Annotated in this window: 105 protein-coding genes, 1 tRNA gene and 2 pseudogenes (1 of these 108 cut by a window edge); 64 read left to right on the plus strand and 44 right to left on the minus strand. The window is 70.8% G+C overall.

Going from position 1 to position 110,011, the window contains the following annotated elements; all coding sequences use genetic code 11:
- The first annotated feature begins 28 nt into the window (after positions 1-28).
- The 12 genes from rpsJ (at position 29) to Q9R47_RS16090 (ending at position 6,096) form a co-directional block, all read left to right on the plus strand.
- Positions 29-340: a 30S ribosomal protein S10 gene (gene rpsJ / locus Q9R47_RS16035; RefSeq protein ID WP_003059431.1), complete on the plus strand. Its 312-nt coding sequence runs from the start codon at positions 29-31 to the stop codon at positions 338-340.
- A 257-nt stretch (positions 341-597) separates the two neighbouring features.
- On the plus strand, positions 598-1,272 hold the full coding sequence (rplC, locus tag Q9R47_RS16040; RefSeq protein WP_311234195.1) for a 50S ribosomal protein L3: 675 nt from the start codon (positions 598-600) through the stop codon (positions 1,270-1,272).
- On the plus strand, positions 1,272-1,892 hold the full coding sequence (rplD, locus tag Q9R47_RS16045; protein WP_311234196.1) for a 50S ribosomal protein L4: 621 nt from the start codon (positions 1,272-1,274) through the stop codon (positions 1,890-1,892). The genes rplC and rplD overlap by 1 nt, the downstream gene beginning before the upstream one ends.
- On the plus strand, positions 1,889-2,203 hold the full coding sequence (gene rplW / locus Q9R47_RS16050) for a 50S ribosomal protein L23 (RefSeq protein ID WP_092838241.1): 315 nt from the start codon (positions 1,889-1,891) through the stop codon (positions 2,201-2,203). Before rplD ends, rplW begins: the two co-directional genes overlap by 4 nt.
- Entirely contained in the window at positions 2,204-3,028 is an 825-nt protein-coding gene (gene rplB, locus Q9R47_RS16055; protein WP_311234197.1) for a 50S ribosomal protein L2, read from the plus strand.
- A 10-nt stretch (positions 3,029-3,038) separates the two neighbouring features.
- The gene (gene rpsS, locus Q9R47_RS16060; protein WP_010467177.1) at positions 3,039-3,314 is read left to right on the plus strand and encodes a 30S ribosomal protein S19; all 276 of its coding nucleotides are present in this window, start codon (positions 3,039-3,041) and stop codon (positions 3,312-3,314) included.
- 9 nt (positions 3,315-3,323) lie between these two features.
- On the plus strand, positions 3,324-3,656 hold the full coding sequence (gene rplV, locus Q9R47_RS16065) for a 50S ribosomal protein L22 (protein ID WP_100412086.1): 333 nt from the start codon (positions 3,324-3,326) through the stop codon (positions 3,654-3,656).
- A gap of 15 nt (positions 3,657-3,671) precedes the next feature.
- Positions 3,672-4,553, plus strand: coding sequence for a 30S ribosomal protein S3 (rpsC, locus tag Q9R47_RS16070; protein ID WP_311234198.1), 882 nt, complete (start codon positions 3,672-3,674; stop codon positions 4,551-4,553).
- Between the two features lie 2 nt (positions 4,554-4,555).
- Positions 4,556-4,972: a 50S ribosomal protein L16 gene (gene rplP, locus Q9R47_RS16075; protein WP_056662458.1), complete on the plus strand. Its 417-nt coding sequence runs from the start codon at positions 4,556-4,558 to the stop codon at positions 4,970-4,972.
- A gap of 14 nt (positions 4,973-4,986) precedes the next feature.
- Positions 4,987-5,184 (plus strand): 50S ribosomal protein L29, encoded by a 198-nt coding sequence (rpmC, locus tag Q9R47_RS16080; RefSeq protein WP_311234199.1) that lies wholly within the window; start codon positions 4,987-4,989, stop codon positions 5,182-5,184.
- 9 nt (positions 5,185-5,193) lie between these two features.
- On the plus strand, positions 5,194-5,463 hold the full coding sequence (gene rpsQ, locus Q9R47_RS16085; protein ID WP_271464983.1) for a 30S ribosomal protein S17: 270 nt from the start codon (positions 5,194-5,196) through the stop codon (positions 5,461-5,463).
- Between the two features lie 126 nt (positions 5,464-5,589).
- Positions 5,590-6,096, plus strand: a complete 507-nt coding sequence (locus Q9R47_RS16090) for a peroxiredoxin (protein ID WP_311234200.1) — start codon at positions 5,590-5,592, stop codon at positions 6,094-6,096.
- 39 nt (positions 6,097-6,135) lie between these two features.
- On the opposite strand, the gene Q9R47_RS16095 is transcribed toward Q9R47_RS16090, so the two are convergent.
- The gene (locus tag Q9R47_RS16095; protein WP_404977159.1) at positions 6,136-6,600 is read right to left on the minus strand and encodes a GNAT family N-acetyltransferase; all 465 of its coding nucleotides are present in this window, start codon (positions 6,598-6,600) and stop codon (positions 6,136-6,138) included.
- A gap of 209 nt (positions 6,601-6,809) precedes the next feature.
- The gene (locus tag Q9R47_RS16100) at positions 6,810-7,313 is read right to left on the minus strand and encodes a TlpA disulfide reductase family protein (protein WP_311234321.1); all 504 of its coding nucleotides are present in this window, start codon (positions 7,311-7,313) and stop codon (positions 6,810-6,812) included.
- Positions 7,314-7,552: 239 nt separating this feature from the next.
- On the opposite strand from Q9R47_RS16100, the gene Q9R47_RS16105 reads away from it, so the two are divergent.
- The 4 genes from Q9R47_RS16105 (at position 7,553) to ptsP (ending at position 10,828) form a co-directional block, all read left to right on the plus strand.
- Positions 7,553-8,188: a hypothetical protein gene (locus Q9R47_RS16105; protein WP_311234202.1), complete on the plus strand. Its 636-nt coding sequence runs from the start codon at positions 7,553-7,555 to the stop codon at positions 8,186-8,188.
- Between the two features lie 115 nt (positions 8,189-8,303).
- Positions 8,304-8,759: a PTS fructose transporter subunit IIA gene (locus Q9R47_RS16110; protein WP_311234203.1), complete on the plus strand. Its 456-nt coding sequence runs from the start codon at positions 8,304-8,306 to the stop codon at positions 8,757-8,759.
- A complete protein-coding gene (locus tag Q9R47_RS16115) occupies positions 8,728-8,997 on the plus strand; it encodes an HPr family phosphocarrier protein (RefSeq protein WP_311234204.1) in 270 nt (89 codons plus the stop codon). The genes Q9R47_RS16110 and Q9R47_RS16115 overlap by 32 nt, the downstream gene beginning before the upstream one ends.
- 46 nt (positions 8,998-9,043) lie before the next feature.
- A complete protein-coding gene (gene ptsP / locus Q9R47_RS16120; protein ID WP_311234205.1) occupies positions 9,044-10,828 on the plus strand; it encodes a phosphoenolpyruvate--protein phosphotransferase in 1,785 nt (594 codons plus the stop codon).
- Between the two features lie 30 nt (positions 10,829-10,858).
- Here the strand turns inward: ptsP and Q9R47_RS16125 are convergent, their stop codons facing one another.
- On the minus strand, positions 10,859-11,665 hold the full coding sequence (locus tag Q9R47_RS16125; protein WP_311234206.1) for a TorF family putative porin: 807 nt from the start codon (positions 11,663-11,665) through the stop codon (positions 10,859-10,861).
- A gap of 337 nt (positions 11,666-12,002) precedes the next feature.
- Here Q9R47_RS16125 and kdpF point away from each other — a divergent pair, with 337 nt between their 5' ends.
- From kdpF to Q9R47_RS16160, 7 genes are all read left to right on the plus strand, one after another.
- Positions 12,003-12,101: a K(+)-transporting ATPase subunit F gene (gene kdpF / locus Q9R47_RS16130; protein WP_019703860.1), complete on the plus strand. Its 99-nt coding sequence runs from the start codon at positions 12,003-12,005 to the stop codon at positions 12,099-12,101.
- 1 nt (position 12,102) lies between these two features.
- Positions 12,103-13,908, plus strand: coding sequence for a potassium-transporting ATPase subunit KdpA (kdpA, locus tag Q9R47_RS16135; protein WP_311234207.1), 1,806 nt, complete (start codon positions 12,103-12,105; stop codon positions 13,906-13,908).
- Between the two features lie 19 nt (positions 13,909-13,927).
- Positions 13,928-16,060: a potassium-transporting ATPase subunit KdpB gene (gene kdpB / locus Q9R47_RS16140; protein ID WP_311234208.1), complete on the plus strand. Its 2,133-nt coding sequence runs from the start codon at positions 13,928-13,930 to the stop codon at positions 16,058-16,060.
- Between the two features lie 23 nt (positions 16,061-16,083).
- Positions 16,084-16,746, plus strand: a complete 663-nt coding sequence (gene kdpC, locus Q9R47_RS16145; protein ID WP_311234209.1) for a potassium-transporting ATPase subunit KdpC — start codon at positions 16,084-16,086, stop codon at positions 16,744-16,746.
- 37 nt (positions 16,747-16,783) lie between these two features.
- The gene (locus Q9R47_RS16150) at positions 16,784-19,585 is read left to right on the plus strand and encodes a DUF4118 domain-containing protein (protein ID WP_311234210.1); all 2,802 of its coding nucleotides are present in this window, start codon (positions 16,784-16,786) and stop codon (positions 19,583-19,585) included.
- 10 nt (positions 19,586-19,595) lie between these two features.
- Positions 19,596-20,306, plus strand: a complete 711-nt coding sequence (gene kdpE / locus Q9R47_RS16155; protein ID WP_311234211.1) for a two-component system response regulator KdpE — start codon at positions 19,596-19,598, stop codon at positions 20,304-20,306.
- 170 nt (positions 20,307-20,476) lie between these two features.
- The gene (locus Q9R47_RS16160) at positions 20,477-20,854 is read left to right on the plus strand and encodes a hypothetical protein (RefSeq protein WP_311234212.1); all 378 of its coding nucleotides are present in this window, start codon (positions 20,477-20,479) and stop codon (positions 20,852-20,854) included.
- 114 nt (positions 20,855-20,968) lie between these two features.
- On the opposite strand, the gene lipA is transcribed toward Q9R47_RS16160, so the two are convergent.
- From lipA to Q9R47_RS16175, 3 genes are read right to left on the minus strand one after another with little or no spacing between them, the layout of a single operon-like run.
- Positions 20,969-21,958, minus strand: a complete 990-nt coding sequence (gene lipA, locus Q9R47_RS16165) for a lipoyl synthase (RefSeq protein WP_311234213.1) — start codon at positions 21,956-21,958, stop codon at positions 20,969-20,971.
- 14 nt (positions 21,959-21,972) lie between these two features.
- Positions 21,973-22,665: a lipoyl(octanoyl) transferase LipB gene (gene lipB, locus Q9R47_RS16170; RefSeq protein ID WP_311234322.1), complete on the minus strand. Its 693-nt coding sequence runs from the start codon at positions 22,663-22,665 to the stop codon at positions 21,973-21,975.
- A gap of 14 nt (positions 22,666-22,679) precedes the next feature.
- Complete coding sequence (locus Q9R47_RS16175) at positions 22,680-22,991, minus strand: DUF493 family protein (protein WP_311234214.1); 312 nt, start codon at positions 22,989-22,991, stop codon at positions 22,680-22,682.
- 220 nt (positions 22,992-23,211) lie between these two features.
- On the opposite strand from Q9R47_RS16175, the gene Q9R47_RS16180 reads away from it, so the two are divergent.
- The 11 genes from Q9R47_RS16180 (at position 23,212) to Q9R47_RS16230 (ending at position 33,598) form a co-directional block, all read left to right on the plus strand.
- A complete protein-coding gene (locus Q9R47_RS16180) occupies positions 23,212-23,682 on the plus strand; it encodes an ATP synthase subunit I (protein WP_311234215.1) in 471 nt (156 codons plus the stop codon).
- A 15-nt stretch (positions 23,683-23,697) separates the two neighbouring features.
- Positions 23,698-24,576: a F0F1 ATP synthase subunit A gene (gene atpB, locus Q9R47_RS16185; protein WP_013592931.1), complete on the plus strand. Its 879-nt coding sequence runs from the start codon at positions 23,698-23,700 to the stop codon at positions 24,574-24,576.
- A 54-nt stretch (positions 24,577-24,630) separates the two neighbouring features.
- Positions 24,631-24,879, plus strand: a complete 249-nt coding sequence (gene atpE / locus Q9R47_RS16190; RefSeq protein ID WP_011793551.1) for a F0F1 ATP synthase subunit C — start codon at positions 24,631-24,633, stop codon at positions 24,877-24,879.
- 34 nt (positions 24,880-24,913) lie between these two features.
- Positions 24,914-25,384: a F0F1 ATP synthase subunit B gene (locus Q9R47_RS16195; RefSeq protein WP_311234216.1), complete on the plus strand. Its 471-nt coding sequence runs from the start codon at positions 24,914-24,916 to the stop codon at positions 25,382-25,384.
- A 15-nt stretch (positions 25,385-25,399) separates the two neighbouring features.
- Entirely contained in the window at positions 25,400-25,942 is a 543-nt protein-coding gene (locus Q9R47_RS16200; protein ID WP_311234217.1) for a F0F1 ATP synthase subunit delta, read from the plus strand.
- Between the two features lie 42 nt (positions 25,943-25,984).
- Positions 25,985-27,544 carry a F0F1 ATP synthase subunit alpha gene (gene atpA, locus Q9R47_RS16205; RefSeq protein WP_311234218.1) on the plus strand — a complete coding sequence of 520 codons (1,560 nt, stop codon included), beginning with the start codon at positions 25,985-25,987 and terminating at the stop codon, positions 27,542-27,544.
- 18 nt (positions 27,545-27,562) lie between these two features.
- On the plus strand, positions 27,563-28,429 hold the full coding sequence (atpG, locus tag Q9R47_RS16210) for a F0F1 ATP synthase subunit gamma (protein ID WP_311234219.1): 867 nt from the start codon (positions 27,563-27,565) through the stop codon (positions 28,427-28,429).
- A gap of 18 nt (positions 28,430-28,447) precedes the next feature.
- Positions 28,448-29,878, plus strand: a complete 1,431-nt coding sequence (gene atpD / locus Q9R47_RS16215; RefSeq protein WP_311234220.1) for a F0F1 ATP synthase subunit beta — start codon at positions 28,448-28,450, stop codon at positions 29,876-29,878.
- A 130-nt stretch (positions 29,879-30,008) separates the two neighbouring features.
- The gene (locus Q9R47_RS16220) at positions 30,009-30,425 is read left to right on the plus strand and encodes a F0F1 ATP synthase subunit epsilon (protein ID WP_311234221.1); all 417 of its coding nucleotides are present in this window, start codon (positions 30,009-30,011) and stop codon (positions 30,423-30,425) included.
- A 318-nt stretch (positions 30,426-30,743) separates the two neighbouring features.
- Positions 30,744-31,877, plus strand: a complete 1,134-nt coding sequence (locus Q9R47_RS16225) for a ligase-associated DNA damage response exonuclease (protein ID WP_311234222.1) — start codon at positions 30,744-30,746, stop codon at positions 31,875-31,877.
- A complete protein-coding gene (locus tag Q9R47_RS16230) occupies positions 31,874-33,598 on the plus strand; it encodes an ATP-dependent DNA ligase (RefSeq protein WP_311234223.1) in 1,725 nt (574 codons plus the stop codon). The genes Q9R47_RS16225 and Q9R47_RS16230 overlap by 4 nt, the downstream gene beginning before the upstream one ends.
- Before the next feature lie 58 nt (positions 33,599-33,656).
- On the opposite strand, the gene Q9R47_RS16235 is transcribed toward Q9R47_RS16230, so the two are convergent.
- The 5 genes from Q9R47_RS16235 to Q9R47_RS16255 form a co-directional block, all read right to left on the minus strand.
- Positions 33,657-34,460, minus strand: coding sequence for a GntR family transcriptional regulator (locus Q9R47_RS16235; RefSeq protein ID WP_311234224.1), 804 nt, complete (start codon positions 34,458-34,460; stop codon positions 33,657-33,659).
- Between the two features lie 66 nt (positions 34,461-34,526).
- Positions 34,527-35,390, minus strand: a complete 864-nt coding sequence (locus Q9R47_RS16240) for an isocitrate lyase/phosphoenolpyruvate mutase family protein (RefSeq protein WP_311234225.1) — start codon at positions 35,388-35,390, stop codon at positions 34,527-34,529.
- Positions 35,387-35,929, minus strand: coding sequence for a 3-isopropylmalate dehydratase (locus Q9R47_RS16245; protein WP_311234226.1), 543 nt, complete (start codon positions 35,927-35,929; stop codon positions 35,387-35,389). Before Q9R47_RS16245 ends, Q9R47_RS16240 begins: the two co-directional genes overlap by 4 nt.
- A complete protein-coding gene (locus tag Q9R47_RS16250) occupies positions 35,926-37,233 on the minus strand; it encodes a 3-isopropylmalate dehydratase large subunit (RefSeq protein WP_311234227.1) in 1,308 nt (435 codons plus the stop codon). The genes Q9R47_RS16245 and Q9R47_RS16250 overlap by 4 nt, the downstream gene beginning before the upstream one ends.
- Positions 37,230-38,207: a tripartite tricarboxylate transporter substrate-binding protein gene (locus tag Q9R47_RS16255; protein WP_311234228.1), complete on the minus strand. Its 978-nt coding sequence runs from the start codon at positions 38,205-38,207 to the stop codon at positions 37,230-37,232. Before Q9R47_RS16255 ends, Q9R47_RS16250 begins: the two co-directional genes overlap by 4 nt.
- A gap of 234 nt (positions 38,208-38,441) precedes the next feature.
- Between Q9R47_RS16255 and Q9R47_RS16260 the strand changes: the two genes are divergently transcribed.
- Positions 38,442-41,585, plus strand: a complete 3,144-nt coding sequence (locus tag Q9R47_RS16260) for a ligase-associated DNA damage response DEXH box helicase (RefSeq protein WP_311234229.1) — start codon at positions 38,442-38,444, stop codon at positions 41,583-41,585.
- Positions 41,586-41,748: 163 nt separating this feature from the next.
- Positions 41,749-42,444, plus strand: a complete 696-nt coding sequence (pdeM, locus tag Q9R47_RS16265; RefSeq protein WP_311234230.1) for a ligase-associated DNA damage response endonuclease PdeM — start codon at positions 41,749-41,751, stop codon at positions 42,442-42,444.
- 16 nt (positions 42,445-42,460) lie between these two features.
- Here pdeM and Q9R47_RS24325 read toward each other — a convergent pair whose 3' ends face one another.
- The 5 genes from Q9R47_RS24325 to Q9R47_RS16285 form a co-directional block, all read right to left on the minus strand.
- The gene (locus Q9R47_RS24325) at positions 42,461-43,081 is read right to left on the minus strand and encodes a hypothetical protein (protein ID WP_404977160.1); all 621 of its coding nucleotides are present in this window, start codon (positions 43,079-43,081) and stop codon (positions 42,461-42,463) included.
- Positions 43,036-43,626: an NEL-type E3 ubiquitin ligase domain-containing protein gene (locus Q9R47_RS24330; protein ID WP_404977161.1), complete on the minus strand. Its 591-nt coding sequence runs from the start codon at positions 43,624-43,626 to the stop codon at positions 43,036-43,038. Before Q9R47_RS24330 ends, Q9R47_RS24325 begins: the two co-directional genes overlap by 46 nt.
- A gap of 513 nt (positions 43,627-44,139) precedes the next feature.
- Complete coding sequence (locus Q9R47_RS16275; RefSeq protein WP_311234231.1) at positions 44,140-44,715, minus strand: TPM domain-containing protein; 576 nt, start codon at positions 44,713-44,715, stop codon at positions 44,140-44,142.
- A gap of 83 nt (positions 44,716-44,798) precedes the next feature.
- Complete coding sequence (locus tag Q9R47_RS16280; RefSeq protein ID WP_311234232.1) at positions 44,799-45,743, minus strand: TPM domain-containing protein; 945 nt, start codon at positions 45,741-45,743, stop codon at positions 44,799-44,801.
- A 38-nt stretch (positions 45,744-45,781) separates the two neighbouring features.
- Positions 45,782-46,399 carry a LemA family protein gene (locus Q9R47_RS16285; protein ID WP_311234233.1) on the minus strand — a complete coding sequence of 206 codons (618 nt, stop codon included), beginning with the start codon at positions 46,397-46,399 and terminating at the stop codon, positions 45,782-45,784.
- Positions 46,400-46,631: 232 nt separating this feature from the next.
- On the opposite strand from Q9R47_RS16285, the gene Q9R47_RS16290 reads away from it, so the two are divergent.
- The 3 genes from Q9R47_RS16290 (at position 46,632) to Q9R47_RS16300 (ending at position 48,769) form a co-directional block, all read left to right on the plus strand.
- On the plus strand, positions 46,632-47,081 hold the full coding sequence (locus tag Q9R47_RS16290; protein WP_311234234.1) for a nuclear transport factor 2 family protein: 450 nt from the start codon (positions 46,632-46,634) through the stop codon (positions 47,079-47,081).
- Between the two features lie 61 nt (positions 47,082-47,142).
- The gene (locus Q9R47_RS16295; RefSeq protein ID WP_311234323.1) at positions 47,143-48,234 is read left to right on the plus strand and encodes an alpha/beta fold hydrolase; all 1,092 of its coding nucleotides are present in this window, start codon (positions 47,143-47,145) and stop codon (positions 48,232-48,234) included.
- On the plus strand, positions 48,227-48,769 hold the full coding sequence (locus Q9R47_RS16300) for a DUF2946 family protein (protein WP_311234235.1): 543 nt from the start codon (positions 48,227-48,229) through the stop codon (positions 48,767-48,769). Before Q9R47_RS16295 ends, Q9R47_RS16300 begins: the two co-directional genes overlap by 8 nt.
- 49 nt (positions 48,770-48,818) lie before the next feature.
- On the opposite strand, the gene Q9R47_RS16305 is transcribed toward Q9R47_RS16300, so the two are convergent.
- The 5 genes and pseudogenes from Q9R47_RS16305 to Q9R47_RS16325 all read right to left on the minus strand — a co-directional run bounded on the left by Q9R47_RS16305 (position 48,819) and on the right by Q9R47_RS16325 (position 57,353).
- Positions 48,819-49,724, minus strand: coding sequence for a c-type cytochrome (locus Q9R47_RS16305; protein WP_311234236.1), 906 nt, complete (start codon positions 49,722-49,724; stop codon positions 48,819-48,821).
- Positions 49,725-49,870: 146 nt separating this feature from the next.
- Positions 49,871-51,124, minus strand: a complete 1,254-nt coding sequence (locus Q9R47_RS16310; protein WP_311234237.1) for a kelch repeat-containing protein — start codon at positions 51,122-51,124, stop codon at positions 49,871-49,873.
- Between the two features lie 234 nt (positions 51,125-51,358).
- Entirely contained in the window at positions 51,359-52,834 is a 1,476-nt protein-coding gene (locus Q9R47_RS16315) for an efflux transporter outer membrane subunit (protein ID WP_311234238.1), read from the minus strand.
- Between the two features lie 29 nt (positions 52,835-52,863).
- A pseudogene (locus Q9R47_RS16320) lies at positions 52,864-56,021 on the minus strand (efflux RND transporter permease subunit).
- Between the two features lie 24 nt (positions 56,022-56,045).
- Positions 56,046-57,353, minus strand: a complete 1,308-nt coding sequence (locus tag Q9R47_RS16325) for an efflux RND transporter periplasmic adaptor subunit (protein ID WP_311234239.1) — start codon at positions 57,351-57,353, stop codon at positions 56,046-56,048.
- Between the two features lie 201 nt (positions 57,354-57,554).
- On the opposite strand from Q9R47_RS16325, the gene Q9R47_RS16330 reads away from it, so the two are divergent.
- Positions 57,555-58,247 carry a TetR family transcriptional regulator gene (locus Q9R47_RS16330; protein ID WP_311234240.1) on the plus strand — a complete coding sequence of 231 codons (693 nt, stop codon included), beginning with the start codon at positions 57,555-57,557 and terminating at the stop codon, positions 58,245-58,247.
- A 28-nt stretch (positions 58,248-58,275) separates the two neighbouring features.
- Positions 58,276-58,351, plus strand: a tRNA-Arg gene (locus Q9R47_RS16335).
- Between the two features lie 190 nt (positions 58,352-58,541).
- On the opposite strand, the gene Q9R47_RS16340 is transcribed toward Q9R47_RS16335, so the two are convergent.
- Complete coding sequence (locus tag Q9R47_RS16340; protein ID WP_311234241.1) at positions 58,542-58,925, minus strand: bacteriocin; 384 nt, start codon at positions 58,923-58,925, stop codon at positions 58,542-58,544.
- A 387-nt stretch (positions 58,926-59,312) separates the two neighbouring features.
- Here Q9R47_RS16340 and Q9R47_RS16345 point away from each other — a divergent pair, with 387 nt between their 5' ends.
- Complete coding sequence (locus tag Q9R47_RS16345) at positions 59,313-59,477, plus strand: hypothetical protein (protein WP_200847291.1); 165 nt, start codon at positions 59,313-59,315, stop codon at positions 59,475-59,477.
- 18 nt (positions 59,478-59,495) lie between these two features.
- Here the strand turns inward: Q9R47_RS16345 and Q9R47_RS16350 are convergent, their stop codons facing one another.
- The 6 genes from Q9R47_RS16350 to Q9R47_RS16375 form a co-directional block, all read right to left on the minus strand.
- Positions 59,496-60,263, minus strand: coding sequence for a class II glutamine amidotransferase (locus tag Q9R47_RS16350; RefSeq protein ID WP_311234242.1), 768 nt, complete (start codon positions 60,261-60,263; stop codon positions 59,496-59,498).
- Positions 60,264-60,411: 148 nt separating this feature from the next.
- On the minus strand, positions 60,412-61,860 hold the full coding sequence (locus Q9R47_RS16355; RefSeq protein ID WP_311234243.1) for a DHA2 family efflux MFS transporter permease subunit: 1,449 nt from the start codon (positions 61,858-61,860) through the stop codon (positions 60,412-60,414).
- A 172-nt stretch (positions 61,861-62,032) separates the two neighbouring features.
- Positions 62,033-62,260 (minus strand): 4-oxalocrotonate tautomerase, encoded by a 228-nt coding sequence (locus Q9R47_RS16360; protein WP_159502766.1) that lies wholly within the window; start codon positions 62,258-62,260, stop codon positions 62,033-62,035.
- The gene (locus Q9R47_RS16365; protein ID WP_311234244.1) at positions 62,257-62,499 is read right to left on the minus strand and encodes a cysteine-rich CWC family protein; all 243 of its coding nucleotides are present in this window, start codon (positions 62,497-62,499) and stop codon (positions 62,257-62,259) included. Before Q9R47_RS16365 ends, Q9R47_RS16360 begins: the two co-directional genes overlap by 4 nt.
- A 40-nt stretch (positions 62,500-62,539) precedes the next feature.
- Positions 62,540-64,117: a methyl-accepting chemotaxis protein gene (locus Q9R47_RS16370; RefSeq protein ID WP_311234245.1), complete on the minus strand. Its 1,578-nt coding sequence runs from the start codon at positions 64,115-64,117 to the stop codon at positions 62,540-62,542.
- 161 nt (positions 64,118-64,278) lie between these two features.
- Positions 64,279-66,519: a malate synthase G gene (locus Q9R47_RS16375; RefSeq protein WP_311234246.1), complete on the minus strand. Its 2,241-nt coding sequence runs from the start codon at positions 66,517-66,519 to the stop codon at positions 64,279-64,281.
- A 316-nt stretch (positions 66,520-66,835) separates the two neighbouring features.
- Between Q9R47_RS16375 and Q9R47_RS16380 the strand changes: the two genes are divergently transcribed.
- The 4 genes from Q9R47_RS16380 to Q9R47_RS16395 all read left to right on the plus strand — a co-directional run bounded on the left by Q9R47_RS16380 (position 66,836) and on the right by Q9R47_RS16395 (position 71,821).
- Positions 66,836-67,837 (plus strand): LysR family transcriptional regulator, encoded by a 1,002-nt coding sequence (locus Q9R47_RS16380; RefSeq protein WP_311234247.1) that lies wholly within the window; start codon positions 66,836-66,838, stop codon positions 67,835-67,837.
- The gene (locus Q9R47_RS16385; RefSeq protein ID WP_311234248.1) at positions 67,834-68,511 is read left to right on the plus strand and encodes a DUF3016 domain-containing protein; all 678 of its coding nucleotides are present in this window, start codon (positions 67,834-67,836) and stop codon (positions 68,509-68,511) included. Before Q9R47_RS16380 ends, Q9R47_RS16385 begins: the two co-directional genes overlap by 4 nt.
- Before the next feature lie 179 nt (positions 68,512-68,690).
- Positions 68,691-71,288: a glucose/quinate/shikimate family membrane-bound PQQ-dependent dehydrogenase gene (locus Q9R47_RS16390; RefSeq protein WP_311234249.1), complete on the plus strand. Its 2,598-nt coding sequence runs from the start codon at positions 68,691-68,693 to the stop codon at positions 71,286-71,288.
- A 77-nt stretch (positions 71,289-71,365) separates the two neighbouring features.
- Positions 71,366-71,821, plus strand: a complete 456-nt coding sequence (locus Q9R47_RS16395; protein WP_311234250.1) for a DUF2214 family protein — start codon at positions 71,366-71,368, stop codon at positions 71,819-71,821.
- Between the two features lie 212 nt (positions 71,822-72,033).
- Here Q9R47_RS16395 and Q9R47_RS16400 read toward each other — a convergent pair whose 3' ends face one another.
- Entirely contained in the window at positions 72,034-72,426 is a 393-nt protein-coding gene (locus tag Q9R47_RS16400) for a PsiF family protein (RefSeq protein WP_311234251.1), read from the minus strand.
- A 138-nt stretch (positions 72,427-72,564) separates the two neighbouring features.
- Between Q9R47_RS16400 and argS the strand changes: the two genes are divergently transcribed.
- From argS to Q9R47_RS16430, 6 genes are all read left to right on the plus strand, one after another.
- Entirely contained in the window at positions 72,565-74,274 is a 1,710-nt protein-coding gene (argS, locus tag Q9R47_RS16405) for an arginine--tRNA ligase (protein ID WP_311234252.1), read from the plus strand.
- A 7-nt stretch (positions 74,275-74,281) separates the two neighbouring features.
- Positions 74,282-74,941 carry an SPOR domain-containing protein gene (locus Q9R47_RS16410; protein WP_311234253.1) on the plus strand — a complete coding sequence of 220 codons (660 nt, stop codon included), beginning with the start codon at positions 74,282-74,284 and terminating at the stop codon, positions 74,939-74,941.
- Positions 74,942-75,020: 79 nt separating this feature from the next.
- Entirely contained in the window at positions 75,021-75,677 is a 657-nt protein-coding gene (locus tag Q9R47_RS16415; protein ID WP_311234254.1) for a thiol:disulfide interchange protein DsbA/DsbL, read from the plus strand.
- A gap of 130 nt (positions 75,678-75,807) precedes the next feature.
- On the plus strand, positions 75,808-76,458 hold the full coding sequence (lptA, locus tag Q9R47_RS16420) for a lipopolysaccharide transport periplasmic protein LptA (RefSeq protein WP_311234255.1): 651 nt from the start codon (positions 75,808-75,810) through the stop codon (positions 76,456-76,458).
- A gap of 2 nt (positions 76,459-76,460) precedes the next feature.
- Positions 76,461-77,261: an LPS export ABC transporter ATP-binding protein gene (gene lptB / locus Q9R47_RS16425; protein WP_311234256.1), complete on the plus strand. Its 801-nt coding sequence runs from the start codon at positions 76,461-76,463 to the stop codon at positions 77,259-77,261.
- The gene (locus Q9R47_RS16430; protein WP_311234257.1) at positions 77,261-78,856 is read left to right on the plus strand and encodes an RNA polymerase factor sigma-54; all 1,596 of its coding nucleotides are present in this window, start codon (positions 77,261-77,263) and stop codon (positions 78,854-78,856) included. Before lptB ends, Q9R47_RS16430 begins: the two co-directional genes overlap by 1 nt.
- Positions 78,857-78,977: 121 nt before the next feature.
- On the opposite strand, the gene Q9R47_RS16435 is transcribed toward Q9R47_RS16430, so the two are convergent.
- Both Q9R47_RS16435 and Q9R47_RS16440 read right to left on the minus strand, forming a co-directional pair.
- Positions 78,978-79,520 carry a TspO/MBR family protein gene (locus tag Q9R47_RS16435; protein ID WP_311234258.1) on the minus strand — a complete coding sequence of 181 codons (543 nt, stop codon included), beginning with the start codon at positions 79,518-79,520 and terminating at the stop codon, positions 78,978-78,980.
- Positions 79,521-79,527: 7 nt separating this feature from the next.
- Positions 79,528-81,357 carry a methyl-accepting chemotaxis protein gene (locus Q9R47_RS16440; RefSeq protein ID WP_311234259.1) on the minus strand — a complete coding sequence of 610 codons (1,830 nt, stop codon included), beginning with the start codon at positions 81,355-81,357 and terminating at the stop codon, positions 79,528-79,530.
- Between the two features lie 148 nt (positions 81,358-81,505).
- Between Q9R47_RS16440 and Q9R47_RS16445 the strand changes: the two genes are divergently transcribed.
- Both Q9R47_RS16445 and Q9R47_RS16450 read left to right on the plus strand, forming a co-directional pair.
- Complete coding sequence (locus Q9R47_RS16445; RefSeq protein WP_311234260.1) at positions 81,506-82,834, plus strand: THUMP domain-containing protein; 1,329 nt, start codon at positions 81,506-81,508, stop codon at positions 82,832-82,834.
- On the plus strand, positions 82,824-83,330 hold the full coding sequence (locus tag Q9R47_RS16450) for a putative toxin-antitoxin system toxin component, PIN family (RefSeq protein ID WP_311234261.1): 507 nt from the start codon (positions 82,824-82,826) through the stop codon (positions 83,328-83,330). The genes Q9R47_RS16445 and Q9R47_RS16450 overlap by 11 nt, the downstream gene beginning before the upstream one ends.
- A gap of 30 nt (positions 83,331-83,360) precedes the next feature.
- Here Q9R47_RS16450 and Q9R47_RS16455 read toward each other — a convergent pair whose 3' ends face one another.
- Positions 83,361-85,334: an ABC transporter ATP-binding protein/permease gene (locus Q9R47_RS16455; protein WP_311234262.1), complete on the minus strand. Its 1,974-nt coding sequence runs from the start codon at positions 85,332-85,334 to the stop codon at positions 83,361-83,363.
- A 214-nt stretch (positions 85,335-85,548) separates the two neighbouring features.
- Between Q9R47_RS16455 and Q9R47_RS16460 the strand changes: the two genes are divergently transcribed.
- From Q9R47_RS16460 to Q9R47_RS16470, 3 genes and pseudogenes are all read left to right on the plus strand, one after another.
- Entirely contained in the window at positions 85,549-86,844 is a 1,296-nt protein-coding gene (locus Q9R47_RS16460; RefSeq protein ID WP_311234263.1) for a UDP-N-acetylglucosamine 1-carboxyvinyltransferase, read from the plus strand.
- Between the two features lie 146 nt (positions 86,845-86,990).
- The gene (locus Q9R47_RS16465; protein ID WP_311234264.1) at positions 86,991-87,590 is read left to right on the plus strand and encodes an AbiEi antitoxin N-terminal domain-containing protein; all 600 of its coding nucleotides are present in this window, start codon (positions 86,991-86,993) and stop codon (positions 87,588-87,590) included.
- Positions 87,587-88,488: pseudogene (locus tag Q9R47_RS16470) on the plus strand (nucleotidyl transferase AbiEii/AbiGii toxin family protein). Before Q9R47_RS16465 ends, Q9R47_RS16470 begins: the two are co-directional and overlap by 4 nt.
- A 58-nt stretch (positions 88,489-88,546) precedes the next feature.
- Here Q9R47_RS16470 and Q9R47_RS16475 read toward each other — a convergent pair.
- Entirely contained in the window at positions 88,547-89,431 is an 885-nt protein-coding gene (locus tag Q9R47_RS16475; protein ID WP_311234266.1) for a hypothetical protein, read from the minus strand.
- Between the two features lie 250 nt (positions 89,432-89,681).
- Between Q9R47_RS16475 and Q9R47_RS16480 the strand changes: the two genes are divergently transcribed.
- Both Q9R47_RS16480 and Q9R47_RS16485 read left to right on the plus strand, forming a co-directional pair.
- Positions 89,682-90,524, plus strand: a complete 843-nt coding sequence (locus Q9R47_RS16480) for a UPF0149 family protein (protein ID WP_311234267.1) — start codon at positions 89,682-89,684, stop codon at positions 90,522-90,524.
- 146 nt (positions 90,525-90,670) lie between these two features.
- Entirely contained in the window at positions 90,671-92,152 is a 1,482-nt protein-coding gene (locus Q9R47_RS16485; protein ID WP_311234268.1) for a SulP family inorganic anion transporter, read from the plus strand.
- Position 92,153: 1 nt separating this feature from the next.
- Here Q9R47_RS16485 and Q9R47_RS16490 read toward each other — a convergent pair whose 3' ends face one another.
- The 4 genes from Q9R47_RS16490 to thiL all read right to left on the minus strand — a co-directional run bounded on the left by Q9R47_RS16490 (position 92,154) and on the right by thiL (position 96,098).
- On the minus strand, positions 92,154-92,645 hold the full coding sequence (locus tag Q9R47_RS16490) for a CinA family protein (protein WP_404977162.1): 492 nt from the start codon (positions 92,643-92,645) through the stop codon (positions 92,154-92,156).
- Entirely contained in the window at positions 92,642-93,196 is a 555-nt protein-coding gene (locus Q9R47_RS16495; RefSeq protein ID WP_159502543.1) for a phosphatidylglycerophosphatase A, read from the minus strand. Before Q9R47_RS16495 ends, Q9R47_RS16490 begins: the two co-directional genes overlap by 4 nt.
- The gene (locus tag Q9R47_RS16500; RefSeq protein WP_311234269.1) at positions 93,193-95,028 is read right to left on the minus strand and encodes a DUF4139 domain-containing protein; all 1,836 of its coding nucleotides are present in this window, start codon (positions 95,026-95,028) and stop codon (positions 93,193-93,195) included. Before Q9R47_RS16500 ends, Q9R47_RS16495 begins: the two co-directional genes overlap by 4 nt.
- A gap of 86 nt (positions 95,029-95,114) precedes the next feature.
- On the minus strand, positions 95,115-96,098 hold the full coding sequence (gene thiL, locus Q9R47_RS16505; protein ID WP_311234270.1) for a thiamine-phosphate kinase: 984 nt from the start codon (positions 96,096-96,098) through the stop codon (positions 95,115-95,117).
- A gap of 129 nt (positions 96,099-96,227) precedes the next feature.
- Here thiL and Q9R47_RS16510 point away from each other — a divergent pair, with 129 nt between their 5' ends.
- Positions 96,228-98,819 (plus strand): hypothetical protein, encoded by a 2,592-nt coding sequence (locus tag Q9R47_RS16510; protein ID WP_311234271.1) that lies wholly within the window; start codon positions 96,228-96,230, stop codon positions 98,817-98,819.
- A gap of 66 nt (positions 98,820-98,885) precedes the next feature.
- Here the strand turns inward: Q9R47_RS16510 and Q9R47_RS16515 are convergent, their stop codons facing one another.
- From Q9R47_RS16515 to apaG, 4 genes are all read right to left on the minus strand, one after another.
- Positions 98,886-100,010, minus strand: coding sequence for a YbdK family carboxylate-amine ligase (locus tag Q9R47_RS16515; protein WP_311234272.1), 1,125 nt, complete (start codon positions 100,008-100,010; stop codon positions 98,886-98,888).
- A complete protein-coding gene (locus tag Q9R47_RS16520) occupies positions 100,007-101,266 on the minus strand; it encodes a cation:proton antiporter (protein ID WP_311234273.1) in 1,260 nt (419 codons plus the stop codon). Before Q9R47_RS16520 ends, Q9R47_RS16515 begins: the two co-directional genes overlap by 4 nt.
- A 147-nt stretch (positions 101,267-101,413) precedes the next feature.
- Entirely contained in the window at positions 101,414-103,399 is a 1,986-nt protein-coding gene (locus Q9R47_RS16525; RefSeq protein WP_311234274.1) for a site-specific recombinase, read from the minus strand.
- On the minus strand, positions 103,396-103,806 hold the full coding sequence (gene apaG, locus Q9R47_RS16530) for a Co2+/Mg2+ efflux protein ApaG (protein ID WP_311234275.1): 411 nt from the start codon (positions 103,804-103,806) through the stop codon (positions 103,396-103,398). The genes Q9R47_RS16525 and apaG overlap by 4 nt, the downstream gene beginning before the upstream one ends.
- A 113-nt stretch (positions 103,807-103,919) precedes the next feature.
- On the opposite strand from apaG, the gene rpe reads away from it, so the two are divergent.
- Entirely contained in the window at positions 103,920-104,600 is a 681-nt protein-coding gene (gene rpe, locus Q9R47_RS16535) for a ribulose-phosphate 3-epimerase (protein WP_311234276.1), read from the plus strand.
- Between the two features lie 50 nt (positions 104,601-104,650).
- Here the strand turns inward: rpe and Q9R47_RS16540 are convergent, their stop codons facing one another.
- On the minus strand, positions 104,651-105,259 hold the full coding sequence (locus tag Q9R47_RS16540) for a hypothetical protein (RefSeq protein WP_311234277.1): 609 nt from the start codon (positions 105,257-105,259) through the stop codon (positions 104,651-104,653).
- A 248-nt stretch (positions 105,260-105,507) separates the two neighbouring features.
- Here Q9R47_RS16540 and gph point away from each other — a divergent pair, with 248 nt between their 5' ends.
- Positions 105,508-106,218, plus strand: a complete 711-nt coding sequence (gph, locus tag Q9R47_RS16545) for a phosphoglycolate phosphatase (RefSeq protein ID WP_311234278.1) — start codon at positions 105,508-105,510, stop codon at positions 106,216-106,218.
- 42 nt (positions 106,219-106,260) lie between these two features.
- Here the strand turns inward: gph and Q9R47_RS16550 are convergent, their stop codons facing one another.
- Entirely contained in the window at positions 106,261-106,860 is a 600-nt protein-coding gene (locus Q9R47_RS16550; RefSeq protein ID WP_311234279.1) for a chalcone isomerase family protein, read from the minus strand.
- A 313-nt stretch (positions 106,861-107,173) separates the two neighbouring features.
- Between Q9R47_RS16550 and trpE the strand changes: the two genes are divergently transcribed.
- Together trpE and Q9R47_RS16560 are read left to right on the plus strand one after the other, a co-directional pair.
- Positions 107,174-108,673 carry an anthranilate synthase component I gene (gene trpE, locus Q9R47_RS16555; RefSeq protein WP_311234280.1) on the plus strand — a complete coding sequence of 500 codons (1,500 nt, stop codon included), beginning with the start codon at positions 107,174-107,176 and terminating at the stop codon, positions 108,671-108,673.
- Complete coding sequence (locus Q9R47_RS16560; RefSeq protein ID WP_311234281.1) at positions 108,670-109,026, plus strand: chorismate mutase; 357 nt, start codon at positions 108,670-108,672, stop codon at positions 109,024-109,026. The genes trpE and Q9R47_RS16560 overlap by 4 nt, the downstream gene beginning before the upstream one ends.
- A gap of 42 nt (positions 109,027-109,068) precedes the next feature.
- Here Q9R47_RS16560 and Q9R47_RS16565 read toward each other — a convergent pair whose 3' ends face one another.
- Positions 109,069-110,011: the 3' portion of a helix-turn-helix domain-containing protein gene (locus Q9R47_RS16565; protein ID WP_311234282.1), read on the minus strand. It continues 464 nt past the right edge of the window; only the last 943 of its 1,407 coding nucleotides appear in the window; its start codon lies off the right edge, out of view — the gene reads right to left on this strand; the stop codon is at positions 109,069-109,071.

Below are 110,011 nucleotides of genomic sequence, written 5' to 3' on the forward strand. Positions count from 1 at the left end.
TTAAATCCTTGAAAGAGCAGGAAACACAATGTCCAAGCAAAAGATCCGCATCCGCCTGAAGGCTTTCGATTACAAGCTGATCGACCAGTCCGCCGCCGAGATCGTCGACACCGCCAAGCGCACGGGCGCCATCGTCAAGGGCCCCGTGCCCCTGCCGACGCGCATGAAGCGTTTCGACATCCTGCGTTCGCCGCACGTCAACAAGACGTCGCGCGACCAGTTCGAAATCCGCACGCACCAGCGCCTGATGGACATCGTCGATCCCACCGACAAGACCGTGGACGCGCTGATGAAGCTCGACCTGCCGGCCGGCGTGGACGTCGAAATCAAGCTGCAGTAATCCCTTCCTGCTGCCTACAGCGCGGCGCGGCCCTCCGGGGCCGCGCCGCGCTCCCTGACGCGGACTTGCCTGCAAAGGCAGTCCGCGTTATACTTTGCGGCTTCGCGTTTTTTGCGTCCGGATGGCCGGGCGCGGGGTGCGGAGTTTTATCAACCTTCTTTCGCGCACATAGGTGCTTAGCCGTCGAGGCCAGCGCCCGTCGTGCAAACGTTTCGGCCAATTGAAGTCGGGGCGGCGGAAGCTTTGGAGAACAACCAATGAGTCTGAGCAACTCCCTCGGGTTGCTGGGCCGCAAGGTGGGCATGATGCGTCTGTTCACCGATGACGGGGACGCAGTGCCCGTCACGGTGGTGGATGTGTCCAACAACCGTGTGACCCAGGTGAAAACCCAAGAGAACGATGGCTACGTGGCCCTGCAGGTCACGTTCGGTTCGCGCAAGGCATCTCGCGTGACCAAGCCCGAAGCCGGCCACCTTGCCAAGGCAGGTGTGGAAGCCGGTGAAATCATCCAGGAATTCCGCGTCACCGCAGAAACCGCCGGCAAGTACGCCGCGGGTGCTGCCGTGCCGATCACGGACGTGTTCTCGGTGGGCCAGAAGGTCGACGTGCAAGGCACCTCGATCGGTAAGGGCTACGCCGGCACGATCAAGCGCCACAACATGGCATCGCAGCGCGCGTCGCACGGTAACAGCCGTTCGCACAACGTGCCCGGCTCCATCGGCATGGCGCAGGATCCCGGCCGCGTGTTCCCCGGCAAGCGCATGACGGGCCACCTCGGCGACGTCACCACCACCACGCAGAACCTCGACGTCATCCGCGTCGACGAAGCTCGCCAACTCCTCCTGATCAAGGGCGCGATCCCTGGTTCCAAGGGCGGGTTCGTGACCGTGCGTCCCGCCGTCAAGGCCAAAGCTTCCCAAGGAGCGAACTAATGCAGCTCGAACTCCTGAATGACCAAGGCCAGGCCGCGTCCAAGATCGACGTGCCCGAGACCGTGTTCGACCGCCAGTACAACGAAGACCTGATCCACCAGATCGTCGTGGCCTACCGCGCCAATGCCCGCCAGGGTACCCGCGCGCAGAAGGACCGCGAGCAGGTCCGTCACTCGACCAAGAAGCCTTTCAAGCAAAAGGGTACGGGTAACGCACGTGCCGGTATGACCTCCTCCCCGCTGTGGCGTGGGGGCGGCCGCATCTTCCCGAACCTGCCTGAAGAAAACTTCACGCAGAAGATCAACAAGAAGATGTACCGCGCCGGCATGGCTTCCATCCTGTCGCAGCTCGCCCGCGAAGGCCGTCTGGCCGTGGTGGACTCGCTGACGGTGGAAAGCCCGAAGACCAAGGTCCTGGCCGACAAGTTCAAGGCCATGAACCTGCAATCGGTGATGGTGATCGCCGATGAAGTGGACGAAAACCTGTACCTCGCTTCCCGCAACCTGAAGAACGTGTTCGTCGTCGAGCCGCGTTACGCAGATCCGGTGTCGCTGGTGCATTACAAGAAAGTGCTCGTCACCAAGGGCGCTATCGACAAACTCAAGGAGATGTTCGCATGAGCACGACCCAGTTTGACGAAGGCCGTCTGATGCAGGTTCTGGTCGCTCCCATCGTGTCCGAAAAGGCCACCATGGTTGCCGAGAAGTCCAATGCTGTGACGTTCAAGGTGCTGCAGAACGCAACCAAGCCCGAAATCAAGGCCGCCGTGGAATTGATGTTCAAGGTCGAGGTCAAGGGCGTTTCTGTGGTGAACACCAAAGGCAAGACCAAGCGCTTTGGCAAGACCATCGGCCGCCGCGACAACGTGCGCAAGGCCTATGTGACGCTGAAGGAAGGTCAAGAGCTGAACCTGTCCGGGGAGGCCGCTTAAATGGCAGTCATCAAGATGAAACCCACCTCGCCCGGCCAACGTGCCGTGGTGAAGGTGACGCGTGACCACCTGTACAAGGGCGAGGCTTTCGCTGCGCTGCTGGAACCCCAGCACCAGAAGTCCGGCCGCAACAACAACGGTCACATCACCACCCGTCACAAGGGCGGTGGCCACAAGCACCACTACCGCGTGGTGGACTTCCGTCGCAACAAGGACGGCATCCCCGCGAAGGTCGAGCGCATCGAGTACGACCCGAACCGTACGGCCCACATCGCCCTGGTGTGCTACGCCGACGGCGAGCGCCGCTACATCATCGCTCCGCGCAATCTGGAAGTCGGCGCCACGATCGTGAGCGGTTCCGAGGCCCCGATCCGCGTGGGCAACACGCTGCCGATCCGCAACATCCCCGTCGGTTCGACGATCCACTGCATCGAGCTCAAGCCCGGTGCCGGTGCCCAGATCGCCCGTTCCGCTGGCACGTCCGCCACCCTGCTGGCCCGCGAAAGCGTGTACGCCCAGGTGCGGATGCGCTCCGGCGAAGTGCGCAAGATCCACATCGAGTGCCGCGCCACCATTGGTGAAGTCGCCAACGAAGAGCACAGCCTGCGCCAACTGGGCAAGGCCGGCGTGAAGCGCTGGATGGGCATTCGCCCGACCGTCCGCGGCGTGGCCATGAACCCGGTGGATCACCCGCACGGTGGTGGCGAAGGCCGCACCGGCGAAGGCCGCCATGCTGTCGATCCTTGGGGCAATCTGACCAAGGGCTATCGCACCCGCAACAACAAGCGCACACAGGTCATGATCGTGTCGCGCCGCAAGAAGTAAGGGATAACAAATGACTCGTTCTCTCAAAAAGGGTCCGTTTGTTGACCACCACTTGCTGGCCAAGGTCGAAAAGGCCGTCGCCACCAAGGACAAGAAGCCAGTCAAGACCTGGTCGCGTCGCTCCATGGTTCTGCCCGAGTTCATCGGCCTGACCATCGCCGTGCACAACGGCAAGCAGCACGTGCCGGTCTATGTCACCGACCAGATGGTGGGCCACAAGCTGGGCGAATTCGCCCTGACGCGCACCTTCAAGGGTCACCCCGCTGATAAAAAAGCGAAGAAGTAAGGAACGACCATGTCTGAAACACGTGCAGTCCTTCGGGGCGTCCGTCTGTCGGTCGACAAGGGCCGTCTGGTCGCTGATCTGATCCGCGGCAAGAAGGTCGACCAGGCACTGAACATCCTGTCGTTCACGCAGAAAAAAGCTGCCGGCATCGTCAAGAAGGTTCTGGAGTCCGCCATCGCCAACGCCGAGCACAACGACGGCGCCGACATCGACGAACTGAAGGTCAAGACCATCTACGTCGAACAAGGCACGACGCTCAAGCGCTTCACGGCCCGCGCCAAAGGCCGCGGCAACCGCATCAGCAAGCCCACCTGCCACGTTTACGTGACGGTCGGCAACTGAGGCCAAAGGAAGAATATGGGACAGAAAATCCATCCTACCGGCTTCCGCCTGGCCGTGAGCCGCAACTGGGCCAGCCGCTGGTACGCGAGCAACCGTGACTTCGCCGGCATGCTGGCCGAAGACATCAAGGTGCGCGAGTACCTGAAGGCCAAGCTCAAGAACGCCGCCGTGTCGCGCATCCTGATCGAGCGTCCTGCCAAGAACGCCCGCATCACGATCTACTCGGCACGTCCCGGCGTCGTGATCGGCAAGAAGGGCGAGGACATCGAGAACCTGAAGAAGGAACTCGCCACCCGCCTGGGCGTGCCGGTCGCAGTGAACATCGAAGAAGTGCGCAAGCCCGAAATCGATGCCAAGCTGATCGCCGACTCGATCACCCAGCAGCTCGAAAAGCGCATCATGTTCCGCCGCGCCATGAAGCGCGCGATGCAGAACGCGATGCGCCTGGGCGCCCAGGGCATCAAGATCATGTCCGCCGGCCGCCTGAACGGCATCGAAATCGCACGTACCGAGTGGTACCGCGAAGGCCGTGTGCCGCTGCACACCCTGCGCGCCGACATCGACTACGGCACCTCCGAAGCCAAGACCACCTACGGTGTGATCGGCGTGAAGGTGTGGGTCTACAAGGGTGACACGCTGGGCCGCAACGACCTGCCGGTGGCTGAAACGCCCCGTCCGGAAGAAGAGCGTCGCCCGCGCGGTCCGCGCCGTGACGGCCGCCCGGGTGGCGACCGTGCCGGTGCCGGCCGTGGTCCCCGCCGTCCGATGGGTGGCAATGCCGCCCCGGCCGACGGCAGCGACAAGCCCGCCGGTGCCGGTGGCGCCGATAACACCGCCGTTAAGCGCGTTCGCAAGGTTGACGCGCCCGCTACAGCAGCGGACGGCAAAGGAGAATAACGATGCTGCAACCCGCTCGCCGCAAATACCGCAAAGAGCAGAAGGGCCGTAACACCGGCGTTGCCACCCGTGGCAACTCGGTGGCCTTCGGCGACTTCGGCCTGAAGTGCACGGACCGTGGCCGCCTGACGGCCCGCCAGATCGAGGCCGCACGCCGTGCGATCTCCCGCCACGTGAAGCGTGGTGGCCGCATCTGGATCCGCGTGTTCCCGGACAAGCCGATCTCCACCAAGCCCGCAGAAGTGCGTATGGGTAACGGTAAGGGCAACCCCGAGTACTACGTGGCTGAAATCCAGCCCGGCAAGGTGGTGTTCGAGATCGTCGGCGTTCCCGAAGAACTGGCCCGTGAAGCGTTCCGCCTGGCTGCCGCCAAGCTGCCGCTGCGCACCACGTTCGTCGCACGTCAAATCGGCGCTTGATCAGGAGTATTGAAATGACCAAAGCTGCTGAACTGCGCCAAAAAGACGTCGCCGGCATCGAAGCCGAGATCAAGTCCCTGCAGAAGGCCCACTTCGGCCTGCGCATGCAGAAGGCTACGCAACAACTGGGCAACACGAGCACGCTGCGTTCCACGCGCCGTGACATCGCACGTGCCAAGACCATCCTTGCTGAAAAGCAAGCCGCCAAGTAAGGAGCCGACATGACGGAAGCTAAAAAATCCCTCAAGCGCACCTTGGTTGGCAAGGTGGTCAGCGACAAGCGCGCCAAGACCGTGACCGTGCTGGTCGAGCGCCGCGTGAAGCACCCGATCTACGACAAGATCGTGATGAAGTCGAGCAAGTACCACGCCCATGACGAAAATGGCGAGTACAAGCTGGGCGACACCATCGAGATCACGGAAAGCCGCCCGCTTTCCAAGACCAAGAACTGGGTCGCCACGCGCCTCGTTCAAAAGGCTGGCCTGCTCTGAGTGGTTCACCACTCCTGGCGACACGCCTCCTGAAAACGGCCCACAATCGTGGGCCGTTTTTTCATTTCCGGCCTTCCTTTTTTCCCGTCCCTTCCCTTCACATCACTTCAACTGGAGAACCCAACCATGATCAAGATCGGTGACGCACTGCCCGCGGTGACCCTGATGGAATACTCGGACACCGAAGGCGAGGGCTGCAGCCTCGGCCCGAACCCGGTGGACGTGGCCCAGGCCTCGGCCGGCAAGACGATCGCCCTGTTCGCCGTGCCCGGCGCCTTCACGCCCACCTGCTCGGCCAAGCACGTGCCCGGCTACGTGGAGCAGGCCGAGGCATTCAAGGCCGCGGGCGTGGACGAGGTCTGGTGCCTGAGCGTGAACGATGCGTTCGTGATGGGCGCCTGGGCGCGCGACCAGAAGACCGCCGGCAAGGTGCGCATGCTGGCCGACGGCGATGCCGCGTTCGCCAAGGCCACCGGCCTGACGCTGGACCTGAACGGCAAGGGCCTGGGCCTGCGCAGCAACCGCTATTCGATGCTCGTCAAGGACGGCAAGGTCGCCTCGCTGAACATCGAGGCCCCGGGCAAGTTCGAGGTGAGCGACGCCGACACGCTGCTGGCCCAGGCCCGCGGCTGAGGACGGCGCCCCAGGCCCCTTCCCGGCGCCGTGGCACTCTCAGTCGATATCGACCTTGAGGTAGTGCGAGCCCGCGATCGGGTTGTGGTAGTAGGGCGGGATTTCCTCGAATCCCAGGTCCGCGTAGAGCGCGCGGGCCGATTCCATGCCGTCCAGCGTGTCCAGCAGCACGCAGGCGTAGCCGGCCCGGCGGGCCACGTCGAGCATGGCCTCGGCGAGCTGGCGCCCGAGGCCGAAGCCGCGGAACGCCTTGCGCACGTAGAGGCGCTTCATCTCGGCGGCGTTCGGGTAGTCGGCGGTGTCCAGCGGCCGCAGGGCGCAGCATCCGGCCACCGCGCCGCCCACCTCCGCGAGCAGGATCTGGCCGCGTGGCGGCGCGTAGTCCGCGGGCAACTGGGCGAGTTCGGTCTCGAAATCCTGGAATTGCAGGTCGATGCCCAGGCTGTCGCCGTATTCCCGGAAGATGTCGCGCACGGCGTCCATTTCGGCGGGCTCGGAGGGCATGAGGAGGTCGACGGAAGGCTGTTCCACGAGGCAAAGGCAGGGAGTGGTGCGGAAAAACAGTGTACTGGCACGTGCCGCGCGCAGACCATGCGGGATGGCCCGGGCGCGCGGAGCGTCACGCTCGGCAAGCGCCCGTGGCCTGGATGCGGCACCGCACCGTGAGCCCACCCCTGGTACCGCGCACCGGGCGGCGCATGCGGCGGGAACGCTCAGGTCTCGGCCAGGAGCCGTTCGATCAGGCGGTGGAGTTCCGGGAAATCCGGCGCGCCCACGTAGCTCTTCACGATCTCGCCGCGCTTGTTCACGATGAAGGTCGAGGGCGTGAGGCGCACGTCGCCCCAGGCCTTGGCCACGGCGCCGGTGTTGTCGATGGCCACCTTGAAGGGCAGTTGCCGGGTCTGCGCGAAGTTCACCACGTAGCTCGGCGGGTCGTAGCTCATGGCGACGGCCAGCGTGTCGAAGCCGCGGTCGCGGTACTTGCCGTAGGTGGAGATGATCTCCGGCATCTCGGCCACGCAGGTGGTGCAGCTGGTGGCCCAGAAGTTCACGAGCGTGACCTTGCCGCGCAGGTCCGCCGTGGTCTGGCGGGAGCCGTCGAGCAGCACGAAGGTGGATTCAGGCGCCTGCGAACGGCCGGCGCCCAGGTAGACGAACGCCCCCACGCCCAAGCAGGCGGCGACCACCGCCGCGCCGATCCATTGCTTCATGCCCATCGTCGCCCCGCCTTTCTGCAGATCCCGGATTCCCTGCGCGGCCGCACGCGGCATGCGCTGATCCACCATTGTGCCGGACGGGATGCTCCGGCGTACGGGGCGTTGGAGGCCGGGCGCGGGCGGAAAGTTCGTCGCTTGACGTGCGTCAATGGGGCAGGGCGGTGCTGCGGCCGGGAGCCGGGGGCCCGGAGCCGCGCGCCCGGTGCGTGGGCCTCCTCCCGGCTGCGGATAATGGCCCGATGCGCCCGATCCCTTCCGCCATTGCTGCTCGGTTCCGATGCGTGGGTGCCTGGGCGCGCAGGGGCGGACAGGGGTGGCTGGCGGCTGCGGCCCTGCCATGGGCCCTGGCGGCCTGCAGCCCGCCGCTCGACTGGCGCACGGTGCGCCTGGAGGGCGCCGGGCTGGAGGCGGTGCTGCCGTGCAAGCCGGACCGCGCCGCGCGGCCGGTGGAGCTGGGCGGGCAGACAGTGGAGCTGTCGATGGCGGGCTGCAAGGCGGATGGAGCGACCTTTGCCGTGTCGCACATGGTGCTGGACGGCTCCGCCGGTGCCGCGGAGGCCGGCGCGGTGCTGTCGCAGTGGCGCGCGGCCACGCTCGGGCGCATGGGGGTGCCTGCGGCGGATGCCGCGGCGGCCGGCAGCCCTTTCACGCTGCCGGGCGCGCTGCCCCTGCCGCAGTCGGTGCGCGTGCAGGTGCAGGGCGTCTCGCCGGACGATTCCGCGGCCGTGGTCGCGCATGCCGTCTGGTTCGCCCGGGCCGAGGCCGCCGCCGCGGGGAGCGCGCCGCGCCTGCGGCTCTACCATGCGGTGCTCTATGCGCCGACGCCGCGTGCCGCCGCGGCCGACACGTTCTTCGGCGGGCTGGCCCTGCGGTGATGCGGCGGCGCGCGGCGTTGCGCGGCCGGGAAAACGAGAGGCGCTGGGTCGGGGGCGTGCCATGTCCGTGCCCGTGACCGGGGCGGCGCCATAATGCGGTTCACCCGATCCATCCATGAGCACGCGCCTTCTCCTCATTGCCCACGCCCCGCTGGCCCATGCGCTGCGCGCCTGCGCCCTGCATGTGTTTCCCGAATCCGCCGACGACATCCTGGCCCTGGACGTGCATCCCAATGCACCGCCCGAGGACACGCTGGCGGCCGCCCGCATCCTGCTGGAAAGCGGCGACGCGGACGCCGCCTCCACGCTCGTGCTCGCCGACGTGTTCGGCGCGACGCCGTGCAACGTGGCGCAGCGCCTCGTGGACGGCGAGCGGTCTCGCCTGGTGACGGGCGTGAACCTTCCCATGCTGCTGCGCACAGTGACCTACCTGCGCGAGCCGCTCGATGCGCTCGTCGCACGGGCGATCGCGGGCGGCACCCAGGGGGTGATGCAGGTCGCGGCCGCGGCCCCCCAGAACCAGAACCGACGCTCCCGCCATGATCAAGACGAGTATCACCATCAGCAATAAGCTGGGCCTGCACGCCCGTGCGTCCGCGAAGCTCACGAAGCTGGCCGGCAGCTTCCCCTGCGAAGTGTGGCTGGGCCGGGGCGAGCGCCGCGTGAATGCCAAGAGCATCATGGGCGTGATGATGCTGGCCGCCGGCATCGGCTCCGAGGTCACGATCGAGACCGACGGCCCGCAGGAGCAGGAGGCGATGGACGCGCTGCGCGCGCTCATCGACGGCAAGTTCGGCGAAGGGGAGTGACGCTCCGCATGGCCCCCCGATCCACCGCCGCACCCGGAGACACCCGATGACGTTCGCGGTCCATGGTCTGGCCGTCGCCCGGGGGATCGCCATCGGGCGCGCGGTGCTCGTCGGCTCCAGCCGCGTGGACGTGGCCCATTACTTCATCGAGCCCGACCAGGTGCGCGCGGAGATCCTGCGGGTGCGCGACGGGCGCAATGCGGTGGTCGAGGAATTGCAGCGGCTGCAGGCCGAGATGCCCGCCGACGCGCCGCCCGAACTGGCGGCGCTGCTCGACGTGCACCTGATGCTGCTGCAGGACGAGACCCTGGTGAGCGGGGTGAAGCACTGGATCACGGACCGCCTCTACAACGCCGAATGGGCGCTGACCACGCAGCTGGAGATCATCGCGCGCCAGTTCGACGAGATGGAGGACGAGTACCTGCGCGAGCGCAAGGCCGACCTGGAGCAGGTGGTCGAGCGCATCCTGCGGTACATGAAGGGCGTGGCGAGCCCCGTGGCGCCGCCGCCCCCGGGCCCCCGGCGCTCGGGCGCGGCGGTGGGGCTCGGGCTGCAGCAGGACCTGCTGCCCGGCGACATGGTGGACGTTCCGCTGGTGCTGGTGGCGCACGACCTCTCGCCGGCGGACATGCTGCAGTTCAAGCAGAGCGTGTTCGCGGGCTTCGTGACCGACGTGGGCGGCAAGACCTCGCACACGGCGATCGTCGCGCGCAGCATGGACATTCCCGCGGTGGTCGGCGCCCGCGCCGCGAGCCAGCTGGTGCGGCAGGACGACTGGGTGATCATCGACGGGGATGCGGGCGTCATGATCGTCGATCCGTCGCCGATCATCCTGGCCGAGTACGGTTTCCGCCAGCGCCAGGCGGAACTCGAGCGCGGGCGGCTCTCCCGGCTGCTGCACACCCCCGCGGTCACGCTCGACGGCGAGCGCATCGAGCTGCTGGCGAACATCGAGCAGCCGGGCGACGCGGCCGGGGCAGTGCGCGCCGGTGCCGCGGGCGTGGGACTGTTCCGCAGCGAGTTCATGTTCATGGGGCGGGGCGACGATCTCCCCGGCGAGGAGGAGCAGTACCGCGCCTACCGCGCCGCGGTGGAGGGCATGCAGGGCCTGCCCGTCACGCTGCGGACCATCGACGTGGGCGCGGACAAGCCGCTGGACGGCAAGGCCGCCAAGGAGGCGCCCAGCCACCTCAACCCGGCCCTGGGCCTGCGGGCGATCCGCTGGAGCCTGGCCGATCCGTCGATGTTCCGCACGCAGCTGCGCGCCGTGCTGCGCGCGGCCGCGCACGGGCCGGTGAACCTGCTGTTCCCGATGCTGGCCCACGTGGGCGAGATCCGGCAGACGCTCGCGCAGGTGGACATGGCGCGGGCCGAACTGCAGGCGCAGGGCGTGCCCTATGGCGCGGTGCAGCTGGGCGCGATGATCGAGGTGCCGGCCGCGGCGCTGATCGTGCGCCGCTTCCTGCAGTATTTCGATTTCCTCTCCATCGGCACGAACGACCTGATCCAGTACACGCTCGCGATCGACCGGGCCGACGAGAGCGTGGCCCATCTCTACGATCCGATGCACCCGGCGGTGCTGCAGCTCGTGGCCGACGTGATCGCGGAAGGCCACCGCCAGGGCAAGAGCGTGTGCCTGTGCGGCGAGGCCGCGGGCGACGTGTCCATGACGAAGCTGCTGCTGGGCCTGGGGCTGCGCAGCTTCTCGATGCATCCCGCGCAGATCCTGGCCGTGAAGCAGGAAGTGCTGCGGTCGGACACGCGCAAGCTCGCGCCCTGGGCGCGCACGGTGATCGACGCCGACAGCCCGGCCGACGTGCTGGGCGGCTGACCCGCCGGCCGGCGGTCCCCTGGGGCCGGCTCAGAAGTTCTTCGTCAGCGTGGCGATGAAGCGGCGGCGGTTCGGCGAGGTGCGGCCCGCGTCGCCCGGGCCGGTGGCGGCGGCGTAGGCATCCCCGCGAGTGGCGCCCTGCATGGAGCCGGCGAGCAGCAGGCCGTCGCCGAAGTCCCAGGACGCACCGAGCTGGTAATCGGCATAGCTCGGAAGGCCGAGCGACCGGATGTCGCCGGACATGCGGGTATATCCGACGGCCGCCTTGAGCGTCAGCCGGGGCAGCAGTTCGCGGCTGTAGGCGAGGCTGGTGTAGCCGGTGCCGCGGCCGGAGAGGCCGGAGCCGCCGCTGGCACCGGCATAGCCGAAGTAGTCGCGCGAGACGGTGTGGGCGTACTTCAGCGTGAACTGCCCCAGGGTGTCGCTGCCGTAGCCCGCGCTGGCGTACACCTCCCGGGTGTTGCCCGCCCGGTTGCCGGGGTAGAGGTAGGCGATCGCGCCCAGGTCCATGTCGATCGGCCCGGCCTTGAAGCGCCAGCCGCCGTAGAGGTCGCTCTCCAGGCTGTTGCCGCGCTGCCATTGCACGCTGGAGTTCCAGGTGCCCACATACCAGCCGCTGTCGCCGAAGGCATAGTCCAGGCCGCCCTGCACGGCCGGCTTGAACGCGCTGCTGCGGGCGAAGCCGTCGCTCTTGAGCATGTCCTGGTCCTGGCCGCGGAACTTGTAGTCGGTGGTGAGGGCCAGGTTGCCGGTGAGCTGTGCGTGGGCCCCGGGCGCCGCGGCGAGGCAGGCGGCGAGGAGCGTGGCGGGGAGGGCGATGCGGTGCGTGCGTTTCATGGGGAAATGCGCCGCCCGTGGCGACGCGGTGAGGAAAGCCGCCAGCGTAGGGAGGCCGCCGTCAAAACGGTGTCAAAAGGCATGCCCGCAGCGTCAAGGCGGCATCAATGCGGACTGCGCCGCGCCGGTTTTTACGCCGCGTTTACGGGCGCCCGGGGAAGCTGTGCACACTTTTTACGCGGGCTTTTCCAGAATGCCTCCATCGCCCGCAAGGGTTGTTGGAGTGCATGAACATGGATGTGCTGTGGGTTGCCGCGATCGCGGCGTTGTGGGTGGCCATGGCCGAGGCCGTGGTGATCCTGGGCCGCCACGATGGCCGGCCGCGGGGAGCGTCGCGATGATCGGCATCGACGTGCTCTACGGGTTCGGCGCCATCGTCGCGGTGCTGCTGTTCGCCTACCTGGTGTTCGCGCTGATCTGCGCGGAGGAGTTCTGACATGGACACCTCCGCCTGGGGCCTGCTGGCCCTGTTCCTGGTCGTGCTGGGCCTGCTGGCCTGGCCGCTCGGCCGCGGCCTGGCCGCGGTGTGCGGCGGGCGCCTGCCGGCCTGGATGCACCGCGCCGAAGCGCCCCTCTACCGCCTGGCCGGCGTGCGGCCGCAGCAGGGCATGCACTGGCGCCACTATGCGCTGGGGCTGCTCGCCTTCAATGCGCTGGGCGTGCTGGCGGTGTATGCGCTGCAGCGCCTGCAGGGCGTGCTGCCGCTCAATCCGCAGGGCCTGCCGGCCGTGGCGCCGGATTCCGCCTTCAACACGGCGGTGAGCTTCGTCGCGAACACCAACTGGCAGGGCTATGCGGGCGAATCCACGATGGGCTACCTCGTGCAGATGCTCGGGCTGTCGGTGCAGAACTTCCTGTCCGCCGCCACGGGCATCGCGGTGGCCTTCGCGCTGGCGCGGGGATTCGCCGCGCGCCGCACGGACGGTGCCGGCCACGTGGGCAACGTGTGGGCGGACCTGGTGCGCATCACGGCCTGGGTGCTGGTGCCCCTGTCGTTCGTGCTGGCCCTCCTGCTCGCGGGCCAGGGTGTGATCCAGAACTTCGCGCCCTATCAGGAGGTGGCGACGGTGGAGACGACCGTCTACCAGGCGCCGCAGACCGATGCGCAGGGCCAGCCGGTGAGGGATGCCTCCGGCAACCCGGTCACCCGCGAGGCGAGCACGCGCACGCAGACGCTGCCGATGGGCCCGGTCGCCTCGCAGGAGGCGATCAAGATGCTGGGCACGAACGGCGGCGGCTTCTTCAACGCCAACTCGGCTCATCCCTACGAGAACCCGACGCCGCTCACCAATTTCGCGCAGATGCTGGCGATCTTCCTGATCCCCGCGGCGCTGTGCTTCGCGTTCGGCCGCGTGGTGGGCGACTGGCGCCAGGGCGTGGCCATCCTGGCCGCGATGACGCTGATGTTCGTTGTGGCCGTCTCCGCGGTGACGGCGGCGGAGCAGGCGGGCAACCCGGCGCTCTCCGCCCTGGGGGCCGATCCGGCGGCCTCGGCGCTGCAGGCCGGCGGCAACATGGAAGGCAAGGAGGTGCGCTTCGGCATCTCCGCCTCGGCCCTGTTCGCGGCCGTCACCACGGCGGCCTCGTGCGGTGCCGTGAACTCCATGCACGATTCGTTCACGCCGCTGGGCGGCATGGTGCCGATGGTGCTGATGCAGCTCGGCGAGGTGGTGTTCGGCGGGGTCGGCACGGGCCTCTACGGCATGCTGGTGTTCGCCATCCTCGCGGTGTTCATCGCGGGGCTGATGATCGGCCGCACGCCCGAGTACCTGGGCAAGAAGATCGAGGTGCGCGAGATGAAGCTGACCTCCGCCGCCATTCTCGTGACGCCGATCCTGGTTCTGGTGGGCACCGCCGTGGCCGTGCTGGCGCCCGCGGGCCAGGCCGGCATCGCGAACCCGGGCGCGCACGGTTTCTCGGAGGTGCTGTATGCGCTCACCTCGGCCGCCAACAACAACGGCAGCGCCTTCGCGGGCCTGTCGGCCAACACGCCCTTCTACAACGTGCTGCTGGCGCTGGCCATGTGGTTCGGCCGTTTCGGCGTGATCGTGCCGGTGCTGGCCATCGCCGGATCGCTCGCCGCCAAGAAGCGGCTGCCGCCCGGCCCCGGCACCATGCCTACGCACGGCCCGCTGTTCGTGGCGCTGCTGGTGTTCACGGTGCTGCTCGTGGGCCTGCTGAATTACGTGCCTTCGCTGGCGCTCGGCCCGGTGGTGGAACACCTGGTGCTGCAGGCCCGGTGAGCGCGAGGAGAAATACGACATGACGACCCCCCACTCCCCGGCCCCGGCATCCGCCGCGGCCCCGGTTCCCGCACGGAACCTCACGCTCCTCGATGCCGCGCTCGTGCGCCCGGCCGTCTGGCAGGCTTTCGCCAAGCTGGACCCGCGCGTGCAGTGGCGCAATCCGGTGATGTTCATCGTCTTCATCGGCAGCATCTTCACGACGCTGCTGTGGCTGCAGGCGCTCACCGCCGCGCAGGATATGGGCATGCGCCCGGCGTTCATCCTGGCGGTGGCCGTGTGGCTCTGGTTCACGGTGCTGTTCGCCAACTTCGCGGAGGCGCTGGCAGAAGGCCGCAGCAAGGCGCAGGCCGCGTCGCTGCGCGGGCTGCGCAAGGACACCTGGGCCAAGAAGCTCTCCGAGCCGCGCCACGGCGCGCGCTTCCTGCCCGAGCAGGCCACCAACCTGCGCAAGGGGGATGTGGTGCAGGTGGACGCCGGCGACGTGATCCCGCTCGATGGCGAGGTGATCGAGGGCATGGCCTCGGTGGATGAGAGCGCCATCACGGGCGAGTCGGCACCGGTGGTGCGTGAGTCCGGCGGCGACTTCTCCGCCGTGACCGGCGGCACGCGCGTGCTGTCCGACTGGCTGGTGGTGCGCATCACGGTGAACCCGGGCGAATCGTTCCTTGACCGCATGATCGGCATGGTGGAGGCCGCCAAGCGGCAGAAGACGCCCAACGAGGTGGCGCTGACCATCCTGCTGGTGGCGCTCACCATCGTGTTCCTCGTGGTGACGGTGACGCTGCTGCCGTTCTCCCTGTTCAGCGTGCAGGCCTCGGGCGCGGGCACCGTGGTGTCGCTCACCGCGCTGATCGCGCTGCTGGTGTGCCTGATCCCGACCACCATCGGCGGCCTGCTGTCGGCCGTGGGCGTGGCGGGCATGAGCCGCATGATGCAGGCCAACGTGATCGCCACCTCGGGCCGCGCCGTGGAGGCCGCGGGCGACGTGGACGTGCTGCTGCTGGACAAGACCGGCACGATCACGCATGGCAACCGGCAGGCGAGCGCGTTCATGCCGGCGCCGGGCGTGACCCGCGCGCACCTGGCCCGGGCCGCGCTGATGGCCTCGCTGGCCGACGAGACGCCCGAGGGCCGCAGCATCGTGGAGCTGGCGCGCCGCGAAGGCATCGAGGCGGAAGCCGGCGCGGCCGAAGGCCTGGTGCTGGTGCCCTTCACCGCGCAGACCCGCATGAGCGGCGTGGACCTGCCCGCCACGAACGGCGCGGCCGCCGTGGCGCTGCGCAAGGGCGCCGTGCAGGCGCTGACCCGGCACGTGGAGGCGCTGGGCGGCGCGATGCCGATGGAGGTGGCCCGCGCCGCGGACGACGTGGCACGCCGCGGCAGCACGCCGCTGGCCGTGGCCGAGGGCGCGCGCGTGCTCGGCGTGGTGGAGCTCAAGGACATCGTCAAGGCCGGCATCCAGTCGCGCTTCGCGGAGCTGCGGCGCATGGGCATCAAGACCGTGATGATCACGGGCGACAACCGGCTCACCGCCGCGGCCATCGCGGCCGAGGCCGGGGTGGACGACTTCCTCGCCGAGGCCACGCCCGAGGACAAGCTCGCCCTCATCCGCCGTTACCAGTCCGAAGGCCGGCTGGTCGCCATGACCGGCGACGGCACGAACGATGCGCCCGCGCTGGCCCAGGCCGACGTGGCCGTGGCCATGGGCAGCGGCACGCAGGCCGCGAAGGAGGCCGGCAACATGGTGGACCTGGATTCCAACCCCACCAAGCTGCTGGAGGTGGTGGAGACGGGCAAGGCGCTGCTGATGACGCGCGGCTCGCTCACCACGTTCTCGATCGCCAACGACGTGGCCAAGTACTTCGCGATCATCCCGGCGATGTTCGTCTCCACCTATCCGCAGCTCGGTGCGCTGAACGTGATGCGGCTGGCGAGCCCGTCGTCGGCCATCCTGTCGGCCGTGATCTTCAACGCGCTGATCATCGTCTTCCTGATTCCGCTCGCGCTCAAGGGCGTGCGCTACCGCCCCGTGGGCGCGGCCGCGCTGCTGCGGCGCAACCTGGCCGTGTACGGCCTGGGCGGGCTCGTCGTGCCGTTCATCGGCATCAAGCTCATCGACTGGGCGCTCGTGGCCGTCGGCCTCGTCTGAACGCGTTTTTGCGGAGAACCACCATGGCTTCCTCTTCCCTCGCAACGCCGGCCGCTCCGGCCGTCCCGCCCACCACCGATAGCCCGGACGACGGCGGCGCACCTGTGCTCCGCGGGCCGCTGCTGCGTCCGGCGCTGGCGTTGTTCGCCTGCCTGTCGCTGGTCACCGGCGTGCTGTATCCGCTGGCCGTCACCGGCGTGGCGCAGTCCGTGTTCCCGCGGCAGGCCGAGGGCAGCATCGTGCGCGACGCGGCCGGGAACGCCGTCGGCTCGCGCCTGATCGGGCAGAACTTCACCGACCCCGCGCATTTCTGGGGCCGTCCGTCGGCCACGGCACCGATGCCCTACAACGCGGGCGCCTCGGGCGGCTCGAACCTGGGGCCGGCGAATCCCGCCCTCGCCGATGCGGTGAAGGCCCGCATCGAGGCGCTGCGGGCGGCCGACCCCGGCAACACCGCGCCCGTGCCGGTGGACCTCGTCACGGCCTCGGCCAGCGGGCTCGACCCGCACATCAGCGTGGCGGCGGCCCGCTACCAGGCGGCCCGCGTGGCCCGCGCGCGCGGCCTGCCGCTGGAGCGCGTGGAAGCGCTGGTGCGATCGCACACCGAGGCGCCGCTGCTGCCATGGCTCGGCGAGGCGGGCGTGAACGTGCTCGCGCTCAACCTGGCGCTCGACGCGGTACGTTGAATCCGGGAGACTGCGCACACCCGTGCCGCCCTCCAGCATGCCGACAGACCTCCGACCCGATCCCGACGCCCTCATCGCGCAGATGCGCGCCGAGGAGCAGCGCGTGCAGCGCGGCAGGCTGCGCATCTACTTCGGCGCCAACGCCGGCGTGGGCAAGACCTGGTCGATGCTCGGCGCCGCGCAGCGCGAGCGCCAGGCAGGCCGCGACGTGCTCGTGGGCGTGGTGGAAACCCACGGCCGCGCCGAGACGGCGGCGCTGCTCGACGGCCTGCCGGTGCTGCCCCGGCGCACGCTGGAGCACGGCGGCCGCGCGCGCACCGAATTCGACCTGGACGCCGCGCTGCAGCGCCGGCCGGCCGTGCTGCTGGTGGACGAGCTCGCGCACTCGAACGCGCCGGGCTCCCGCCATGCCAAGCGCTGGCAGGACGTGCAGGAGCTCGTGGCCGCGGGCATCGAGGTCTGGACGGCGCTCAACGTGCAGCACCTGGAAAGCCTCAACGGCACCGTGGGCGCGATCACGGGCGTGCGCGTGCACGAGACCGTGCCCGACACCGTGCTCGACGAGGCCGACGAAGTGGTGTTCGTCGATGCCACGCCCGACGAACTGGCCGCGCGCCTGGCTGCGGGCAAGGTCTATCTGCCGCAGCAGGCCGAGCGCGCGGCGCAGAATTTCTTCCGCAAGGGCAACCTGATCGCGCTGCGCGAGATCGCCCTGCGGCGCACGGCCGAACACGTCGAGGACGACGTGCGCGGCTGGCGCGTCGAGCAGTCCGGCGGGGGGCACGGCGTGCCGCAGGCCTGGAACACCTCCGGCGCGCTGCTGGCCTGCGTGGGCCCGCACGAGGACGCCGCCCACACCGTGCGCACGGCCGCCCGCCTGGCCGGCCAGCTCAATGTGCGCTGGCACGCCGCCTATGTCGAGACCCCGCGGCTGCAGCGGCTGCCCGCGCCGCAGCGCGACCGCATCCTGGCCGTGCTGCAGCTGGCCGAAGAACTGGGTGCGGAAACCGCCGTACTCACCGGCAGCGCGGTGGCGCCCGCGCTGGCCGAACACGCGCGCCAGCTCAATTGCGCGACGGTCGTGGTGGGCCGTGCCCATCGCCGCACGGGGCCCGGGCGATGGTGGCCGGCCCCTGGCACGGCGCAGGCGATCGGCAGCGCCGCTCCCGCGCTGGACATCGTGGAAGCGGGCGAGCCGGGAAGCAGCCGCCGGCTGCCGTCGGCGCTCTGGCGCCAGGTGGACGATGCGGCCGGTGGCGGCGCGCAGGAAGATGCGGACCGGCCCTCCGCCCGCTGGCCCGGCTACGGCGCGGCCGTGGCCGCGAGCGTGGCCGTCACGCTGCTCGCGCTGCCGCTCTCCGGCGTGCTGGAGCTGACCAACATCGTCATGCTCTACCTGCTGGGCGTGGTCGGCGTGGCGGTGCGCTTCGGGCGTGTTCCCGCCGCGCTGGCTGCGCTGCTCAACGTGGCGGCGTTCGATTTCGTGTTCGTCTCGCCGCAGCTGTCCTTCGCCGTGAGCGACGTGCAGTACCTCGTCACCTTCGGCGTCATGCTCGGCGTGGGGCTGCTCGTGGGGCAGCTCACGGCGGGGCTGCGGTTTTCCGCGGGCGTCTCGGCCGGGCGCGAGCAGCGCATGCGCTCGCTGTTCGAACTCACGCGCGAGCTCTCGGCGGCGCTGGAGGCCTCGCAGGTGGTGGACATCGCCACCCGGGCGGTGCAGCAGCATTTCGGCGGGCAGGCCGTGGTGCTGCCGCTGGACGACACCGATCGCCTCGCCGTGCCCGGCGTGCCGCCCGCGGGCTTCGATCCGAGCGTGGCGGACTGGACGCTGCGCCACGGCCGCAGCGCGGGCCTGGGCACGGCCACGCTGGCCGCGCAGGGCTGGCGCTACGTGCCGCTCACGGCCCCGATGCGCGTGCGCGGCGTGCTCGCGCTCGCACCCGCGCGGCCGCGCTGGCTGCTCATCCCCGAGCAGGCGCAGCACCTGGAAACCCTCGCGCGGCAGGTCGCCATCGCGCTGGAGCGCGTGCACTACGTGGAGGTGGCGCAGCGCGCCGTGCTGGACATGGAATCCGAGCGCCTGCGCAACGCACTGCTCGGCGCCATCTCGCACGACGTGCGCACGCCGCTCACCGCGCTCATCGCGCTGGCGGAGTCGCTGCCGGCCCAGTCCGACGAAGCACTGCCTGCCGCGTCGCGGGCCATCGTGCAGCAGGCCCACCAGCTGCATGCCCTGGTCAGCAACCTGCTGGACATGGCGCGGCTGGAGAGCGGCCTGGCGGGCGGCAGCGTGCGCCTGCGGCGCGACTGGCAGTCGGTGGAGGAGGTGGTGGGCTCGGCCATCCGGGCGGCACGGCCCGCCCTGGGGGCGCTGGAGGTGCGCACCGCGCTGTCCGCGGACCTGCCGCTCGTGGAGTTCGACGCGGTACTGATCGAGCGCGTGCTCGTGAACCTGCTGGAGAACGCCGCCAAGTACGGCGCGCCGCCGATCGACGTTGCCGCCGAGGCGCTGCCCGGCCTGCTTCGCATCCGCGTGCGCGACCACGGCCCGGGGCTGCCCGCGGCGCTGCGCGGGCGCGAGCACACGCTGTTCGACAAGTTCACGCGCGGACAGGCCGAGTCGTCCACGCCCGGCGTGGGCCTGGGGCTGGCGATCTGCCGCGCCGTCGTGCTGGCGCACGGCGGCGACATCGCGGCAGCGGGCGCCGCGGCCGGTCCCGGGGCAGAATTCACCGTCACCCTGCCGCGGCGCCATCCGCCCGCCGTGCCGGAAGCCGCCGAGCTGCCGGACGACGGCGCCTCCGCCCCCCAGGGCCCGGGCGCCGCCTCTCCTGAATGAACTCCTGCCGATGAACCCACACCTGCGCACCGCGATCGTGATCGAGGACGAGCCCCAGATCCGCCGCTTCGTGCGCGGCGCGCTGGAGGAGGAGGGCTGGCAGGTGCACGAGGCCGCCACGCTGCGCGAGGGGCTGTCCGCGGCCGGAACGCGCCAGCCCGACCTGCTGGTGCTGGACCTGGGGCTGCCCGACGGCGACGGCGTGGTGCTGATCCGCGACGTGCGGAGCTGGTCGGCCGTGCCGATCATCGTGCTCTCCGCACGCACCGACGAGGCCGACAAGATCGCCGCGCAGGACGCGGGCGCGGACGACTACCTCACCAAGCCCTTCGGCACCGGCGAGCTGCTCGCGCGCGTGCGCGCCAACCTGCGCCGGCCGCGCCCCGCCACGGGCCAGGGGCTGCAGGCCGACGCGGCCGAGCCCGTGTTCCGCTTCGGCGACATCGAAGTGGACCGCAGCGCGCGCCTCGTGCGGCGCGCGGGCACGGCCGTGCACCTCACGCCCACCGAATACCGCATGCTGACGGTGCTGGTGGCCAATGCCGGCCGCGTCATCACCCAGCGCCAGCTGCTGCGCGAGGTCTGGGGGCCGGCACGCTCCGACCAGAGCCACTACCTGCGCATCTACATGGGCCACCTGCGGCAGAAGCTCGAAGCCGATCCCGCGCAGCCGCGGCATCTGCTGACCGAGACGGGCGTCGGTTACCGCCTGGCCGTCTGACCCGGGATCACGGCGGCCCGGCAGGCGTCGCCGGGTCGTTCGGATTTGCAGCGGATTGACGGAAGCCGCCGGACTTTTTACGCCCTTTTGACGCGTGCATTCCTAGACTGGAAGCCTGTTCCATCCTGCTTCCCGACGTGGCGCCCGGCGCTGCGCGAAGCCACCACGACATGCTGCTGCATCGGATATTCCTGCAGGAAGAGGGCGCTGCCGGCGCCCCGTGCTCCCATCCCCGCACCGCCGGCCCCGCGGCCCATGGCGTGGTCCTGCCGATCCGGCTGGCCCGGGAGCCTGCGCTGCGCATCCGGCAGCGCCTGCATGCCGCGCTCGGGCCGCTGCTGGGCACCTACCGGCTGTCGGTGGATGCGGTGCGGCCGGTGTGCACCGTCCACCTGCATCTGCGGCAGGACGATGTCGGCGAGTGCATGGACCGGATCATGGCCGCTCTGCCCACGGCGGAATTCGGGCCCGTGGGCCGTGTGCTGCACGAGGAGGGGCCCCGTCCGCCCGCGCTGCCGCCGCGCGGCGCGTACCGTGCGCAGGCGTGACATGGGCACCGCGTGGCATGTGGGCATGGCTTTGCTCGCCCTGTTCGCGCCGATGGCCCTCGCCTGGGCCCTCGTGCGCTGGAGCATGCGCCGCTCCGGGCGGCGGCTGCCGGACTAGGCCGGCTGGACGCCCGCCGCGTGCGCCTGCTGGTCCGCGTGGTAGCTCGAACGCACCATCGCGCCCACGGCGGCGTGGGTGAAGCCCATCTTGTAGGCTTCCTCTTCGTACATCTTGAAGGTGTCCGGATGGACGTAGCGGCGCACCGGCAGGTGGCTGTTGGAGGGCGCGAGGTACTGGCCGATGGTCAGCATGTCGATGTCGTGCGCGCGCATGTCGCGCATCACCTGCAGGATCTCCTCGTCGGTCTCGCCCAGGCCGACCATGATGCCGCTCTTGGTGGGCACGCCGGGGTGCAGCGCCTTGAACTTCTTGAGCAGGTTCAGGCTGAACTGGTAGTCGGAGCCCGGGCGCGCTTCCTTGTAGAGGCGCGGCGCGGTTTCCAGGTTGTGGTTCATCACGTCGGGCGGCGCGGCCTTGAGGATCTCCAGCGCGCGGTCGTCGCGGCCGCGGAAGTCGGGCACCAGGATCTCGATCTGCGTCTGGGGCGAGAGCGCGCGGATGTTCTGGATGCACTCCACGAAATGGCCGCTGCCGCCGTCGCGCAGGTCGTCGCGGTCCACGCTCGTGATCACCACGTACTTCAGCTTGAGCGCGGCGATGGTGCGCGCGAGGTTCAGCGGCTCGTCCTTGTCGAGCGGGTCCGGACGGCCGTGGCCCACGTCGCAGAACGGGCAGCGGCGCGTGCACTTGTCGCCCATGATCATGAACGTGGCCGTGCCCTTGCCGAAGCACTCGCCGATGTTGGGGCAGGAGGCTTCCTCGCACACGGTGTGCAGCTTGTGCTCGCGCAGGATCTCCTTGATCTCGTAGAAGCGCGTGGTGGGCGAGCCGGCCTTGACGCGGATCCACTCGGGCTTCTTCAGCACCTCGCCCTGTTCCACCTTGATGGGAATGCGCGAGAGCTTCGCGGCGGCTTTCTGCTTGGCGAGCGGGTTGTAGGCAACGGTGGATTGCGCTTCGCGGACGACTTCGGGAGTGCTCATGGCTGGTGCGGGAGTCAGGGCGCGAGGCGGATCGCCAGTTGGCGCGCCAGTACGGCCGCCGCTTCGTCCCAGGTGGTGTGAACGCCGATTGTAGAAAGGTCGACGGTCGGCAACCCTGCGTAGCCGCAAGGGTTGATGCGCGAGAAGGGTTCCAGGTCCATGTCGACGTTCAGCGCGACACCGTGGTAGGTGCAGTGCCGCGTCACCTTGATGCCGAGCGCGGCGATCTTGCCCAGGCCGGAGAAATCGGGGGCCGCCGCGGGCGCCGACGGGTCGGCCTGCTGCGGGCGCTGGGGCAGCAGCGCATGGCTGCGCGGGTCGGCCAGCCGCACGTAGATGCCCGGCGCGCCGGCCACGCGGTGGCCCGTGACGCCGAAATGCGCGAGCGTGCGGATCGCGGCCTCTTCCACGCGGTGGACGTATTCCTTCACGTAGTAGCCGGCGCGCCGCAGGTCGACGAGCGGATAGGCCACCACCTGCCCGGGGCCGTGGAAGGTGACCTGCCCGCCGCGGTTGGTGGCGACCACGGGGATGTCGCCCGGGGCCAGCAGGTGGTCGGCGCGGCCCGCGAGGCCCTGCGTGAAGTGGGGCGCGTGCTCGCACACCCAGAGGGCGTCGGGCGTGCTTTCGGTGCGCTGCCCGGTGAATGCCTGCATGGCCTCCACCGTCTCGCGCAAGTCCACGCGTCCGAGCATCCGCACCTGCATGGCGCCGTCCACGGTCAGAGCACCACCTTCACCATGGGATGCGACGAGAGCGCGCGGTACAGGTCGTCGAGCTGCTCGCGGCTGGTCGCGGTGACGGTGAGCGTCACGCCCAGGTAATTTCCTTCGCGGCTGTCACGCAACTCGATGGTCGAGGCATCGAAGGACGGATCGAAGCTGCGGGCGACTTCGGCGAGCGCATGGACGAAGCCGTCCGCCTTGCGGCCCATCACCTTGATGGGGAAGCTGGAGGGGTACTCGATGAGCGATTCCTTGCGCGGATCGCCCTCGGCGCCGATGACGGGGGAGGGGGTCGGGGGCTGGGTCATGCGATGATTGTCGGTGAAGCGGTAGGGAAGCGAAGCTGCGTGGGCGTGCGCCACATTGGTGCCGCGGGCGCCCGCATTCACCCACCGGGTGCGTCGATGTGCACCGGTGTCGCGCGCGCGCCCCAGGGCATTGCAGGATGCAACGGGTTTTTACTTATAATCAGGGGCTTTGTAAGAAGTTCCAGCCCGCGAGCCGGGTGTCCACAGGCGTTCACCAACCATGAAAACAGACGCTCCGGACACTGGAACTGAGGTCGAGGATTCCGGTTTCAAGCCCCTTTCCGCCGCCGAGGCGCAGGCGTGGCGCCAGCGCCATCCGCCGGTGTCCATCTGGCGCATCGTGGCGGGCCAGGCCCTGGTGGGGCTGCTGGCGGCCCTGGTGGCCTGGGGCGCAACCGGTCGCTCCCACGTCGCCTGGTCGACGGGTTACGGGGCGCTGGCGGTGGTCCTTCCCGCGGCGCTCTTCGCCCGGGGCATGGCGCGCCAGAGGTCGTCGGCCGGGGGCGCCCTGACGGGGCTCTTCGGATGGGAATTGGTCAAGATTGCTTTGACCGTCGCCATGCTGGCGGCGGCGCCCCGGCTGGTGCCGGGATTGAGCTGGCTGGCTCTGCTCGCCGGCATGGTGGTGACGATGAAAACGTACTGGATCGCGCTCATGGCGGGGTCCGGTGTCCGCAAACCGATTGATTGAGAGAAGAGTTGTCCGATGGCCGCAGAAGCGCATGCCCCGACTGCCAGTGAATACATCGTTCACCACTTGCAGCATCTCCAGAACATCAAGCAGAAGTCGATCGTCGACTTCTCCGTGGTGAACTACGACTCCGTCATCGTCGGCCTGGTGCTGGGCGCCATCGCCCTGTTCACCTTCTGGATCTGCGCCCGCAAGGCGACCTCCGGCGTGCCGGGCCGCTTCCAGGCCGCCGTCGAGATCCTGGTCGAGATGGTCGACAACCAGGCCAAGGCCAACATCCACAACGCCGAGAGCCGCAAGTTCATCGCTCCGCTGGCCCTCACCGTGTTCGTGTGGATCTTCCTCATGAACGCGATGGACATGCTCCCCGTCGACCTGCTGCCCGCCATCTGGGCGCAGATCTACGGCGCCGCCGGCCACGATCCGCACCACGCCTACCTGCGTGTCGTGCCCACCGCCGACCTCTCCACCACCCTCGGCCTGTCCACGGCCGTGCTGATCCTCTGCCTGTACTACAGCGTGAAGATCAAGGGCCTGGGCGGCTGGGCGCACGAACTCGTGACGGCCCCGTTCGGCACGAGCAAGAATCCCGTCTTCGCCCTGATCCTGGGCGTGGTCAATCTGCTGATGCAGATCATCGAATACGTTGCCAAGACCGTGTCGCATGGCATGCGGCTGTTCGGCAACATGTACGCTGGTGAGTTGGTGTTCATGCTGATCGCCCTGATGGGCGGCGCGGCAGCCATGTCGCTTTCCGGTGTGTTGCTCCCCGTGGGGCACATCATTGCGGGCTCTATCTGGGCGATCTTCCACATCCTGGTGATCACCCTGCAGGCCTTCATTTTCATGATGCTGGCGCTGATCTACCTCGGCCAGGCACATGACGCTCACTGAGCCTTCCCTTTCCTTCCTTCTCAACCTTTCTTTCTTTTCATCCTAGGAGTCATCATGGAAAACATTCTCGGTCTCGTCGCTCTGGCTTGTGGTCTGATCGTGGGTCTGGGCGCCATCGGCGCATCGATCGGCATCGCTCTGATGGGTGGCAAGTACCTCGAAGCTTCCGCCCGCCAGCCCGAGCTGATCAACGAACTGCAGACCAAGATGTTCATCTTGGCCGGCCTGATCGACGCCGCCTTCCTGATCGGTGTCGCCATCGCCCTGCTGTTCGCCTTCGCCAACCCCTTCGTCCTGGCCTGATTCCCGACCAACGCCCAACTAGAAAGGTGTTGCCGTGAGTATCAACGCGACCCTGTTCGTTCAGGCCATCGTCTTCCTGATCCTGGTGCTGTTCACGATGAAGTTCGTGTGGCCCCCGATCGCGAAGGCGCTGGACGAGCGAGCCCAGAAAATCGCCGAAGGCCTCGCTGCTGCCGACCGCGCCAAGTCCGAACTCACCGCTGTGAACCAGCGCGTCGAGAAGGAACTCGCGCAGACGCGCAACGAGACGGCATCGCGTCTTGCGGACGCCGAACGCCGTGCCCAGGCCATCATCGAAGAGGCCAAGGCCCGTGCGACCGAGGAAGGCAACAAGATCGTCGCCGCCGCCCGTGCCGAAGCCGAGCAGCAGACGGTCCAGGCCCGCGAAGCCCTGCGCGAGCAGGTGGCTGCGCTGGCCGTCAAGGGTGCCGAGCAGATCCTCCGCAAGGAGGTGAACGCCGGCGTCCACGCCGATCTGCTGAACCGGCTCAAGACCGAGCTGTAAGTAAGGGACGCAACCATGGCTGAACTCGCCACCATTGCCCGCCCTTACGCGGAAGCCCTGTTCAAGGCCAGCGCTGCCCAGCCGGGCGCCGGCCTGGGCAGCACCGTCGCCTGGGTGGACGAACTGGCGGCGATCGCTGCCGACCCACAGGTGCGGCAGCTGGCCGACAACCCGAAGGTCACGCCCGAACAGCTGTTCGACCTGATCGCCGGTGTGGTGCGCGCGCCGCTCTCCGATGCGGCCCGCAACTTCCTGCGCGTGCTCATCGACAACGGCCGCCTCGACGCGCTGCCCGAAGTGGCGGCGCAGTTCCGCGCCCTCGTCAACCGCCAGAGCGGCTCGTCCGACGCGGTCGTCCACAGCGCCTTCCCGATCGATGCCTCCGCCCTGGCGGAGCTCGGCGTCTCGCTGGAGAAGCGTTTCGGCCGCAAGCTGAACCTCTCCGTGCAGCAGGACGCCTCGCTGATCGGCGGCGTGCGCGTGGTCGTGGGCGACGAGGTGCTGGACACCTCCGTCAAGGCCCGTCTGGAACAAATGAAAGCGGCCCTCGTCGCGTAAGCGCCCGAGGTTTCGGCTAACCCAAGAAAGAAGGAAAGAGTCATGCAACTCAATCCCGCAGAGATTTCTGAACTGATCAAGAGCCGCATCGAAGGTCTGGCAGCCAGCAGCGACATCCGCAACCAGGGCACCGTGGTGTCCGTGACCGACGGTATCGTGCGCGTCCATGGCCTGTCGGACGTGATGCAGGGCGAAATGCTGGAATTCCCGGCCAGCCAGGACGGCCAGCCTTCCTACGGCCTGGCCCTGAACCTCGAGCGCGACTCCGTCGGCGCCGTGATCCTGGGCGAGTACGAGCACATCTCCGAAGGCGACACCGTGAAGTGCACGGGCCGCATCCTGGAAGTGCCCGTGGGCCCCGAACTGGTCGGCCGCGTGGTGAACGCCCTGGGCCAGCCCATCGACGGCAAGGGCCCGATCAACGCCAAGCTGACGGACGTGATCGAGAAGGTCGCTCCCGGCGTGATCGCGCGCCAGTCCGTGGACCAGCCGCTGCAGACCGGCATCAAGTCCATCGACGCCATGGTGCCCGTGGGCCGTGGCCAGCGCGAGCTGATCATCGGTGACCGCCAGACCGGCAAGACGGCCGTGGCGATCGACGCCATCATCGCCCAGAAGGGCCAGGGCGTGACGTGTATCTACGTCGCGATCGGCCAGAAGGCTTCCTCGATCAAGAACGTGGTGCGCGCCCTGGAACAGGCCGGCGCCATGGAATACACGATCGTGGTGGCGGCATCGGCTTCCGAGTCGGCGGCCATGCAGTACGTGTCGGCCTACTCCGGCTGCACGATGGGCGAATACTTCCGCGACCGCGGCGAAGACGCGCTGATCGTGTATGACGACCTGTCCAAGCAGGCCGTGGCCTACCGCCAGGTCTCGCTGCTGCTGCGCCGCCCCCCGGGCCGCGAAGCCTACCCCGGCGACGTGTTCTATCTCCACAGCCGCCTGCTGGAGCGTGCCGCCCGCGTGAACGCCGACTACGTCGAAGCCTTCACCAAGGGTGAAGTCAAGGGCAAGACGGGTTCGCTGACGGCCCTGCCGATCATCGAAACGCAGGCCGGCGACGTGTCCGCCTTCGTGCCGACGAACGTGATCTCGATCACCGACGGCCAGATCTTCCTGGAAACCAGCCTGTTCAACGCCGGCATCCGTCCCGCCATCAACGCCGGTATCTCGGTGTCCCGCGTGGGCGGTGCAGCGCAGACCAAGCTGGTGAAGGGCCTGTCCGGCGGTATCCGTACCGACCTGGCGCAGTACCGTGAACTGGCCGCTTTCGCCCAGTTCGCATCCGACCTGGACGAAGCCACCCGCAAGCAGCTGGACCGCGGTGCCCGCGTGACCGAGCTGCTGAAGCAGCCGCAGTACAGCCCGCTGCCCATCTCGCTGATGGGTTCGACGCTGTTCGCAGTGAACAAGGGCTTCATGGACGACGTGGACGTGAAGAAGGTGCTCGCCTTCGAATCCGGCCTGCACCAGTTCCTCAAGACCAGCCACGGCGCCCTGCTGGAGCGCCTGGAGAAGAACCGTGCCTTCGACAAGGAAGGCAAGGACGAGGCCGAACTGACGCAAGCCATCACGGCCTTCAAGAAGTCGTTCGCCTAAACCGAACGAGGAGCCATCATGGCAGCAGGCAAGGAAATACGCGGCAAGATCAAATCGGTGGAGAACACCAAGAAGATCACCAAGGCCATGGAAATGGTGGCCGCGTCCAAGATGCGCAAGGCGCAGGACCGCATGCGTGCCGCACGGCCTTACAGCGAGAAGATCCGCAACATCGCGGCGAACCTCGGCCAGGCCAATCCCGAGTACGTCCATCCCTTCATGAAGTCGAACGACGCCAAGACGGCCGGCTTCATCGTGGTGACGACGGACAAGGGCCTGTGCGGCGGCATGAACACCAACGTGCTGCGTGCCGTGACGGCGAAGCTGCGCGAACTGCAGTCGCAGGGCGTGACCACGCAGACCGTCGCGATCGGCAACAAGGGCCTCGGCTTCCTGAACCGTGTCGGCGCCCAGGTGGTGTCGCACGTGACCGGGCTGGGGGACACCCCCCACCTGGACAAGCTGATCGGCCCCGTGAAGGTGCTGCTGGACGCCTATGCGGAAGGCAAGATCAACGGCGTGTACCTCGCGTACACGAAGTTCATCAACACCATGAAGCAGGAATCGGTCGTGGAGCAGCTGCTGCCGCTCTCGTCCGAGAAGATGCAGGCCGAGAAGACGGAACACGGCTGGGACTACATCTACGAGCCCGATGCCCAGAGCGTCATCGACGACCTGCTCGTGCGCTACGTCGAGTCGCTGATCTACCAGGCCGTGGCCGAGAACATGGCGTCCGAGCAGTCGGCGCGCATGGTGGCCATGAAGGCCGCCACGGACAACGCGGGCAACGTCATCGGCGAACTCAAGCTGGTCTACAACAAGACGCGCCAGGCCGCGATCACGAAAGAACTTTCGGAGATCGTCGCGGGTGCCGCGGCAGTTTAAATTTTTGGAGCAAATGCAATGGCTCAAGAGAACACCCAAGTGAACGCTGGCGTTCAGGGCAAGATCGTTCAATGTATCGGCGCCGTGGTGGACGTCGAGTTCCCGCGCGACCGGATGCCCAAGGTGTATGACGCACTGAAGCTCGAAGGCTCCCCGCTGACGCTGGAAGTGCAGCAGCAGCTCGGCGACGGCGTGGTGCGTACCATCGCGCTGGGCTCGTCCGACGGCCTGCGCCGCGGCCTGATGGTGTCCAACACCGGCAACCCGATCACCGTGCCCGTGGGCAAGGCGACGCTGGGCCGCATCATGGACGTGCTGGGCTCGCCGATCGACGAGCGCGGCCCGGTCAGCCAGGAACTGACGGCCTCCATCCACCGCAAGGCGCCCGCGTACGACGAACTGTCGCCGTCGCAGGAGCTGCTGGAGACCGGCATCAAGGTGATCGACCTGGTGTGCCCGTTCGCCAAGGGCGGCAAGGTGGGCCTGTTCGGCGGCGCCGGCGTGGGCAAGACCGTGAACATGATGGAGCTCATCAACAACATCGCCAAGGCCCACAGCGGTCTGTCGGTGTTCGCCGGTGTGGGCGAGCGGACCCGTGAAGGCAACGACTTCTATCACGAAATGGCCGATTCCGGCGTCGTGAACCTCGAGAAGCTCGAAGACTCCAAGGTCGCCATGGTCTACGGCCAGATGAACGAGCCCCCGGGCAACCGTCTGCGCGTGGCCCTGACCGGCCTGACGATCGCCGAGTCGTTCCGCGACGAAGGCCGCGACGTGCTGTTCTTCGTGGACAACATCTACCGCTACACGCTGGCCGGTACCGAAGTGTCCGCACTGCTGGGCCGCATGCCTTCCGCCGTGGGCTACCAGCCGACGCTGGCCGAGGAAATGGGCCGCCTGCAGGAGCGCATCACCTCCACCAAGGTGGGCTCGATCACCTCCATCCAGGCCGTGTACGTGCCTGCCGATGACTTGACCGACCCGTCGCCCGCCACGACCTTCGCCCACCTGGATTCCACCGTGGTGCTGTCGCGTGACATCGCCTCGCTGGGTATCTACCCCGCCGTGGACCCGCTGGACTCCACCAGCCGCCAGCTCGACCCGCAGGTCGTGGGCGAAGAGCACTACGCGGTCGCCCGCGGCGTGCAGGGCACGCTGCAGCGCTACAAGGAACTGCGCGACATCATCGCCATCCTGGGCATGGACGAACTGGCTCCCGAGGACAAGCTGGCCGTGGCCCGCGCCCGGAAGATCCAGCGTTTCCTGTCGCAGCCGTTCCACGTGGCCGAAGTGTTCACGGGCTCGCCCGGCAAGTACGTGCCGTTGGCGGAAACCATCCGCGGCTTCAAGATGATCGTGGCCGGCGAATGCGACCACCTGCCGGAGCAGGCGTTCTACATGGTCGGGACGATCGACGAAGCCTTCGAAAAGGCCAAGAAGGTCGCGTAAAGCGGCGCATACGGGCAGCCCGCGTCGTTGCCGTGCTCGCCGTACTCCTGTACGGCTCGTGCGCGGCGCCTAGCGGGCCCTCCCGTCTGCTTGCTTCACCCACCTTCTTTCAGAGCCCAGAGGAAAACCCATGAACACCATCCACGTCGACGTGGTCAGCGCCGAGGAGTCCATCTTCTCGGGTGAAGCGCGTTTCGTCGCGCTGCCCGGCGAGGCCGGCGAGCTCGGCATCTACCCGCGCCACACGCCGCTGATCACCCGCATCCGGCCGGGATCGGTGCGCATCGAGACGGCCGATGGCGGCGAAGAGTTCGTCTTCGTGGCTGGCGGCATCCTCGAGGTGCAGCCCGGCAGCGTGACCGTGCTGTCCGACACCGCCATCCGCGGCAAGGACCTGGACGACGAGAAGGCCGCAGCCGCCCGCGCCGCCGCCGAGGAAGCGCTCAAGAATGCCAAGAGCGACGTCGATTTCGCGAAGGCGCAGTCCGAGCTGGCCGTGATGGCCGCGCAGATCGCTGCGCTGCGCAAGTTCCGCCAGAAGCGCTGAGCGGCCGCCTCCGCCAGCCACTCCTCCCCTCGGCCGTCCAGGCCCTGAGGGAACACGATCAAGCCGCCCTCGGGCGGCTTTTTCTTTGCCTGACCGCTCCCCTGACCGGTTCCATGCGTCGGAAACCGGGGCCCCGGGTAGGCGTGCTCCGACATCGGCATGCGGCGCGCTGGACGGTGCCGGAAAACGCCCTGGCGATAGCATTCCTCATGCAAGCGCACACCAGGGCTTTCTTCCTTCTACGTACGACGCATTGGGCGGCGGGGTCAGCAGGGCGGCGGGTTGGCGCTTCTCCCCATCCCGCAGAAAGGCGCCTGCATGGCCGCGCCCTCCCATGACCTGGTGATCGCCCGGCCCGAAGGGCTGTACTGCCCGCCGGGCGACTTCTACATCGATCCCTGGAAGCCGGTGGACCGGGCCGTCATCACGCACGGCCACTCGGACCACGCGCGCTGGGGCCATCGGCACTACCTGGCGCACATCGACAGCGAAGGCACCCTGCGCACCCGCCTGGGGGAGGACATCACGCTGCAGACGCTGCCGTACGGGCAGGCCATCGAACACCACGGTGTGCGCATCTCGCTGCACCCTGCGGGCCACGTGCTCGGCTCTGCCCAGGTGCGGCTGGAGCACGGAGGGCGCGTGTGGGTGGCGTCGGGCGATTACAAGACGGGGGCGGACGGCACCTGCCCGCCGTTCGAGCCGGTGCGCTGCGACACCTTCATCACGGAATCGACCTTCGGCCTGCCGATCTACCGCTGGCCCTCGCAGGAGGAACTGTTCTCCGACATCAATGCCTGGTGGCGCGCCAACGCGGCCGAAGGGCGGCCGTCGGTGATGCTGTGCTACGCCTTCGGCAAGGCGCAGCGCATCCTGCACGGCGTCGATCCATCGATCGGTCCGATCGTGGTGCATGGCGCGGTGGAGCCGCTGAACCGCGTGTACCGCGCGGCGGGCGTGGCACTGCCGCCGACGCTGCGCGCCACCGATCCGGAGGTGACGGCGAAGCTGCTGCAGACGGCGCTGGTGGTGGCGCCTCCGTCCGCGCAGGGCACGCCCTGGATGCGGCGGTTCCCGCGCCATTCCGATGCGTTCGCGAGCGGCTGGATGCAGCTGCGCGGCACGCGGCGGCGGCGCGGGGTGGACCGGGGGTTCGTGATGTCGGACCATGCGGATTGGCCGGGCCTGCAGTCGGCGATCGGTGCCACGGGCGCGGAGCGCGTGTTCGTCACCCACGGCAGCGTGGCGGTGCTGGTGCGCTGGCTCTGCGAGCAGGGGCTGGATGCGCAGGGCTTCCAGACGGAGTACGGCGACGAGGACGGCGATGCCGGCCCGGCGGATGCCCCGGCCACACCGGCGGATGGCGACCCGGTCCCGCCGGTGGCCGAGCCTGGTGGCGATGCATCGCCGGTGCTGGATGCCGCGCCCGGCCCGCAAGAGGAGGGCGCATGAAGGATTTCGCGGCCCTCTACCGCGGGCTGGACGCGAGCACTTCCAACCTCGCCAAGCAGGCGGCGCTCCAGGCCTATCTGCGGGCTGCTGCGCCCGCGGATGCCGCCTGGGCCGTGTATTTCCTCGCTGGCGGCAAGCCGCGGCAGCTGGTGCCGACCAAGCTGCTGCGGCAGTTCGCGCGGGAAGCGGCGGGCCTGCCGGAGTGGCTGTTCGACGAGAGCTACGAGGCCGTCGGCGATCTGGCGGAAACCATCGCGCTGCTGCTGCCCCCGCCCACCGACCGCCACGAGCTGGGCCTTGCGGAATGGGTGGAGCAGCATCTGCTGCCGCTGCGGGGCCAGGCGCCCGAGGCGCTGGAGCCGGTGCTGCGCGCGCAGTGGGCCCGGCTGGCGCCGGAGGAGCGGCTGGTGTACTTCAAGCTCATCACGGGCGCGTTCCGCGTGGGGGTGTCGAAGCTGCAGGTCACGCAGGCGCTGGCCGCCGTGGGTGGCCTGGATCCGAAGCGCGTGGCGCAGCGCCTCATGGGCTACACCCACATCGGCGCACGGCCCGGGGCCGCGGACTACGAACGCCTCGTCGCGCCGCAACCCGAGGAGGGCAGCGGCGACGGTCCCGGCGGCAGCGGCAGCGCCGAGACCAGCGGCCATCCCTATCCGTTCTTCCTCGCACACCCTTTTTCGCTGCCGGTGGAGCAGTTCGACGCCACCCTCGGCCCACCCGGTGACTGGATCGTGGAGTGGAAATGGGACGGCATCCGAGCCCAGCTGGTGCGGCGCGCGGGCGCCACCTGGGTGTGGTCGCGCGGCGAGGAACTGGTGAGCGACCGGTTCCCCGAACTGCAGCGGCTGGGCGAGGAGGCCCTGCCGGACGGCACGGTGCTGGATGGCGAGATCGTCGTCTGGCAGCCTGCCGAAGGCGACACCGCGGCCCACGTGCGCCCGTTCGCGGACCTGCAGAAGCGCATCGGGCGCAAGACGCTGGGACCGAAGCTGCTGCGCGAGCTGCCCGTGGTGCTGCTCGCCTACGATCTGCTCGAAGAGGGCGGCCAGGATCTGCGCGCCCTGCCGCAGCACGAGCGCCGCGCGCGCCTGGACGCGCTGCTCGCCCGCACCGCGCACCCGTCGCTCGTGGCCAGCCCGGTGCTGCACGGAGCGAGTTGGCAGGACCTCGCCACGCAGCGCGCGCAGGCCCGCTCGCTGGGCGTGGAGGGGATGATGCTCAAGGCCCGCGGTGCGCAGTACGGCGTGGGCCGCACCAAGGACGTGGGGACCTGGTGGAAATGGAAGATCGACCCGCTCAGCATCGATGCGGTGCTGATCTATGCGCAGCGGGGGCACGGGCGCCGTGCGAGCCTCTACAGCGATTACACCTTCGCGGTCTGGGACGGCCCGCCCGGCACGGAAGGCCGCACGCTCGTGCCGTTCGCGAAGGCCTATTCGGGCCTGACCGATGCCGAGATGGCGCGCGTGGACGCGGTCATCCGGCGCACGACGCTCGAGACTTTCGGGCCGGTGCGCAGCGTGAAGCCGACGCTGGTGTTCGAGCTGGGGTTCGAGGGGATCGCGCGCAGTGCGCGGCACAAGAGCGGCATCGCGGTGAGGTTTCCGCGGATGCTGCGGTGGCGCGAGGACAAGCCGGTGGAGGAGGCGGATTCCCTCGATACGCTCGCGGCGCTGCTGCCGGATAGCGGCGGAGCACAGCCGCCGGCACCGACGCGATGACTGCGCCGGGCCGCGCGGGCCCGCCTCGCTTACCGACAGGGCCCTCGTCGGCGCCGCGCTAGCCCGCGGCTTCCGGCGGGCGGTCGTTCTCGATCCAGACCTTGGTCGCATCGCCCACGCGGGACAGCTGCATGTGGTATTCGTAGCGCTCGGGATGGTAGAGCCCGGTCAGGAACTGCACGGGCCGGCCGCCGGCATCCACCGCCACGCGGGAGACGCGCAGCAGCGGCACGCCGGGCGCGACCCGCAGGGCCGCGGCCACGTGCAGGTCGGCCAGCGCGGCTCCCAGGGTCTGCTCCGCCGACACCACCTGCACGCCGGACTGCTCCAGCGCGACCAGCATGGGCACGTCCTGCAGCGTGGGCTTCTCCACCGCCGCCGCCAGGTCGTGCGGCAGGAAGACTTCGGTGTAGGCGATCGGCTGGCCCTTGAACTTGCGCACGCGCACCACCTTGAGCACCGGGCTGCCGGGCGGCAACCGGAGCGCCTGGGCCACCCGTGATGGCGCCGGCAGCACCCGGTGCTCCAGCACGGCCACCCGCGTACGCCGGCCCATGTTGACGATGTTGTCCAGCAGGCCCCCACGCAGCCGCAGGTGGCTGGGCAGTTCGTCCTGCGCCGCGGGCAGCGTGCCCTTGCCGCGCAGTCGCACCACCAGGCCTTCCTCTTCCAGCCGTGCCAGGGCCGAGCGGATGGTGACGCGCGCCACGCCGAACTCCTCGGCCAGCTGGCGCTCGCCCGGCAGCGGCAGGCCGCGTTCGTACCGGCCCGATTTCAGCCGCTCGCGCAGGATGAGCCGCACCTGGTGGAAGCGCGGCAGGCTGGGCAGGGCGGGCGGGTCGGCAGGCTCGGTCCGGGGCATGGTGCCGACTGTAGGCGGCGGGCGGAGCCGGCGCAAGGCGACCGGGCAGCGCGGTGCGCGCGCCCGTCAGCCGTAGAGTTTGCCCTGCGCCAGCAGCTCCGGCGTGCCGAGCAGCTGGTTGAGCCCGTCGAACTGCAGCATCTGCGGCCAGTACGGTTCGGTGGTGCCGTGCCGGTGCAGGCTGGCCAGGTAGCCCTGCAGGGCGTGGCTCAGGGCGCGCACGGTGCCGCCTGGGAAGATGGCCACGCGGTAGCCCAGCGCCTGCAGCTCGGCCGCGGGCAGGATGGGGGTCTTGCCGCCTTCGACCATGTTGGCGAGCATGGGCGCGCGGGGGGACAGGCGCGCCAGCGCGGCCGCCATGTCCTCCCGGGTGCGCAGCGCTTCCACGAAGAGGACGTCGGCGCCGGCGTCGGCATAGCGCTCCATGCGGTCGAGCGCGGCGTCCAGGCCCTCCACCGCCACGGCATCGGTGCGGGCCACGATGAGCGTGCCGGCGTCGCGCCGCGCATCGCAGGCCGCGCGGATCTTGCCCGCCATCTCCGCGCTGCCGATGAGCGTTTTGCCGTCCAGGTGGCCGCAGCGCTTGGGGCTGGTCTGGTCCTCCAGCTGGATGGCCGAGGCGCCCGCACGTTCCAGCAGGCGCACGGTGCGCTGCACGTTGAGCGCGTTGCCGAAGCCGGTGTCGGCGTCGACGATGAGGTGCAGGTGCTCGGTGCGCTCGCGGATCGCGGTGGTCACCTGCGCCACGTCGTCCAGCGAGAGCAGCCCGATATCGGGCCGGCCCAGGCGCGTATAGGCGATGCTGGCGCCGGACAGGTAGGCGGCGTCGAAGCCGGCCTGCGCGACCAGCAGGGCCGAGAAGGCGTCGTACACGCCGGGCGCGGTGACGATGGCGGGCGATTGCAGGCGGGTCTTGAGGTCGGTGGTCATGGCGTGGGCACGTCGGTGGCGGAGGGTGCGCGCCGGGCCGCCAGGCGCTTTTCCAGGTGGGGCAGCAGGCCGCCGTCGCGGATCATGGCGACGAGGTGGGCGGGAATGGGCTCGCAGGCGAGCACGCGGCCGGTGGCGAGGTCGTGCACGCGGGCCCGGTCCAGGTCGCAGGCCACGGGCGCGCCGGTCGCGACGGTCGGCGCCTCGGGGCACACCAGCAAGGGCAGGCCGAGGTTGAAGCCGTTGCGGTAGTAGATGCCCGAGAACGACCGGGCCGCGACGCAGGCCACGCCCAGGTGCCGCAGCACCTCGGCCGCCTGCTCGCGCGACGAGCCCGCGCCGAAGTTGCGCCCCGCGAACACGATATCGCCCGGCCGGACCTCGGCCGCGAAACGCGGGTCCACCGATTCCAGGCAGTGGCGGGCGATCTCGGCGATGCCGAACTTCATGTAGGCGCCGGGGGCCAGCAGGTCGGTGTTCAGGTCGTCGCCGAACACCCAGGCGCGGCCCGTGGCGGCGATGGCGTGCGCGGCCGTCATTGCAGCATCTCCCGGGGATCGGCCACGCGGCCGGCCACCGCCGAGGCGGCCACCGTCCAGGGCGAGCCGAGGTAGATCCGCGCCTCTGCCGAGCCCATGCGGCCCTTGAAATTGCGCGCCGTGGTGCTGATGGCGACCACGTCGGGCCCGAAGGTGTGCGCGCCGTAGCCGGAGCAGGCGCCGCAGCTGGTGGGCAGCAGCTCGGCGCCGGCCTCCAGCAGCGCGCCGAGCACGCCTTCGTCCCGTGCGCGCTGCTGGTCCTGCAGGCTGGCCGGAGCCACCAGCAGGCGCACGCCGCGGGCCACCCTGCGCCCGCGCAGCACCTGCGCGGCCATGCGCAGATCGTCCAGCTTGGCGCCCGTGCAGGCGCCGACGTAGGCGAGGTTGATGGCCACGCCGCGCAGGTCCGCCGCATCGCGGCCGTGGGCCGGACTGTGCGGCTCGGCCACCTGGGGTGCGAGGGCACCGGCGTCGAAGGCGTGGTCGGCCAGCAGCGGGGCGCCGGCGTCGGTGTGCCAGGGGGCCGTGTCCACGCCGTCCGCGCCCTCGCCCGTGCCGGCCAGCCAGGCGCGGGTGACCTCGTCCGGCGCCACCAGCCCGGCCTGGGCGCCCAGCTCCGCCGTCATGTTGGAGAGCGTCATGCGCTCCTGCATCGACAGGGCCTGCACCGCCGGGCCCGCATATTCGACCGCCTGGTACTGCCCTCCGTCCATGCCGAAGCGGGTGCACAGGAACAGCATCATGTCCTTGGCGGACACGCCCGGGGCCAGCCGGCCGTTCCATGCCATGCGCAGCGTGTGCGGCACCTTGAGCCAGATCTCGCCCGTGACGAGCACGCCCAGCATCTCGGTGGCGCCCACGCCGAACATGTAGGCACCGAACGCGCCGCCCGTGGGGGAATGGCTGTCGCCGCCCACGGCGAACATGCCGGGCCGCAGGTAGCCCTGCTGCGGCACCACCACGTGGCAGATGCCCTCGGTGTCGTGGAAGCGCGCCACGCCGGCGCTCTTCACCCAGTCGCGCGCGATCTGCACGATGGCGCGGCTCTCGTCGTCGTAGGCGGGCACGTAGTGGTCGGTGACGACCACCACCTTGTCCGGGTCCCATACCTTCGCGCCCAGGCGGTCGAGCATGGGCTTCACGCGGCGCGGTCCGCCCGAGTCGTGCATCATGGCCAGATCCACCCGGCAGGTGACGATCTCGCCGGGCTCCACGTGGCTGCGGCCTGCGGCGCGGGCCACGAGCTTCTGCGCCAGGGTCTGCGCGGGCACGGAATCCCGCATGGGGGTGGGGACGGCGCTCATTCGACGCTCGCGCCCGAGGCCTTGATGATCTTCGCCCAGTCCTGCACGTCCTGGGCCACGAACTTGGCGAACGCGGCGGGCGGCATGTCCACCGTGGTGGCCGCCTCCGTGCGCATGCGCTCCTGGTAATCGGGCGACCCGATGGCCTTCTTCACCGCCGCGTAGAGCTTCTGCGTCACCTCCCGGGGCATCTGCGCGGGGCCGAACAGGCCGAACCAGGCCATCGATTCGAAGCCCTTCACGGTCTGCCCGATCGGCGGCACGCCGGCGAACTGCGGCAGCGGCTCGCGGCTGCTCACGCCCAGCAGCTGGATGCTGCCGTTCTGCATGTGCGGCAGCACGTTCACGGTGCTGGCGAACATCAGGTCCACCGTGCCCGCCAGCACGTCGGACAGCGCCGGGCCGGTGCCCTTGTAGGGCACGTTGACGATGTCGGTGCCGGTCAGCATCTTGAACTGCTCGCTGGCCAGGTGCAGGGACGACCCCTGGGCACCGATCGCGAAGTTCAGCTTGCCCGGATTGGCCTTGGCGTAGGCGATGAGCCCGGCCGTGTCGGAGAACGGCGCGCCCTTGCGCGCGATCAGCACGCTGGGCACCCTGGCGACCATGGTGATGGGCGTGAAGTCCTTGACCGGATCGAAGCCCAGGTTCTTGTAGAGCGTGGCGTTGATGGTGTGGCCCGTGAAGCTCATGAGGAGCGTGGAGCCGTCGGCCGGGGCCTTGGCCACGTAGGCTGCGGCGATGTTGCCGCCGGCCCCCGCGCGGTTTTCCACCACCACGGGGCGGCCGAGCGTATCCCCCACCATGCGGCCGATGACGCGTGCCAGCGTGTCGGTGGTGCCGCCGGACGGGCTGCCCACGACGATGGTGATGGGTCTGCCGCTGTCCTGGGCCCAGGAGGGCGCGGGGGCCAGGGCGGCGGGGAGGGCGCAGAGCGCGGCCAGCGCGCAGCGCCGGCTGAGGGCGGTGTTCATCGTGTCTCCTGGGGTCTTCTTGTCGATCGGCCGATCCTAGGCACGCCGCCCGGCGCTTTCAATGGAACCTGCTGGTCCCATCGGGCAGACCGGAGGGGGCAGGGCGGCAGGGCGGCAGGGCGGCAGGGCGGCAGGGCGGCAGGGCGGCAGGGCGGCAGGGCGGCAGGGCGGCAGGGCGGCGTGGTGGCGTTTGGACTACGCGGCGGGGCGGTGCGGCGCGGTGTAATCGCAGCCATGGAACCGAGGGATGCCGATACCCCGCGCCGCCGGCCGCGCCGTGGCGCCGCGCAGCAGGCGGTGATCGCCTGGCTGGCGCAGCGCGGCTGGAAGCCGTTCGCCTTCCAGCGCGAGGTCTGGGATGCCATGGCCCGCGGCGCCTCCGGCCTGCTGCACGCCACCACGGGCGCGGGCAAGACCTACGCGGTGTGGCTGGGGGCCCTGCAGGCGTTCGCGCAGGAGCCCGGCGCGAAGCGCTCCGCATCCCGGGCGGACCCGGCCGAGTCCCCCCGGGGCCGTGCAGGAAAGCCGGTCTCCGAGCCGCTGACGGTGCTGTGGCTCACGCCCATGCGGGCCCTGGCCGCGGACACGCTGAAAGCCCTGCGCACGCCGCTCGACGAGCTCGCCGCCACGCATCCCGTGCTCGCGCGCTGGACGGGCGGGGCGCGGACGGGCGATACCGGCAGCGCCGAGCGCGGGGCCCAGTCGCGCCGGCTGCCGACGGTGCTGGTGACGACGCCCGAGAGCCTGTCGCTGCTGCTCGCACGTGCCGATGCCCGGGAGTTGCTGTCCACCGTGCGGCTGGTGGTGGCCGACGAGTGGCACGAGCTGCTGGGCAACAAGCGCGGGGTGCAGGTGCAGCTGGCGCTCGCGCGGCTCTCCGGCTGGAACCCCGCCTTGCAGGTCTGGGGCATGTCGGCCACGCTCGGCAACCTGCCGGAGGCGCAGGATGCGCTGCTGGCGCCGCTGGGTGCGCAGGCGCGGTCGGCGGGCGTGCTGGTGCAGGGCCAGGTGGACAAGAAACTCGTGGTCGACACGCTGCTGCCCGACCACCCGGAACGCTTCTCGTGGGCCGGGCACCTGGGGCTGCGCATGCTGCCGGCGGTGGTGCGCGAGCTGGAATCCACGTCGACCACGCTGGTGTTCGTGAATGTGCGGTCGCAGGCGGAGCTCTGGTACAAGGCGATTCTCGACGCGCGGCCCGACTGGGCGGGCGAGCTGGCGATCCACCATGGCTCGCTGGACCGCGGCGTGCGCGAATGGGTGGAGGCGGGGCTGAAGGAAGGGCGCCTGCGCGCGGTGGTGTGCACCAGCAGCCTGGACTTAGGCGTGGATTTCCTGCCGGTGGAGCGCGTGCTGCAGATCGGTTCGGCCAAGGGCATCGCGCGGCTCCTGCAGCGCGCCGGGCGCTCGGGCCATGCGCCGGGGCGGCCCTCGCGCATCACGCTGGTGCCCACGCACAGCCTGGAGCTGGTGGAGGCGGCGGCCGCGCGCGCCGCGGTGCAGGCCGGCGAGGTGGAGATGCGCGCCAGCCCGCGCCGGCCGGTGGACGTGCTGGTGCAGCACCTCGTCACCGTGGCGCTGGGCGGCGGCTTCGAACCCGAGGCGCTGTACGCGGAGGTGTGCCGCACCGTGGCCTACCGCGACCTGCCGCGCGCGGTCTGGCAGTGGTGCCTGGATTTCGTGCACCGGGGCGGGCCGTCGCTTGCGGCCTACCCGGACTACCAGCGCGTGGCGCCGGACGAAGAGGGCATCTGGCGCATGCCGAGCGCGCGCCTCGCGCGCCGCCACCGTTCGAACATCGGCACCATCGTGAGCGACGCCAGTATGGCCGTGCAGGTGCTGCACGGCGCACGGCTGGGCACGATGGAGGAGAGCTTTCTCTCGCGCCTGTCGCCGGGCGATTGCTTCGTGTTCGCGGGGCAGGTGCTGGAGATGGTGAAGATCGAGGACATGACGGCCTACGTGCGCCGCGCCGCCCGCGGCCGGCCCACGGTGCCGCGCTGGGCCGGCTCGCGCATGCCGCTGTCCACGGTGCTCGCGGATTTCGTGGTGCAGCAGCTCGCGCTGGCGGCCGCGGGGCGCTACGGTTCGCCCGAACTGCGCTGCGTGCGGCCGCTGCTGGACGTGCAGCAGCGCTGGTCCGCGCTGCCCACCCCCGGCACGCTGCTCGCCGAGACGCTGCGCACGCGCGAGGGTTGGCACCTCTTCGTCTATCCGTTCGCGGGGCGCCATGCGCACACCGGCCTGGCGAGCCTGTTCGCCTGGCGCGCGGCCCAGGGCGAGGCCGGCACGTTCTCCATCGCCGTGAACGACTACGGGCTGGAGCTGCTGTCGGCCACCGAGCGCGATTGGGCGGCGCTGCTGCCGGAGCTGCTGCGGGTGCGGGCCGTGGCGGTGCCGCCGGAACCCGATGCCCCTGCGGGGGAGGGCCCGGATTCGGCCCGGGGGGCGGAAGCGGCAGATGCGGCCGAACGGCCGGACGGACGAATCGCTGCCCGCGAGGCCCTGGCGATCCGCAACACCGCGAATGCCGTGCGGGCGGAGGCGGAGGACGCCGCGGGGAACGGGGCCGAGGTCGATGCCCATGCCCATGCCGGTCCGGAGGGCGACGCCCTTGCGGGTCCGGATGCCGGTGCCGACGCCGAACGCCACGCGCTCCTGCACGAGGTACTGGCCAGCCTGAACGCCACCGAAATGGCGCGCCGGCGCTTCCGCGAGATCGCGCGCGTGTCCGGGCTCATCTTCCAGAGCCACCCGGGCGAGCGCCGCAGCGCACGCCAGTTGCAGGCCTCGTCGCAGCTGTTCTTCGAAGTCTTCCGCAAGTACGACACCGGCAACATGCTGCTGCGCCAGGCCGATGAGGAGGTGCTGAGCCAGGAGCTGGACGTGGCGCAGCTGCTGGCCGCGCTGCGCCGCATGCAGGCACAGGAACTGGTGGTGAAGCCGCTCACCCGGCCCAGCCCGTTCGCGTTCCCGCTCATGATCGAGCGGTTTCGCGAAAAGCTCACCAACGAGGACCTGGCCGACCGCATCGCGCGCATGCTGGCGCAGCTGGACACGGCGGCCGATGCCGGCAGTGCCGCGCCGCCCGAATCTGTTGCCGCGCAGGAGGTGGTGCCCCCCGATCCGCCCGCGCGGCCGCAGCGCCGGCGCGGGGCGGCGAAGAAGGCGGCCGATGCGGATGCGGGTGCGCAAAAGGCGGAGGCACCGGTGCCGCCGGCCCAGACCGCCATGCAGCAGGCTGCCGACGCGGTGCGCCGTACGCTGGATTTCTCGCTCACCTCCACCGAAGACTCCGGCAGCGGCGGCGGCGCACCGGGTGCAGCGCGCGCCCGTCGCCGTGAACGCAAACCGTCGCGGCCGCTGCCGAGGCTGTGAGCGGCGCGACGCGTCAAGCCGCCAGGCGGGAGGGGCATGGTCTGTGCCGGCTACGCCATCTGGAACAATCGTGCATCCTTGCTCCATTGCTGTGCACGCATCCTTTCCCTTGACCGGCGCATCCATCTCCGCTTTTGCTTCCGCTGCCGCCCCCACGTTCGCCATGACCGTCCTTGCCGGCACCGAAGTGCATCTGCTTCCCGACCGGGCCCTCTGGTGGCCCGCGGGCCGCACGCTCTTCGTGGCCGACGTGCACCTGGGCAAGGCCGACACCTTCCGCGCGCGCGGGCTGCCGGTGCCCTCCGGCACCACCCGCGACAATCTCGCGCGGCTCTCGGCGCTGGTCGCCGCGCAGGGCGCGCAGCGGCTCGTGGTATTGGGCGACTTCCTGCACGCGGCCGAGGCGCAGTCACCCGCCGTGCTGGCCTCGCTCGCGGCGTGGCGCGCGGCGCATGCGGCGCTGGAGGTGGTGCTGGTGCGCGGCAACCACGACAGCCACGCGGGCGATCCCCCCGCGGAACTGGGCATCGCGATCGTGGACGAGGCCTGGGCGCTCGGCCCCTTCGCCTGCTGCCACCATCCGCAGCGGCACGCGGCGCTGCACGTGCTGGCGGGCCACGTGCACCCCGCCATGGTGCTGCGCGGGACGGGCCGGGACGCGCTGCGGCTACCGTGCTTCGTGGCGGAGGGGGGCCGTGCCGCCGATGCCGGTTTCACGCTGCTGCCGGCCTTCGGCGAATTCACCGGGGGGCAGACCATGGCACCGGCGGCGGGCCGCCGGTTCTTCGCCGTGGGCGGAGGACGCGTGTGGGCCGTGCCCGTGCCCGGCACGGTCTCCGAGGCATCCCGCAGGGCCTGAGCCGCCCGCCTGCGGCTCAGGATTCGGACGGCCCGGGCCCTGCCGGGCCGTGGCCCGGTGCATCGAAGCCTGCCAGGCGCCGCAGCAGCCGGTCTTCTTCGCGGCGCCAGTGCGCCTCCACTGCGCGAGCCCGTGCCGCGTAGTCGGCCTGGCCCTCCAGGTCTTCGGGCACGTCCTGGTCGAAGAACGCATCCGCGTCGCGGGCCTGGACGTGCGCCCGGAATTCCTCCGGGTGCAGGGCCTGCATGCCGGCGCGCCAGGTGGAATGGCCCATCAGGAAATCGCTGCGGGTGGCGGGGTGGTTCGCCTGCCGCAGCACGGCATGTTCCAGCGCGGCCAATTGGTCCTGCTGCAGCCCGCTGACGCCCCGGCCGGTCGTGCCGGACACGGTGCCCTCCGGAAGGTCCAGGCGCTCCCGCAGCGACTGCTTGGCGTGCACCATGGTTTCCAGCGGTTCTTCCGTCAGCCGCTTGCGGAGCCGGTCTTCCAGGTCCGGGCGCCGGAGCTGCCGCTCGATGAAGCGGTGGACTTCGCTCTCCAGCAGCGTGAGCCGCAATTGCTGGTCCGCCCAGCGATGGAACTGCGCCGCGTTCATCCGTCCGCTGCGGATGTCGTCCACCATCTGGTGGTCGCGCACGGCCAGCAGGATCTTGGAGAAGCTTTCCAGTACGTTGTCGGTGCCGTCTGCGCAATCAGGAACACCTGCCCACGCAGCGCGGGGCTCTGGTGGATCGCATCGATCACCGCGGCGACCTGCCCGCTGCGCTCCGCGGCCGCGGCGGAGAACGCCTCCGCCGACAGCGTGTCTCGCAGGCGCGCCAGCAGGCGGTTGAACGCCGGGGCATGGGGCTCGTCGTCGAACCGGTCGCCAGGGGCCGCCGTACTGCCCGTCCACCACGCCATTTCCCGTCCCAGGGGCTGCCTCTGGCGCGCCAGATCCAGGGCCAGTTCGGCTTCGGCGTCCCACGGTACGGCCCCGGCCGGCGCGGCATCGTCGGCCTCCGTGTCGTTCCGGTAGCGCAGCAATTGGCGCGCGGCCGCTTCCACGGCCGGCGCTGGCTCCGCATGGGGGGACGGCGCGCTGCTGGCCGATTCCGGCTCGGGCGCGGCATGCCGCTGCTCCTCGTCGGACGGCTGCAGCATCTCCGGCGGTTGCGCGGGGGCATGGTTCAACAGGTCCATCAGCCAGGAGGCCGCCTCTCGGAGTTCTGCGCCGTACCCGTCGGGATCCGGACTGCCGGGGGGCGGCGACTCCCGCGCAGGCGGTACGGCCGTGCCGTCGGGGGCCGCGTCCAGCGGTGGCGGCGTGGCGGGGCGGGGCGGGGAGGGCGGGATCAGCCGCGCGCGCGGTGCCAGCCCCTGCCGTGTCGCCCCGGGCAGCGGGGCCCGCGCGGCAGGGCCGGCCGGCAGGTCCGAAGGGCCGGGTGCCGATGGCTCCGACCTCCGCTGGCGCACGGAGCGCGCGGTCGCATCGGTGGGGGAGCCGGGTTCGTGCGGGCGTGTGCGGCCAGAGGGCCGGAGAGCGTCCATGGGGGCTTTCTGCCGTGGGCGGGTACGGCGCGGTGGCGATGGATGTGCGAGAGGCGATGGTCGCTCGTCCTGGCCGCGTGTCGCGCGCCCATGCGCAGCCGAAGCGCACTGCGCGAAAAAAGCAGAAAGCGGACCGCCAAGCCTGGCGGAGCATGGCCCGAAGGCCTATCGGTCCTTCAGCTGCGCATTTCCGCCCAGCACCGGCCGATCGGGCAGCCCGTTGGCTTCCCGGGCGTCCCCCGTGGCCGGGAAATGCGCCACCAGGAGGGCCGACACCTCTTCCAGTGCCTGCGTCAGCCCGTCCTCGTAGCGTGCCTCCCTGAACGCCGAGCCCATGCGCGCCACCATCGCATGCCAGGTGGCAGGGGGCACGGTGCGCGCCAGGGCGCGATCGGCCACGATCTCGATCGCGTGGTCGGCGAGCAGCAGGTAGATGAGCACGCCGTTGTTGTGCTCGGTGTCCCACACGCGCAGCTTGCCGAACAGCGTCACGGCCCGCTCCCGGGCGCTGGCGCCGCGCCAGAGGTAGCTCGCGGGCAGGCCGCCCTCGGCGCAGATGCGGATCTGGCCGGTGTGCCGTGCCTCGCTGGCCGCCACACGGCGCGCGAGGCGATCGAGCAGGTCCGGCGGCAGCGCCCGCTGCAGGCCGCCCTCGGCCCAGCGGTGGCGCGCGAGGCGCGCGATCCGTGCGGCGAAGCCGGGCGGGTGGGGCGGCGCGGGCGAATGGGCGGAGGACGTCATGGGCGTACCGGAAAAAGAAGCGGTCTGGAGTGGCTGGTGCAGCAGTGGATCGGGGTCTGGGGTTGTGGCGGGGAGCGGTCGGGCTACCAGTCGCCCGAAGCACCGCCGCCGCCGAAGTCGCCGCCTCCGCCGGAGCTGAAACCCCCACCCCCGCCGAAGCCACCGCCGCCACCATGGCCGCCGCCGCCCCAGCCGCCCATGCCGATGCCGGTGCCCAGCCCGGTCGAGAACCCGTCGCGCAGCCCGCCGCGCCGTCCGCCGGCCAGGCCCGCCCGGCCGCCGAAGAGCCAGGTGTAGAGCAGCGCCACGATGCCCGCGCCCGCTGCGAGCAGGGCGCTGGCGGTGAACAGGTAGGCGAAGAGTCCGGCCGCGCCCCCCGTCGCCACGCCTCCGAGGCCGCGGCCGAGAATGCCGCGCGCCAGGGGGCCGCCGACCATCACCCCGAAGAACAGGAAGATGGCGAAATCGTTCCAGTCCACGCCGCGCTCGGCGCGGGCCGCGGGTGCGTTCCCCGTGGGCGCGGGCAGATTTTCTCCGGCGATGCGGGCGCTGAGCTGTCCCAGCGCGGCATCGATGCCTCCGGCGAAATCCCCGTCGCGGAAGCGCGGCTTCATGGCTCCGTCGATGATGCGCGCGGCGGCGATGTCGGGGATCGCGCCCTCCAGTGCCTTGGCCACCTCGATGCGCATGCGGCGGTCGTCCTTCGCGACCACGACCAGCACGCCGTCGCCCACGCCCTTGCGGCCGATCTTCCAGGCGTTGGCCACGCGGTTCGCGAACGCGGCGATGTCCTCCGGCGCCGTGGTCGGCACCATGAGCACCGCGATCTGCGCGCCTTGCCGTTCCTCGATGCCGGCCAGGCGCGCTTCCAGCCGCTCGCGCTCGGGGGCGCCGAGCGTGCCGGTCTCGTCGATCAGGTGGGCCGTGAGCGGCGGCACCGCGCGCAGCGCCCGGGCCGGCGCGGCGCACAGCCCGAGCGCGATGCAGACGATGGCCAGCAGGAACCGCAGGATGCCGGAGTGCCGCATGGAAGGAGCTACGGGCGAAGGTCGGGGACTGCGGCCGTTCAGCGCGAAGCGGGCGGTGCCGCCGGTGCCGCGGGGCGCGAGAAGTCCACCGTGGGTGGCGTGCTGATCTGCGCTTCGTTCTGCACCGTGAAGCTGGGCTTGGGCTCGTAGCTGAACACCTTCGCCGTCAGGTTGGTGGGGAAGCTGCGCGCGAGCACGTTGTACTCCTGCACGGTCTGGATGTAGCGGTTGCGCGCCACGGTGATGCGGTTCTCGGTGCCCTCCAGCGTCACGCGCAGGTCGCGGAACGCCTGGTTGGCCTGCAGCTGGGGATAGCGCTCGGCCACCACCATGAGGCGGGAGAGCGCGGACGACAGCTCGCCCTGCGCCTGCTGGAACTTGTTGAACGCCTCGGGGTTGTTCAGCGTCTCGGGCGTCACCTGGATCGAAGTGGCCTTCGCGCGTGCCTCCACCACCTTGGTGAGCGTGTCCTGCTCGAACGCGGCCTCGCCCTTCACCGTGGCGACGATGTTGGGCACGAGATCCGCGCGGCGCTGGTACTGGTTGAGCACTTCGCTCCACGCGGCCTTGCTCTGCTCGTCCAGGCGCTGGAAGTCGTTGTAGCCGCAGCCCGAGAGGGCCAGCACGGCGGCGAGGGTGGCGATGAGGCGTTTCATGGTGTGCGGCCACCGGGCGGGAGTGCCGTCCGGGGGCGACGTGCCCCCTCCGCTCCGGTGCGGCACCATTCTGCCGCAGCGCCCGCTGCCGCCGCGTCAGCCGGCGACGCATATGCGCATATCGCGTGACCGGTCCCCGCCGCGCGAGAATGCGCCACCGGCGGCTGCACGGCGCGGCCGGATTGCCGACAATGCGCAGCAACACGTTCCCGGACGCGAGGACCCATCCACGATGAACACACGCACCCCCTACCGCGCCGCCCTGGTGAGCGGCTCTGCCGACGAGACCGAGGCCGCGTTCTACGAGGCACTGCAGGCCGGCGACATCGACCGCTTCATGGCTTGCTGGGCGGAAGAGGACGACATCGTCTGCGTGAACCCCGGCGGCCCCCGGCTGCTGGGCGCGGGCGCCATCCGCGCCGCGTTCACCGCCATGTTCGAGCACGGCGGGCTGCGCGCCAAGCCGGCCCAGGTGCACCGCGTGCAGGCGCTGGCGAGCGCCGTACACAGCGTGGTCGAGCACGTCGAAGTGCGGCTGGAGGGCAACGTGCGCGAGGCGCTGGTGCAGTCCACCAACGTCTACCACAAGACCCCGCAGGGCTGGCGGCTGGTGGCGCACCATGCGAGCCCGGGTACCGTCCACGAAGCCGTGGCCGGCCCGGTGCCGCCGGTACTGCATTGAGGATGCTCCGGCCGGGCTTTGGGCAGGGGCGCGCTGCGGCCACGCCGGCATGACGGACGCCATGGACTACGCCGCTCCCCGCTGGCTTCCCGGAGGCCACCTGCAGACCATCTGGCCGGCGCTCGCCGCGCGCCGCGCCGACGGAGACCCGCCCGCCTATCGCCGCGAGCGGTGGACGGCACCGGACGGCGACTTCGTGGACGTGGACTTCCTCGGCGTTCCCGGCCGCGCACCCGGCGCGCCCGGCGCACCGCGCCCGCTGCTCGTGCTCTTCCACGGCCTGGAGGGATCGTCCCGCAGCCACTATGCCGAGGCCTTCGCCGGCGTGGCGCGGGCCCGCGGCTGGGACTACGCCGTACCCCACTTCCGGGGCTGCAGCGGCGAGATCAACCGGGCACCGCGCGCCTACCACTCGGGCGACCACGAGGAGATCGACTGGATCCTGCAGCGCATGGCGCAGCGGCAGCGGCCCGCGGGCGGCACCGAGGGCCCGCGCGCACCGCTCATGGTGGCCGGTGTTTCGCTCGGCGGCAACGCGCTGCTGCGCTGGGCGGGCGAGCGGGGCGCAGCCGCCGCGCGCAGCGCCGATGCGGTGGCGGCCGTCTGCTCGCCGCTCGACCTGGCGGCGGGCGGCCTCGCCATCGGGCGGGGCTTCAACCGGCAGGTCTACACCCGCATGTTCCTGCGCACCATGGTGCCCAAGGCGCTCGCCAAATGGCAGCAGCATCCCGGCCTGTTCGACCGCGACATCCTGCGGGCCGCGCGCGACCTGCACGCTTTCGACGACGTGTTCACCGCGCCGCTGCACGGCTTCCGCGATGCGGACGACTACTGGCGCCGTGCCTCCGCCAAGCCCGTGCTCCCTGCGATCCGCATCCCGGCGCTGGCGGTGAACGCGCTCAACGACCCGTTCGTTCCCGCGGCGAGCCTGCCGCGCCCCGGCGAGGTCGGCGCGCACGTCACGCTCTGGCAACCGCCGCAGGGCGGGCACGTGGGCTTCGCGTTCGGGCGCCTCCCCGGCCACGTGCGGGCCATGCCGGAAGCCGTGGCCGACTGGCTGGCCCGGCAGGCCGGGGCCGCGCCCGCCGTGCCGGCCGGGACACCCACCTACGCAGAGGCCGCCGCGGCCGTTCTACGATCGCCCCATGGATGACATCGTCAAGCAGGCCATCGCCCGGTGGCCCAACGTACCCGATTGCTACGGCTGGCTGGGCCTGGATGCGCGCGGCCGCTGGTTCATGCGCGACGACGCCGTGCAGGCCCAGGGGCCATTCCCCGCCGCGCGCGGCGCGCTGCTGCAGCATGCCAAGCTCATCGATTTCATCCAGCGCAACTACGAGCCGGACGAGCAGGGCCGCTGGTTCTTCCAGAACGGGCCGCAGCGCGTGTACGTGGAGCTCGAAGCGACGCCGGTGGTCTGGCGCGTCGAGGAGGACGAGGCCGCCGATGGCGGTTTCGCCATCACGGCCCATACCGGCGAGCGCTCGTCCGTGCGGGAATGCCTGCTCGACGAGGACGGCCGGCTCTACCTGTTCGACGGGCGCGTGCTCGGCCTCGTGCACACGCTGGACATGGAAATCGCGGCGCGCGCCGTCGAACGCGGGCTGTGGACGCCCGTGGACGTGCAGGCGGGCGGCCTGCCCGAGCGCTACGGCTATGTAATGCGGCCTTCGGAACTCCGGGCCTGAACGGCAAAAAGCCGGCCACGGGGCCGGCTCTTCGGGGCAGGCGGGTGGATTACTTGACGGCGTTGGCCATGTACTCCACGGTGGCGCGGATCTCCGCGTCCGAGGCCTGCGTGCCGCCGCGCGGGGGCATCGCGCCCTTGCCCGCGATGGCGATGCGCGTCATGCCGTCGATGCCGTCCTTCAGGCGCTCGGCCCAGGCCGCCTTGTCGCCGAACTTCGGCGCACCGGCCACGCCGGCCGCGTGGCACACCTGGCAGGCCTGCTTGTAGAGCGCCTCGCCCGCGCCGGCGGCCACGGCGGCGGCAGGTGCCGTCGCGACCGCCGCCGTGGGGGCGGCTGCCGCAGGGGCGGCAGGGGCCTGTTCGGCGGGCGCTGCCGCCACGGCCGGTGCCGCAGGTGCGGGCGCGCCCGGCGTGGTGGCCGCCTGTGCATCGGCGGGGGCGGAAGCGCCCGCGGCGGCAGGCGCCGCAGGCTCGGTGAACTTGGCGCCGGCCGCGTTCGCCATGTAGGCCACGCCGCGGGCGATCTCGGTGTCGTTGAAGTCGCCGCCGCCCTGCGGAGCCATCGCGCCCTTGCCGGCCAGCGCGGAATGCACGAGCTTCTCGAAGCCGGTCTGGATGCGCGGTCCCCAGGCGGCCGCGTCGCCGAACTTCGGCGCACCGGCCGCGCCGGTGGCATGGCAGGCGGCGCACTGGCCCTTGAAGACTTCTTCGCCGCTGCGCAGCGGCCGGTTGGCGTCGCGCACCTCCACCATGCCCACCTTCTGGATGCGCTCGGCCAGGGCCCGTTCGGGATTGCCCGCGCCCTGGGCCGGCTTGGTGCCCGACGTCACGTAGAGCACGAGGCCGATGATGGCGAAGACGGGCACCACGAAGCAGAAGAAGACCGTCCAGAGCAGCTGGCGGGGGTTCTTGATCGGTCCGGTGTGCGCTTCTTCGTGGGGGGTGTCGCTCATGGGGGTGGTCCTCTATGGGGGTATGTCTGGCGGAACCAGCGGACGATTATAGAAAGCGACCTGACGGCCGGCCGTTAGGGAAAACGGCCAGCCGCAACACCCTTGCGCTGGGTCAAGAAGCGCGCATGCCCGGCCGTCGAACCCCGTCAGTGGCCCCAGTACCGGTAGGGCGGCGTGTAGCGCCAGACGTCGGTGTTCCAGCGCTGTCCGCCGCCGCCGTCGGCCCCGCAGGTGAAGCCGAAGCCCGAGAACACGTACATCTCGCCCAGCACCGTGGCGGCCGCGGTGCGCTTGATGCGCGGGAAGGCATCGCCCTGCGGTGCGAGCCGGCGCCATGCCTGCGCGTTCAGGTCCAGCCGCCGCAGGGCGTTGGTCGGGTTCTGCGGAAACCCCGCGCCGCAGCCCGAACTGCCGCCGGGCTGGTCGCCGCCGGCCATCAGCAGGCCATTGCCGAGCAGCGCGTCGGCGCCATGGTTCTGCGGCGGGTCGATGTCCTGGCCCGGGCCGAGCACGAGCTGCCGCCAGGCCAGGGTGTGCAGGTCGAGCGTCCAGGTGTCGCGCAGGAAGACGAACCCGCCGTTGCCATCGGTGGCCTCGCCCCCGTGGAGCGTCACCTGCCCGCGGTGGGGCGTGCCCGTCACGGCGCCCGAGTAGCGCGGCGGTGGCGATCCCGGCGCGCCGTGGGGCGCGAGCTGGGTCCAGGAACGGCTGGCGAGGTCGAAGCGCCAGAGGTCGTTCAGCGTGCGGAAGCCCGCCACCACCCCGCCGAACACGTAGAGCTGGTCGTCCGCGCGCCAGACCACCGGCCAGGCGCGCGGCAGGGGCGCGGGACTGCCCGGGTCCGGTGCGATGCCGGACAGGACCTGCCAGCGGCCGGCGGACGCGTCGTAGGCCCAGACGTCCGCGAGCGGGGTGAACTGCGACAGATCGGCCGAGTAGCGGGCGCCGCCGAACACCACCAGCCAGTTCCGGTGGGGCACCGCCACTCCGCCCGCGAAGGCGCGCGGGGACGGTGCATCGCCCGGCGGCGCGAGCCGCGTCCAGCGGTTGGCATGCACGTCGTAGCGGTGCAGGTCCGCCAGGAAATCGTTGCGCCCGGTGCGGAAGTCGTCCTTCACTCCGCCGAAGAGATAGATGCTGCTGCGCAGCGCGGCGGCCGCCGGGGCACTGCGCTCCGACGGAGCCCCGGGGCTCTGCAGCCGGGTCCATACGCCGTCGTCGTCCGGGTCCAGGGGCGTTGCCTGGACGCCGAGGGCCGCGCAGGCCGAGACCGCGCCACCCAGGCCGAGCAGGTGCCGGCGCCGCAACGCGGCGCCTGTGGGGCCGTGCGCCGGTGGCGGGGCGTGGGGCGGCAGGTCGTGCGGTGGCATGCGCCGTGCCGGGAAATGCGGATCTGGCATCGGTTTCCTCCCTTCCTTCTGGTGCGTGTTCGAAGCAGCGAAGGTACCGTCCCTCCCGGAATCCACAAGCCGCTGCACGGCATGCAATGCATTCCGATTTTTTCGCCACGCAGGCGGGCGGCGGCGTGCCGCCGGGATGGGGGCGCCAGCGCCGGGCCGCACAAGAAAAAAGCGCCCCGCGGGGCGCTTGGTCGGGGAGCTCCGGGCCGCCACCGCGGCGGTCCCGGGAACCGCTCAGGACCGCGGCACCGTGCCGGCCTGGCCCTGGGCACCGTCCTGCGCGGGCGTCCAGCCCCCGCCGAGCACCTTGTAGAGCGCGATCTGGTTCTGCAGCTGCAGCAGCCGCGTCTGCACCACCAGCTGCTCGGAGGTGAACAGGGAGCGCTGCGCATCCAGCAGATCGAGGTAGCTCGCCACGCCGTTGCGGTAGCGCAGGTCGGACAGCTCGAAGCGCTTGGCGTCGGCCGCGGCCTGGGCGCGCTGCGCGGCGAACTGCTCGCCCAGCGTGGCCTGCCCCGCCAGCGCGTCCGAGACTTCGCGGAAGGCCGTCTGGATCGATTTCTCGTACTGCGCCACCGCGATGTCGCGGCCCACGCGCGCCGAATCGAGCGTGGCCTGGTTGCGGCCACCGTCGAAGATCGGCAGCGCCAGCTGCGGCGCCAGCGAGAACGCCCAGGAGCCGCCCTTGAAGAGGCCCGACAGCTCGTTGCTCACCGTGCCCGCGCTGGCCGTGAGCGAGATGCGCGGGAAGAACGCCGCCCGGGCCGCGCCGATGTTGGCATTGGCCGCGACCAGCTGCTGCTCCGCCTGGCGGATGTCCGGCCGGCGCGCCAGCAGATCGGACGGCAGCCCGGCGGTCAGGGCGGGCATCGCGGGCGCATCGGCCAGCCGCGTGCGGGCATCGAGCGTGGACGCGACGTCCTGCGGCAGCGGCTGTCCGAGCAGCAGCGCGAGCGCGTTCTCGTCCTGCATGCGCTGGCGACGCTGCTGCGCATAGGTGGCGCGCGCGGCCTGCGCCAGGCCCTGGGCCTGGCTGAAGTCGAGTTCGGAGCTCACGCCGTTCTCGAGCCGCAGTTTCGTGAGCTGCACGGACTCGTCGCGCGTCTGCAGGGTGCGGCGGGAGATGTCGAGCAGCTCCTCGTCGGCCAGCAGATTGAACCAGCCGGAGGCCACGGCCGAGACCAGGCTGATCTGCGTGGAGCGGCGCGCCTCTTCGGTGGCGAAGTACTGTGCGAGCGCCTGCTCCTTCAGCGCGGCGATGCGGCCGAAGAAGTCGATCTCCCAGGCCGAGACCGCGAGGCCGACCTGGTAGCTGTTGACATAGTTGCCCGTGGTGGTGCTCGGCTGGCGCGAAGCGTTCACCGCCGCGGCCACGGTGGGGAACTGGCCTGCGCGCTGGATCTGGAACTGCGCGCGGGCCTGCTCGATGTTGAGCGCGGCCACGCGCAGGTCGCGGTTGTTCTCCAGCGCGATCGCGATGAGCTGCTGCAGGCGCGGATCGGGGAAGAACGCGCGCCAGTCGATGTCCGCCGCCGGCGTGCCGGCCGTGGCCGGCGCGGCTGCGCCGGCCGCCGGGTAGGCCGCGGGCACGGGCGCCGCCGGGCGCTCGTACTTCGGGATGAAGCTGCAGCCCGCGAGCAGCGCGGCCGCGGCCACCGCGGAGAGGAGGAGGGGGCGCGCGCCGCGGCGTGCGCTGAAGGTTGCTTGCATGGTGATGGGCTCCTGCCGTTCGTCTGGGCTCATTCCGCGTCCGTGGCGTGGCGGTGGAGTTGTGCCTGGTGGGCCTCATGCTCCTGCTGGCGCTTGCTGCCCTTGAAGAACGAGCGCACCAGCACGAAGAACACGGGCACGAAGACCACGGCCAGCACGGTGCCGGTGATCATGCCGCCGATCACGCCGGTGCCGATGGCGCGCTGGCTCGCCGAGCTGGCGCCGGTGGCGATGAACAGCGGCACCACGCCCAGCGTGAAGGCCAGCGAGGTCATCACGATCGGGCGGAAGCGCAGGTGGGCGGCTTCCAGCGCCGCTTCCAGCACGCTCTTGCCCTCGGCCTGCAGGTCCTTCGCGAACTCCACGATCAGGATGGCGTTCTTCGCCGAGAGGCCGATGATGGTCACCAGCCCGATCTGGAAGTACACGTCGTTGGACATGCCCCGCAGCAGCGTGGCGAGCAGCACGCCCAGCACGCCGAGCGGCACCACCAGCATCACCGAGAACGGGATCGACCAGCTCTCGTAGAGCGCCGCCAGGCAGAGGAACACCGCCAGCAGCGAGAACGCGTACAGGATGGTGGCCTGCGAGCCCGCGAGCTTTTCCTCGCGCGACTGGCCCGTCCATTCGAAGCCGAAGCCGGGGGCAGCTTGCCGGCGAGCTTCTCCATCTCGGCCATCGCGTCGCCCGTGGTGAAGCCCGGCGCGGCGTCGCCCGCGATCTTCATCGCCGGATAGCCGTTGTAGCGCACGGTCTGCATGGCGCCCGTGATCCAGCGGGTCGAGGCGAAGGCCGACAGCGGCACCGTCTGGCCCTGCGCGTTGAGCACCGGCAGGTCGAGCACCGATTCCGGGCGCATGCGCGCCGCGGCATCGGCCTGCACCACCACCCGCTGCAGGCGGCCCTGGTTCGGGAAGTCGTTGATGTAGGCAGAACCCAGCGCCGTAGAGAGCGCGCTGCTGATGCTGTCGAAGCCCACGCCCAGCGCGTTCGCCTTGTCGCGGTCGATGTCGATCTGCATCTGCGGCGCGTCTTCCATGCCGTCGGGCCGCACGCCCGCCAGCACCTTGCTCTGCGCGGCCATGCCCAGCAGCTGGTTGCGCGCGCCCACCAGGGCGTCGTGGCCCTGGGCGGCGCGGTCCTGCAGCCGGAAGTTGAAGCCCGTGCCGGTACCCAGTTCAGGGATGGGCGGCGGGCTCAGCGCGAAGATGAACGCATCGCGGATGCCCGAGAGCGCGCCGAACGCACGGCCCGAGATCGCGGATGCCGAATGCTCGGCGCCCGAACGCTCGCTCCAGTCCTTCAGGATCACGAAGGCGAGGCCGGCGTTCTGCCCCTGGCCCGAGAACGAGAAGCCCGCCACGGTGACGATGTTCTCGACCTCCGGCTGCTTCAGCATGTAGTCCTCGACCTGGCGCAGCACGTCGCTCGTGCGCGACTGCGCGGCGCCGGCCGGCAGCTGGATGTTGGTGATGATGTAGCCCTGGTCCTCGTTCGGCAGGAACGAGGTCGGCAGGCGCGTGTACACCAGCGCCACGGCGCCCAGCAGCACGGCGTAGATGATCATCATGCGCCCGCCGCGGCGCAGCAGCTTGCCCATCCAGCTCTCGTAGCGGTGCGTGGTGCTCTTGAACGAGCGGTTGAACCAGCCGAAGAAGCCCTTCTTCTCGGCATGGTGCTCCGGGTCGATCGGCTTGAGCAGCGTGGCGCACAGCGCGGGCGTGAGGGACAGCGCCAGGAAGGCGGAGAACGCGATCGAGGTGGCCATCGTCGCCGCGAACTGGCGGTAGATGTTGCCGGTGGAGCCGGCGAAGAACGCCAGCGGCACGAACACCGAGATCAGCACCACGGTCACGCCGATCACGGCGCCGGAGATCTGGCCCATCGCCTTGCGCGTGGCCTGCAGCGGCGGCAGGCCTTCCTCGGCCATGATCCGCTCGACGTTCTCCACCACCACGATGGCGTCGTCCACCACGATGCCGATCACCAGCACCATGCCGAACATCGTCAGCACGTTGATCGAGAAGCCCATCGCCAGCAGCGCGCCGAACGTGCCCAGCAGGGCCACCGGCACCACGATGGTCGGGATGATGGTGTAGCGGAAGTTCTGCAGGAACAGGAACATCACGATGAACACCAGCACCACGGCCTCGATCAGCGTGTGCACGACCTTCTCGATCGAGACCGAGACGAACTTCGAGGTGTCGTACGGCACCACGTAGTTCACGCCCTGCGGGAAGAACTTCTTGAGCTCCTCCAGCTTGGCGCGCACCGCCTTGGCGGTGGCCAGCGCGTTCGCCGACGGCGTGGGCTGCACGCCCAGGCCCACGGCCTGCTTGCCGTTCAGGCGCGCGCTGGTGCTGTAGCTCTGCGAGCCCAGTTCGATGCGGGCCACGTCCTTCAGGCGCACGGTGGAGCCGTCGGTGTTGGCGCGCAGCACCACGTTGCCGAACTGGTCGGCGTTGTTGAGCTGGCCCTTGACGACGATGGTGGCCGAGACGGGCTGGCCCTGTTCGGCGGGCAGGTCGCCCAGGTTGCCGGCGGACACCTGCACGTTCTGCGCGCGGATCGCGGCGTTCACCTGGTCGAGCGACAGGTTGAAGCCCTTGAGCTTGGCCGGGTCCACCCAGATGCGCATCGCGCGTTCCGAGCCGAACTGCGTGAGCGTGCCCACGCCGGCCACGCGCTGCAGCTCGGGCACCACGTTGCGCGCCGCGTAGTCGTTCAGCGCCTCGATGCTCACGTCGGGGTTCTCCGTCGTGAGCATGGCGAACATCAGGAAGTTGGAGCGCGACTGCTCCACGCGCACGCCCTGCTGCGTCACCGCGGCGGGCAGCCGGGGCGTGGCACGCGAAAGCCGGTTCTGCACGTCCACCTGCGCCAGATCGGCGTTGGTGCCGGGCTCGAAGCTCAGCGTGATCGAGCCCGTGCCGTTGGCCTGGCTCGTGGTCTCGACGTAGGCGAGGCCGGTGGCGCCGTTCATCTCCCGCTCGATGACGGCGAGCACGCTGTCCTCCAGCGTCTGGGCGTTGGCGCCGGGGTAGGCGACCGACACCTGGATGGTCGGCGGCGCCACGGCCGGGTACTGCGCAATCGGCAGTTTGGTGATGGAGATTCCCCCCATCACCATGATGAAGATCGTGATGACCCATGCGAAGATGGGCCGTTCGATGAAGAACTTGGCCATGTGCCGCGCTCCGTGTTCTGGGGGTTACTGCTTCGCGGGGGCCGAGCCGCCGGAAGCAGGGGGCTGCGCGGAAGAGGCACCGGCGGCAGGCGCCGAAGCGCCGCCCGCGGGCGCGGCGCCGGCCGGCTGCCACGGCACCGGCTGCACGACGATCGGGTCGCCCGGCTTGCCGCGCGGCAGCTTCTGGAAGCCGTCCACCATCACCTTCTCGCCGGTCTTCAGGCCGTCCAGCACGACCCAGTTGGTGCCCTGGGCGGGGCCGAGCTTCACCGGGCGCGGCGCGAGGTGGTTGTCCGCGCCCACGACCATGACGGTGTCGCCCTTGGCCGAGCGCGTCACGGCCTGCTGCGGCAGCAGCACGCCGTTGTCCACCTGGGCCTGCTCCAGGCGCACGCGCACGTAAAGGCCGGGCAGCAGCTGCCGCTCGGGATTGGGCACTTCGGCGCGCAGCGTCACCTGGCCGCTGGTGGGGTCCACCGACAGGTCGGTGAACAGCAGCTTGCCCGTCTGCGGATGCACGCTGCCGTCCTCCATGACCACGCTCACCGAGGCGGCGCCCTTGGATGCCTGCTTGTACTTGCCGCTCGCGAGGCCGGCCTTGAGCTTCAGTGCGTCGGAGGCGGACTGGGTGAAGTTGACGTAGAGCGGATCGATCTGCTGGATCACCGCGAGCTGCGTCGCCTCGCCCTGGCCGACCAGCGCGCCTTCGGTGACGAGCGCGCGGCCGATGCGGCCGGAAATCGGCGCCGTCACCGCGGCATAGCCGAGGTTGATGCGGGCGGTGGTGACCGTGGAGCGCGCCGCGGCCAGGTTGGCCTCGGCCGTCTTCTGGGACGCCACGGCGTTGTCGTATTCCTGGCGGCTCACCGCGTTCACCGCCACCAGCGGCTTGTAGCGCTCGGCCAGGGCGCGGGTCTGCGCCACGTTGGCTTCCGCCTGGGCGACGCTCGCCTGGGCGCTTTCGAGCGAGGCGCGGTAGGGCGCGTCATCGATCGTGAACAGCCGCTGCCCGGCCTTGACGTCACTGCCTTCGGTGAAGAGGCGCTTTTGCAGGATGCCGGCGGCACGGGCGCGCACCTGCGCCACGCGCGAAGCTTCCAGGCGGCCCGGCAGTTCGGTGACCAGGCCGACGTCGCCCGGGGCCACGGTCACCACGCCGACCTGCGGCGGCGGTGGCGTGCCGCCGCCCTGGGCCTGCTGGGCGGAATCGCCGGACTTGCCGCAGGCCGTGAGGGCCGCGGCCGTCAGCAGGGCCAGGCAGAAGATCCCGGACCGCGAAGCGCGGCGGAACGGGGCAGCGGAGACATCGGAGTCAACACTCAAGCGGTACATGGAAGTCCTTCCGGATCGGCGCGAGGGGGGAAAGGCTGCCGCATGGACTTGAGACACGTCAAACCCATGCGGCGGCCCTTGAATTTCGCGGGGATTATACATACAAACATGAATGTATAATTAGCCTGCGCAGCGTGCATCCCGGCTTACCCAGGCCCGGCGGCGCGTCGCCCGGACAGCAGAACCCAAGGAGACACCCCCATGGCCCGACGTACCAAGGAAGATGCGGTCGCCACCCGCAACAGCCTGCTGGATGCGGCAGAACACGTTTTCTATCAGAAGGGTGTCTCGCACGCATCCCTGAACGACATCGCCCAGGCCGCCGGTGCCACCCGGGGCGCCATCTACTGGCACTTCAAGGACAAGGTGGACCTGTTCAACGCCATGATGGAGCGCGTCACGCTGCCGCTGGAATGCGCGAACGACGGCTGCGCGGGCAACGACCGCATGGCCCCGCTGCAGCGCCTGCGCGCCGTGATCGATTTCGTGCTGCGCAGCCTGGAGAAGGACCCCTCGGTGCGCCGGGTCTTCGAGATCGCGATGTTCCGCGTGGAATACGTGGGCGAGCTCTCCGCCGTGCGCGACCGCCACCTGGAGGCCAGCCTGGAGTTCCGCCAGCAGTTCGCCAACGAGATCACGCTCGCCGCGCAGGACCAGGGGCTCGCGCTGTCCTGCTCGGCCGAGGTCGCCGCCACCGGCCTGCAGGCGCTGTTCGACGGCCTGATGCAGGTGTGGATGCTGGGGGATGCCACCTTCGGCCTCGCGGAGACCGGCCGCGCCGCGGTGGACGCCTACCTGCGCGGGCTGGGGTTCGACGTGGCGGAGGGGGTCGATCCGCTCGTCGCGGGCATCCCGTGGCAGATTTGCCAGTCGCGCCGCAACGCCGTGCCATAATCCGCCCCTGGGCCGCAAGGGCCCGCGTGCGGCTGTAGCTCAGTGGATAGAGTATTGGCCTCCGAAGCCAAGGGTCGTGGGTTCGATCCCCGCCAGCCGCACCAGAATTCTCGGCGCTTCCCGCCTCTCCCTCCGCTGCCGCCAGGCAGGCCCGCGAGGGCCATGGGGCGGCAGTCTTCCCGTTCCCCTTTTTTTTCTCCGGCAAGGGCCATGCCATGCCGTTTCCCGCACGGCCGGCATTCATCCCGTGGTGCGCGTGGTGCGCGGCGCTCCGCAGGCCCGCTCCGTTATCGATCACCTTGGCAGGTCGGGCTCGTGCGTGTCTTCGGGCAAGGGCGGCACGGTGCCGGGCGCCGAGGGTTCCACCGTGGCCTTGCTGACGGCGGCGCCGCCCAACGCCCCAGCCACGCCCCCCACGGCCACGCCGACCACGATGCCGATCGGGCCGCCCACGGCCCCGCCCACCGCGGCGCCGGTCGCGGCACCGGCCATCACGCCGCCGCCCGCCAGCACCGAGCCGGCTTCGCGCTCCGCCTCTGCGGGCGAGAGGGCCACCTGGGCCGCCGGGCTCGGGTCCTGCGACGGCACGCCGTGGCCCGGCTGGTGCTCCACAGGCACGCCGTCCGCGGAAGGACTGACGACGGCGGTGTTCGGGGTGGTGTTGTGTTCGGGGTGCATGGTTTCTCCTTCGGCTCGTTGATTCAGCGGTTCAGTGCAATGCGGGCACCGGCCCGCTGGAACCGTTGTACCGCCCGCCGCCGGAGCCGCCGCGCCGGCCTGGGGATCGAAGCCGTGTCAGCCAAAGCGCAGTGCCTGTCCTACATGCGCGGCCGGTCTTGACTTGCATCAATTCGCAGCAGCAGGCACGGCACGTGCTACGGATTTCCCCGCCGCGGCGGTCGTGCGCCTGTCCGCAATCCGTCATGCCCCTCCGGTAGCGTTCCGGCTGGCAAGGCCATGCGCTTCGCCTGCGTGCCGTTCGGGTCGCCGTCCGACGGCCGGGGGAATGCCGCGGTGCGCCAATGCAGTGAAGACCACTTATTGCCCAGCTTCAGGAGGTTCTCCATGTCCAAGTCCCACCGCCACTGGCCCGATGCCGTCCTGGGGCGCAATACCGGCAAACCCCGCGAGCTGAAGCGGCGCCGGCAGCGGGAGGCCATGCTGCGGCCGGGGGTGCCGGCCCCGTGCTTTCCGGAGCCGGAAGCCCCGCCGTGGAAGCCGCTGGGCTGAGCGCCCTGCCGCCGCGGCTCAGAGCGCCTGGCAGGTTCCGTCCACGAACACCTTCAGCTCGCCGCTGCGGAACGGCGTCCAGACTTCGTCGCTCGTGAGCGGCGCCGTCACCACGACGGCCACCCGGTCGTGCGGCGTGGTCTGGGCGGAGAAATCCACCGTGAGGTCTTCGTCGCACAGGCAGGCCTGCGAGAACGGATGGCGACGCTCGATGTAGCAGAGGTGCGTGGAGGCATGCGCCCAGAGCGCCTGCCCGTTGGAGAGCAGGAAGTTGAAGGTGCCGTGCGGCGCGATGCGCGCGGCCAGTTCGCGCAGCGTCAGCGTGAGTTCGGCCACGCTCGGCATCGCGGCGTGCGACTTGGAGAGCTCCTGCATGATCCAGCAGAACGCGTGCTCGCTGTCGGTGGCGCCCACGGGATGGAAGTGCGCATGCAGGCGCGGGCGGAATTCCTTCAGGTCGCCGTTGTGCGCGAACACCCAGTAGCGGCCCCAGAGTTCACGCACGAACGGATGGCAGTTCTGCAGCGCCACGCTGCCCTGGGTGGCCTTGCGGATGTGGGCGATCACGTTGCGGCTGCGGATCGGGTAGCGGCGGATCAGTTCGGCCACGGGCGAATCCACGGCGCGCTGGTGGTCGACGAAATGGCGCAGGCCCTTGTCCTCGAAGAAGGCGATGCCCCAGCCGTCCGAGTGGTCGCCCGTGATGCCGCCGCGCTGGGCGAAGCCCGTGAAGCTGAAGGTCACGTCGGTGGGCGTGTTGGCGTTCATTCCGAGCAGCTGGCACATGGCGGAGGGGGCGGATGGTGAAAAGACGAGAAGGTGGAAACCGGGCTGGGCGCGAGCGGACGGCGGCGGCGGCCCGTCTGCACCGCCCGGCCTCCCCGGATCGGCGGCGCGCCGCCGCGTTGGCCGAGCCGGGTCGGCAGGCCGGCCGTCAGCCCTTGCGCGGCGGCCGCAGCTGCCACGCGGCCACGAGCGCCAGCAGGCACAGGCCCGTGAGCAGCAGGAAGGTTTCGCCGAACGCGGCGACGCGCCCCGGGCTGCTGACCGCATTTTGCAGCGAATCGCCGTGCGCGGCGATGCGCCACTCCAGCACGATGCCGCACAGGCTCACGCCCGCGGCGCCGCCGAGCATGCGCACGAAGCTGATCGCGCTCGATCCCTGGGCGATGAGCGGCTTGGCGAGCGGCCGCATCGCGCCGAGGTTCAGCGAGGGCAGGATGAAGCCCAGGCCGATGCGCCCGAGCGCGGTGATGGCCACCAGCAGCCACACCGTGGCGTGCAGTCCCACCAGGGCCATGAGACCGAAGGAGATCGCCAGCAAAGCGAGTCCCGTGCCCACCAGCAGGTGCGTGGGCTGCCGGTCGGCCATGCGCCCGACGATCGGAATGGTGGCCGCCAGCACGAGCCCGGCCGGCAGCATGATGGTGCCCACGTGCGAGGCCGACAGCTGCAGCCCCAGTTGCATGAACACCGGCAGCAGGTAGGTGGAGCCGAACAGCGCCGTGCCGTAGATGAAGGCGACGATGCTGCCCATCGCGAACTGCCGCACCTCGAAGAGCCGCAGGTCCATGAGCGGTTTCCCGCCGCGCGCCAGCACCCGGCGCTCCCAGGCGATGAACGCGGCCAGCGCCGCGAGGGCGCCCAGCAGCAGCGCGGCGGCCTCGAGCGCCGGGCCGCTGTGCAGCGCCACCAGGCCGTTCAGCAGGCACAGCGTGCCGGCGGCGCCCAGCAGCAGTCCGGCCCAGTCGAGCGTGGCGCCCGCGCGGTCGGCCGCCACGCCGCCGGGACTGCTCACGGGCACGTACTTGTAGGCGAGCGCGATGGAGGCGATGCAGAACGGCACCACCATGAAGAAGATCGAGCGCCAGCCGAACCAGTCCACCAGCAGCCCGCCGACGCTGGGCCCGATGGCCGGCGCCAGCACCACGCCCATGCCGAAGATGCCGCTCGCGCGGCCCTGCTCGTGCGGCTGGAAGGCGTAGAGGATGATGACGGCCGGGATCGGCTGCACCACGCCCGCCGCCAGTCCTTCGAGCACGCGCGCCAGCAGCACCCATTCGTACTGGCCGGCCACGCCGCCGCCGATGCCGCCGGCCAGCAGCAGCGCCATCGCGCCCACGTAGGTGGCGCGGTAGCCGTAGCGCGCGAGCAGCCAGGGCGTGGCCAGCATGGCCACCGTGGTGGCGACCATGAAGCCCGAGGTGACCCACTGGGCGCGCGACTGGCCCAGCGTGAAGTGGTGGCTCATGTCGGGAATGGCGACGTTCACGATCGTGGACGACATGATCGACGCCATGGTGCCGACCATCACCGAGAGCAGCAGCAGCCACCGGTAGCGCTCGCCGTACCGCTCCCGCAGCAGGGCGGCGGAGCCCGTCATGCCGTGCCCCGGAATGAATCTGGCTGGGGCAGCCTGATGCGCAGCAGGCACGGCCTGGGCCAGCAGACGCCGCGCAAGGGCCGCCCCGCGGCGCTGGCGTCGTCTCCCTTCCCGATGCGCGCAGCAAATCGAGAGAAGGGGGAAGCGGCGCAGCCGCTCAGGGGGATGCCCACTATCTCTCAGACCAGAGCTTGCCGCCCGTGGCCCAGTTCTCGCGCTTCACGTCGGTGATGAGGATGTCCACGGATTCGGGCGAGCCGCCCAGGATCTCGACGGAGACGCGGGTGATCTCCTCCACGAGCTTCTTCTTCTGCTCGACGGTGCGGCCTTCCATCATTTCGATGTGGTACGTGGGCATGGATGGTTCCTTTTGGATGCGAAAAAACAGCCTGCCGATCATATCGGCGGCATGGCGGGTGCGCTGTCCGGCGAGGCTGCGCGCGCGCCGGCCGCACAGCGCGGGCAGAGGCAGGCCAGGCCGCGTGCCGCGTCCGGCACGGCGGCCAGGGCGGCAGGGTCCACCGCGGCGCCCATGCACCAGCAGCCCGCGGCCGGCTGGCCGGCCTCGATGGCGCACTGGTTGCGCTGGCCGCACAGGGGGCAGCGGGCGGGGTCCGGGGACGGGGGGGCGTCGGGCATGCAGGCAGTGTAGGCTGCGCCGCGCCGGGGCTTCCGGCCGTCAGGCCGCCAGGCGCGGCACCGCCGTTCCCGCGTCGGCCACGCGGAACACCGCCACCGCCTGGACCAGTTGCGAGGCCTGGGCCTCCAGGGAGCCGGTGGCGGCCGCGGCTTCTTCCACCAGCGCGGCATTCTGCTGGGTGACCTGGTCCATCTGCGCGATGGCCCGGTTCACCTGCTCCAGCCCGCTGGTCTGTTCCTGGCTGGCGGCGCTGATCTCGGCCACGATGCCGGTCACGCGGCGCACGCCGGCCACCACGTCGCGGATCACCGTGCCGGCCTCTTCCACCAGCCGGTTGCCCGCGTCCACCCGCGTGACGGAGTCATCGATGAGCGCCTTGATCTCCCTGGCGGCGGTGGCCGAGCGCTGCGCGAGCGTGCGCACTTCGGAGGCGACCACGGCGAAGCCGCGGCCCTGCTCGCCGGCCCGGGCGGCTTCCACGGCGGCATTCAGCGCCAGGATGTTGGTCTGGAAGGCGATGGAATCGATCACGCCGATGATGTCCACGATCTTGCGCGACGCGTTGTGGATGCCGCCCATCGTCGCCACCACGTTGCCCACCACCTCGCCGCCGCGCACCGCCATGTCGGACGCGGAGCGCGCCAACTGGTCGGCCTGCGCGGCGTTGTCCGCGTTCTGCCGCACCGTGGCGGTCATCTGCTCCATCGATGCGGCGGTCTGCTGCAGCGCGCTGGCCTGCTCTTCGGTGCGGCTGGACAGGTCCAGGTTGCCGGTGGCGATTTCGGTGGAGGCAAGGGCGATGCCGTCCGCGCCGCGGCGCACCTGGCCGACGGTGTCGCGCAGCTGCGAGGCCATGGCGTCCAGGGCGCGCAGCAGCTGCCCCATCTCGTCGCGCGCGGTGCTGCCGCTGCGCGCCGTCAGGTCGCCGCCCGCCACGGATTCCGCCACCGACACGGCGCGGTGCAGGGGACGCGTCACGCTGCGCGTGATGGAGAGGGCCAGGGCCACGGCCAGCCCGGTGGCCAGCAGGCCCAGCAGGACCAGCGCGTTGCGGCCGCTTTCGTAGTTGCGCTGCACCGAGGCGGAGGCTTCGTTGATCTGCCGGCGCTGGAAGTCCAGCAGGGCCTGCAGCGCATCCAGGTATCCCTTGCCGGACGGGGTGAACTCGGTGTCGAGGATGCGCTGGGCGTCTTCCGATCGGCCCTCGGCCTTGGCCTGGTAGATCGCATCGCGGGCGGTGATGAACTGCGTGCGCAGCGCGCCGGCCCGGTCGAAGAGGGCCTGCTCGCCGGGGCCGGAAATGAGCCGGGCCAACTGCTTCTGCTGCTCCGTCGACTGGCGGGAGGCGGCCGCGTTCTCCTGCATGAACCGGCCGGCCAGGGCGGTGTCGCTGCTGCGCGCGACCAGGGCATGGCGCGACACGTTGCTGTAGATGGTGCGGTACCAGTCGGAGATCAGCCGCTCTTTCGCCAGGGGCAGGTTCATCATCGCCGCGGTGTCCTGCGCCACGGACTGCAGCCGCCAGGTGCCGATGGCCAGCATGCCGATGATGAAAAGCGTCAGCAGGCCGAAAGCGAGTCCCAGGCGTTTACCGATGGACAGGTGGTGGAAATTCATGATGCAGATCAGTTCTTATAAGGGAAAACCCTTGTAGGATAAACGATTGCGGTTACATGTTGATACATTTTAAGTATCGACTTTCCGAAGGGCGAAAAAAAGCACCCGCGAGGGGTGCTTTCGGCGGCCGGAGGCCGCAGGGATGGCAGGCGGTTTCTACGTCAGTGCGCGGCGCCGGACTTCACCTTCAGCCGCCAGGCATGCAGCAGGGGCTCCGTGTAGCCGCTGGGCTGTTCCACGCCCTTGAAGACGAGATCGCACGCGGCCCGGTAGGCGGCCGACTCGCCGAAGCGGCCGGCCATCTTCCGGTAGGCCGGATCGCCGGCGTTCTGCTGGTCGACCACGGCGGCCATGCGCTCGAAGGTCTCGCGCACCTGCGCCTCGGTCACCACGCCGTGCAGCAGCCAGTTGGCGATGTGCTGGCTGCTGATGCGCAGCGTGGCACGGTCTTCCATCAGGCCCACGTCGTGGATGTCGGGCACCTTGGAGCAGCCCACGCCCTGGTCGATCCAGCGCACCACGTAGCCCAGGATGCCCTGCGCGTTGTTGTCCAGCTCCTGCTGCTTCTCGGCGTCGGACCACTTCGGCGCGGCCTCCACCGGGATGGTCAGCAGGCCGGCGAGCAGGGTGTCGCGCTGCCCGTCGGCGTCCTGCTGCTCCAGTTCCTTCTGCACGTCCTGCACGCTGATCTGGTGGTAGTGCAGCGCATGCAGCGTCGCGGCCGTGGGGCTGGGCACCCAGGCGGTGTTGGCGCCGGCCCGGGGATGGGCGATCTTCTGCTCCAGCATCGCCTTCATCAGGTCCGGCATGGCCCACATGCCCTTGCCGATCTGCGCGCGGCCGCGCAGGCCGCAGGACAGGCCCACCAGCACGTTGTTCTTCTCGTAGGCCTGGATCCAGGCGCTGGTCTTCATGTCGCCTTTGCGGACCATCGGGCCGGCCTGCATGGCGGTGTGCATCTCGTCGCCCGTGCGGTCCAGGAAGCCGGTGTTGATGAATGCCACGCGCGCGCGGGCGGCGGCGATGCAGGCCTTCAGGTTCACGCTGGTGCGGCGCTCCTCGTCCATGATGCCGAGCTTCACGGTGTTCTCGGGCAGGCCCAGCAGGGCTTCCACGCGGCCGAACAGTTCGCTCGCGAAGGCCACTTCCGCCGGGCCGTGCATCTTGGGCTTGACGATGTAGACGCTGCCCTTGCGGGAGTTGCGCAGGCCCGCGGCGCCTCGGGCGCCGCTTCCTGTGGCTTGGCCCTTGCCCTGCAGGTCGTGCAGCGCGATGGCGGTGGTGACCACGGCGTCCAGGATGCCCTCGGGGATCTCGCGCTGCGTGCCGGCGGCGTCGGTCCAGAGCACGGCAGGGTTGGTCATCAGGTGGCCCACGTTGCGCAGGAACATGAGCGAGCGGCCGTGCAGGCGCACCTCGCCCTGGCCGCCGGGCACCGTGTAGACGCGGTCGGGGTTCAGGCCGCGGGTGAGCGTCTGGCCGCCCTTCTGGAAGGTCTCCGTGAGCGTGCCCTGCAGGATGCCGAGCCAGTTGGCGTAGCCCGCCACCTTGTCCTCGGCGTCCACGGCGGCGACGGAATCCTCCAGGTCGAGGATGGTGGAGAGCGCCGCTTCCAGCACCAGGTCGCTCACGCCGGCCGGGTCGGTCTGGCCGATGGGCGTGCCGCGGTCGATGCGGATGTCCAGGTGCAGGCCGTTGTGGCGCAGCAGCACGGAGGAGGGCGCGGCCGCGTCGCCCTGGTAGCCCACGAACTGGGCCGGGTCCTTCAGGCCGGTGGAGGAGCCGTCCTCCAGCAGCACGGAGAGCTGGCCGCCCTCGATGCGGTAGGCCTTCGCATCCTTGTGGGAGCCGGCCGCGAGCGGGGTGCTGGTGTCCAGCACGTTGCGCGCGAAAGCGATCACCTTGGCGCCGCGCACGGGGTTGTAGCCTTTGCCCTTCTCGGCGCCGCCGTCTTCGGAGATCGCATCGGTGCCGTAGAGCGCGTCGTACAGCGAGCCCCAGCGCGCGTTCGCTGCATTGAGCGCGTAGCGGGCATTCAGGATGGGCACCACGAGCTGCGGGCCGGCCTGCAGCGCCAGTTCGTCGTCCACGTTGGCGGTGGTGGCGCGGGCCTCCGCGGGCTGCGGCACGAGGTAGCCGATCTCCTGCAGGAAGGCACGGTAGCCGGGCATGTCGGCGACGGGGCCCGGATGGGCGCGGTGCCAGGCGTCCAGCTCCGCCTGCAGCCGGTCGCGCTCGGCCAGCAGGGCGATGTTGCGGGGGGCGAGGTCGCGCACGATGGCATCGAAGCCCGACCAGAACGCGGCGGCGTCGACGCCCGTGCCGGGCAGCACGCGGTCTTCGATGAATCGGTGCAGGGAGGAGGCCACTTGCAGGCCGTGGACGGTGGTGCGGTCGGTCATGGTGGTGGTTTGCGTGGAACAGGGAACAATGAACGGCCGGTGCCCATGGCAGAGCGGCATGGGGCCACTGTATTTGAATTGTTTATCCGCATAAACCGTGCACGAAGCTCAGAACCAGTGACTTTTTTGCACGAATGCGCCGGGTGGGCGGGGCGCTCGCGAGAGTGCAACAGCGGTGTCCATCGGTTTGCTCCGAATTCCATAGCGCAAGGCGGCCGATGGATGGGCGCTGGCGGTGGGCGGGAGGTGGCCGTTCGGGCGGTGCTCGGCCCGGGCTGGCCGTGGCCGCGTTACATCCTGACCATAATGGCCGCCCATGGACAAACTCAAGGCGTTCGAGTCGTTCGTGTCGGTGGCGACGCGCGGCAGTCTCACGGCTGCGGCGCGCGCCGAGGGCGTGGCGCCCGCGATCATGGGGCGGCGGCTCGATGCCCTGGAAGAGCACCTGGGCGTGAAGCTCATGGTGCGCACCACGCGCCGCATCAGCCTGACGCACGAAGGCAGCGCCTTCCTGGAAGACTGCCAGCGCCTGCTGGCCGACGTGGCCGAGGCCGAGGCCAGCGTGTCGGTCGGCGGCGCCCGGGCGACCGGGCACCTGCGCATCACCGCGCCCGCCGGCTTCGGGCGCCGGCACGTGGCGCCGCTGGTGCCGCCCTTCCGGGATCTGCACCCCGAGGTCCGCATCTCGCTGAACCTGAGCGACCGCGTGGTGGATCTGGCCGGCGAGGGCTTCGACTGCGCGGTGCGCGTGGGCGACCTGCCGGATTCGTCGCTGGTGAGCGTGCGCATCGCCGACAACCGCCGGCTCTGCGTGGCCACGCCCGCCTACCTGGAACGCCACGGCACGCCGCGCCACCCCTCGGAACTCGCGCGCCATGCGTGCCTGATGCTGTCGAGCGATGCCTCCCAGACGCGCGGCTGGGCCTTCCGCATGCCATCGCCCGACGCGGGCGGCGCGCCGGGCGAAGTCGTGCACGTGAAGCCGGGCGGGCCGCTCGACTGTTCCGACGGACAGGTGCTGCACGACTGGTGCCTGGGCGGCTGGGGCATCGCCTGGCGCAGCACCTGGGAGGTGGAGGCGGAAATCGCCGCCGGCCGGCTGGTGGCCGTGCTGGAAGCGTTCGCCGCGCCGCCCAACGGCATCTACGTGGTCTTTCCGCACGCGCGCCATCTGCCGCTGCGCGTGCGCCTCTGGATCGACTACCTCAAGCACCACTACGCGCAGCCGGACTTCTGGCGCCGCGCGTCGCACGCGTTTCCGCTGCCGGCCTCCTCTCCATCGTCCCCTTCGCCTGTCCCGCAGGCCACTTCGCCATGACGCATCCCTTCCCCGCTGCGCCCGCCGATCCTTCCGTGCCGCCGCTGCGCTCGCCGCGCGGCCCCGCTGCCGGGGCCACGGCCGCCGCCGCGCTGGCGCTGGCCGTCGTGCTGTCCGGCTGCGCCGGAGCGCCCGGCGCCCGCGCTCCCTCGCAGGACGCCTCTGCCTCCGCGTCCACCCCCGCGGGGACGCGGGACGGCGCATCCGTGCCGCCGCGCGTGCGCAAAGGCCCGCCGCCGCCCGGCATCGTCAGTGTGACCACCGCCGATCCGGCCGGTTTCAGCGATGTCCGCAACGGTCCGCGCGAACCCGACCGGGCCCGCCGCGCCTGGGTGGACGCGCTCTGCATGCACCTCTCCGAACGCGCCGCCGCGGCGCTGCCCGAGGGCCAGACGCTCGAGGTGCGCCTGGTGGACGTGCAGCGCGCCGGGGGCTTCGAGCCGGCGCGTGGCCCGCAGGCCGGGCAGGTGCGCGTGGTGCGCAACATCTACCCGCCCCGCATCGTGCTCGAGTTCAAGCGCCTGGCCGCGAATGGCACGGTGCTGCAGTCGGGCCGCCGCGAATTGAGCGACCCGGCGTTCATGGAGCGCGGAGCGCGAGGGGGGGCCGATCCGCTACGCTACGAGAAGGGCCTGGTCGACGACTGGGTGCGCAGGGAATTCGGCGGGAACTGATCCCGCGACACCGCTGCGCGCCAGCGTGTAGGCGCTCGCCCACAGGCATGCAGGCGGCGTGCCGACGGCCACCCCAGGGTGCGTCCCCCTAGGCTCCTTGTCTTTCGGCCGGTTCTTTTCCATCCTGCGGCATGTCCGCGCCGATGGCCGGCTGGGGCATGGGCAGAAAGGACAACAACATGGCAGGCCTCGCACGCATCACCGGCATCCTCGTCGGCATCGTGGGTGTTGCCGTCACAGGGGCGGGCGGATGGCTCGTTTCCCTGGGCGGCAGCCCTTATTACGTCATCGCCGGGCTGGCGCTCCTGGCCACCGGCGTGCTGCTCGCGCGCCGTTCCGCCGCGGCGCTGTGGGTGTATGCGGCACTGCTGCTGGGTTCCGCGGCCTGGGCGGTGTGGGAGGTCGGCGTGGACTGGTGGCCGCTCGCGGCGCGCCTGGACATCCTCTTCCTGCTCGGCCTCTGGCTGGTGACGCCGTGGATGCGGCGCTCGCTGCTGCGCGGCCCCGCCGTCCCTGCTTCGGCCCCGGCCTCGGTGGCATCCCCGCGCACCGCTGCGGCAGCGCCCGCCGCCCGGGTATCGGCGGTGCGCATGCCGCGGCTGGCCCTCGGGCTGGTGCTGGCCCTGTCGGCCGTGCTGGCGGTGGCGTCGTGGTTCACGGCCCCGCACGAGCTCGCCGGCAAGCTGGCGGGCGGGCCCGCGGCCGGCCCCGCACAGGCCGCGCCCAGCCTGCCCGACGGCGAATGGCATGCCTATGGCCGCACGGGCTACGGCCAGCGGTTCTCGCCGCTCGCGCAGATCACCCCCGACAACGCTTCGCAACTGAAGATGGCCTGGGAGTTCCGCACGGGCGACGTGCGCGGCAAGCCGGGCGATCCGGAAGAGACCACCTACGAGGTCACGCCGCTGAAGATCGGCAACCGCCTGTTCCTGTGCACGCCGCACCAGTCGGTGATCGCGCTCGACGCCACCACGGGCAAGCAGCTCTGGCGCTACGACCCGCAGATCGAGAACAAGCTCGCGCTGCAGCACCTGACCTGCCGCGGCCTCTCCTACCAGCCGCCGCGCGATCCGGTCGCCGACGCCTCGCCCGCCGCGCTGCGCTCCGTGGCCGAGGCGGCCACCGGCGGTGACCGCGCCGAACCCGCGGCCCATTCCTCGCCGACCACGACCCGCCCCGAAGCGCCTGCCGCGACGGCCGCCGACCAGCGCCAGCCGCCCATCGCCTCGAAGCAGGGCCCGACCGACGCCGCCTGCCGCGCCAAGCTCTTCATGCCCACCGCCGACGGCCGGGTGATCGCGCTCAACCCCGAGAGCGGTGCCGTGTGCACCAACTTCGGCGGCGGCACCGGCCAGATCGACCTCTGGCAGCGCATGCCCAACCTGCGCCCCGGCGCCTACTACTCCACCTCGCCCGTGGTGGTCACGCAGCGCTTCGTGATCGTCGGCGGCACGGTGCTGGACAACGCCTCCGTCAAGGAACAGTCGGGCGTGATCCGCGCGTTCGACATCGACACCGGCGCGCTCGTCTGGAACTGGGATTCCGGCAATCCCGACGACACCGCACCGCTGCCGCCCGGCCGCACCTATACGCCCAACTCGCCCAACAGCTGGTCGATCTCCAGCGTGGACGAGGCGCTCGGCATGGTCTACGTGCCCATGGGCAACCAGCCGCCCGACCAGTGGGGCGGCAACCGCAGCCCGGCGGTGGAGAAGTATTCCTCCTCCGTCGTCGCGCTGGACCTGGACAGCGGCAAGGTGCGCTGGAACTTCCAGACCGTGCACCACGACCTGTGGGACTACGACGTGCCCTCGCAGCCGACGCTGATCGACCTGCAGGTGGGCGGGCAGACCGTGCCGGCGCTGGTGCAGCCCACCAAGCAGGGCGAGCTGTTCGTGCTCGACCGGCGCACCGGCACGCCGATCCTGCCGGTGACGGAACATCCCGCGCCGCAGGGCGCCGCCAAGGGCGACCGCACGGCGCCCACGCAGCCGAAGTCGGCCCTGTCGTTCGACCCGCCGCCGCTCACCGAGCGCGACATGTGGGGCGGAACGATGTTCGACCAGCTCGCCTGCCGCATCGCCTTCCACCGCCTGCGCTACGAGGGCCGCTTCACGCCGCCGTCGGAGCAGGGCAGCATCATCTATCCGGGCAACTTCGGCGTCTTCAACTGGGGCGGCATCGCCGTCGATCCGCAGCGGCAGGTGGCCTTCACCACGCCGACCTACCTCGCCTTCGTCTCCAAGCTGGTGCCGCGCAAGGACGACACCAGCCTGCTGGTGCAGGAAGGCGGCCCGCCCAAGGGCAGCCTGCCGGCGCTGAACGAGAACTTCGGCGCGCCGTTCGCCGCCTCGATGAAGCCCTTCGTGTCGCCCGTGGGCCTGCCCTGCCAGGCGCCGCCGTGGGGCTACGTGGCGGGCGTGGACCTGCGCACCGGCGAGGTGGCGTGGAAGCACCGCAACGGCACGGTGCGCGATCTCTCGCCGCTGCCGCTGCCCTTCCGCATGGGCGTGCCCGGCATCGGCGGCCCGGTGCTCACCGGCGGCGGCGTCGCCTTCTACTCGGGCGCGCTGGACAACTACGTGCGGGCCTACGACCTCGCCGACGGCCGCATCCTCTGGCAGGACCGCCTGCCCGCGGGCGGACAGGCCACGCCCATGAGCTACACCGGGGAGGATGGCCGGCAGTACGTGGTCGTCGTGGCCGGCGGCCACGGCTCCACGGGCACCAAGCCCGGCGACAGCGTGCGTGCCTACGCACTGCCGCCGCAGAAGTAGCGCCGCGGCAGGGCTTGGGACGGGGCGGGGCGCGCTACCATGCGCCACCCCTTCCGATCGACACGAGGAGATACCGCGTGACCACCGAAGCCCTGCTGGCCTATGCCCACTTCCTGGCCATCCTGACGATGGCCGTTTTCCTGGCGAGCGAAGCCGCGCTCTGCCGCAAGGAGTGGCTGAACGCCGCCGTCGTGGAACGCCTGGCGCGCGTGGACCTGGTCTACGGCCTTTCGGCCCTGGCCGTCCTGGCTACCGGCCTCGCCCGCGTCATCTGGGGCATGAAGGGCAGCGCGTGGTACTGGACGCAGCCGCTGCTGCACGCCAAGATCACCCTGTTCGTGGTGATCGGCCTGATGTCCATCGTGCCCACCCTGCGCTTCCTGCGCTGGCGCAAGACCCTGCGCGCCACCGGCGCCCTGCCCGATGAGGCCGCCATCCGCGGCACGCGCCGCATCGTGATGGTCGAGGCCCACCTGCTGGCGCTGATCCCGTTGCTGGCCGTGTTCCTGGCCAGGGGCGTCGGCACCCGGTAAAAAAAGAAGCGCCCGCATGCCATGCCGGCATCCGGGCGCGTCCAGCCATCGCCGGCAGCTGTCGTCCTTCACGGAGCAGAAGGCCGCGGAGCAGGCCAAGCCAGCAGATGCCGTGGAACCGGCTTTGCCGGGCCACTGGCATCGTCCCCCTTCCCGCTGCGCGCAGCGCGGCGAGAGAAGGGGGAAGGCGGCGCAGCCGCCTCAGGGGGATGTCACTTGCTGCTCAGGCATTCCTTCATGAACGCCTTGCGCTCGTCGCCCTTGAGTTCCTTCGCCTTGGGATCGGCATTGCAGCTCTTCATCTTGTCCTGCTGCGTGGCGGGCTTCTTGGCCGAGAGGCACTGCTTCATGAAGTCCTTGCGCTCCTGGCCCTTCATGTCCTTGGCCTCGGCGTTGCAGGTCTTCATCTTGGATTGCTGCGCGGTCGGCGCCTTGGCCGCGGGGGCGGAGGCGGTGGCCGCCGTCGCAGGAGCGGGAGCCGGTGCCGCCACGGGGGCGGGCGCCGTCGTCGTCGGCATCGGTGCCGCAGCGGGGCCGGCGGCATGGGCCGTCGCGAAGGAGAGGGCCAGGCCGGAGGCGGCCAGCATCGAAAGCAGCTTCTTCATGTAATGCTCCTGCAGAGGATGGAACGAGGGGTCGGTCGGATGACGCGGCGCCCCGGCCGCCTTGCCGCAGGCCGGGACTGTTCCGCTTAACGCCGCTCGCCCCCCGGCGGATGACGGGCCGGCCCGTAGAATCCGCGGATGCTCTCCGTCAAACAGGAATTGCTCGCGGCGCTCGCCGGCGAGCTGGAAAAACTCTCGCCCGGCACCGCCGGGCGCGCCGCCTTCGAATCCCCCAAGGTGGCCGCGCACGGCGATTTCGCCTGCACCGCCGCCATGCAGCTGGCCAAGCCGCTCAAGCTCAACCCGCGCGCTCTGGGCGAACAGCTCAAGGCCGCGCTGGAGGCCACGCCGGCCTTCGCGCGCTGGGTCGATGCGATCGAGATCGCCGGCCCCGGCTTCCTGAACATCCGCCTCAAAGCCGCCGCCAAGCAGGAGATCGTGCGCGAGGTGCTGGCCGCGGGCGAGCGCTTCGGCTGGCAGCAGGACAACGGCCAGCGCGTGCTGGTGGAGTTCGTCTCCGCCAACCCCACTGGCCCGCTGCACGTGGGCCACGGCCGCCAGGCGGCGCTGGGCGATGCCATTTGCAACCTCTTCGCCACCCAGGGCTGGAGCGTGCACCGCGAGTTCTATTACAACGACGCGGGCGTGCAGATCGACACGCTCACCAAGAGCACCCAGCTGCGCGCCAAGGGCTTCAAGCCCGGCGACGCGTGCTGGCCCACCGATCCGGAGAATCCGGCCTCCAAGGCGTTCTACAACGGCGACTACATCCAGGACATCGCCAACGATTTCCTGGCGAAGAAGACCGTGAAGGCGGACGACCGCGAGTTCACCGCCAACGGCGACGTCGAGGATTACGACAACATCCGCCAGTTCGCCGTGGCCTACCTGCGCAACGAGCAGGACAAGGACCTGCAGGCGTTCAACCTGCACTTCGACGAGTACTACCTCGAATCGAGCCTCTACACCTCGGGCCGCGTCGAGGCCACGGTGAACCGCCTGATCGAGCGCGGCCACACCTACGAGCAGGACGGCGCGCTGTGGCTCAAATCCACCGACTACGGGGACGACAAGGACCGCGTGATGCGCAAGAAGGACGGCACGTACACGTACTTCGTGCCCGACGTGGCCTACCACATCGCCAAGTGGGAGCGCGGCTACTCCAAGGTCGTGAACATCCAGGGCACGGACCACCACGGCACCATCGCGCGCGTGCGCGCCGGCCTGCAGGCGGCGGGCGTCGGCATTCCGCAGGGCTACCCCGACTACGTGCTGCACACCATGGTGCGCGTGGTGAAGGGCGGGCAGGAAGTGAAGATCAGCAAGCGCGCCGGCAGCTACGTGACGCTGCGCGACCTGATCGAGTGGACCAGCAAGGACGCGGTGCGCTTCTTCCTGCTCTCGCGCAAGCCCGACACCGAATACACCTTCGACGTCGATCTGGCCGTGGCGCAGAACAACGACAACCCGGTCTATTACGTGCAGTACGCGCATGCGCGTATCCAGTCGGTGCTGCGGGCTTGGGCAGAGGCCGGCGGCGGCGACGTGGCATCGCTCAAGGACGTGGATCTGTCGGCGCTGGAAGGCCCGCAGGCCCAGGCGCTGATGCTGCAGCTCGCCAAATACCCCGAGATGCTGACGGCCGCCGCCGAGGGCGAGGCCCCGCACGACGTGACCTTCTACCTGCGCGACCTGGCCGCGAGCTACCACAGCTACTACGACGCCGAGCGCATCCTCGTGGACGACGAGGCGGTGAAGCGCGCCCGCCTCGCGCTGGTCGCCGCCACGGCGCAGGTATTGCACAATGGCCTGAAGGTGCTGGGCGTCGATGCGCCCGCCAGAATGTGAACCCCATATGAACCAGAAGCAGCAACGCGGCGGCTCGGCCGTCGGCTTCATCCTGGGGATCGTCGTGGGCCTGGGCGTCGCCCTCGCCGTGGCGGTCTACGTGACCAAGGTGCCCGTGCCGTTCCTGAACAAGGGTGGCGCGCGCGGCTCCGACCAGGATGCCCTCGAATCCCAGCGCAACAAGAACTGGGACCCGAATTCGCCGCTCTACGGCAAGAACCCGGCGCGCCCGGTCACGCCGGCGGCCAGCACGCCGGCCGTGGCGGGTGTCGAGCCCGCACCGGCGAGCACGCCCGCGGCATCGGCTGCCGTGGCGGCCGCGTCCACCCCGCGGGCGGGCGCGAGCCGGCCGGTGGCGGCCGCCTCCGCCCCCGCCTCGGCCGATCCGCTGGGCGACCTGGCGCGTGCCCGGGCCGCGAGCGGCGGCGAGCCGTTCGACTACTTCGTGCAGGCCGGAGCCTTCCGCACCCAGGGCGATGCCGACGCGCAGCGCGCCAAGCTGGCCATGCTGGGCTGGGAGGCGCGCGTGAGCGAACGCGAGCAGAACGGCCGCACGGTGTTCCGCGTGCGCGTGGGCCCGTTCACCAAGCGCGACGATGCCGAAATGCTCAAGGAGAAGCTCGACGGCGCGGGCGTGGAGTCGGCTTTGGTCCGCGTCCAGCACTGAGGCGTCCGGGCCGGCTTGAACTTTTGCCGCCCGGCGCGGCTCCCAATCCTCCAGAAACATCACAGGAGTGTCCCTTTCCATGAAACGCCGCGAGTTCTCCCTCTCCGCCGCCACCGCCGTGGCCGCTTCCGCCGTCGCGCTGCCGATGGCCACGCCCGCCTTCGCGCAGGCGCGCCAGTTCAAGGAGGGCAAGGACTACGTCCGCCTGGCCAAGCCCGCGCCCACCGATGCGCCGGCCGGCAAGGTCGAGGTGATCGAGTTCTTCTGGTACAGCTGCCCGCACTGCAACGCCTTCGAGCCCACGCTCGAGGCCTGGATGAAGTCGGCGCCGAAGGACCTGGCCATCCACCGCGTGCCCGTGGCCTTCAACTCCAGCTTCGCGGCGCAGCAGAAGCTCTACTACGCGCTCGAAGGCATGAACAAGCTGCCCGAGCTGCACGCCAAGGTGTTCCGCGCCGTGCACGTGGAGAAGCTGCCCCTCGCCAAGGACGACCAGATCTTCGACTGGGTCGGCAAGCAGGGCGTGGACGTGGCGAAGTTCAAGGAGGTCTACAACTCCTTCACGGTCTCCAACCAGCTGCGCAAGGCCGCCCAGCTGCAGGAGGCCTACAACGTCGAGGGCGTGCCCTCGATGGGCGTGGCGGGCCGCTACTACACCGACGGCACCATGGCCGGCAGCATGCAGAACGTGCTGCAGGTGGTGGACTACCTGGCGGGCCAGGCGCGCAAGGGCTGACCGGCCGCCGCACGCTGTCGGCAGCGGCATGCCGCCGGCAACCCACAGGCCCGCTCCGGCGGGCTTTTGTTTGCCCGATGCTGCGCTGCCGCAGCAGGGGACTACAATCTTTGCAAGATTCGTGCCCTCTATGAGATCCAGACTCCTCCCCACCCTTCTCCTGCTGGCGTCCCTGGCGTTCGCCGCGGGGCCGGCGCAGGCCGAAAAGGCCGACCGCAACAAGCCGATGAACATTGAGGCCGACGCCCTGCGGCACGATGAACTCAAGCAGACCAGCGTGTTCACGGGCCGCGTGGTCGTGACCAAGGGCACGATCGTGCTGCGGGGCACGCGCCTCGAAGTGCGGCAGGACCCGGACGGCTTCCAGTACGGCACCATGACCGCCGAGGCCGGCCAGCGCGCGTTCTTCCGACAGAAGCGCGACACCCCGGCGGGCGCGCCGGACGAGTTCGTCGAGGGCGAGGGCGAGGTGATCGAGTACGACGGCCGCGCCGACCTCGTGCGCCTCATCCGCCGCGCCGAGCTGCGCCGCTACCGCGAATCCACGCTCACCGACCAGATGGCCGGCGCGCTGATCGTCTACAACAACACCACCGACGTCTTCACCGTGGACGGGCAGAAGACCGCCCCCGCCGGGTCCGGTTCGGCCGGCATGCCGGGCGGACGGGTGCGCGCGGTGCTGTCGCCCAAGGAATCCGCCTCGGCACCCGCGGCGGCGCCGGCCCCGGGCCCCGCGCCCACGCTGCGCCGCAGCAGCGAGCTCGGCAGCGGGGCGAAGTGAGCATGGCGACGCCTTCCCCCTCCGGCGCCGGGCCTGCAGCGCCGGCAGCGCCTTCCGGATCGCAGAGCCGCCTGGAAGCCCTGCACCTCGAGAAGTCCTACGGCTCCCGCAAGGTGGTGAAGGACGTGTCCATGGTCGTGCAGAAGGGCGAGGTCGTGGGTCTGCTGGGCCCCAACGGCGCGGGCAAGACCACCTCGTTCTACATGATCGTGGGGCTGGTGCGCAGCGACGGCGGCGACATCCGCATCGACGGCCAGTCGGTCGCGAACATGCCGATCCACCGCCGCTCGCGCATGGGCCTGTCGTACCTGCCGCAGGAAGCCTCGATCTTCCGCAAGCTCTCCGTGGAGGAGAACGTGCGCGCCGTGCTGGAGCTGCAGCGCGGCGACGACGGCCGCCCGCTGTCGCGCGCCGAGATCGAGGAACGCCTCACCGCGCTGCTGCAGGAGCTGCGCGTGGACCACCTGCGCGCCTCGCCCGCACTGGCGCTCTCGGGCGGCGAGCGCCGCCGCGTGGAGATCGCGCGCGCGCTCGCCACCCAGCCGCGATTCATCCTGCTGGACGAGCCGTTCGCCGGCATCGACCCGATCGCGGTGATCGAGATCCAGCGCATCATCGGGTTCCTGAAGGCGCGCGGCATCGGCGTGCTCATCACCGACCACAACGTGCGCGAGACGCTGGGCATCTGCGACCACGCCTTCATCATCAGCGACGGGCGCGTGCTCGCGCAGGGCACGCCGCCGGAGATCGTCGACAACGCCGAAGTCCGCCGCGTGTACCTCGGCGAACACTTCCGGATGTGATGAAACCGGGACTGTCGCTGCGCGTTTCGCAGCATCTGGCGCTGACGCCGCAGCTGCAGCAGTCGATCCGCCTGCTGCAGCTGTCCACCCTGGAGCTGTCGCAGGAAGTCGAGCAGATGCTCGACGAGAACCCGTTCCTCGAACGCAATTCCGAAGAGGCCCCGCGCGAGGAGTTCGGCCTCGCGCAGGCGGACACGCCCGTCGCCGAGTCCGACCGCGGCGCCGAGGAATCGCTCTATTCCGCCTCCGGCGCGTCGGACGCACCCAGCGCGGGCACGGCGGACGCCGCTTCTGACACGCGGGATGCCGGCGACGCCCCCGAGGTGCCCGACGCCCCCGACTGGGAGGGCGACGGCACGGTGGAGATGGCGCCCGACGACGGCGAGTGGGGCGGCGATGCGCCCGCGCGCACGCGCAGCCAGAACGGCGAGGGCGACGAAGCCGACGCCACCGAACTCGCGCGCGAACACGAGTCGCTCACCGATCACCTGCACCGGCAGGCGCTGTCGCTGCGCCTCTCGGAGGTGGACCGGGCCGCGCTGCGCTTCCTGATCGAATCGCTGAACGACGACGGCTACCTGGACGAATCGCTGGAATCGCTGGCCGTGTCGCTGGCGGGCGAGGAAGACCCGGAGCAGGTCGAGGAACTGGTGCATCGCTTCACCGTGGCGCTGCGGCTGCTGCAGAGCCTGGAGCCGGTGGGCGTGGGCGCGCGCGGCCTGGCCGAATGCATGGCGCTGCAGTTGCGCGCGCTGCAGGACGAGGACACCGCGGAGCCCGAGGTGGTGCAGGCCGCGCTGCGCATCTGCCAGCAGCCGCTGGAGATGCTGGCGCGGCGCGACGTGCGCAGGCTGTCGCAGCACTGCGGCGCGGGCGAGGAATGCACGCGCGCGGCGATGTCGCTGATCGCGCGGCTGGAGCCGCGCCCGGGCCGGGCGTTCGCGCAGGTCGAGCGCAACATCGTCGTGCCCGACGTGATCGTGAAGAAGAGCAGCGGCCGCGGTGCGACGCATGCCTTCACGGTGCAGCTCAATCCCGACGTGATGCCGCGCCTGCGCGTGCACGACATCTATGCCGGTGCGCTGCGCGGCAACCGCGGCGGCGAGGGGCACCAGGCGCTGCAGCAGCGGCTGCAGGAGGCGCGCTGGTTCATCAAGAACATCCAGCAGCGCTTCGACACCATCCTGCGCGTGTCGCGCGCGATCGTCGACCGGCAGAAGAACTTCTTCGTGCATGGCGAGCTGGCCATGCGCCCGCTGGTGCTGCGCGACATCGCCGACGAACTCGGCCTGCACGAATCGACCATCAGCCGCGTGACCACGGCCAAGTACATGGCCACGCCCCAGGGCACCTACGAGCTCAAGTACTTCTTCGGCTCGGGACTGGGCACCGAGACGGGCGGCAATGCGTCGAGCACCGCGGTGCGCGCGCTGATCAAGCAGTTCGTCGCGTCCGAGAACCCGGCCAAGCCGCTGTCGGACAGCCAGATCGCCGAGATGCTCAAGGAGCAGGGCATCGAATGCGCGCGCCGCACGGTGGCGAAGTACCGTGAGGCGCTGAAGATCGCGCCGGCCAACCTGCGCAAGGCTCTTTAGAGCGGCTCACACGACCCTTCTGGCGTCGTTGCCGCATCTTGTCGTACTACCCATACTGCCTGCGATGCGGCGCCTCGCCAGAACCGCTTCGCTGGGTCGTGTGAGCCGCTCTTAGAACGCTTCAGCCCAGCAGGCCGGGGTTCAGCTGCCAGAGCGTGTAATTGAGCGCGGCGGCGAAGCTGATCCAGGCCAGGTAGGGCAGCAGGAGCAGGCCTGCCAGCGGCCGCAGCCGCAGGAAGGCCACGAAGGTGGCGGCCACGCAGGCGCCGAGCAGCGCGATGTCCGCCAGCGCCCAGGCGCCCCGGTGCCACTGGAAGAACAGCCAGCTCCAGAGCGCGTTCAGTGCGAGCTGCAGGCAGAAGAGCACGAGCGCCTGGCGGCGCGCCGCGCCCGCGGGCTCGCGCCAGACCATCCACGCGGCGATGGCCATGAGGGTGTAGAGCACGCTCCAGACGGGGCCGAACACCCCGGGCGGCGGGGCCCAGGGCGGCTGCACCAGCTCGGCGTAGAACTGCGGTGCCTGCGCCGAGGCGATGCCGCCGACGCCGGCGGCGGCGAAGGACAGCAGCAGCCAGCCCGCGAGGGCCAGCCAGGTGCGGGGCGACAGCGGGGCGCGGCGGGTGCAGTTCCCGGAGCCGGGCGTGAGCGGATGGGTTCGTGTCATGCCGGCATCATCGCCGCAAAGGCACTGCCGCCGGGCCGGACGGCGCCTCCAGCTTGAAGCCCGCGACCGCATCGGCGAGCTGGTGCGCCTGCTGCTGCAGCGACTGCGCGGCGGCGGTGGCCTGCTCCACCAGCGCGGCGTTCTGCTGCGTGCTCTGGTCCATCTGGCTCACGGCGCCGCCGATCTCGGCGATGCCGGTGCTCTGCTCCTGGCTGGCGTTGCTGATCTCGGTGACGATGGCCGTGACGCGCTGCACGCTCTCGACCACCTCCTGCATGGTGGCGCCCGCGTCCTGCACGAGCCGGCTGCCCTCGTTCACCTGGGTGACCGAATCGTCGATCAGGGACTTGATCTCCCTGGCGGCGGTGGCCGAGCGCTGCGCGAGCGTGCGCACTTCGGAGGCGACCACGGCGAAGCCGCGGCCCTGCTCGCCGGCCCGGGCGGCTTCCACGGCGGCATTCAGCGCCAGGATGTTGGTCTGGAAGGCGATGGAATCGATCACGCCGATGATGTCCACGATCTTGCGCGAGGAGGCGTCGATGCCGCCCATGGTCTGCACCACCTGGCCGACGACCGTGCCGCCGTGGGCGGCGATCTGCGAGGCGTTGGCGGCCAGGTGCTTGGCCTGGCGGGCGTTCTCGGCGTTCTGCTGCACGGTCGCGGTGAGCTGCTCCATGGCGGCGGCGGTTTCTTCCAGCGAACTGGCCTGCTGCTCGGTGCGGCCGGAGAGGTCGTGGTTGCCGCTCGCGATCTCGCTGGTGGCCAGGCGCACGGATTCGGCCGAGGCGCGGATGCGCACGAGCACGGCGGCGATCTTGTCCACGAAGTGGTTGAAGGCACGGGCGATCTGGGTGAGTTCGTCGCTGCCGTGCGTGTCCAGCCGGCGCGTGAGGTCGCCCTCGCCGGAGGCGATGTCCTCCAGCGCGTCGCGCACCACGGCGAGGCGGCGCAGCTGGCGGCTGACGGCGTAGGTGAGCAGGCCGACGGCGAGGGCCACGCACAGCACGGTGATGGCGATGGCGAGCTGCAGCAGCTCGCGCACGGGACGGGTGGCCTCGGCGCGGTCGATGGCGATGGCCAGGATCCAGGGCGTGCCTTCGACCTTGGCGGCGTAGAGCATCTGTTCCGCGCCCTTGGCCGCGACCTGTGCGTGGCCGCCCTCGGCCGCGAGCTTCCGCAGAAGCGGCGCGTCGATGCCGGCGGCGAGTTCGGACACCGGTTTGAGGGCCAGTTGGGGATCGGCCTGCGCGAGCAGGCGGCCCTGGTCGTCGACCAGCATGGCGAAGCTCTTGGCCGTGGGCTGGATGGCGGTCACCATGCGGCCGACGGTTTCCAGCAGCATGTCGGTGGCCACCACGCCCGCGAACTGGCCGGCCGGCCCCCAGGGCTCGGCGAACGTGATGAGAAGCTTGCCGGAGCTGGCGCCGATGTAGGCCGGCGTCACGATGGGGCCGCCGGCCTGCATCGCCTGCTTGTACCAGCCGCGGGACGTGCCGTCGTAGCCGTCGGGCACGGGGTGCAGGAAGCTGTGCCGCTTGTCCGCGTGGACCAGGTAGGCATCGTCGAGCGCGCCGGCCTGCTTCGCCGCCTGCAGGAACGGGATCGGGTCCGGCTGCGCCGCCGCGATGCGGATCGAGCTGGTGATCCGCTGCTTGTCCTTCACCCACGTCGTGATCTCTTCGGCGTGCACCCGGGTCTGCTGGGCGAGCTGGGCGTCCAGGCCGGACAGGGTGTTGTTCCGGACGGCGAAGAAGGTGGCGAGCGCCAGCGCGACGAGCGACAGGGTGGTGATGGCGATGCAGATCCCGATGAGGCGGGCGCGAAGGCTTTGGAACATCTCGGCTCCCGGAGAACAATGAGGGGGATCGCTGGCTATCGGCAATTTGTTGAACTGTATCAACAGATCGAACCCGTTATTCTGCTATACGGAAAAATGATCGGACGAGGGGTTTTGCCGCCAGGGCGTATCCTCTCGCCCCTGCGTTATGAATTCATTGCAAATCTTTCTGCCCTGCGCCGCCGGCGTCGAGGGCTTCCTGGCCGACGAGGTGCACGACCTGACCGGGCTGACGGGGCATGACCTGCTCACGGGGCGCGGCGGCGTGCTGGCGCGCGCTTCCTGGCGCCAGGCGCTGCAGCTCAATCTGCACAGCCGCCTCGCGCAGCGCGTGCTGGTGCAACTGGCCGAGCGTATGTACCGCTCGGAGAACGATCTCTACGCCATCGCGGCCGAGGTGGCGTGGGAGATCTGGTTCACTCCGCGCCAGAGCTTCCGCATCGACGTCACGGCCCAGCACAGCCCGCTCAACAGCCTGAACTTCGCCGCGCTGCGCGTGAAGGACGCCGTGGCCGACCGCTTCCGTGCCAAGGCCGGCGGCGTGCGGCCGGACGTGGACACCCAGCACCCGGACGTGCGCATCCACCTGCACCTCACCACCGACCAGGCCACGGTGTACATCGACACCTCGGGCGAGCCGCTCTTCAAGCGCGGCTGGCGCGAGGACAAGGGCGATGCGCCGCTCAAGGAGACGCTCGCCGCCGCGATGATCGCCGCCAGCGGCTGGGACCCGCGCGGCGACGCGCCCCTGCCGCTCTACGACCCCTGCTGCGGCAGCGGCACGATCGCGATCGAGGCCGCGCAGATGGCCTGCCGCATCCCGGCGGGGCTGCGCCGGCGTTTCGCGTTCGAGAAGCTGCTGCCCTTCCAGGCGCATGTGTGGAATGCGCTGCGCGAGCAGGCGCAGGATGCGATCGTGGCCCCGGCCGTGCCGGTGTTCGGCAGCGACGTGTCGCACCGCATGGTGGACTTCGCGCAGCGCAACGCCGAGCGCGCGGGCGTGGCGCAGGCCGTGCAGCTGCGCGGCGGCGACGCGCTGCAGCGCATGCCGCCCACCGAGCAGCCGGGCGTGATGCTGCTCAACCCGCCCTACGGCGAGCGCATCGCCGCGGCCGGCACGGCGGGGCGCAGCGCGCGCGAGCGCATGGGCGTGGTCGAGCGCGCGGGCCGCGAGACCGCCCAGACGGACGACGGCGTGGATTTCTTCCTGCAGCTCGCCGCCCACTGGAAGAAAAACTACGCCGGCTGGCAGGCCTGGATGCTCACGCCGGACCTGAAGCTGCCCGGCAAGATGCGCCTGAAGGAATCGCGCCGCGTGCCGATGTGGAACGGCCCGATCGAATGCCGGATGTTCCGCTTCGACATGGTGCGCGGGGCCGTGCGTGCCCGGGCGCAGGGCGACGGTGCCGGTGCCGGTGCGGGTACAGGCGCAGGCACCCCTCCGGACGCGGAAGCGGACGCGGGCCATGCCGGTTGAGCTGCGGCTGCCCGTGCGGGCGGCGGCAGGCGAGCCCGTGCGCAGCGTGGTGGTGGACACCAACGTCGCGCTGGACCTGCTGATCTTCTCCGACCCGCGCACGGGGCCGCTGCGGCAGCTGCTCGCCGAAGGGCGGCTCGCCTGGATCGCCACCCAGGTGATGCGCGACGAACTGGAGCGCGTGCTGGCGTATGCGCACATCGTGGAGCGCATGGATTACTACCGCGTGGAAGCCGCGCAGGTGCTCGCCGCGTTCGATACGCAGGCGCGCCTGGTGGAGACCGCGCCGCGCGTGGCCTACGTCTGCAAGGATGCGGACGACCAGAAGTTCATCGACCTCGCGGCCGCGCACCGCGCGATCCTGCTGTCGAAGGACAAGGCCGTGCTCTGCATGCGCAAGCGCCTGCTGAACATGGACGCCCACGTGGCGACCGCGCTGGTGCTGGAGGAGCCCGAAGAGGAGCAGGCCGGCGGCGCCCTGGCCGCAGCGGCCTGAGGCCTTGCCAGGGCCGCCCGGCCCGCGCCGTCACTCCTCGAAGCGGAAGCCCTCCGCCGGGTGGAGGGACCAGCCCCCATCGCCCGTGAGCACCAGCACGTGGGTGTGGTGGGCGAGCACCGCAGGCCGGTGCGCGATGCTGATCACCGACGCGCCGCTCGCGCGCACCCGTTCGTAGAGCGCCGCCTCGTTGGCGCTGTCGAGCGCGCTGGTGGCCTCGTCGAGGATCACGATGCGCGGCTGGCGCACCAGCACCCGCGCGAAAGCCAGCCGCTGCTGCTCGCCGATCGAGAGTTCCTTTTCCCAGTCGCGCACCGCATCGAGCCCGCCGACGCGCTCGGCCAGCTCGGGCAGCTGCACGGCGTCCAGCACCTCCCGCAACTGCCCGTCGTCCAGCGCGCAGTTCCGGGCCGGGTAGAGCATCTGGCTGCGCAGCGTGCCGGGCTGCATGTAGGGCCGCTGGGGCAGGAAGAACACGCTCTCCATCGGCGGGTGGTGCACGATGCCTTCGCCGTCGCGCCACAGGCCGGCGATGGCGCGCAGCAGCGAACTCTTGCCGCAGCCGCTGGCGCCGGTGATCAGCAGCGCGTCGCCGGGCTGCAGCTGCAGGGTCAGGTCGCGCACCAGCAGGCGGGTGAAGCGGGGCGTGTAGAGCGTCAGGCCTTCGATGGCGAAACGCTCGCCCTCGCGGGCCTGGATCTCGCGGCCGGCGATGGGCGCGATGGGTGCCAGCGAGGCGACCGGCGCTGCGGCCACCGCACCCGCCTTGCCTGCCGACCGCGTTGACGGCATGCCGGCCGGCGCGCTACCGCGGCCGCGCCGGGCCTGCCGGTGGGCGCGACGATCCTGGCGGCGCTGCTTTTTCGCCGCCGCGGCCGCCTCGGGCTCCTGCGGCTCGCGGGCCTTGCGGTCCTCGGGAGCGCCCAGCAGCGCCTGGCGCAGCGTGTCGAGCCGGCCGATGCCGGCGACGAAGCGGCTCAGGCTCTCGAAGTTGTCCACGATCAGCGATACCGAGGCCAGCACCGCCGCGAAGGCTCCGCCGGCCTGGATGGCGCGGCCCACCTCCATGTCGCCCGAGAGCACGGCGTCGGCCAGGATGATGCTGGGGATCACCACCGTGAGCTGGCTGAAGGCCCGCTGGAAGAGGTTGAGCGAGCGCTGCCGCTTGATGAGGCGCGCATAGTTGTTGAAGACGGCCTGGAAGCTGTGGTCGAGCTGGGCGCGCTCCTGCGCCTCGCCGCGGTAGAACGCGATGGATTCCGCGTTCTCGCGCAGGCGCATCAGGCCGAAGCGGAAATCCGCTTCGCGCCGCAGCTGCCAGAAGTTCAGCCGGATCAGCGGCGCGCCGAACACGTAGAGCGCCACCACCGTGCCCACCAGCGCGTACACGGCCAGGAAGGCCACCAGGGCCTGGGAGATCGACCACAGCACCGCGCTGAAGGCCACCAGCTGCATGGTGGCGCCGATGAAGATCAGCAGGAAGTGCGTGGAGCGGCCGGTGAAGCTGTTGATGTCCTCGCTGATGCGCTGGTCGGGGTTGTCGACCGTGCCCTCGGCGTTCAGTTCGTAGTAGCGGCGGCGGCCGAGATAGCCGTCGAGGAAGCGGTGCGTGAGCCAGAGGCGCCAGTGGTTGGCGAAGGCGTCGCGCATGTAGTAGTAGAAGGCGTACACCGGCGCCGCGAAGGCGAGCACGAAGAGGCAGGTGCGCACCGCGTCCCAGAAACGGTCCCGGTCCTGCGCTGCGAGCGCGGAAGTCATCTCGCCGGTGCGGTCGATCAGGCGCACGGCGAGGTGCGTCTCCAGCAGCATGAGCAGGATCAGCAGGCCCATCAGCGACCAGGCGGCGAACTTCTTGTCGCCCAGCCAGTAGGGCCGCGCGACGTTCATGAACTGCCGCCAGGCGGCCATCGACAGCGAGGGGGCATGCCGGGAGGTGTCCGTCGGGCCCGGCGGGGGGGCGTCAGCTCCTGGCACGGGGGCTGCGGCGGCGGTGGAGGAAGGCATGCGAAACGTTTCGGAACGGGGCAGGAGCGCTTGAGGCCAACGATAGGGCGGCGGGCCTCCACGGTCCTGTCGGACGCCGCCCACGCGGCGCTACGGAAACGCACCCGAAGTGGAGCGGAGCGCCATGCGGGCCACGGCCGGGCAGGGGCGGGGGTACAGTGCGCGGGCGCAGTTCCCTTTCCGCATTCCCCCTCCTTTCCCTCTCCTCCCAGACATGTCCCACCTCATCGTGCACGGCGGCACGCCGCTTCGCGGGCGCATCAGCCCCTCCGCCAACAAGAACGCCGTGCTGCCGGTGCTGTGCGCCACGCTGCTCACGCGGGCGCCGCTGCGCCTGGTGGGCGTGCCCGACATCACCGACGTGCGCAAGATCCTCGACATCTTCCGCACCCTCGGCAGCCGGGTGCAGTGGGACCCGGCGGACGGCCTGCTGGAGCTGCACCACGAGCACACCGTGTTCGACGCGGCGTCGCACCGCCTGCCGGAGGAGATGCGCTCGTCGATCATGCTGGTGCCGCCGCTGCTCGCGCGCTTCGGCATCGCACGGCTGGAGGACAACGTGAAGGGCTGCACGCTGGGTGTGCGCGAGATCGATCCGCACGTGGACGTGTTCCGCCGCTTCGGCGCCACCGTGGAGCGCGCCGAGGGGACGCTGCTCGTGCGCCGGGCCGGCATGCTGGAGCCGACCGACCACTGGCTCGACTACGCCTCCGTCACCACCACGGAGAACTTCGTGCTGTGCGCGGCCGGCGCGCCGGGACGCTCCACGCTCACCAATGCGGCGTCGGAGCCGCACGTGCAGGAGTTCTGCCGCTTCATGGCGATGCTGGGCGTGCGCATCGAGGGCATCGGCACCTCGCGCCTCACGGTACACGGCGGATCGGAGCTGGGTGGCGGCGAGTTCCGCTTCGACGAGGATTTCCACGAGATCACCACCTTCCTGGCGCTGGGCGCGATCACGGGCGGCGACGTGGCGGTGCGCAACAGCGCGCCGGAGAACTTCCCGCTCATCGACCGCACGTTCGCGAAGTTCGGCGTCGAGGTCGTGCACGAAGGCGGCTGGTCCACCACGCGCCGCGCCGGGCCGCTGGCAGTGCAGCCGCCCTTCACGCCCAACACGCTCACCAAGGTGGAGGCGGCCCCGTGGCCGTACTTCCCGGTGGATCTGCTGCCGATCTTCATCGCCCTGGGCGTGCGCGCGCAGGGCAACGCGATGTTCTGGAACAAGGTGTACGACGGCGCGCTGGGCTGGACGGGCGAGCTGTCGAAGTTCGGCGCGCACGTGTTCTCGTCCGATCCGCACCGCATCGTGACCTTCGGCGGCCAGGCGCTCACGCCCGCGGTGGTCGAGAGCCCCTACATCATCCGCGTGGCGATCGCGCTCTTCATGGTGGCGGCCAGCATTCCCGGCCGCTCGGAGATCTGCCACGCCGGGCCGATCCGGCGGGCCCATCCGCGGTTCGTGGAGAACCTGCGCAGCCTGGGGGCGCAGGTCGAGTGGAAGGATTAGCGGGCCGGGTTGCGGCGGGTGGATGTGCGCATCGACCCGCGCGTAAAACGGGGCGTGGCGCTGAATGCGACTCCTGGGTCTCTCGATGTCTGATTGAAAAGCGCATTACTTGTGAAAAAGTAGTGCGTTTATTAAACTCTGCCCGCATGAGCCAAGCCGAACACATTCTTGAGCTGGCCCGGCACCGGCATGTGCTGCGGGCAGCGGATGTGCGTGAGCGCGGCTGGTCGCCGCAGTGGCTGATACGGCTGCACCAGTCGGGCAAGCTGCAGCGCATCGCCCGCGGCCTGTACGGGCTGCCCGATGCCGAAGTCACCGAACACCAGACGCTGATTGAAGTCTGCCAGCGCGTGCCCAGGGGCGTGCTGTGCCTGCTGAGCGCGCTGCAATTCCATGGGATCGGCACGCAGATGCCGCATGACGTATGGATCGCGCTGCCTGCCGGCAGCCAGGCCCCGGCGGCGGGCTACCCCACCCTGCGCATCGTGCGCCTGCGCGGCACGGCCTACAGCGACGGCATCCAGACCGTGGTCGACCACGGCGCCCCCATCCGCGTGTACTGCGCCGCCAAGACCGTGACCGACTGCTTCAAGTTCCGCCACAAGATCGGCCTCGACGTGGCGCTGGAGGCGCTGAAAGACGCTTGGCGCAGCCGCAAGGTCACCATGGCCGAGCTGAGGCGCTTCGCCCGGATCAATCGGGTCGAACGTGTCATGCAGCCCTATCTGGAGGCCATAGCGCAATGAGCGGCAACCGCTCTGCGTCGGTCCTGGCCCGGCTGCTCGCCCTCGCCAAGCAGCGGGGCGACGACTACAGCCTGCTGCTCAACCGCTTCGGCATGGAGCGCCTGCTGGCCCGCGTCGGCATCTCACCGCATGCCGACCGGTTCCTGCTCAAGGGCGCACTGCTCTTCGCACTCTGGTACGACACCCCGCACCGGCCCACCAGGGATGCCGACTTGCTCGGCTTCGGACCGGACGATGCCGCGAACCTGATCGCCACCTTCCGCGAAATCGCTGCCATGGACCTGGGCGATGGCATCGTGTTCGACCTCGACTCGGTGAAGGCTGGCCCCATCCGCGAGGACAACACCTATGGCGGCACGCGCATCACGCTGGCGGCACGCATCGGCTCCGCACGCTGCGCGCTGCAGATCGACGTGGGCTTCGGGGATGCCGTGACGCCGGGGCCCCAAACGGCGGTCTACCCGACCTTGCTGGGCGATTTCCCATCTCCCACGCTGCGCGTTTACCCCGTCTACACGGTGATCGCCGAGAAGTACCAAGCCATGGTGATGCTGGGGCAGGCCAACAGCCGGTTGAAGGACTTCTTCGACCTGGCCGTGATCGCTCGGCGCACGGCGCTGGACGGTGCCACGCTGGCGCCGCCATCGCCGCCACTTTTGGCCGGCGCCAGACCGCTCTGCCCACCGAGCGGCCCCTGGCACTGACCAGGCAGTTCAGCGAAGATGCTGCCAAGCTGCGCCAGTGGCAAGCCTTCCTGAACAGAAACCGCATCGAAGCCGCAAGCCTGGGGGATACCGTGGCGTTGCTGGATGACCTGCTGTGGCCACCGACACAGGTCGCTGCCGCTGGCAGTCAGGCAACGGCTACTTGGTGCCCCGAGGCCTTGCGCTGGGTTTGAAAGCCCGGCAATGGGCCTGCCCAAGCCACTCATCCGCCCCGGAGCTTCTCTTGCAGCGCTACCGCGCAAGCAGATCGTAGGCCGCGCGCACGCGCTGCACGTCGCGGCCCCAGCGGCGGTCTTCGGGCAGGCGGCGCAGCCAGGCGAGGCGGCGGAGCGTGGCGTCCATCACCTGGCGGACATCCTCGCCGTGCGCGGCGATCCAGGCGGCGGTGTCCGTCCGGGCCGCGGGCAGGGCGCCTGCGGCGCGCAGGTAGAGCGCGGTGGAGTGGGCGTAGCAGAGCAGGTCGCGCACCTGGCAGACGGGCAGCGGCAGGGTGGCGGCGGGGTCGTCCTCGAAGTCCAGGTAGCCGACCACGCCGTCCGGGCAGCGCACGAGGTTGCGCGCGAAGGCCTGGCTCAGGCAGGTGCCGCGGGCATGCACTTCGCCGATGGCCGCGAGGCCCTGGCGCCAGAGCGCGAGCACGGGGCCGGCGCCCTCGGGCAGGCGGTGTTCGATCTCGTTGCCCAGCGAATGCGTGTCCACGCCCGGGCGGCCCAGGTCGAGCGTGAGCAGGCCCTGGCCGCTCGCCGCCAGCACTTCGGGCACGCGCAGGCCCAGCGCATGCAGGCTGCGCAGCCGGCGCACTTCGGTGGCGATGGCCTCCGCCCCGCCCGGCGCGGGCACCGGGCGCAGCACGGGCAGGCCCAGCAGGCGGGCGAGCGCGGCCATGGCGCGGTAGCGGCCGGCGCCGCGCACGGGGGCGGCGCGCTTGAGCCATACGCGTGTGCCGTCCACGATGTGGCTCTCCACGGCATGGGTCTGCAGGGGCAGCCGCTCGCGCAGCACGGCATCCCAGTCGACGGAGGCGTGCTGCGCGGTGGGGCCGGAGGCCTGCGGGGACAGCGGGCCCGAAGGGCCGGCAGGGCCGGACGGCCCGGGAAAAGACGGGGTGGCGGACATGGAATGGAGCGCTCGGAAAGGGGGCGGCAGGGCGCGCGGCTACACTCGCCGCCTTGGAATGCACGGCCGGGCTCGCGCACGGCCGCTGCGGCGGCATCATAGAGCGTGCCTTTTCCGTCGGGCTGCGCCGCCTGCCCGCGGGCCCGCGCCGGCCGCTGCATGCCGCTGCATACCGCTTCCCCTGAAGCCCCCCATTTTTCGCCCCATCCGAACCCCATACCGCCCGCGCGCCCCGCGCCAGGAGCTTCCCATGACCGATCCCCACGCCCCCACGCCCTCCGCCGAGGCGCCCGGCACCGAGCCGGCGCTCAGCAACGACGACCTCGATGAACTGGACGCGCTGCTCGACGACCTGCGCTCGCGCGCAGAGGAAATCCCCCAGTGGGAGTTCTGCGACGGCTTCCTGACGGCGCTCGTCTGCACGCGCCGCCCCATCGCACCGGCCGAATACCTGCCCATGCTGCTGGACGACGGCGGCCCGATGGAGCTTTCCGCCGACGGCGATGCGCTGCCGCGCCTGCCGGCCTTCCAGGACGACGCGCAGCAGGCGCGCTTCGTCGAACTGTGGACGCGCCGCTGGAACGAAGTGGCCCGCCAGCTCGACGAGCAGGTCGAGACGCTGGAAGACGACCGCGCCTTCCAGCCCGAAGTGATGGACATGCGCGGCGCCATCGCCTGCCTGCCCGAGGAAGAACGCGCCGAGATGGAGGGGCAGGACATTCCCTCGTTCGGGCAGGTCTGGGCGCTCGGCTTCATGTTCGCCGTGGAGAACTGGCCCGAGGAATGGGCCGCGCCGCGCGACAAGGAGGCCGCGCAGTGGCTGGACGGCGCGCTCGACCACATCGTCGCGCTGACGGAGGACGACACCGGCCGCGCCGAGCACAACATGTACGCCGAGGACGGCCCGCCCAGCGTGAGCGAGGACCGGCTGGAGGTGTTCGGCGAGGCGGTCTGGGCCACCTACGACCTGCGCCAGCTCTGGAAGAGCATGGGCCCGCGCGTCGAATCCGTGCGCCGCGAGGACACGCCGGGTCGCAACGACCCGTGCAACTGCGGCAGCGGCAAGAAATACAAGAAGTGCTGCGGAAATTGAGCACAACCCCCTGAGGCGCTGCGCGCCTTCCCCCTTCTCTCGCATCGCGATGCGATGCGGGAAGGGGGACGCCACCGGCGCGGCGGGCGGCCCTTGCGCGGTGGCCGCTGGCGGGGCCGCGCTCACCGGCATCGCTTTGGATTGACATGACCTTTTCTTTTCTGGCCCGCTTGCGTGCCGAATGGGCGCCCAGCATTCCGCGTGAGCTGCTCGCGGGGGCCGTCGCCACGTTCGCGCTCATCCCGGAGGTGATCGCGTTCTCGTTCGTGGCGGGCGTCGATCCGTCGGTGGGGCTGTTCGCCTCGTTCGTCATCAGCCTGGTGATCGCCTTCGCGGGCGGCCGGCCGGCGATGGTGTCGGCGGCGGCCGGCTCGGTGGCGCTGGTGGCCGCGCCGCTCGTGCAGTCGCACGGCCTGGGCTACCTGTTCGCGGCCGGGCTGCTGGCCGGCGCGGTGCAGGTGGCCTTCGGGCTGCTGCGCATGGGCGTGCTCGTGCGGTTCGTGTCCAGCTCGGTGCGCACGGGGTTCGTGAACGCGCTGGCGGTGCTGATCTTCTCGGCCCAGCTGCCGCACCTGCGCGGCGCCGGCCCTGCCACCTGGGGCATGCTGGCGCTGGGGCTCGCGATCATCTACGGGCTGCCGCGCCTGGGTGCGTGGTGGGGCTGGCGCGCGCTCACCGCGATCCCGTCGCCGCTGGTCTGCGTGGTGGCGCTCACGGTGCTGGCCTCCGCGGCCGGCCTGCCGCTGCCCACCGTGGCCGATCTGGGCAGGCTTCCGGACGCGTTGCCCGCCTTCGCGCTGCCCGGCGTGCCGTTCACGCTGGAGACCCTGCGCACCATCGCGCTGCCGGCGCTCGCGATCGCCTTCGTGGGCCTGCTCGAATCCGTGCTCACGGCCGCGGTGGTGGACGAGATGACCGACACGCCCAGCGACAAGAACCGCGAATGCGCGGGCCTGGGGCTGGCGAACATCGCGGCCAGCCTGTTCGGCGGCATCGCGGGCTGCGGCATGATCGGCCAGGCCGTCGGCAACGTGAAATACGGCGGCCGCGGGCGGCTCTCGACGCTGTTCGCGGGCGTGTTCCTGCTCATCCTGATGGTGGCGCTCAAGGACTGGGTGTCGCGCGTGCCGGTGATCTCGCTGGTGGCGATCATGGTGATGGTGTCGGCCTCCACCTTCGACTGGGGATCGCTGCGCACGCTGGTGCGCCATCCGCGCATGTCGAGCGCGGTGATGCTGGCGACCGTGGCCGTGACGCTCGCCACCCACAACCTCGCGGCCGGGGTGGCCGTGGGCGTGCTGCTGAGCGGCGTGTTCTTCGCCTTCAAGGTGGCCCGCCTGCTCGACGTGCGCGCCGAGGACGACGCGGCCACGGGCCTGCGCACCTGGCGTGTCGCGGGCCAGGTGTTCTTCGCCTCGGCCGATGCCTTCATCGACGCCTTCGACATCCTCGCCGCGGAAGGCCGGCCGGTGCGCATCGACGTCTCGCGCGCCCACTTCTGGGACGTGACGGCGGTGGCCGCGCTGGAGAAGGTGGTGCAGCGGCTGCGCCACCACGGCTGCAGCGTGGAGGTGGTGGGAATGAACCAGGCGAGCGCCGGGCTGGTGGAGCGGGTCGCGGAGCGCTGACTCAGGCGAGCAGCTCGGCGAGACGTGCCAGCGCATGCCCCTGCGCGCCCGCCCGCACGGCCGCGCGGTCTCCCGCGAAGCGCACGACCTCGCTGTGCGTCGCGCCGGCCACGTGCCAGCCGAACCAGACGGTGCCCACGGGTTTTTCCGCGCTGCCGCCCGAGGGGCCGGCCACTCCGGTCACCGCGAGTGCGACCTGCACCCGGGCATGCCGTGCGGCCCCTTCCGCCATCGCGCGTGCCACGGGTTCGCTGACGGCGCCATGGGCCTCGATGAGCGCCGCGGGCACGCCCAGCAGCTCCGTCTTGGCGGCATTGGAATAAGTGACGAAGCCGCGCTCGAACCACTGGCTCGATCCGGCGAGATCGGTGCAGGCGGCCGCGATCAGGCCGCCGGTGCAGCTCTCGGCGGTGGCCATCATCCAGCCGCGCGCGCGCAGGGCATGCACGATCGCCCCGAGGGCGGACGGCGCCGCGGGGCCGCCGCCGCTCACCACAGCACCCTCCAGAGCGCGATCACGAACAGTGTGCAGAACGCCGCCACGAAATCGTCGAAGAGGATGCCCCAGCCGCCGCGCCAGCCGAAGCCCTTGAAGAGGCTGTCGGCCCAGGCGACCGGGCCGGGCTTGACCGCGTCGAAGAAGCGGAACAGCGCGAAGGCCGCGCACTGCCCCCAGAAGCCCATGGGCATGGCGAGCCAGAGCACGCACCAGAAGGCCACGATCTCGTCCCAGACGATGCAGCCGGGGTCGGCCACGCCGAGGCGGCGCGCGGTGGTGGTGCAGGCCCACCAGCCCACCAGAGTGCCGCCCAGGATCAGGAGGCCGATCTGCATCGGCGCGAGCCACTGCTGCAGCAGCAGGTAGGCGAGCCAGGCCCAGGCGGTGCCCACGGTGCCGGGCGCCCGCGGCGAGAGGCCCGAGCCGAAGCCCAGGGCGATCCAGTGCGCCGGGTGGGCGCGCAGGAAGGCGGCGGTGGCGATCGGCGGGCGGCGGCCCGGCTTTCCAGCGGCGGGAAGCGGAGAGAGGGGCGGCAGGGCGTTCATGGCGTGTTCTCGTCCAGCATGACGTCCTTGTCGTGGCGCACCGTGTGCTCGGCGGTGAAGCGGGCCTCGGCGCCCGGCGCCAGGGTCTGCTGCCAGGCGATCGTGCCGGGGCGGCCTTCCCAGGCGGTGGTGAGCGGTGCGGGTGCATAGCGCGATTCGACCTCGATCTTCGCGTTGCGCGAGACCGGCGCCGCGTCGATCACCTGCAGCGTGACCGGCGCGGTGTGGCGGTTCTCGATGCGGTAGGCGAGCGCGGTGCGGCGTTCCACGCGCGAGCCCGTGAAGCCGGCGCTGCCGGTGGTCTGCTGCGGCGCCTCGGCCTGCACGCGCACGAGGTCGTCGGGGCCGAACGAAAGCGGGACGGCGCGGGCTGCCTGCGCGTCGGCGCCCGCCGTCGCCGTGGTCATGGGCGCCGCCGCAGCGAAGTCCAGCCGGCCCTCGCCCACGAAGGCGCCGTCGCGGTACAGGCCCACGGACCCGGCGGGCCAGGAGCCCGCGGGCGGCGCGATCTCGGCCACGAGGTAGGCGGCCGGCTGGCGCGCGGGCACGGTGCGCGTGACGAGGCGGGCGGTGGCGGCGTGCGTGCCCAGCAGCAGCGTGGTGCGCTGGCCGCTCGCGGGCACGGTGAGGCGCTGCGGCACCTCGAAGCGCGTCGCATAGCTGCCGGCCAGGGCGGTCACGTCAAAGTCGGGCAGGGGGGCTTCCGCCAGGTCGGCCGGGGCCGGAGCCGGGGCCACGGGCGCCGCCGCTGACCTCGCCACTATTCCCATCATGGTGACGGAGGAAGGCCTGCGTTCGGGCTGCGGCTCCGGCGGGGCCGCCACGTCCACCGTCCAGGTGCCGGGACGCGGCCCCTGCGTGGCGCGCGCGGGCGCCTGGGTGGTGAGCACGAGCCGCACGTCGTTCCAGTCCTCGCCGCTGCGCTGGGCCACCACGGCCAGCCGCTCCAGCACCACGGCGCCCGTGGCGGTATCGAGCCGCGCGCGGTAGGCAGGCTGCCAGCCGGGGCCGCGCACCTGGTAGGACAGGCGCAGCCCGGCCTCGCGGTCGGTGGCGAGGTTCACGGCCACCGACACCACTTTTCCGCGGGTGCCGCCCGCCGCGTGGTCGCGCTCGGCACGCAGGGGCTTCAGTTCGCGCTCCAGTGCTTCCTGGCGGCGCTGCAGCGGCGGCAGGCGCACCAGGGTGTCGGCCGAGGTCTTGCGCAGCGCTTCGGCCGTGGCCGGTATCTGCGCAGCCGGCGTGGACAGGGGGGCGGCCGCCGGGGCGCGGCCGTCGCGCGCGGTCGCGCCGCCGCCGGCCGTGCCCTCGCTGCCGCCGGCCACATGGTCCAGGTACCGGTCCACGCGCCGCAGGGCGGTGATTTCGGCCTGCACGTCCGCGATGCGGTCCTCCAGCGCGCGGATGCGGTCGTCCAGCGGGCTCGCGCAGCCCGCGGCCACGTCGCGGTCTTCGGTGGTGACCTTGAACTCGCCGACGCGCACGCCGGCATCGGCGCTGATCTGCAGGCTGTCCGGATCGAGGCTGGCCGGCAGGCAGGCGAAGGTGGCACTGCGCGCGCCCGCGGGAAGGCGGGCGCTGCGTTCGATGGTGGCGATGCCCGGCGCCACGGTCACCTGGGTGATGCGCGATGCCGTCGCGGCGGAGCGCTCCTGCGCATGGGAAGCGGGTATCGCCGCGATGGCCGCGCAGGCCAGCAGGGCGGCCAGCAGGGGGCGTGCTCCCAGGGCGCGCTCTCCGGAGGCGGCAGGGCCCGGGGGCTCGGCCCGGGCGCTGCTGCATCGTGTGAAGACGGCCGGACGGGCCGTGCCGGGCAGGAAGGCGAAGGGCATGGCGGCTCCTGGTTCCTCAAAAGGGGGATGGGAATGGGGATGGGCATGCTAGCAGCGCGGCCGCCGCACCCGGGCGGCGGGCGCCGTCAGCGGAAATGGTCGAAGGCGAGGTACTGCGCGTCCAGCAGCCCGCCCTGCTCATCCCGCAGGCGCAGTCCCGGTTCGGCCTCGATGGCGCCGATGCGCGTGACCCGCGTGCCGGTCTGCCGCGCGGCGGTTTCGACCTCCGCGCGGCGCCCGGGCGCCGCGGTGAACAGCAGTTCGTAGTCGTCGCCCCCCGCGAGGACGCAGCGCAGCAGGTTCTCCCGGCCGTAGGGCAGCTGATCGGGCACGGGCCCGCCCGCGCAGGCCGCCATGAGCTGCGGGGCGAGCGTGGTGTCGATGTGCGCGCCCACGCCCGAGGCCTGCAGGATGTGGCCCAGGTCGCCCACGAGCCCGTCGCTCACGTCGATGGCGCTGCTGGCCACGCCGCGCAGCGCCTGGCCGAGCGCCACCCGCGGCGTGGGCCGCTCCAGCCGCTCGCGCGCCTGCGCCAGCACCTGCGGCGGCAGCTGCACGGGCATTTCGCCCAGCAGCGCGTCGAGCGCGAGCCGCGCATCGCCCAGGTGGCCGCTCACCCAGAGGTCGTCTCCCGGCCGCGCGCCGCTGCGCAGCAGCGCCTGGCCGGTCGGCACTTCGCCGAACACGGTGATGCAGATGTTGAGCGGCCCCTGGGTGGTGTCGCCACCCACCAGTTCGCAGCCGTGTGCGTCGGCCAGCGCCAGCAGCCCGTCCGAGAAGCCCTGCAGCCAGGCCTCGTCGGCCCGCGGCAGCGACAAGGCCAGCGTGAACGCCAGCGGCCGGGCACCGCAGGCGGCGAGGTCCGACAGGTTCACGGCCAGCGCCTTGTGGCCCAGGTGCGCGGGATAGACGTCGGGAAAGAAATGCCGGCCCTCCACCAGCATGTCGCTGGAGACGGCCAGGTGCATGCCGGCGGCAGGCGCGAGCAGTGCGCAATCGTCGCCCACGCCGAGCGCGGCGCGGCGCACGGGGCGGCGGAAGTAGCGTGCGATCAGGTCGAATTCACCCATGCGCCGAGCATACGCGCAGCCGTGGCCGCGGCGCGCTTCGCAATTCCGCAAGGCGTTTCCGCCAGGATGCCTTCCCGGCCTGCCGGCGGGCAATGCTGCGGTTCTCCGCCCCTCCCTGCGGTCCCGTCCATGAAAATCCATCTGCATGCGCTTCGGCCGTCCGGTACCGTGCCTGAACGTCCTGGACCGTCCCATCCTCCGGAGGCCGCACGTCCGGCGCGGCCGGCGTCGGCGGGGTGGCCGCTGGGCCTGGCGTCCCTGCGCGAGGCCCACCTCCGCGCCGGACACGTCCCGGAGCCGGAAAGCCACTCCGAACTCACGTCCCTGGCGATCATCGATGCGCAAGAGGTCGGCTCGTATTGCGTGGCCGCAGCCAAGTACTTCACCGATCCTCTGCACGGCGTGGCGGAGAAAGCGGGCGAGTTCGCCACGGAAGGGCTGCATGGCGATGGCGCCGGCTCCGCCGGAGGCGGCGGCCCCACGGAGGGCGCGCAGGGCCACGGCGCTGCCGCCGAAGCCGCGGAGCACCACGGCCGGATGCATGCCTTCGCCGAGGAAGGCACGCCTGGCGGTGTCGGCGATCTCGCCGCCACCCTGGCGCTCGGAGGCACCATGCTGCCGCTGTCGGCCGTGGCCATCCATGCCGGTTGCCGCGAACTGCGCGAGGTCGCCGAGCAGCGCAGGGAGCTGCGCGCGCAGAAAGAAGGGCTGCTGCAGCAACGCGAAGTGCTCGCTCCTTTTCTCGAGCGGGGCCGGATGCCTTCGGCGGGCCATGCCCGATCGCATGCGATCGGCCAGGCCATCGACGACCTGGCCTACCAGCAGCACCTCAACCGCCACGACGGCCGCGTGGCCGCGGCGACCCTCACGTCGGCCGGTCTCGTCTTCGCGAAGACGGCGGTGGAAACCTCGGTGCACACGGGGCTGGCGATCGGCGCCGGCAGCGCGAATGCCGCTGGCCTGGTCGCGCACAGCGCGGCAGCCGCGGGCGCGGCCTCTGCGGTCGGCATCGCCGGGGGCTATGTCCTGAGGCCGGCCGCGAGCGTCATGGCGTCGGTGGTGGGCGGGGTGTTCCTGCACCAGTCGCATGTCGAGAAAAAGCGTTTCCGCGCCGACTTTTCGCGGGTGAGCGATTTCCTCGCGGGCGTGGATGCGCGGCGCCTGGGAAGGGACGCGCAGCGCTACCACGACTTCCTGAAGACCAAGTTCGACCAGCGCAAGCGTTTCGTGAACGGCTTCAACAACTGGAACAAGGGCTTCGTCATCGGCGGCGTGACCTACACCGCCAGCACGGCCGCCAAAGTGGGCCTCGGCATTGCGGCGATCGCGGGCGCCAGCGTCGCCGGGCCGGTGGGCCTGGCGCTGCTGATCGGTGCGGGGCTGCTGGGCGCCTTGACGATGGGCGTGGGCTCCCACCAGTTCTTCCTGACGCACGGCAAGGTCCGGCGCTACCGGAACTACGAGCGCAGCGACGCCCCGGGCATCGACCGCGCCTTTCTCGCCATGGCCGACCTGTTGCGGGCGGCAGCGCCCCAGCGATTCCATTCGGCGCGCTCCGAGCTGTCTGCGGACTTCCACTCCGCGAGGTCGCAGTCCCTTTCCCGGCCAGAGGACGATTTCCACTCCGCCCGCTCGCACTTCGCGTTGGATCCGATGCCGGGCGGGGCCGCACTGTTCGCGGAGATGGACGAAGACTTCCATTCTGCCCGGTCCACCCTCGGGCCGGCGGCCTCCGGCGGCGCATGGCCGGCCATCGGGCGCGTGTCGGAAATCCAGCCCGTGGCCGAAGTGCCCGCGGTGGCCGAAGCGGCCGAAGCGGCCACCGCACCCGCAGGCGAGGCGGAGCCGGTCGGATTCCTGCTGCGCAGCGCACTCTACGCCGCCACCGATGGCCAGGAGCGAGCCCTGGGCGGGTTCCTGCGGCAAGCGGCCGAACAGATGAACCGGCACTACCGCGACAAGGGCCGCTCCACCGACGAGGCGCCTCCCCCGGCTTCTTCCCGCAGGCATTCCAGGGGCCGCGAGGCCAAGGCCCTGTGGCGGGGCGGCGTGGCGTACGGCAAATCCCTGCTGACGGGCCACAAGCCCAGCGAGGCCCGCCAGCAGGCCCGCCAAGCCTACACGGACCGCACGGACCGGCTCAATCGCACGGCACTCACCCAATGGCTCGACACCCCCGGCTCCGGACAGGCGCAGCTGGACTACATGCGCAGCGTGGTCGAACTCCAGAAGGCCTACCTGGAGGCCAAACTGGCCGCGCGCCAGCCCCTGCAGGCCCTGGAGGATGCGCTGGCCCGCGCGGACGAAACCCCGGCGGCCGGCGCGCCGGAGCGGCCCGCCGGCCGCCGCCGCCGCAAGGCCGCGAAGAAGGCCGGGCCACCCATGACCCCGGCCCACCTCGCCGCGGAACTCCGCAAGGCCCGCGCCGACGATGAAGCGCGGCTCGCGCGGCTGACCGCATTGCACGCCAGCCTGGGCGGCAACGCGGCGTCCGGGCCCGGCGCTTCGCTGCGCCTGCAGTCGTTGCGGCAGGATTTCCTGCTGTGCGAAACCGGCACGGCCCATCCCGCGCAGGATACGGCCCGGGAATTCGCCCGCCATTGCCTGGAACATGCGCGCGAGCATGCCACCGCGGTGAGGGGCACCCTCCTGGCCACCGAAATGCAGGCCGCCCGCGTGCGCGAAAGGGCGGCCGCGTCGCAGGCCCACCCGGCCCCGTGAGTGCCGCGTCCTTCCCCCCCCCTGGCGGGGACGGCGGGGTGGAAAGGCGCGGCCGGAGGGCCGCGCTCAGGCGGGCGTGCCGCGGAACCGCAGGGCCGCCTGCCGGCTCACCTCGCCCAGCAGCTGCTCGTCGCGCTGCCGGTCGCGCAGCCACCGCGCGTCGTTCTGGCCGGCCGCGGCCTCGCTGCGCAGCAGGTGCAGCGCGCCCGAGGCACCCGTCACCGCCGCGTGGCGCGCGATGTGGTCGATGGTCTGCAGGATGTGGTCGCGCAGCGGCATGTGTTCGCCCGTGGCCGGGTCCACGTAGACCGCCTGCATGCCGAAGCGGCAGGCCTGGAAGCGGTTGTAGGTGTAGACGAGGTAGTCGTCCTCGGTGGGGATGAACGGCTGCTCGGCCAGGAACCAGGCGCCCAGCGCCTGCACGTAGCCCGAGAGCGCGGCGGCGCGCTCGATGGTGAGCGGGGTGTCGAAGACGCGGATCTCGATCGTGCCGAACTCCGGCTTGGGGCGGATGTCCCAGTAGAAATCCTTCATGCTCTTGACCACGCCGGTGCGCGTCATCTTGTCGAAGTACGCCTCGAAGTCGTTCCAGGTGAGCACCATCGGCGCGCGGCCGGAGAGCGGGAACGCGAACACTGAATTGAGGCGCGCCGAATCGAAGGCCGTGTCCTGCCCCTGCACGTAGGGACTGGAGGCCGACATCGCGATGAAGTGCGGGATGTAGCGCGACATGCGGTGCAGCATCAGAAGCGCCTCGTCGGCGCTGGGGCAGCCGATGTGCACGTGCTGGCCGAAGATCGTGAACTGCTTGGAGAGGTAGCCGTAGAGCTGCGACAGCTCCTGGAAGCGGGGCTTGTCGTAGATGCGGCGCTCGTGCCACTGCTGGAAGGGGTGCGTGCCCCCGCCGGCCACGGCGATGTTGAGCTTGTCCGCGCTGCGCACGAGCGCGTCGCGGATCTGCGTGAGCTGGCCCAGCACCTCGCTGCTCGAATGGCAGACGCCCGTCGAGATCTCGATCATGCTGTTGGTCATCTCGGGCACCACGCTGCCGGGCAGCGGGTGCTTCTCCATGAGGCGCAGCATGTCCTCGGCGTAGGGCGCGAGGTCGTAGTTGTGCGTGTTGACGAGCTGCAGCTCCAGCTCGACGCCGAGCGTCAGCGGCTCGGAATGGTGGAATGCTTCCAGGCTCATGGCTGCTGCTCCCGCTCTGCGTTGGCGGCGCGCGTGGCCGGCGCCCAGGGTTTCGAACTCTCTCCGGCGCGGTAGATGGCGACCGTGGCGATGACGGCGCCCAGCACTTCCATGAGCAGGATGGTGGGCAGCGCGATGCGGGCGATCAGCTGGCCGGTGGCGGCCGAGGCCACCACGAACTGCGAGGCGATCAGCAATGCGATGGAGGACATCGGCGTCATCGCGCAGCCCACCCAGAGGGCCTGGCGCCAGCTCGCGCCGCTGCCCACGTTGCCCAGGGCCACGCCCAGGGCCTTGGCGACGAGGCGCACCACGATCAGGGCCAGCACCACGCCCACCACCGGGCCGCTCCAGTCGGCCTGCGCCGCCACGGTGGAGACCAGCACGAACATCAGCATGGTGAGCAGCGAGGCCGCCGTGCCGAGCTGGCGCGGCCAGGCCCAGGGGCGCGGATTGAGCTGCTTGAGCAGCATGCCGGCGAGCAGCGCCGCCAGCGGGGCCGAGCCGCCCATGTGCGCCGCCACCGCCGTGCCGGCGGCGATCAGCGTGAGCAGCAGGAAGGTGGTGTTCTCGCTCGTCGGGCTCATGAAGCGCAGCGCCATGCGCAGCACCAGCGCGAGCACCGCGCCCACGATGATGGACACGCCCAGCACCACCATCACGGGATAGACCGTGTCCATGACGCCCGCGGCCGGCCGGTTGATCAGCTCCGCCGTCGCGCTGCCCAGCGTGAGCGCGTAGAGGGTGGAGAGCGTGGCCAGCACGATGGCGCGGTCGGTCACCGGCCCGGCCGCGCGGGTGTCGGCCACCACGCGCGTCAGCACGGCCGGCGAGGCGGCCAGGGCCACGAGCGCCAGCGGCCCGGCGGCGCGCGGCGGCACGTCCAGCCACAGCATCGCGTAGTACACCGCGAAATAGGTGAGGGCCGATTCCATGATGCTCTGCGCGAGCACCATCGGGTTGTGGCGGAACCAGCGCAGCGGAATGCGTCCGCCGGCCTCGAACAGCACGATCGCGATGCCGAGCTCGAGCAGGAAGAGGCTGATGCCCTGCAGCGGCCAGACCGCGCCGCTGAAGCCCAGCAGGCCCGCGAAGGTGCCCACGAGCGTGTAGCCCACGACCTTCGGCAGGCCGATGTGGCGCTGGAACAGGTAGCCCGAGACCGCGGCCACCGCCAGCAGCAGCGACCACTGGACCGTGGGCAGCCCGGCCGATGGGCGCAGCCACTGCGCCCAGAAACCCATGATTTCATCCATTGTTGTAATCCTTCGCGTCGCGCGGGCGTTCGCCCGCACCCCGCCCGATCCGCGCGAAGGCCCGCGCGTCCCCCGGCCGGGGCCGACCGAATGTACCTGCTGATCCCGGGCCGCTCCTGTAGGACGGGCACTTCCCGCGAAGGGATATCAGCCGGCGCTCCGCGGCACGAAGAACTGCAGCGGCGCGCGGCGCAGGCGGGCCCGCAGCGCGGCGCCCAGGCGCGCCCGTTCCACGCGCGTGACGCTGTGCGCGCGCAGCGCCAGGCGGAAGGCGAGATAGAAGCTCACGGTCACGTTCAGCGCGCCGATGAACGGGATGGTCGCGGCGGCCCACCAGAAGGCGGGCTGGTGCAGCGCGGACATGCCGAGCGAGGTGAGCGCCGCGCCGAGCTGGCCGGTGGACAGCGTCACGTGCCGCACGTCCAGCCCCAGGCCGAAGAAGCCCGCGAACGCGGGCACCAGCCCGAGCATGAAGCCCAGCGACACGTTCGCGGCGAAGCCCGAGAGGTTGGTGCGCCAGAACACGGCCCAGCGGGCCGCGCGGTCCCGACCCAGCAGCGCCGTGATGCGGGGGTTGTACTGCAGCGCCGAGTCGAGCCGCTGCAGCACGAACCAGTTCTCGGCCCAGCCCGCGATGATGCTGGAGGCGAACAGCAGCACGCCGGTGAACGCCGCGTACAGCAGCGAGGGGCCGGCCAGCTGCAGCGAATCCAGCACGTGCCGCGCCTCCGCCCGGCTGATGGCCGGCACGCCCGTGGCCCAGGCGATGGCCAGCGTGAGCCCGGCCACGGCCGGGAAGACGACCAGCACGTTGCCCAGGATGGCGGCCACCTGCGAGCGCACGAGGTGCGTGACCTCGTCCACGAAGGACTCCACCGCCTCCGGCGTCTGCAGCTCCTTGAGCTTCGCGGCCATGGCCGGCGCGGTCATCGCGGGCTGCTTGGTGGCGACCGTGCAGTGCAGCAGCATGATCAGCACGAAGCTCACCGCATAGTTCACCCCGGCCCAGAAGCCGCCCCAGAACGAGGACAGCGCCAGCGCCACGATGCCGAACTTCATGAGCGTGGTGAACGCCATCACGAAGCCGCCGCCGGCCGCCTTGGCGACCATCGCGCGGTATTCCGCGCCGGTGCGGGTGATGTAGTGCTGGCCGGTCTCGGCACTGCGCTCGGCGACCTTCGCGGCCAGCAGCGACGAGTTGGAGGCGATCAGCGCGCGCAGGCTGCGCCGCTCGCGGCCCACGGTCACGAGCCGCGCCATGAGCCGTGCGGCGCTCGTGGCCGGCTCGGGGGAGAGCAGGCAGTCCAGCAGGTCGCGCACGCGCAGGATGCGCTCGCGCAGCTGCCGCAGCCGGAACACGAGCCCGACCGAGATGCCGTTGTCCTCGAAATGCGAATACACGGTGGCCGCGGCGGCGCGGCAGGCCTCCAGCCGCTCGCGCAGCCGCAGCACCGCCTCGTCGAGGCGGTCGGTGGTGCGCAGCTGGTGCAGCACCTCGACCCGCAGGCTCTCGACGTCGCGGATCAGGGCGTGGAACGGCTGCGCGTCGCGCGCGGATTCGCTCATGCGCAGGCGCAGCTCGGGCGCGAAGCCGGTCGAGAGGATCTGCCCCGCGCAGTAGGTAATGGCGTCCAGCAGCGACTGCTGCCAGCGCGTGGCGCCGCCGCCCTCCGTGGCCGGCACCAGCACGGCCAGCAGGCGCTCGAGCAGGGGCTCTTCGAGCGCGGCCAGCCAGAGCGCGTCGAAGGCGTCGGGCAGCGCCAGCATGAAGAGTTCGGAGGCGTCGATCGTCTCCGGACTGCCGGGCAGCAGCTTGTAGCGCAGCCGTTCGGCCACCTCGCTCGCGAGCGCCGTGCGCGGCGCGAACCCGAAATCGGCCAGCAGCGTGGTGATGTCCACCGTGCCCACCAGGGTGCCCCACCAGGCCTGCAGGCGGGCGCGGGCCTCGGCATCGCTCTCGGCCGCTTCGACGAAGCGCTGCACGCGGGAGACCGCGTCTTCGACCGAGCGGCGGTCGCCGCGGATCCAGGCGAGGCATTCGATGAGCCACAGGTGCCGCCGGGCGAGCGGCGCCGCCGGATCGAGGGCCGCGAGCAGGGTGCCGGGCTGTGGCGGCGGGATGCGCCGGCTCAATGCAGCACCCGGCCGGACAGGGGCGTGGCGCCGGGCGTGTTGCCGGAAAGGGCTTCGAGCACGAAGAGCGGCACGGGGCAGTCGAAGCGCTCGCCATCCTCCGCCACGCAGAAGTAGCTGCCGTGCATGCTGCCGCTGGGCGTGCGCAGCCGGCAGCCGCTGGTGTACTGGAAGGCCTCGCCCGGACGCAGCAGCGGCTGCTGGCCGACCACGCCCAGACCCTTGACCTCTTCGGTGTGGCCCCGCGCATCGCTGATCGTCCAGTGCCGTGCGATGAGCTGCGCGGGCACGTCGCCGGTGTTCGTCACGGTGATCGTGTAGGCGAAGCTGTAGACGCCGTCCTCGGGCGCGGACTGGTCGGGAAGGTATTCGGGCAGGACTTCGGCCTGGAACTGGTACTTCGGCATGGGCGCGATATTAGAGGGTTCGCGGCCGGACGGCTCGGCCGTTGCGTCGGCGCAGGGGCCGGCCCGTCGCAGGACGGTGGCTGCGGCGCTGCCGCTGCTGCGACAATCCGGGCATGACCCGCCAATTCCGCATCGCCCCCTCGATCCTGTCCGCCGATTTCGCCCGCCTGGGCGAGGAAGTGAAGAATGTCATCGCCTCCGGCGCCGACTGGGTTCACTTCGACGTGATGGACAACCACTACGTGCCCAACCTCACCTTCGGACCGATGGTGTGCCAGGCGCTCAAGCCCCATGCGGTCACGCAGGACGGCCGCCCCGTGCCGATCGACGTGCACCTGATGGTGCAGCCCGTGGACGCCCTGGCCGCGGCCTTCGCCGAGGCCGGCGCCGACTACATCAGCTTCCACCCGGATGCGTCCGCGCACGTGCACCGCAGCATCCAGGCCATCACCTCCAAGGGCATCAAGGCCGGGGTGGTGTTCAATCCGGCCTCGCCGATCGACGTGCTGGACTGGGTGATCGACGACATCGACCTGATCCTCGTGATGAGCGTGAACCCGGGGTTCGGCGGGCAGAGCTTCATCGATTCCGCCCTGCGCAAGGTGGAGATGCTTCGGCGGCGCATCGACGCCTGCGGCAAGGACATCCGCCTGGAGGTGGACGGCGGCATCAAGGTGGACAACATCCGCCGCGTGGCGGATGCGGGCGCCGACACGTTCGTGGCGGGCAGCGCGATCTTCGGCAAGCCCGACTACCGCGCCGTGATCGACGCGATGCGCGCGCAGCTCGCCTGAGCGCGCGCCGCACCCGGACCGCGAGGGCGGCCCGGCGTGCTGCCGCCAGCTTACTGCTGGGGCATCGGCTGGGGCGCGGGCTGCGTCATCGGCTGGGGCATGGGAGCCGGCGGAGCCATGGGCGCGCCCGGCTTCGGATGCGGATGGGGCTTGCCGTGCGGATGCGGCTTGCCATGGGGCGCCGGCATCGTCTGCGGCTGCATGCCGCCCTGGGGAGGCATGGCGTTGCCGCGGGGCGCGGGCATGGCGCCTGCGCCGGGCTGCGGGGGCACGGGCACCTGCGTGGTGGCTTCCATCAGGATGCCGCCGCCGGCCACGGAGCCGTCCTGCGTACCGGAGCGCACGCGCGCCATGCAGGCGTCGCGGTCCACCGGCGTCTTGAACACTTCGCAGCGCTGCAGGGCGTTGCGCTCATAGCCATTCGCGGCCGTCTCCTGCGACGTGAGCTGGCCCGAACGGGCGGCCTGCAGCGCGGCGCCGGCTTCCTTCAGGCAGGTTTCCCGACCCTGGACCGGGTTGCCGGTCATGCAGGCCTGGCGGTCCTGCTGGTAGCGCTCACGGGCGGCGGCGTCCGCGGGGGCGGCCTGGGCGGCGGCACAGGCCGCGAGCAGACAGGCGGCGGACAGGATGCGGGGAGCGAGGGCGAAGCGATTGGGCATATCAGGAACCTCCAATGTGTCGGTGGTGCCATCCGCGGCGGGACGGCGGGGGTCACAGCTTTCGCGGCATGCGGCGAAAACGGTCGAGCCAGCGTAGCCGGTACGGTGCCCGGGCCGTGTCGGACGGGCCAGACAATCGCTGTGGCCGATGCCCCACGGCCTACACTCGGTCGCAGGGCCGGTGCGGCGCGGCGTGGGCTGCCGGCGCACGCCCGGCGGACAATCGATCTGGAATGTGAAGGATGGACATGGCGGACTCTTCCCCGGCGGCGCTGGTCGCGCACGCCGACGCGGCGATCGTGGACCTGGACGGCACCATGGTGGACACCCTGGGCGACTTCGCCGAGGCGCTGCGGCGCATGCTGGATGAATTGGGCCTGCCGGGCATCGCCGCGGCGGAGATCGAGCGCATGGTCGGCAAGGGCACGGAGCACCTGCTGCGCTCGGTGCTCGCGCACGTGCTGCAGCCCCTGGAGCCGGAGCGCCTGGCCGCGGCGGTGGAGTCGCACTATCCCGCGGCCTGGTCCGCGTACGAGCGGCACTACCTGGACATCAACGGCCGCCATTCGCGGGTGTATGCCGGCGTGGAAGAGGGCCTGCGGGCGCTGCGCGGCGCCGGGCTGCGGCTCGCCTGCGTCACCAACAAGCCCACGGCCTTCGCCGTGCCGCTGCTGCGGGCCAAGGGGCTGGACGGCTTTTTCGACCATGTCTTCGGCGGCGACGCCTTCGAGCGCAAGAAGCCCGATCCGCTGCCGCTGCGCAAGGCCTGCGAGGCGCTGGGCACGCAGCCCGCGCGCACGCTGGCGATCGGCGATTCTGTCAACGACGCGGCCGCGGCGCGCGCCGCGGGCTGCCCGGTGGTGCTGGTGACCTACGGCTACAACCATGGCCAGCCCGCCCGCGAGGTGCCGGCGGACGCGCACGTCGACAGTCTTGAGGAGCTCTGCGCGGCGGCCTGAGCGCAACGGCGGCGCGGGCCTGCTCCCGCCGAGCGCCAGCGGTCAGCCGGCGCGGCCCAGCAGGGCGTCCTTCAGTTTCCAGTCGGCGGGCCGCGGGCCCAGCCAGATGCCCATCAGTGCATCGAAAAAGCCGGCCTCGCGGAACGGTTCGCCCTGCGGCAGGCCCTTCACGGTGATGACCGTGCCGGTGCCCGGCAGCCAGTCGACGGTGATCTGGTCGCCCGGCGCGAGCCGGCGGGTCGCCGCGAACAGCTCGCCCATGCGCAGCACGGCAGGCACGATCTGCGAGAACGCCGCCTTGTCGAGGTTGTCTTCGATGCCGCGGGTGAACAGCGTGCCGAGTTCCGCCGAATCGATGGCGCGCAGCATCGTGATCGACAGCCGCTTGGGGCCCGGCAGCGCCGCCACGCCCTGGGGCGTGTCCGCCCGGGCGGGGAGGTAGAGGCCCGCGGCGTAGACCTGGAAGACCGCCTTGTAGCGCACGCCCGCGCCGTTGAGCACCAGGTCCGAGCCCGCGAGCGCGGCCCGGGGCGCGTAGGCCACCCCGGCCACCGTGACGGCGGGCTGGGCGGCCACGGGTACGCCGCTCCCGAGGAGGAGCATGGCGAGTACCCAGCCGATGCCGCGTTGCCGGAATGTCATTGGAGGATCCAAAAAAAGAACGACCGTTCTTTTTTATTTTCGGTGCGGCCCCCGGCGGACGCAACAGGGTTTTCGCGCAGGGCGCTTTGCTACACTTTGCGCCATGTTCATTCACCACGTGGTCATCACAGGTCGCAGCGGCCGGGGAGCCTGGCCCTGGCGCAAGCCTGCCGCATCGAACCGCTGACCGCACCCGGGCGTCTGGCCCCGGCGTGCCCCTCGCGGCCCCTGCGGGGCCGAATGCAATGAACCTGGCGCGGCAGCCGAACGTGGCACCGCCCGCGGCGCGCCGGCCGACCTGGAGCGACCTCCCGTGATCACCGAACTCGAATTCAAAAGCCTGGCCGGCGACGGCTACAACCGCATTCCGCTCATCGCGGAGGCGTTCGCGGACCTGGAAACCCCCCTGTCCCTCTACCTCAAGCTCGCCCATGCGCGCGACGGCGGGCGCCACAGCTTCCTGCTCGAATCCGTGGTGGGCGGCGAGCGCTTCGGGCGCTACAGCTTCATCGGACTGCCGGCACGCACGCTGCTGCGCGCGAGCGGTTTCGGCGCCGAGGCCCGCACCGAGGTGGTGACCGACGGACAGGTGGTGGAAACCGGCCGGGGCAATCCTCTGGATTTCATCGCCGAGTACCAGAAGCGCTTCAAGGTGGCGCTGCGCCCGGGCCTGCCGCGCTTCTGCGGCGGGCTGGCCGGCTACTTCGGCTACGACGCGGTGCGCCACATCGAGAAGAAGCTCGAGGCGAGCTGCCCGCCCGACGCGCTGGGCATGCCCGACATCCTGCTGCTGCAGTGCGAGGAGGTGGCCGTCATCGACAACCTCTCGGGCAAGCTCTACCTGATCGTGTATGCCGATCCGGCCCAGCCCGAGGCGTATTCGCGCGGCAAGAAGCGGCTGCGCGAACTCAAGGAGCAGCTCAAGTACTCGGTCGCCGCGCCGCAGGTCAAGCCCACCGAGAGCCATCCGCCGCAGCGCGATTTCTCGAAGGCCGACTACCTCGCCGCCGTCGGCCGCGCCAAGGAGCTGATCGCCGCGGGCGATTTCATGCAGGTGCAGATCGGCCAGCGCATCCACAAGCGCTACACCGAGTCGCCGCTGTCGCTCTACCGCGCGCTGCGCTCGCTGAACCCGTCGCCCTACATGTACTACTACCACTTCGGCGACTGCCATGTGGTGGGCGCGAGCCCGGAGATCCTCGTGCGGCAGGAGCGCACGGACGACGGGCAGAAGATCACCATCCGGCCGCTGGCCGGCACGCGCCCGCGCGGCGCCACGCCGGAGGCCGACAAGGCGGCCGAGGTCGAACTGGTGAACGACCCGAAGGAGCGCGCCGAGCACGTGATGCTGATCGACCTCGCGCGCAACGACATCGGCCGCATCGCCCGCACCGGCTCGGTGAAGGTGACCGAGGCCTTCGTGGTCGAGCGCTACAGCCACGTCATGCACATCGTGAGCAACGTCGAGGGCCTGCTGAACGACGGCATGACCAGCATGGACGTGCTCAAGGCCACGTTCCCGGCCGGCACGCTGACCGGCGCGCCGAAGGTGCACGCGATGGAGCTGATCGACCAGCTCGAACCCACCAAGCGCGGCCTCTACGGCGGCGCCTGCGGCTACCTGAGCTATGCCGGCGACATGGACGTGGCCATCGCCATCCGCACGGGCATCGTGAAGGACGGCACCCTCTACGTGCAGGCGGCGGCCGGCGTGGTGGCCGACTCCGTGCCCGAGCTGGAGTGGAAGGAAACCGAACACAAGGCCCGCGCCCTGCTGCGCGCGGCCGAACTCGTCGAAGAAGGACTGGAATGACCCGCGCGATTGAGAAGACCCAGAGTTGCGCCAGCATGGCCGAGGTGCGCGAGCGCATCGATGCGCTCGACGACATCCTGGTGCCGCTGCTGGTGGAGCGCGGCGGCTACATGACCCAGGCGGCGCGCAACAAGCGCGAGGCCTCGCAGGTGCGCGACGAAGGCCGCATCGAGTTCATCGTGCGGCGCGTGCGCGAGCGCGCGCTGGCCGAGGGGGGCGAGCCCGACGTGATCGAGGCGATCTACCGCGGCATGATGGAGGCGTACATCGCCTACGAGCACCGCGAGTTCGCGCGCCTGGAGGCAGCGGGCGAGAAGGGTGCCGTGGGGCGCGGCGAGCCGCCCGCCCGGTAGCACGGCCCGCTCACCGCCCCGGGCGCGGGCCTGCCGCTGCGGTCAGACCCGCGCGGACGACAGCTTGAAGGCGTTGGAGAGCGTGGAACGGTTGGAGATGCCCCAGCGCGAGGCCACTTCCAGCATGTGCACGCGGCCGCCCGTGGCGCTGGCTTCCTCCATTTCCCCCTCGATGCGGCGCACGCGCTCGCGCCGGATCAGTTCCGCCGGCGTCATGCCGAGGTGGTTGCGGAAAGCCAGTTGCAGCGCGCGCTCGGTGACGCCGAGCCGGCCCGCGATCTCGCGCACCGACAGGCTGGCGTCCTGCAGGTGCTCGATGATGTAGCGGTAGGCGGCGCGGTAGCGCGGGGGCAGGCGCAGGCCCACCGTGTCCTGGGGCGCGCTGCCGCCGGCGGGCGCATCCCCGCGCTGCGCCGCCTGGTGGACGACGCGCATGGTCTGGGCGACATGGCGCTTGTAGAAGCGCAGGGATTCCCCCAGCCGCCCTTCGCTCATGTGGATCTTCGACAGGCAGTACTGGATGTCGGACGCCAGGGGATGGTGCTCGATCTCGCGCTCGCTGCCGGCCAGCGGCAGGATCATTTCGCGCGCCGCGGGCACGGCCCGGACCGCCAGCAGGGCCAGGCCGCCTTCGACGCGGGCCTCGCCGTCGATCCCCGCCAGGCCGTGCTGGCGCAGCCAGCGCGAGAAGGCGGCCACCGCTTCCTGGCGGGCCGTCGCGGGGCAGGCCTGCAGTCCGATCAGGTGGCCCAGGCGCGCGCGCAGCAGCGCGGGCGTGGCGGCATCCGACTCCAGCGCCCGCAACTGGGCGAGCAGGGCGTCGGCGGGCAGCCGGTCGCGGCCCAGTTCCCGGGCGGGCTCGGCGAACGCATGGTCGGAGAGTTCGTCGGCATGCAGCAGTTCGGCGTGCGCCAGGATCTCGAGCCGCACGGCCTGGGCATGGCCCGCGAGTCCTGCCGTGTCCGGTGCGTCGCAGAGCGACTGC

It is taken from the genome of Acidovorax sp. PRC11, from assembly GCF_031844105.1.
Lineage (GTDB): Bacteria > Pseudomonadota > Gammaproteobacteria > Burkholderiales > Burkholderiaceae_C > Paracidovorax.

What these genes read in the sequence shown, in the direction of transcription:
- rpsJ (WP_003059431.1), top strand. Translation starts at nt 29, where the DNA reads ATGTCCAAGCAAAAGATCCGCATCCGCCTGAAGGCTTTCGATTACAAG.
- rplC (WP_311234195.1), top strand. Translation starts at nt 598, where the DNA reads ATGAGTCTGAGCAACTCCCTCGGGTTGCTGGGCCGCAAGGTGGGCATG.
- rplD (WP_311234196.1), top strand. Translation starts at nt 1,272, where the DNA reads ATGCAGCTCGAACTCCTGAATGACCAAGGCCAGGCCGCGTCCAAGATC.
- rplW (WP_092838241.1), top strand. Translation starts at nt 1,889, where the DNA reads ATGAGCACGACCCAGTTTGACGAAGGCCGTCTGATGCAGGTTCTGGTC.
- rplB (WP_311234197.1), top strand. Translation starts at nt 2,204, where the DNA reads ATGGCAGTCATCAAGATGAAACCCACCTCGCCCGGCCAACGTGCCGTG.
- rpsS (WP_010467177.1), top strand. Translation starts at nt 3,039, where the DNA reads ATGACTCGTTCTCTCAAAAAGGGTCCGTTTGTTGACCACCACTTGCTG.
- rplV (WP_100412086.1), top strand. Translation starts at nt 3,324, where the DNA reads ATGTCTGAAACACGTGCAGTCCTTCGGGGCGTCCGTCTGTCGGTCGAC.
- rpsC (WP_311234198.1), top strand. Translation starts at nt 3,672, where the DNA reads ATGGGACAGAAAATCCATCCTACCGGCTTCCGCCTGGCCGTGAGCCGC.
- rplP (WP_056662458.1), top strand. Translation starts at nt 4,556, where the DNA reads ATGCTGCAACCCGCTCGCCGCAAATACCGCAAAGAGCAGAAGGGCCGT.
- rpmC (WP_311234199.1), top strand. Translation starts at nt 4,987, where the DNA reads ATGACCAAAGCTGCTGAACTGCGCCAAAAAGACGTCGCCGGCATCGAA.
- rpsQ (WP_271464983.1), top strand. Translation starts at nt 5,194, where the DNA reads ATGACGGAAGCTAAAAAATCCCTCAAGCGCACCTTGGTTGGCAAGGTG.
- Q9R47_RS16090 (WP_311234200.1), top strand. Translation starts at nt 5,590, where the DNA reads ATGATCAAGATCGGTGACGCACTGCCCGCGGTGACCCTGATGGAATAC.
- Q9R47_RS16095 (WP_404977159.1), bottom strand. Translation starts at nt 6,600, where the DNA reads ATGCCCTCCGAGCCCGCCGAAATGGACGCCGTGCGCGACATCTTCCGG.
- Q9R47_RS16100 (WP_311234321.1), bottom strand. Translation starts at nt 7,313, where the DNA reads ATGGGCATGAAGCAATGGATCGGCGCGGCGGTGGTCGCCGCCTGCTTG.
- Q9R47_RS16105 (WP_311234202.1), top strand. Translation starts at nt 7,553, where the DNA reads ATGCGCCCGATCCCTTCCGCCATTGCTGCTCGGTTCCGATGCGTGGGT.
- Q9R47_RS16110 (WP_311234203.1), top strand. Translation starts at nt 8,304, where the DNA reads ATGAGCACGCGCCTTCTCCTCATTGCCCACGCCCCGCTGGCCCATGCG.
- Q9R47_RS16115 (WP_311234204.1), top strand. Translation starts at nt 8,728, where the DNA reads ATGATCAAGACGAGTATCACCATCAGCAATAAGCTGGGCCTGCACGCC.
- ptsP (WP_311234205.1), top strand. Translation starts at nt 9,044, where the DNA reads ATGACGTTCGCGGTCCATGGTCTGGCCGTCGCCCGGGGGATCGCCATC.
- Q9R47_RS16125 (WP_311234206.1), bottom strand. Translation starts at nt 11,665, where the DNA reads ATGAAACGCACGCACCGCATCGCCCTCCCCGCCACGCTCCTCGCCGCC.
- kdpF (WP_019703860.1), top strand. Translation starts at nt 12,003, where the DNA reads ATGATCGGCATCGACGTGCTCTACGGGTTCGGCGCCATCGTCGCGGTG.
- kdpA (WP_311234207.1), top strand. Translation starts at nt 12,103, where the DNA reads ATGGACACCTCCGCCTGGGGCCTGCTGGCCCTGTTCCTGGTCGTGCTG.
- kdpB (WP_311234208.1), top strand. Translation starts at nt 13,928, where the DNA reads ATGACGACCCCCCACTCCCCGGCCCCGGCATCCGCCGCGGCCCCGGTT.
- kdpC (WP_311234209.1), top strand. Translation starts at nt 16,084, where the DNA reads ATGGCTTCCTCTTCCCTCGCAACGCCGGCCGCTCCGGCCGTCCCGCCC.
- Q9R47_RS16150 (WP_311234210.1), top strand. Translation starts at nt 16,784, where the DNA reads ATGCCGACAGACCTCCGACCCGATCCCGACGCCCTCATCGCGCAGATG.
- kdpE (WP_311234211.1), top strand. Translation starts at nt 19,596, where the DNA reads ATGAACCCACACCTGCGCACCGCGATCGTGATCGAGGACGAGCCCCAG.
- Q9R47_RS16160 (WP_311234212.1), top strand. Translation starts at nt 20,477, where the DNA reads ATGCTGCTGCATCGGATATTCCTGCAGGAAGAGGGCGCTGCCGGCGCC.
- lipA (WP_311234213.1), bottom strand. Translation starts at nt 21,958, where the DNA reads ATGAGCACTCCCGAAGTCGTCCGCGAAGCGCAATCCACCGTTGCCTAC.
- lipB (WP_311234322.1), bottom strand. Translation starts at nt 22,665, where the DNA reads ATGCAGGTGCGGATGCTCGGACGCGTGGACTTGCGCGAGACGGTGGAG.
- Q9R47_RS16175 (WP_311234214.1), bottom strand. Translation starts at nt 22,991, where the DNA reads ATGACCCAGCCCCCGACCCCCTCCCCCGTCATCGGCGCCGAGGGCGAT.
- Q9R47_RS16180 (WP_311234215.1), top strand. Translation starts at nt 23,212, where the DNA reads ATGAAAACAGACGCTCCGGACACTGGAACTGAGGTCGAGGATTCCGGT.
- atpB (WP_013592931.1), top strand. Translation starts at nt 23,698, where the DNA reads ATGGCCGCAGAAGCGCATGCCCCGACTGCCAGTGAATACATCGTTCAC.
- atpE (WP_011793551.1), top strand. Translation starts at nt 24,631, where the DNA reads ATGGAAAACATTCTCGGTCTCGTCGCTCTGGCTTGTGGTCTGATCGTG.
- Q9R47_RS16200 (WP_311234217.1), top strand. Translation starts at nt 25,400, where the DNA reads ATGGCTGAACTCGCCACCATTGCCCGCCCTTACGCGGAAGCCCTGTTC.
- atpA (WP_311234218.1), top strand. Translation starts at nt 25,985, where the DNA reads ATGCAACTCAATCCCGCAGAGATTTCTGAACTGATCAAGAGCCGCATC.
- atpG (WP_311234219.1), top strand. Translation starts at nt 27,563, where the DNA reads ATGGCAGCAGGCAAGGAAATACGCGGCAAGATCAAATCGGTGGAGAAC.
- atpD (WP_311234220.1), top strand. Translation starts at nt 28,448, where the DNA reads ATGGCTCAAGAGAACACCCAAGTGAACGCTGGCGTTCAGGGCAAGATC.
- Q9R47_RS16220 (WP_311234221.1), top strand. Translation starts at nt 30,009, where the DNA reads ATGAACACCATCCACGTCGACGTGGTCAGCGCCGAGGAGTCCATCTTC.
- Q9R47_RS16225 (WP_311234222.1), top strand. Translation starts at nt 30,744, where the DNA reads ATGGCCGCGCCCTCCCATGACCTGGTGATCGCCCGGCCCGAAGGGCTG.
- Q9R47_RS16230 (WP_311234223.1), top strand. Translation starts at nt 31,874, where the DNA reads ATGAAGGATTTCGCGGCCCTCTACCGCGGGCTGGACGCGAGCACTTCC.
- Q9R47_RS16235 (WP_311234224.1), bottom strand. Translation starts at nt 34,460, where the DNA reads ATGCCCCGGACCGAGCCTGCCGACCCGCCCGCCCTGCCCAGCCTGCCG.
- Q9R47_RS16240 (WP_311234225.1), bottom strand. Translation starts at nt 35,390, where the DNA reads ATGACCACCGACCTCAAGACCCGCCTGCAATCGCCCGCCATCGTCACC.
- Q9R47_RS16245 (WP_311234226.1), bottom strand. Translation starts at nt 35,929, where the DNA reads ATGACGGCCGCGCACGCCATCGCCGCCACGGGCCGCGCCTGGGTGTTC.
- Q9R47_RS16250 (WP_311234227.1), bottom strand. Translation starts at nt 37,233, where the DNA reads ATGAGCGCCGTCCCCACCCCCATGCGGGATTCCGTGCCCGCGCAGACC.
- Q9R47_RS16255 (WP_311234228.1), bottom strand. Translation starts at nt 38,207, where the DNA reads ATGAACACCGCCCTCAGCCGGCGCTGCGCGCTGGCCGCGCTCTGCGCC.
- Q9R47_RS16260 (WP_311234229.1), top strand. Translation starts at nt 38,442, where the DNA reads ATGGAACCGAGGGATGCCGATACCCCGCGCCGCCGGCCGCGCCGTGGC.
- pdeM (WP_311234230.1), top strand. Translation starts at nt 41,749, where the DNA reads ATGACCGTCCTTGCCGGCACCGAAGTGCATCTGCTTCCCGACCGGGCC.
- Q9R47_RS24330 (WP_404977161.1), bottom strand. Translation starts at nt 43,626, where the DNA reads ATGGACCTGTTGAACCATGCCCCCGCGCAACCGCCGGAGATGCTGCAG.
- Q9R47_RS16275 (WP_311234231.1), bottom strand. Translation starts at nt 44,715, where the DNA reads ATGACGTCCTCCGCCCATTCGCCCGCGCCGCCCCACCCGCCCGGCTTC.
- Q9R47_RS16280 (WP_311234232.1), bottom strand. Translation starts at nt 45,743, where the DNA reads ATGCGGCACTCCGGCATCCTGCGGTTCCTGCTGGCCATCGTCTGCATC.
- Q9R47_RS16285 (WP_311234233.1), bottom strand. Translation starts at nt 46,399, where the DNA reads ATGAAACGCCTCATCGCCACCCTCGCCGCCGTGCTGGCCCTCTCGGGC.
- Q9R47_RS16290 (WP_311234234.1), top strand. Translation starts at nt 46,632, where the DNA reads ATGAACACACGCACCCCCTACCGCGCCGCCCTGGTGAGCGGCTCTGCC.
- Q9R47_RS16295 (WP_311234323.1), top strand. Translation starts at nt 47,143, where the DNA reads ATGGACTACGCCGCTCCCCGCTGGCTTCCCGGAGGCCACCTGCAGACC.
- Q9R47_RS16300 (WP_311234235.1), top strand. Translation starts at nt 48,227, where the DNA reads ATGGATGACATCGTCAAGCAGGCCATCGCCCGGTGGCCCAACGTACCC.
- Q9R47_RS16305 (WP_311234236.1), bottom strand. Translation starts at nt 49,724, where the DNA reads ATGAGCGACACCCCCCACGAAGAAGCGCACACCGGACCGATCAAGAAC.
- Q9R47_RS16310 (WP_311234237.1), bottom strand. Translation starts at nt 51,124, where the DNA reads ATGCCAGATCCGCATTTCCCGGCACGGCGCATGCCACCGCACGACCTG.
- Q9R47_RS16315 (WP_311234238.1), bottom strand. Translation starts at nt 52,834, where the DNA reads ATGCAAGCAACCTTCAGCGCACGCCGCGGCGCGCGCCCCCTCCTCCTC.
- Q9R47_RS16325 (WP_311234239.1), bottom strand. Translation starts at nt 57,353, where the DNA reads ATGTACCGCTTGAGTGTTGACTCCGATGTCTCCGCTGCCCCGTTCCGC.
- Q9R47_RS16330 (WP_311234240.1), top strand. Translation starts at nt 57,555, where the DNA reads ATGGCCCGACGTACCAAGGAAGATGCGGTCGCCACCCGCAACAGCCTG.
- Q9R47_RS16340 (WP_311234241.1), bottom strand. Translation starts at nt 58,925, where the DNA reads ATGCACCCCGAACACAACACCACCCCGAACACCGCCGTCGTCAGTCCT.
- Q9R47_RS16345 (WP_200847291.1), top strand. Translation starts at nt 59,313, where the DNA reads ATGTCCAAGTCCCACCGCCACTGGCCCGATGCCGTCCTGGGGCGCAAT.
- Q9R47_RS16350 (WP_311234242.1), bottom strand. Translation starts at nt 60,263, where the DNA reads ATGTGCCAGCTGCTCGGAATGAACGCCAACACGCCCACCGACGTGACC.
- Q9R47_RS16355 (WP_311234243.1), bottom strand. Translation starts at nt 61,860, where the DNA reads ATGACGGGCTCCGCCGCCCTGCTGCGGGAGCGGTACGGCGAGCGCTAC.
- Q9R47_RS16360 (WP_159502766.1), bottom strand. Translation starts at nt 62,260, where the DNA reads ATGATCGGCAGGCTGTTTTTTCGCATCCAAAAGGAACCATCCATGCCC.
- Q9R47_RS16365 (WP_311234244.1), bottom strand. Translation starts at nt 62,499, where the DNA reads ATGCCCGACGCCCCCCCGTCCCCGGACCCCGCCCGCTGCCCCCTGTGC.
- Q9R47_RS16370 (WP_311234245.1), bottom strand. Translation starts at nt 64,117, where the DNA reads ATGAATTTCCACCACCTGTCCATCGGTAAACGCCTGGGACTCGCTTTC.
- Q9R47_RS16375 (WP_311234246.1), bottom strand. Translation starts at nt 66,519, where the DNA reads ATGACCGACCGCACCACCGTCCACGGCCTGCAAGTGGCCTCCTCCCTG.
- Q9R47_RS16380 (WP_311234247.1), top strand. Translation starts at nt 66,836, where the DNA reads ATGGACAAACTCAAGGCGTTCGAGTCGTTCGTGTCGGTGGCGACGCGC.
- Q9R47_RS16385 (WP_311234248.1), top strand. Translation starts at nt 67,834, where the DNA reads ATGACGCATCCCTTCCCCGCTGCGCCCGCCGATCCTTCCGTGCCGCCG.
- Q9R47_RS16390 (WP_311234249.1), top strand. Translation starts at nt 68,691, where the DNA reads ATGGCAGGCCTCGCACGCATCACCGGCATCCTCGTCGGCATCGTGGGT.
- Q9R47_RS16400 (WP_311234251.1), bottom strand. Translation starts at nt 72,426, where the DNA reads ATGAAGAAGCTGCTTTCGATGCTGGCCGCCTCCGGCCTGGCCCTCTCC.
- argS (WP_311234252.1), top strand. Translation starts at nt 72,565, where the DNA reads ATGCTCTCCGTCAAACAGGAATTGCTCGCGGCGCTCGCCGGCGAGCTG.
- Q9R47_RS16410 (WP_311234253.1), top strand. Translation starts at nt 74,282, where the DNA reads ATGAACCAGAAGCAGCAACGCGGCGGCTCGGCCGTCGGCTTCATCCTG.
- Q9R47_RS16415 (WP_311234254.1), top strand. Translation starts at nt 75,021, where the DNA reads ATGAAACGCCGCGAGTTCTCCCTCTCCGCCGCCACCGCCGTGGCCGCT.
- lptA (WP_311234255.1), top strand. Translation starts at nt 75,808, where the DNA reads ATGAGATCCAGACTCCTCCCCACCCTTCTCCTGCTGGCGTCCCTGGCG.
- lptB (WP_311234256.1), top strand. Translation starts at nt 76,461, where the DNA reads ATGGCGACGCCTTCCCCCTCCGGCGCCGGGCCTGCAGCGCCGGCAGCG.
- Q9R47_RS16430 (WP_311234257.1), top strand. Translation starts at nt 77,261, where the DNA reads ATGAAACCGGGACTGTCGCTGCGCGTTTCGCAGCATCTGGCGCTGACG.
- Q9R47_RS16435 (WP_311234258.1), bottom strand. Translation starts at nt 79,520, where the DNA reads ATGACACGAACCCATCCGCTCACGCCCGGCTCCGGGAACTGCACCCGC.
- Q9R47_RS16440 (WP_311234259.1), bottom strand. Translation starts at nt 81,357, where the DNA reads ATGTTCCAAAGCCTTCGCGCCCGCCTCATCGGGATCTGCATCGCCATC.
- Q9R47_RS16445 (WP_311234260.1), top strand. Translation starts at nt 81,506, where the DNA reads ATGAATTCATTGCAAATCTTTCTGCCCTGCGCCGCCGGCGTCGAGGGC.
- Q9R47_RS16450 (WP_311234261.1), top strand. Translation starts at nt 82,824, where the DNA reads ATGCCGGTTGAGCTGCGGCTGCCCGTGCGGGCGGCGGCAGGCGAGCCC.
- Q9R47_RS16455 (WP_311234262.1), bottom strand. Translation starts at nt 85,334, where the DNA reads ATGCCTTCCTCCACCGCCGCCGCAGCCCCCGTGCCAGGAGCTGACGCC.
- Q9R47_RS16460 (WP_311234263.1), top strand. Translation starts at nt 85,549, where the DNA reads ATGTCCCACCTCATCGTGCACGGCGGCACGCCGCTTCGCGGGCGCATC.
- Q9R47_RS16465 (WP_311234264.1), top strand. Translation starts at nt 86,991, where the DNA reads ATGAGCCAAGCCGAACACATTCTTGAGCTGGCCCGGCACCGGCATGTG.
- Q9R47_RS16475 (WP_311234266.1), bottom strand. Translation starts at nt 89,431, where the DNA reads ATGTCCGCCACCCCGTCTTTTCCCGGGCCGTCCGGCCCTGCCGGCCCT.
- Q9R47_RS16480 (WP_311234267.1), top strand. Translation starts at nt 89,682, where the DNA reads ATGACCGATCCCCACGCCCCCACGCCCTCCGCCGAGGCGCCCGGCACC.
- Q9R47_RS16485 (WP_311234268.1), top strand. Translation starts at nt 90,671, where the DNA reads ATGACCTTTTCTTTTCTGGCCCGCTTGCGTGCCGAATGGGCGCCCAGC.
- Q9R47_RS16495 (WP_159502543.1), bottom strand. Translation starts at nt 93,196, where the DNA reads ATGAACGCCCTGCCGCCCCTCTCTCCGCTTCCCGCCGCTGGAAAGCCG.
- Q9R47_RS16500 (WP_311234269.1), bottom strand. Translation starts at nt 95,028, where the DNA reads ATGCCCTTCGCCTTCCTGCCCGGCACGGCCCGTCCGGCCGTCTTCACA.
- thiL (WP_311234270.1), bottom strand. Translation starts at nt 96,098, where the DNA reads ATGGGTGAATTCGACCTGATCGCACGCTACTTCCGCCGCCCCGTGCGC.
- Q9R47_RS16510 (WP_311234271.1), top strand. Translation starts at nt 96,228, where the DNA reads ATGAAAATCCATCTGCATGCGCTTCGGCCGTCCGGTACCGTGCCTGAA.
- Q9R47_RS16515 (WP_311234272.1), bottom strand. Translation starts at nt 100,010, where the DNA reads ATGAGCCTGGAAGCATTCCACCATTCCGAGCCGCTGACGCTCGGCGTC.
- Q9R47_RS16520 (WP_311234273.1), bottom strand. Translation starts at nt 101,266, where the DNA reads ATGGATGAAATCATGGGTTTCTGGGCGCAGTGGCTGCGCCCATCGGCC.
- apaG (WP_311234275.1), bottom strand. Translation starts at nt 103,806, where the DNA reads ATGCCGAAGTACCAGTTCCAGGCCGAAGTCCTGCCCGAATACCTTCCC.
- rpe (WP_311234276.1), top strand. Translation starts at nt 103,920, where the DNA reads ATGACCCGCCAATTCCGCATCGCCCCCTCGATCCTGTCCGCCGATTTC.
- Q9R47_RS16540 (WP_311234277.1), bottom strand. Translation starts at nt 105,259, where the DNA reads ATGCCCAATCGCTTCGCCCTCGCTCCCCGCATCCTGTCCGCCGCCTGT.
- gph (WP_311234278.1), top strand. Translation starts at nt 105,508, where the DNA reads ATGGCGGACTCTTCCCCGGCGGCGCTGGTCGCGCACGCCGACGCGGCG.
- Q9R47_RS16550 (WP_311234279.1), bottom strand. Translation starts at nt 106,860, where the DNA reads ATGACATTCCGGCAACGCGGCATCGGCTGGGTACTCGCCATGCTCCTC.
- Q9R47_RS16560 (WP_311234281.1), top strand. Translation starts at nt 108,670, where the DNA reads ATGACCCGCGCGATTGAGAAGACCCAGAGTTGCGCCAGCATGGCCGAG.